Origin of the sequence: Pseudovibrio sp. W74, assembly GCF_001623085.1 — a bacterium.
Taxonomy (GTDB): Bacteria; Pseudomonadota; Alphaproteobacteria; order Rhizobiales; family Stappiaceae; genus Pseudovibrio.
The window spans coordinates 346,896-462,238 of sequence record NZ_LMCJ01000008.1 but is presented as its reverse complement, the minus strand read 5'-3'; the positions used below and the strand labels follow the sequence as shown (position 1 = coordinate 462,238).

At 51.4% G+C, this 115,343-nt stretch carries 100 protein-coding genes, 1 pseudogene and 1 riboswitch (1 of these 102 only partly in view); of the genes and pseudogenes, 60 read left to right on the top strand and 41 right to left on the bottom strand.

The features are described from left to right. A protein-coding gene (locus tag PsW74_RS08325; protein WP_063288431.1) for a class I SAM-dependent methyltransferase crosses the window boundary here: on the top strand, positions 1 to 5 show its final stretch. It extends 634 nt beyond the left edge of the window; only the last 5 of its 639 coding nucleotides appear in the window; its start codon lies beyond the left edge, outside the window; the stop codon is at positions 3 to 5. Positions 6 to 175: 170 nt separating this feature from the next. Further along, on the top strand, positions 176 to 862 hold the full coding sequence (locus PsW74_RS08320) for a hypothetical protein (RefSeq protein ID WP_063288432.1): 687 nt from the start codon (positions 176 to 178) through the stop codon (positions 860 to 862). A gap of 16 nt (positions 863 to 878) precedes the next feature. Here the strand turns inward: PsW74_RS08320 and PsW74_RS08315 are convergent, their stop codons facing one another. Both PsW74_RS08315 and PsW74_RS08310 read right to left on the bottom strand, forming a co-directional pair. Continuing rightward, positions 879 to 1,220, bottom strand: coding sequence for a TraR/DksA family transcriptional regulator (locus PsW74_RS08315; protein ID WP_063288870.1), 342 nt, complete (start codon positions 1,218 to 1,220; stop codon positions 879 to 881). A gap of 106 nt (positions 1,221 to 1,326) precedes the next feature. Further along, the gene (locus PsW74_RS08310; RefSeq protein WP_057460940.1) at positions 1,327 to 1,635 is read right to left on the bottom strand and encodes a PilZ domain-containing protein; all 309 of its coding nucleotides are present in this window, start codon (positions 1,633 to 1,635) and stop codon (positions 1,327 to 1,329) included. A gap of 278 nt (positions 1,636 to 1,913) precedes the next feature. Between PsW74_RS08310 and PsW74_RS08305 the strand changes: the two genes are divergently transcribed. The 6 genes from PsW74_RS08305 to PsW74_RS08280 all read left to right on the top strand — a co-directional run bounded on the left by PsW74_RS08305 (position 1,914) and on the right by PsW74_RS08280 (position 8,015). Further along, positions 1,914 to 2,492, top strand: coding sequence for an NnrU family protein (locus PsW74_RS08305; RefSeq protein ID WP_063288433.1), 579 nt, complete (start codon positions 1,914 to 1,916; stop codon positions 2,490 to 2,492). A gap of 167 nt (positions 2,493 to 2,659) precedes the next feature. Continuing rightward, a complete protein-coding gene (locus PsW74_RS08300) occupies positions 2,660 to 3,238 on the top strand; it encodes an NnrU family protein (protein ID WP_063288434.1) in 579 nt (192 codons plus the stop codon). A gap of 227 nt (positions 3,239 to 3,465) precedes the next feature. Continuing rightward, the gene (locus tag PsW74_RS08295; protein ID WP_063288435.1) at positions 3,466 to 4,137 is read left to right on the top strand and encodes a tetratricopeptide repeat protein; all 672 of its coding nucleotides are present in this window, start codon (positions 3,466 to 3,468) and stop codon (positions 4,135 to 4,137) included. Further along, positions 4,138 to 5,484, top strand: a complete 1,347-nt coding sequence (locus tag PsW74_RS08290) for a PQQ-binding-like beta-propeller repeat protein (protein WP_057460944.1) — start codon at positions 4,138 to 4,140, stop codon at positions 5,482 to 5,484. 123 nt (positions 5,485 to 5,607) lie between these two features. Continuing rightward, the gene (gene der / locus PsW74_RS08285) at positions 5,608 to 7,014 is read left to right on the top strand and encodes a ribosome biogenesis GTPase Der (RefSeq protein WP_057460945.1); all 1,407 of its coding nucleotides are present in this window, start codon (positions 5,608 to 5,610) and stop codon (positions 7,012 to 7,014) included. Positions 7,015 to 7,232: 218 nt separating this feature from the next. Next, positions 7,233 to 8,015, top strand: coding sequence for an inositol monophosphatase family protein (locus tag PsW74_RS08280; protein WP_063288436.1), 783 nt, complete (start codon positions 7,233 to 7,235; stop codon positions 8,013 to 8,015). Positions 8,016 to 8,089: 74 nt separating this feature from the next. Here PsW74_RS08280 and PsW74_RS08275 read toward each other — a convergent pair whose 3' ends face one another. The 9 genes from PsW74_RS08275 to rpsF all read right to left on the bottom strand — a co-directional run bounded on the left by PsW74_RS08275 (position 8,090) and on the right by rpsF (position 17,098). Beyond that, positions 8,090 to 8,836, bottom strand: coding sequence for an SDR family NAD(P)-dependent oxidoreductase (locus PsW74_RS08275; RefSeq protein WP_063288437.1), 747 nt, complete (start codon positions 8,834 to 8,836; stop codon positions 8,090 to 8,092). Positions 8,837 to 8,841: 5 nt separating this feature from the next. Continuing rightward, positions 8,842 to 10,335 carry an amidophosphoribosyltransferase gene (gene purF / locus PsW74_RS08270; protein WP_063288438.1) on the bottom strand — a complete coding sequence of 498 codons (1,494 nt, stop codon included), beginning with the start codon at positions 10,333 to 10,335 and terminating at the stop codon, positions 8,842 to 8,844. A gap of 46 nt (positions 10,336 to 10,381) precedes the next feature. After that, positions 10,382 to 11,008: a CvpA family protein gene (locus PsW74_RS08265; protein ID WP_057460948.1), complete on the bottom strand. Its 627-nt coding sequence runs from the start codon at positions 11,006 to 11,008 to the stop codon at positions 10,382 to 10,384. A gap of 81 nt (positions 11,009 to 11,089) precedes the next feature. Further along, a complete protein-coding gene (gene radA / locus PsW74_RS08260) occupies positions 11,090 to 12,493 on the bottom strand; it encodes a DNA repair protein RadA (RefSeq protein WP_063288439.1) in 1,404 nt (467 codons plus the stop codon). 33 nt (positions 12,494 to 12,526) lie between these two features. Further along, positions 12,527 to 13,678 carry an alanine racemase gene (gene alr, locus PsW74_RS08255; protein ID WP_063288440.1) on the bottom strand — a complete coding sequence of 384 codons (1,152 nt, stop codon included), beginning with the start codon at positions 13,676 to 13,678 and terminating at the stop codon, positions 12,527 to 12,529. Between the two features lie 135 nt (positions 13,679 to 13,813). Then, on the bottom strand, positions 13,814 to 15,301 hold the full coding sequence (locus PsW74_RS08250; RefSeq protein WP_057460951.1) for a replicative DNA helicase: 1,488 nt from the start codon (positions 15,299 to 15,301) through the stop codon (positions 13,814 to 13,816). A gap of 336 nt (positions 15,302 to 15,637) precedes the next feature. Next, positions 15,638 to 16,255, bottom strand: coding sequence for a 50S ribosomal protein L9 (gene rplI, locus PsW74_RS08245; protein ID WP_063288441.1), 618 nt, complete (start codon positions 16,253 to 16,255; stop codon positions 15,638 to 15,640). Between the two features lie 150 nt (positions 16,256 to 16,405). Beyond that, positions 16,406 to 16,651 (bottom strand): 30S ribosomal protein S18, encoded by a 246-nt coding sequence (gene rpsR, locus PsW74_RS08240; protein WP_008552033.1) that lies wholly within the window; start codon positions 16,649 to 16,651, stop codon positions 16,406 to 16,408. Positions 16,652 to 16,657: 6 nt separating this feature from the next. Beyond that, a complete protein-coding gene (gene rpsF / locus PsW74_RS08235; protein ID WP_063288442.1) occupies positions 16,658 to 17,098 on the bottom strand; it encodes a 30S ribosomal protein S6 in 441 nt (146 codons plus the stop codon). A gap of 514 nt (positions 17,099 to 17,612) precedes the next feature. Between rpsF and fabD the strand changes: the two genes are divergently transcribed. The 8 genes from fabD (at position 17,613) to PsW74_RS08195 (ending at position 26,227) form a co-directional block, all read left to right on the top strand. Next, a complete protein-coding gene (gene fabD, locus PsW74_RS08230; protein WP_063288443.1) occupies positions 17,613 to 18,566 on the top strand; it encodes an ACP S-malonyltransferase in 954 nt (317 codons plus the stop codon). Positions 18,567 to 18,681: 115 nt separating this feature from the next. After that, complete coding sequence (gene fabG, locus PsW74_RS08225; protein ID WP_057460954.1) at positions 18,682 to 19,419, top strand: 3-oxoacyl-[acyl-carrier-protein] reductase; 738 nt, start codon at positions 18,682 to 18,684, stop codon at positions 19,417 to 19,419. Between the two features lie 274 nt (positions 19,420 to 19,693). Further along, positions 19,694 to 19,930 (top strand): acyl carrier protein, encoded by a 237-nt coding sequence (locus tag PsW74_RS08220; protein ID WP_008551920.1) that lies wholly within the window; start codon positions 19,694 to 19,696, stop codon positions 19,928 to 19,930. Positions 19,931 to 20,083: 153 nt separating this feature from the next. Then, on the top strand, positions 20,084 to 21,349 hold the full coding sequence (gene fabF, locus PsW74_RS08215) for a beta-ketoacyl-ACP synthase II (protein WP_057460955.1): 1,266 nt from the start codon (positions 20,084 to 20,086) through the stop codon (positions 21,347 to 21,349). A 192-nt stretch (positions 21,350 to 21,541) separates the two neighbouring features. Continuing rightward, positions 21,542 to 22,717, top strand: coding sequence for an endolytic transglycosylase MltG (gene mltG / locus PsW74_RS08210; protein ID WP_063288444.1), 1,176 nt, complete (start codon positions 21,542 to 21,544; stop codon positions 22,715 to 22,717). A 244-nt stretch (positions 22,718 to 22,961) separates the two neighbouring features. Beyond that, positions 22,962 to 23,852 carry a YicC/YloC family endoribonuclease gene (locus PsW74_RS08205; RefSeq protein ID WP_063288445.1) on the top strand — a complete coding sequence of 297 codons (891 nt, stop codon included), beginning with the start codon at positions 22,962 to 22,964 and terminating at the stop codon, positions 23,850 to 23,852. A 92-nt stretch (positions 23,853 to 23,944) separates the two neighbouring features. After that, entirely contained in the window at positions 23,945 to 24,637 is a 693-nt protein-coding gene (gene gmk / locus PsW74_RS08200) for a guanylate kinase (protein WP_063288446.1), read from the top strand. Positions 24,638 to 24,847: 210 nt separating this feature from the next. After that, on the top strand, positions 24,848 to 26,227 hold the full coding sequence (locus tag PsW74_RS08195) for a multicopper oxidase family protein (RefSeq protein WP_063288447.1): 1,380 nt from the start codon (positions 24,848 to 24,850) through the stop codon (positions 26,225 to 26,227). A 106-nt stretch (positions 26,228 to 26,333) separates the two neighbouring features. On the opposite strand, the gene PsW74_RS08190 is transcribed toward PsW74_RS08195, so the two are convergent. The 7 genes from PsW74_RS08190 to lptF form a co-directional block, all read right to left on the bottom strand. Continuing rightward, on the bottom strand, positions 26,334 to 28,727 hold the full coding sequence (locus PsW74_RS08190) for a S8 family peptidase (RefSeq protein WP_063288448.1): 2,394 nt from the start codon (positions 28,725 to 28,727) through the stop codon (positions 26,334 to 26,336). Between the two features lie 459 nt (positions 28,728 to 29,186). Then, positions 29,187 to 30,026, bottom strand: a complete 840-nt coding sequence (gene rsmA / locus PsW74_RS08185; RefSeq protein WP_063288449.1) for a 16S rRNA (adenine(1518)-N(6)/adenine(1519)-N(6))-dimethyltransferase RsmA — start codon at positions 30,024 to 30,026, stop codon at positions 29,187 to 29,189. After that, on the bottom strand, positions 30,026 to 31,042 hold the full coding sequence (gene pdxA, locus PsW74_RS08180) for a 4-hydroxythreonine-4-phosphate dehydrogenase PdxA (RefSeq protein WP_057465379.1): 1,017 nt from the start codon (positions 31,040 to 31,042) through the stop codon (positions 30,026 to 30,028). The genes rsmA and pdxA overlap by 1 nt, the downstream gene beginning before the upstream one ends. Positions 31,043 to 31,076: 34 nt before the next feature. Next, positions 31,077 to 32,018 carry a SurA N-terminal domain-containing protein gene (locus PsW74_RS08175; RefSeq protein ID WP_063288450.1) on the bottom strand — a complete coding sequence of 314 codons (942 nt, stop codon included), beginning with the start codon at positions 32,016 to 32,018 and terminating at the stop codon, positions 31,077 to 31,079. A gap of 208 nt (positions 32,019 to 32,226) precedes the next feature. Then, positions 32,227 to 34,629 (bottom strand): LPS-assembly protein LptD, encoded by a 2,403-nt coding sequence (locus PsW74_RS08170; protein WP_063288451.1) that lies wholly within the window; start codon positions 34,627 to 34,629, stop codon positions 32,227 to 32,229. Next, positions 34,629 to 35,720, bottom strand: a complete 1,092-nt coding sequence (gene lptG / locus PsW74_RS08165; protein ID WP_063288452.1) for an LPS export ABC transporter permease LptG — start codon at positions 35,718 to 35,720, stop codon at positions 34,629 to 34,631. The genes PsW74_RS08170 and lptG overlap by 1 nt, the downstream gene beginning before the upstream one ends. After that, positions 35,720 to 36,913 carry an LPS export ABC transporter permease LptF gene (gene lptF / locus PsW74_RS08160; protein ID WP_208986645.1) on the bottom strand — a complete coding sequence of 398 codons (1,194 nt, stop codon included), beginning with the start codon at positions 36,911 to 36,913 and terminating at the stop codon, positions 35,720 to 35,722. Before lptF ends, lptG begins: the two co-directional genes overlap by 1 nt. Before the next feature lie 284 nt (positions 36,914 to 37,197). Here lptF and PsW74_RS08155 point away from each other — a divergent pair, with 284 nt between their 5' ends. The 5 genes from PsW74_RS08155 (at position 37,198) to PsW74_RS08135 (ending at position 41,537) form a co-directional block, all read left to right on the top strand. Further along, entirely contained in the window at positions 37,198 to 38,688 is a 1,491-nt protein-coding gene (locus PsW74_RS08155; protein WP_063288454.1) for a leucyl aminopeptidase, read from the top strand. Positions 38,689 to 39,408: 720 nt separating this feature from the next. Further along, a complete protein-coding gene (locus PsW74_RS08150) occupies positions 39,409 to 39,858 on the top strand; it encodes a DNA polymerase III subunit chi (RefSeq protein WP_063288455.1) in 450 nt (149 codons plus the stop codon). Then, entirely contained in the window at positions 39,855 to 40,547 is a 693-nt protein-coding gene (locus PsW74_RS08145; RefSeq protein WP_063288456.1) for a methyltransferase domain-containing protein, read from the top strand. The genes PsW74_RS08150 and PsW74_RS08145 overlap by 4 nt, the downstream gene beginning before the upstream one ends. A 76-nt stretch (positions 40,548 to 40,623) precedes the next feature. Then, positions 40,624 to 41,178 (top strand): AAA family ATPase, encoded by a 555-nt coding sequence (locus PsW74_RS08140; RefSeq protein WP_063288457.1) that lies wholly within the window; start codon positions 40,624 to 40,626, stop codon positions 41,176 to 41,178. Between the two features lie 110 nt (positions 41,179 to 41,288). Beyond that, entirely contained in the window at positions 41,289 to 41,537 is a 249-nt protein-coding gene (locus PsW74_RS08135) for a hypothetical protein (protein ID WP_063288458.1), read from the top strand. A gap of 79 nt (positions 41,538 to 41,616) precedes the next feature. On the opposite strand, the gene PsW74_RS08130 is transcribed toward PsW74_RS08135, so the two are convergent. From PsW74_RS08130 to PsW74_RS08120, 3 genes are all read right to left on the bottom strand, one after another. Next, complete coding sequence (locus tag PsW74_RS08130) at positions 41,617 to 43,503, bottom strand: ABC-F family ATP-binding cassette domain-containing protein (RefSeq protein ID WP_063288459.1); 1,887 nt, start codon at positions 43,501 to 43,503, stop codon at positions 41,617 to 41,619. 120 nt (positions 43,504 to 43,623) lie between these two features. Then, positions 43,624 to 44,061: a DUF1801 domain-containing protein gene (locus PsW74_RS08125; protein WP_063288460.1), complete on the bottom strand. Its 438-nt coding sequence runs from the start codon at positions 44,059 to 44,061 to the stop codon at positions 43,624 to 43,626. 106 nt (positions 44,062 to 44,167) lie between these two features. Continuing rightward, complete coding sequence (locus tag PsW74_RS08120) at positions 44,168 to 44,701, bottom strand: DinB family protein (RefSeq protein ID WP_057465351.1); 534 nt, start codon at positions 44,699 to 44,701, stop codon at positions 44,168 to 44,170. A gap of 493 nt (positions 44,702 to 45,194) precedes the next feature. Between PsW74_RS08120 and ndk the strand changes: the two genes are divergently transcribed. Both ndk and PsW74_RS08110 read left to right on the top strand, forming a co-directional pair. After that, a complete protein-coding gene (gene ndk / locus PsW74_RS08115; RefSeq protein WP_057465350.1) occupies positions 45,195 to 45,617 on the top strand; it encodes a nucleoside-diphosphate kinase in 423 nt (140 codons plus the stop codon). Between the two features lie 221 nt (positions 45,618 to 45,838). Further along, on the top strand, positions 45,839 to 46,312 hold the full coding sequence (locus PsW74_RS08110; protein ID WP_057465349.1) for a heme-binding protein: 474 nt from the start codon (positions 45,839 to 45,841) through the stop codon (positions 46,310 to 46,312). A 104-nt stretch (positions 46,313 to 46,416) separates the two neighbouring features. Here the strand turns inward: PsW74_RS08110 and PsW74_RS08105 are convergent, their stop codons facing one another. After that, complete coding sequence (locus PsW74_RS08105; RefSeq protein WP_057465348.1) at positions 46,417 to 46,854, bottom strand: hypothetical protein; 438 nt, start codon at positions 46,852 to 46,854, stop codon at positions 46,417 to 46,419. Between the two features lie 162 nt (positions 46,855 to 47,016). Between PsW74_RS08105 and PsW74_RS08100 the strand changes: the two genes are divergently transcribed. The 5 genes from PsW74_RS08100 (at position 47,017) to PsW74_RS08080 (ending at position 52,752) form a co-directional block, all read left to right on the top strand. Continuing rightward, positions 47,017 to 49,002, top strand: coding sequence for an inositol phosphate phosphatase SopB (locus tag PsW74_RS08100; protein WP_063288461.1), 1,986 nt, complete (start codon positions 47,017 to 47,019; stop codon positions 49,000 to 49,002). A gap of 364 nt (positions 49,003 to 49,366) precedes the next feature. Then, on the top strand, positions 49,367 to 49,978 hold the full coding sequence (locus PsW74_RS08095; protein ID WP_208980904.1) for a TetR/AcrR family transcriptional regulator: 612 nt from the start codon (positions 49,367 to 49,369) through the stop codon (positions 49,976 to 49,978). Between the two features lie 238 nt (positions 49,979 to 50,216). Next, entirely contained in the window at positions 50,217 to 50,825 is a 609-nt protein-coding gene (locus tag PsW74_RS08090; RefSeq protein WP_063288462.1) for a TetR family transcriptional regulator, read from the top strand. Between the two features lie 485 nt (positions 50,826 to 51,310). Next, on the top strand, positions 51,311 to 51,925 hold the full coding sequence (locus tag PsW74_RS08085) for a TetR/AcrR family transcriptional regulator (protein WP_057465344.1): 615 nt from the start codon (positions 51,311 to 51,313) through the stop codon (positions 51,923 to 51,925). A 233-nt stretch (positions 51,926 to 52,158) separates the two neighbouring features. Beyond that, positions 52,159 to 52,752, top strand: a complete 594-nt coding sequence (locus PsW74_RS08080; protein ID WP_244271753.1) for a helix-turn-helix domain-containing protein — start codon at positions 52,159 to 52,161, stop codon at positions 52,750 to 52,752. Between the two features lie 116 nt (positions 52,753 to 52,868). On the opposite strand, the gene PsW74_RS29630 is transcribed toward PsW74_RS08080, so the two are convergent. Then, complete coding sequence (locus PsW74_RS29630) at positions 52,869 to 53,141, bottom strand: hypothetical protein (protein ID WP_244276657.1); 273 nt, start codon at positions 53,139 to 53,141, stop codon at positions 52,869 to 52,871. On the opposite strand from PsW74_RS29630, the gene PsW74_RS08075 reads away from it, so the two are divergent. The 3 genes from PsW74_RS08075 (at position 53,025) to PsW74_RS08065 (ending at position 55,191) form a co-directional block, all read left to right on the top strand. After that, entirely contained in the window at positions 53,025 to 53,633 is a 609-nt protein-coding gene (locus tag PsW74_RS08075) for a TetR/AcrR family transcriptional regulator (RefSeq protein ID WP_244277846.1), read from the top strand. The two genes, PsW74_RS29630 and PsW74_RS08075, sit on opposite strands and share 117 nt — an antisense overlap. 228 nt (positions 53,634 to 53,861) lie before the next feature. Continuing rightward, positions 53,862 to 54,404, top strand: coding sequence for a TetR/AcrR family transcriptional regulator (locus tag PsW74_RS08070; RefSeq protein WP_063288464.1), 543 nt, complete (start codon positions 53,862 to 53,864; stop codon positions 54,402 to 54,404). A gap of 223 nt (positions 54,405 to 54,627) precedes the next feature. Next, on the top strand, positions 54,628 to 55,191 hold the full coding sequence (locus tag PsW74_RS08065) for a TetR/AcrR family transcriptional regulator (RefSeq protein ID WP_057465341.1): 564 nt from the start codon (positions 54,628 to 54,630) through the stop codon (positions 55,189 to 55,191). 18 nt (positions 55,192 to 55,209) lie between these two features. Here the strand turns inward: PsW74_RS08065 and PsW74_RS08060 are convergent, their stop codons facing one another. Beyond that, positions 55,210 to 55,827: an HAD-IA family hydrolase gene (locus tag PsW74_RS08060; protein WP_063288465.1), complete on the bottom strand. Its 618-nt coding sequence runs from the start codon at positions 55,825 to 55,827 to the stop codon at positions 55,210 to 55,212. Between the two features lie 223 nt (positions 55,828 to 56,050). On the opposite strand from PsW74_RS08060, the gene PsW74_RS08055 reads away from it, so the two are divergent. Next, positions 56,051 to 58,144, top strand: coding sequence for a molybdopterin oxidoreductase family protein (locus PsW74_RS08055; protein WP_063288466.1), 2,094 nt, complete (start codon positions 56,051 to 56,053; stop codon positions 58,142 to 58,144). A gap of 237 nt (positions 58,145 to 58,381) precedes the next feature. Then, positions 58,382 to 59,605 carry a hypothetical protein gene (locus PsW74_RS08050; RefSeq protein ID WP_063288467.1) on the top strand — a complete coding sequence of 408 codons (1,224 nt, stop codon included), beginning with the start codon at positions 58,382 to 58,384 and terminating at the stop codon, positions 59,603 to 59,605. A 157-nt stretch (positions 59,606 to 59,762) separates the two neighbouring features. Here PsW74_RS08050 and purN read toward each other — a convergent pair whose 3' ends face one another. Together purN and purM are read right to left on the bottom strand one after the other, a co-directional pair. Beyond that, positions 59,763 to 60,416, bottom strand: a complete 654-nt coding sequence (gene purN, locus PsW74_RS08045) for a phosphoribosylglycinamide formyltransferase (RefSeq protein WP_063288468.1) — start codon at positions 60,414 to 60,416, stop codon at positions 59,763 to 59,765. After that, positions 60,413 to 61,498, bottom strand: coding sequence for a phosphoribosylformylglycinamidine cyclo-ligase (gene purM / locus PsW74_RS08040; protein ID WP_063288469.1), 1,086 nt, complete (start codon positions 61,496 to 61,498; stop codon positions 60,413 to 60,415). Before purM ends, purN begins: the two co-directional genes overlap by 4 nt. 406 nt (positions 61,499 to 61,904) lie before the next feature. Here purM and PsW74_RS08030 point away from each other — a divergent pair, with 406 nt between their 5' ends. From PsW74_RS08030 to PsW74_RS08015, 4 genes are all read left to right on the top strand, one after another. Further along, the gene (locus PsW74_RS08030) at positions 61,905 to 62,996 is read left to right on the top strand and encodes an AI-2E family transporter (protein ID WP_063288470.1); all 1,092 of its coding nucleotides are present in this window, start codon (positions 61,905 to 61,907) and stop codon (positions 62,994 to 62,996) included. After that, positions 62,993 to 63,673: a DnaA/Hda family protein gene (locus PsW74_RS08025; protein WP_057465335.1), complete on the top strand. Its 681-nt coding sequence runs from the start codon at positions 62,993 to 62,995 to the stop codon at positions 63,671 to 63,673. Before PsW74_RS08030 ends, PsW74_RS08025 begins: the two co-directional genes overlap by 4 nt. A gap of 318 nt (positions 63,674 to 63,991) precedes the next feature. Then, a complete protein-coding gene (locus PsW74_RS08020) occupies positions 63,992 to 66,139 on the top strand; it encodes an RNA degradosome polyphosphate kinase (RefSeq protein WP_244271758.1) in 2,148 nt (715 codons plus the stop codon). Then, positions 66,117 to 67,640, top strand: a complete 1,524-nt coding sequence (locus PsW74_RS08015; protein WP_082830505.1) for a Ppx/GppA phosphatase family protein — start codon at positions 66,117 to 66,119, stop codon at positions 67,638 to 67,640. Before PsW74_RS08020 ends, PsW74_RS08015 begins: the two co-directional genes overlap by 23 nt. Before the next feature lie 92 nt (positions 67,641 to 67,732). Here the strand turns inward: PsW74_RS08015 and rnd are convergent, their stop codons facing one another. Beyond that, the gene (rnd, locus tag PsW74_RS08010; RefSeq protein WP_063288472.1) at positions 67,733 to 68,956 is read right to left on the bottom strand and encodes a ribonuclease D; all 1,224 of its coding nucleotides are present in this window, start codon (positions 68,954 to 68,956) and stop codon (positions 67,733 to 67,735) included. 297 nt (positions 68,957 to 69,253) lie between these two features. Between rnd and aspS the strand changes: the two genes are divergently transcribed. After that, the gene (gene aspS / locus PsW74_RS08005) at positions 69,254 to 71,038 is read left to right on the top strand and encodes an aspartate--tRNA ligase (RefSeq protein WP_063288473.1); all 1,785 of its coding nucleotides are present in this window, start codon (positions 69,254 to 69,256) and stop codon (positions 71,036 to 71,038) included. A gap of 155 nt (positions 71,039 to 71,193) precedes the next feature. After that, on the top strand, positions 71,194 to 72,999 hold the full coding sequence (locus PsW74_RS08000) for an ABC transporter ATP-binding protein (RefSeq protein ID WP_063288474.1): 1,806 nt from the start codon (positions 71,194 to 71,196) through the stop codon (positions 72,997 to 72,999). Between the two features lie 112 nt (positions 73,000 to 73,111). Here PsW74_RS08000 and PsW74_RS07995 read toward each other — a convergent pair whose 3' ends face one another. Continuing rightward, on the bottom strand, positions 73,112 to 75,229 hold the full coding sequence (locus PsW74_RS07995) for a hypothetical protein (RefSeq protein ID WP_063288475.1): 2,118 nt from the start codon (positions 75,227 to 75,229) through the stop codon (positions 73,112 to 73,114). Positions 75,230 to 75,266: 37 nt separating this feature from the next. After that, positions 75,267 to 76,460: a hypothetical protein gene (locus PsW74_RS07990; RefSeq protein WP_063288476.1), complete on the bottom strand. Its 1,194-nt coding sequence runs from the start codon at positions 76,458 to 76,460 to the stop codon at positions 75,267 to 75,269. A 250-nt stretch (positions 76,461 to 76,710) separates the two neighbouring features. Here PsW74_RS07990 and PsW74_RS07985 point away from each other — a divergent pair, with 250 nt between their 5' ends. From PsW74_RS07985 to PsW74_RS07970, 4 genes are all read left to right on the top strand, one after another. Next, a complete protein-coding gene (locus PsW74_RS07985) occupies positions 76,711 to 78,360 on the top strand; it encodes an EAL domain-containing protein (RefSeq protein ID WP_063288477.1) in 1,650 nt (549 codons plus the stop codon). 340 nt (positions 78,361 to 78,700) lie between these two features. After that, entirely contained in the window at positions 78,701 to 79,513 is an 813-nt protein-coding gene (locus PsW74_RS07980) for a ferredoxin--NADP reductase (RefSeq protein WP_063288478.1), read from the top strand. A 53-nt stretch (positions 79,514 to 79,566) separates the two neighbouring features. Further along, positions 79,567 to 80,100 carry a regulatory protein RecX gene (locus PsW74_RS07975; protein ID WP_063288479.1) on the top strand — a complete coding sequence of 178 codons (534 nt, stop codon included), beginning with the start codon at positions 79,567 to 79,569 and terminating at the stop codon, positions 80,098 to 80,100. 116 nt (positions 80,101 to 80,216) lie between these two features. Continuing rightward, a complete protein-coding gene (locus tag PsW74_RS07970) occupies positions 80,217 to 81,341 on the top strand; it encodes a heparin lyase I family protein (RefSeq protein WP_063288480.1) in 1,125 nt (374 codons plus the stop codon). On the opposite strand, the gene PsW74_RS07965 is transcribed toward PsW74_RS07970, so the two are convergent. After that, complete coding sequence (locus PsW74_RS07965; protein WP_057465326.1) at positions 81,338 to 83,005, bottom strand: formate--tetrahydrofolate ligase; 1,668 nt, start codon at positions 83,003 to 83,005, stop codon at positions 81,338 to 81,340. The genes PsW74_RS07970 and PsW74_RS07965 overlap by 4 nt on opposite strands. Before the next feature lie 332 nt (positions 83,006 to 83,337). Here PsW74_RS07965 and PsW74_RS07960 point away from each other — a divergent pair, with 332 nt between their 5' ends. The 5 genes from PsW74_RS07960 (at position 83,338) to PsW74_RS07940 (ending at position 89,337) form a co-directional block, all read left to right on the top strand. Then, the gene (locus PsW74_RS07960) at positions 83,338 to 84,231 is read left to right on the top strand and encodes a DMT family transporter (protein ID WP_063288481.1); all 894 of its coding nucleotides are present in this window, start codon (positions 83,338 to 83,340) and stop codon (positions 84,229 to 84,231) included. Positions 84,232 to 84,407: 176 nt separating this feature from the next. After that, a riboswitch (cobalamin riboswitch) is annotated at positions 84,408 to 84,621 on the top strand. 175 nt (positions 84,622 to 84,796) lie between these two features. Further along, on the top strand, positions 84,797 to 86,611 hold the full coding sequence (locus PsW74_RS07955) for a TonB-dependent receptor (protein ID WP_063288482.1): 1,815 nt from the start codon (positions 84,797 to 84,799) through the stop codon (positions 86,609 to 86,611). A gap of 97 nt (positions 86,612 to 86,708) precedes the next feature. Continuing rightward, positions 86,709 to 87,581, top strand: a complete 873-nt coding sequence (locus PsW74_RS07950; protein ID WP_063288483.1) for an ABC transporter substrate-binding protein — start codon at positions 86,709 to 86,711, stop codon at positions 87,579 to 87,581. After that, positions 87,578 to 88,576: an iron ABC transporter permease gene (locus PsW74_RS07945; RefSeq protein WP_063288484.1), complete on the top strand. Its 999-nt coding sequence runs from the start codon at positions 87,578 to 87,580 to the stop codon at positions 88,574 to 88,576. Before PsW74_RS07950 ends, PsW74_RS07945 begins: the two co-directional genes overlap by 4 nt. After that, positions 88,576 to 89,337 (top strand): ABC transporter ATP-binding protein, encoded by a 762-nt coding sequence (locus tag PsW74_RS07940; protein WP_063288485.1) that lies wholly within the window; start codon positions 88,576 to 88,578, stop codon positions 89,335 to 89,337. Before PsW74_RS07945 ends, PsW74_RS07940 begins: the two co-directional genes overlap by 1 nt. Before the next feature lie 12 nt (positions 89,338 to 89,349). On the opposite strand, the gene PsW74_RS07935 is transcribed toward PsW74_RS07940, so the two are convergent. The 8 genes from PsW74_RS07935 to cofG all read right to left on the bottom strand — a co-directional run bounded on the left by PsW74_RS07935 (position 89,350) and on the right by cofG (position 96,885). Continuing rightward, positions 89,350 to 89,979, bottom strand: coding sequence for a TetR family transcriptional regulator C-terminal domain-containing protein (locus PsW74_RS07935; protein ID WP_063288486.1), 630 nt, complete (start codon positions 89,977 to 89,979; stop codon positions 89,350 to 89,352). 305 nt (positions 89,980 to 90,284) lie between these two features. Beyond that, positions 90,285 to 91,319, bottom strand: coding sequence for a TIGR03842 family LLM class F420-dependent oxidoreductase (locus tag PsW74_RS07930; RefSeq protein WP_063288487.1), 1,035 nt, complete (start codon positions 91,317 to 91,319; stop codon positions 90,285 to 90,287). A 93-nt stretch (positions 91,320 to 91,412) separates the two neighbouring features. Then, a complete protein-coding gene (gene npdG / locus PsW74_RS07925; protein WP_063288488.1) occupies positions 91,413 to 92,081 on the bottom strand; it encodes an NADPH-dependent F420 reductase in 669 nt (222 codons plus the stop codon). Further along, positions 92,078 to 92,848: a coenzyme F420-0:L-glutamate ligase gene (cofE, locus tag PsW74_RS07920; RefSeq protein WP_063288489.1), complete on the bottom strand. Its 771-nt coding sequence runs from the start codon at positions 92,846 to 92,848 to the stop codon at positions 92,078 to 92,080. The genes npdG and cofE overlap by 4 nt, the downstream gene beginning before the upstream one ends. Next, positions 92,848 to 93,498, bottom strand: coding sequence for a 2-phospho-L-lactate guanylyltransferase (cofC, locus tag PsW74_RS07915; RefSeq protein WP_063288490.1), 651 nt, complete (start codon positions 93,496 to 93,498; stop codon positions 92,848 to 92,850). The genes cofE and cofC overlap by 1 nt, the downstream gene beginning before the upstream one ends. Beyond that, a complete protein-coding gene (gene cofD, locus PsW74_RS07910) occupies positions 93,495 to 94,478 on the bottom strand; it encodes a 2-phospho-L-lactate transferase (RefSeq protein ID WP_063288491.1) in 984 nt (327 codons plus the stop codon). Before cofD ends, cofC begins: the two co-directional genes overlap by 4 nt. Continuing rightward, positions 94,475 to 95,749 carry a 5-amino-6-(D-ribitylamino)uracil--L-tyrosine 4-hydroxyphenyl transferase CofH gene (gene cofH / locus PsW74_RS07905; RefSeq protein ID WP_063288492.1) on the bottom strand — a complete coding sequence of 425 codons (1,275 nt, stop codon included), beginning with the start codon at positions 95,747 to 95,749 and terminating at the stop codon, positions 94,475 to 94,477. Before cofH ends, cofD begins: the two co-directional genes overlap by 4 nt. Next, positions 95,746 to 96,885 carry a 7,8-didemethyl-8-hydroxy-5-deazariboflavin synthase CofG gene (gene cofG, locus PsW74_RS07900; RefSeq protein WP_193775951.1) on the bottom strand — a complete coding sequence of 380 codons (1,140 nt, stop codon included), beginning with the start codon at positions 96,883 to 96,885 and terminating at the stop codon, positions 95,746 to 95,748. Before cofG ends, cofH begins: the two co-directional genes overlap by 4 nt. 841 nt (positions 96,886 to 97,726) lie before the next feature. Here cofG and PsW74_RS07895 point away from each other — a divergent pair. The 4 genes from PsW74_RS07895 (at position 97,727) to PsW74_RS07880 (ending at position 102,564) form a co-directional block, all read left to right on the top strand. Next, positions 97,727 to 98,998, top strand: coding sequence for a Zn-dependent hydrolase (locus PsW74_RS07895; protein ID WP_063288493.1), 1,272 nt, complete (start codon positions 97,727 to 97,729; stop codon positions 98,996 to 98,998). A gap of 32 nt (positions 98,999 to 99,030) precedes the next feature. Then, a complete protein-coding gene (gene hydA / locus PsW74_RS07890) occupies positions 99,031 to 100,485 on the top strand; it encodes a dihydropyrimidinase (RefSeq protein ID WP_057465314.1) in 1,455 nt (484 codons plus the stop codon). A gap of 212 nt (positions 100,486 to 100,697) precedes the next feature. Beyond that, a complete protein-coding gene (locus PsW74_RS07885; RefSeq protein WP_063288494.1) occupies positions 100,698 to 102,197 on the top strand; it encodes an NCS1 family nucleobase:cation symporter-1 in 1,500 nt (499 codons plus the stop codon). A 79-nt stretch (positions 102,198 to 102,276) separates the two neighbouring features. Next, complete coding sequence (locus PsW74_RS07880) at positions 102,277 to 102,564, top strand: DUF1330 domain-containing protein (protein WP_008546710.1); 288 nt, start codon at positions 102,277 to 102,279, stop codon at positions 102,562 to 102,564. 78 nt (positions 102,565 to 102,642) lie between these two features. On the opposite strand, the gene PsW74_RS07875 is transcribed toward PsW74_RS07880, so the two are convergent. Together PsW74_RS07875 and PsW74_RS07870 are read right to left on the bottom strand one after the other, a co-directional pair. Next, positions 102,643 to 104,277: an AMP-binding protein gene (locus tag PsW74_RS07875; RefSeq protein WP_063288495.1), complete on the bottom strand. Its 1,635-nt coding sequence runs from the start codon at positions 104,275 to 104,277 to the stop codon at positions 102,643 to 102,645. A gap of 59 nt (positions 104,278 to 104,336) precedes the next feature. Further along, positions 104,337 to 105,005 (bottom strand): TetR/AcrR family transcriptional regulator, encoded by a 669-nt coding sequence (locus PsW74_RS07870; protein WP_063288496.1) that lies wholly within the window; start codon positions 105,003 to 105,005, stop codon positions 104,337 to 104,339. A gap of 133 nt (positions 105,006 to 105,138) precedes the next feature. On the opposite strand from PsW74_RS07870, the gene dctP reads away from it, so the two are divergent. From dctP to PsW74_RS07840, 6 genes are all read left to right on the top strand, one after another. Further along, positions 105,139 to 106,137 (top strand): TRAP transporter substrate-binding protein DctP, encoded by a 999-nt coding sequence (dctP, locus tag PsW74_RS07865; protein WP_063288497.1) that lies wholly within the window; start codon positions 105,139 to 105,141, stop codon positions 106,135 to 106,137. A 57-nt stretch (positions 106,138 to 106,194) separates the two neighbouring features. Further along, the gene (locus PsW74_RS07860; protein WP_063288498.1) at positions 106,195 to 106,683 is read left to right on the top strand and encodes a TRAP transporter small permease subunit; all 489 of its coding nucleotides are present in this window, start codon (positions 106,195 to 106,197) and stop codon (positions 106,681 to 106,683) included. After that, a complete protein-coding gene (locus PsW74_RS07855; protein WP_063288499.1) occupies positions 106,680 to 107,942 on the top strand; it encodes a TRAP transporter large permease in 1,263 nt (420 codons plus the stop codon). The genes PsW74_RS07860 and PsW74_RS07855 overlap by 4 nt, the downstream gene beginning before the upstream one ends. A gap of 11 nt (positions 107,943 to 107,953) precedes the next feature. Continuing rightward, on the top strand, positions 107,954 to 109,360 hold the full coding sequence (locus PsW74_RS07850; protein WP_063288500.1) for an amidase: 1,407 nt from the start codon (positions 107,954 to 107,956) through the stop codon (positions 109,358 to 109,360). Between the two features lie 221 nt (positions 109,361 to 109,581). Beyond that, positions 109,582 to 110,952 carry an alpha-glucosidase/alpha-galactosidase gene (locus PsW74_RS07845; RefSeq protein ID WP_063288501.1) on the top strand — a complete coding sequence of 457 codons (1,371 nt, stop codon included), beginning with the start codon at positions 109,582 to 109,584 and terminating at the stop codon, positions 110,950 to 110,952. A gap of 117 nt (positions 110,953 to 111,069) precedes the next feature. Continuing rightward, entirely contained in the window at positions 111,070 to 111,840 is a 771-nt protein-coding gene (locus tag PsW74_RS07840) for an SDR family oxidoreductase (RefSeq protein WP_063288502.1), read from the top strand. Positions 111,841 to 111,869: 29 nt separating this feature from the next. Here PsW74_RS07840 and PsW74_RS07835 read toward each other — a convergent pair whose 3' ends face one another. Further along, positions 111,870 to 112,757: a helix-turn-helix domain-containing protein gene (locus PsW74_RS07835; RefSeq protein ID WP_208986647.1), complete on the bottom strand. Its 888-nt coding sequence runs from the start codon at positions 112,755 to 112,757 to the stop codon at positions 111,870 to 111,872. Between the two features lie 221 nt (positions 112,758 to 112,978). Between PsW74_RS07835 and PsW74_RS07830 the strand changes: the two genes are divergently transcribed. Further along, positions 112,979 to 115,003, top strand: coding sequence for an ABC transporter substrate-binding protein (locus tag PsW74_RS07830; RefSeq protein WP_082830512.1), 2,025 nt, complete (start codon positions 112,979 to 112,981; stop codon positions 115,001 to 115,003). Positions 115,004 to 115,083: 80 nt separating this feature from the next. Then, positions 115,084 to 115,343 (top strand): annotated as a pseudogene (locus tag PsW74_RS29625) (ABC transporter permease); the annotation flags it as partial.

Sequence of the window (115,343 nt, the reverse complement as noted above, 5' to 3'; positions counted from 1 at the left end):
GTTAGTATGTTGGCGAGCGCGTTAGTATGCAAGGCGCGTGAAGGTTAAGCGATGCCCAATCCTCAGGGTATCAGCCCTTCAACAGACTTAGTCCAAAATCATGTGGTTTGAGAAGCGATATGATGAGTGGGATGATCTGGCCAACTGTTGAACTCGCCAAAGGGTGGATACTTCAATGACAATGCCAACTCTGCGCCTATTTAAAAAGAAAAAAAAAGCTAAGTTAGATAACCCCAAGAACGACTTGGATTTTTATCTGCACCAGTATGACTCCTATGAGACATATAAAGAAACGCAAATTTTTTATAATAAGAAAAAATTGCAAAATATCTGGGCTGATAAGACAACGCTGACGCTCGTCAAAGATATCGTATCCAAAGAAGTATCAAACAGATCTTTTTCCGGTATCTGTCATGGTTCTCGAAATGGTTTTGAGCAGAATTATTTGTCTGAAGATGACAAGTTTGATGTTTTTGGGACTGATATTTCTCCTACTGCAAAGCAATTTGAGCGCTCAATTGAGTGGGATTTTCATGATGAAAAAGAAGAGTGGAAGAATAAATTTGATTTCATTTACTCCAACTCATTGGACCAAGGTTGGAACCCCCGCAAAGCTTTGACAACATGGCTCAACCAAATCCACCAGGACGGCGTTGTGATCATTGAACACACCAATGCTCATGGACCTCAATGGGCAGGAGAAATGGACCCCTTTGGGGTGAAACCCAACGTTATGCCTTACGTTTTTGCTGATTGGTTTGGGCACCAAATTAGTACATCTTTTGAAAGTGTTCAAAAAGATAACAAAGATCTGAAAGCTTGGCTTTTCATTCTGAAAAAGAATGTATTGGTTGTGACGTGAGGTTTTTTGTTGAACGCTACCCAAACAAATTCGCGCAGCTTATGCAATAAAGAGCGGCTGGGTCAACGCGCAGCCGGGCTTCAGGAATGTCGTCTCCGCATTCAAAACAGAAGCCGTATTCCTCCTCTTTGATCCGCTGCAGGGCGCTATCGATCCGCTGAAGTTCTCTGGCGCGTTGGCGGTCGTTGGCTTGAGCCATCGCTTGCCGTTGCATAGCGTCCATGCGGGAGAGGCGGCCAACAGACTGTTGGTCAAGCGCAACCGTTGCACGGTCTCCCTCAGAGATAGCAGTGAGTTCTGTCAGTTCCGCCTTTCGTGCAAGAAGTAACGTCTCTGCATCATTGAGAGCCAGTGTCATCAGATCATCTCCCGCCCAAACCGTCAGGTAGCCAGTATGAGCGCGAATTGAGAAACTGTGCAAGCAAAACAAAACGCCCAACATAGTGGGCGTTTAAGGGAGTGGACTAGATTTTCATCAGGCTGGAAACAGTTTCTTTTTCGCCCACAAACTCTACACCCAGTGTATCCGCTGTCCTCCAGCGGACTTCGGTTTGCACGCGCTGGCGCAGGTGAACCAGATAGAGTGTAAACTCATCGGGAATATCGATCGTTGTTTCCATCTTCAAGCGGGCACCAAAATCGGACAAATCTCGAATAACACAGTCGAAAACCATCGACTGGCTCGCGAAAACAATGCGCCCTTCCTTAAGCGTACGCCGACGGCGAACGCGGCGACGTTCACTAGTTTCTGTTGCACTGTCACTTTCGGACATAGAACTTTCCAGGCACTGTTTCTGTTTGTGAAACCTTAGATCTTGCGCAAATATAGGAGTCAAACAGTCAAGTTATGATATATGCAGATAAACAACTCACCCTGATTTAGCGAGAAAAGCAGCATGAGCTCAAGGGTTCTGCGAAAAAGAATTGGGTAAATGTATAAAACACCTTACGCAGCGACGGTCAGGCTTATTGATATTTCACCGCGTATGGTCACAGTGCACAAGCCTATCTAAGGGCTTTAACGTAAAATACAAATCTAAAGGGTCACTCGATGACGCTGTTATTAGTTGGGCTATTCATCTTTCTGGGAATTCACTTCGTCCCATCTTTTCCTGGGTTTCGTGACTCAGTCGTTCAGCGCATTGGACTGAATCCATACCGGGCGATCTACTCACTGATCGTGCTGACAGGCCTTTTTTCCATGATCTACGGCTTCGTTCTGGCGCGTGAGGAAGATCTGTTTCCGCTGTACGTAACGCCATTCTGGCTACGTCATCTGGCTATGACATTGCTCTTACCAGTCTTCATTCTGGTTTTTGCGAAATTTATTCGCGGTAATATCGCCAAGTGGACCAAAGACCCCGTTATTCTGGCGGTAAAGATCTGGGCAATCTCCCATTTACTGGTCAATGGTGAGCCATATTCTGTTGCTTTGTTCGGTGGCTTTCTTGTCTGGGCGATCTGGGCGCGGATCTCTCTGAAGAAGTTTGATCGCAAAAACACTGCAGTCGAAGAATTCCCACACGCTCTGCGCAATGACATCATCAGCGTTGTGTTGGGCATGCTCCTCTACGGATTGTTTGTCTGGAAACTACACGAACTGCTGATCGGTATGCCGATCCTGACCTAGGCAAGCTCTCAAATCGGGAGATTTCAGCAAAACCGCGTGCGTGACTGATCAGTCACGCACGCGGTTTTGCTTTAAGCTGAGTATTTTGCGTGACCCAAAGATTGTTTTGCAATTAAGAACTCTGTGAAATACCTTTGCCCTCAATTGATCTTGGGGGAGAGCAATTCATGACATTATTGATTTCAGGTCTCACCGCATTTTTTGCGGTGCATTTGATCCCTTCGTTTTCAGGGCTTCGGGAGGGTTTGGTTCAACGTCTTTCGTTTAACGGCTATCGCGGGCTGTACACACTCATCTCATTGGGTGGATTGGTTGCAATCGTCTACGGCTTCGGTGCCGCTTGGAATGGTGATTATGCGCCTTGGTATGTCGCACCAAGCTGGGGCCGCCACGTCACCATGCTGTTGATGCTGCCTGTTTTCCCACTCTTCTTTGCCTCTCAATTGAAAGGCAATATTACACGCGTCACCAAACACCCGTTGATCAATGCAACCAAGCTTTGGGCGGTTGCTCACCTGTTTGCGAACGGAGAGCCTTACTCCGTGATACTGTTCGGCTCGTTTTTAATCTGGGCAATTCTTGTAAGAATTACGATTGCTCGCCGCGAGCGTATCAACCCGCCAAGCCGAGACTATCCAAACGCAACGCGAAACGATGTGATTTCCGTGGGTCTTGGTTTGATTTTCTACGGCCTGTTCGTGTGGAAATTACATGCAATTTTGATTGGGGTGCCGATCATAACTTGACCTTTTGCATGAGGTAAGGTTTCAAGACAGACATCAAAGTGGTCTCTCTCGGCAATTACACTTGTAAATGTTGGCAGGGAAAACTCTTTCATTGCCCTAATAAAGCCACTAATCGGTTGAAAGAGGTAGAGAAAGAGGTTTGCCTGCGGCTCTCTTAGTTTTAATGTGACGCCGCCCATTGGGATACCACGAACCTAAGAATCGTTGCTGCAGGAACATTTGAAATTATGTCCGACATTTTTCGCGAAGTCGATGAAGAAGTAAGAAGCGACCAGTTTTCAAAGCTTTGGAAGCGCTTTGCTCCGGTTGTATACCTGACAGCAGGTCTTATCGTTGTAGGCACCGCAGGTTTTCGCGGCTATGAGTACTGGCAGAACAAACAGTCTCAGGTAGCAGGCACTGAATTTCTGGAGGCTATCAAGCTTTCAGACGCAGGCAACTACACCGAAGCGCAGGCAGCTTTCGTTTCCATGGAAGGCAGCATTGGTGGTTATCCTATGATGGCCAAGATGCGCATTGGAACCGAGTTGGCACTGGAAGGTAAACCTGACGAAGCCATCAAGGCTTTTGAAGCGGTCGCGGCTGATAGTGCGACACCAATCATTTACAAGGGCCTCGCCAACATCCGCGCTGCTTATCTGCTGCTGGATAACGGCGACCTTGCCGCGGTGAAAAAACACACAGAAGTGCTGGCGGTTGCTGGTAACACATGGCGTTTTTCTGCTTTGGAAATTCTGGGTGCAGCTGAGTACAAGGCTGGTAATCTGGATGCGGCTCGCACGCGCTTCAGCGAAATTGTGAATGATGCAGCCGCTCCGTCAGATGTTTCCGGACGCGCACAAATTTATCTTGAACTAATTACCTCTGCATTGGGCAAAGACGAAAAGGGGACTGAATAAGTGAGCGAGACCAAAAGAAAGTCTTGGAAGGCTTTGATTGGAACCGGCGCGCTTGCGCTGACGCTGGCTGGTTGTTCTTCTCTTTCCAGTCTAAATCCATTCGGCGGCGATGATGAGTTTCTTGAAGGAGACCGTCAGCCACTGTATCAAGGCGCATTAAAGCCATCTGCAACAGGTGGAGATGCCAAGATCGGTGCGGCGACAGGTGGGTCAACCTGGCCAACAGCTGCTGGTCCTAAGAGCAATGATCCGGGCAACATCGCAATCAATGTGAGCGGTGGTGTTGCATGGTCGTCGAGCATCGGTCAGGTCCGTTCTCCCGGCTTCTTTGGTATCGGCTCCAGCAACCCGCGCACCGCTGCGCGTCCGGTTTCTGATGGCCAACGCATCTACGTCTATAAGTCGGATGGCAACCTCGTTGCTCTGACAACTGGTGGCGCCAAGGTCTTCACAAAGAACCTGGGTCTGGAAGGCGAGAATGAAGTTGCCGCAGGTGGTGGTGTCGTGCTTGACGGCGGCAAGATCTTTGTCGCAACCGCATACCGCAATGTTTATGCACTTGATAAAGGTGGCAACGTCCTTTGGACCAAGCAACTGGAAACACCGGTTCGCGGTGCGCCAGCAGCGGCCAATGGCAAAGTTGTCGTTGTAACACAAGACAATGAAGTGATCGGCCTCAACCAGTCAGATGGGGAACAGGCATGGTCATTCGCTGGCATCGCAGAGCAAGCAGGCCTGCTTTCCTCTGCAAATCCGGCAATTTCAGGCAACACTGTTGTTGTACCGTTTTCCTCAGGCGAGGTTATGGCACTTGACATTAACAGTGGTGAGCCTAAATGGATCGATACCGTTGCACGGTCCTTCCGTACACGCGCGCTCTCTGGCCTGACAGATGTTTCTGCAAGCCCGGTCATTGAAGGCAACAAGGTTATTGCAACCTCCGTTGCTGGACGCACACTGGGCATTGCTCTGAAAGATGGCGAGCGTTTGTGGGAGGCTGATTTTGGTGCCGTACATACTCCGGTTGTTTCCGGCGGTACGGTATTCTTGATCGGGTTGGATGATAAATTGCATGCAATCTCAAGTAAGACCGGCAACCTTATCTGGAGTGCCAAGTTGCCAACTGGCGAAAGCGACGCCAAGAATGTCAACTGGGCAGGTCCAATTCTGGCCAACGGCCAGCTGATCGCCATGTCCAGCAACGGTTATCTTGCATCTGTGAATGCAAAAACCGGTCAGGCATCCGCATCGCGGAAAGTGACCAGTGGCGTATTTGTATCACCAATTGTCGCTGGTGGACGTATGGTCGTCCTTACCAGTGACGGAGCGGTTGCAGCGCTGAACTAAACGTGTCCTACGGAAAGTGGATACCGGTTTTCGAAACTGGGATACGTTAAAAAATAAAAGCTTAGAGTAGGGCGCATAAGGCGAACTACTCTAAATGCTGCATACCAGACGAGGAGTATTCGCGTGACTGCGACAGTCGCCATTATTGGCAGACCTAATGTTGGCAAGTCGACGCTCTTCAATCGCCTTGTAGGCAAGCGCTTAGCGCTTGTTGATGATACCCCAGGTGTGACCCGTGACCGTCGGTCCGGTGATGCACGCTTGGGCGATCTGCGATTCAAGATCGTTGATACTGCCGGCCTGGAAGAAGCAGAGGCAGCAAGCCTCGAAGGGCGTATGCGCGCTCAAACAGAAGAAGCAATCCGTGATGCGGATGCATGCTTATTCCTTATTGATGCACGCGCTGGCTTGATGCCGCTTGATGAGCACTTTGCGAACCTTCTTCGCCGAGCCGACACCCCTGTAATTCTTTGCGCCAACAAGGCGGAAGGCAAAGCAGGCGATGGCGGTCTCTATGATGCGTTCACGCTTGGTTTGGGTGATCCTGTTCCTCTTTCTGCGGAACACGGAGAAGGCCTGTCCGAGCTTTATGATTTTCTGCGCCCGATTGTAGATGCTGCAGACGAGATGGAAGGTTCTTCCGAATTTACTGAAGCACGTACAGATGTTGATGTAGAGGATGAAGAGATCGACGAGCCGGTTGGCACACTCGAACGCCCTTTGCGCATGGCAATTGTTGGCCGTCCAAACGCAGGCAAGTCTACTCTCATCAACCAGATGTTGGGTGAAGAGCGCCTTCTGACCGGACCTGAAGCTGGCATCACACGCGACAGTATCTCTGTTGAGTGGGAATGGCAGGATCACCATGTGAAGGTGTTCGACACTGCAGGTATCCGCAAAAAAGCACGCGTTCAGGAAAAGCTGGAAAAGCTCTCCGTTGCGGACGCCCTTCGCGCAATCAAGTTTGCTGAAGTTGTTGTTGTAACGCTCGATGCCACCATCTCTTTCGAGAAGCAGGACTTGCAGATCATCGATCTGTGTGCCCGTGAAGGTCGCGCAATCGTTATTGCACTCAATAAGTGGGATTTGATTGAGGATCGTGAGGATGCTTGGGGTCATATCAAGGATTCACAAGCACGCTATCTGAATCAGCTACGTGGTGTTGAGATTGTCACCATGTCCGGCATCAACGGGCAGGGCCTCGATAAGCTCATGCAGGCTGTTTTCCGGTCTTACGAGATGTGGAACAAGCGCGTTGGTACATCTGGCCTCAACCGCTGGCTGGAAGGTGTTCTGATCCACCATCCGCCGCCAGCAGTGTCTGGACGTCGTGTACGCTTGCGTTTCATGACACAGCCAAAGACACGTCCACCGCATTTCGTGGTGTTCTGCTCCAAGCCAGACAATCTGCCGGAGAGCTACACCCGATATCTTGTGAATGGTATTCGCGAGCGTTTTGACATCAAAGGAACGCCCATTCGTCTGTCCTATAGAAAGGGCGACAATCCATACCACAAGAAGAGAAGGTGATTTCGCTTTCACTTAATTTCATAAAAGGGCAGCAGTCAGCTGCCCTTTTATTTTGCCAAATCCCAGAGAACCAGGAACTGTCAGGGTTCTGACCACTGTCGCGTACTTGAATTTTTCTCTAGAAGTATCAGTCAGTGCCGCTAATAAGTTGCAATTCTTCTTGAATCTGCTTTTAATCGCGCTCTCTTTCCGCATTCCCTACATTTAATAGGATTATCATGTCACAAGACCGTTTTACGTTCGCCAACGCTCTGGTTAAGCGCGCTGGTGCCTATGCGCACGAATATTTTACGCGTTTGGAGACCCTCAATATTGAGAGTAAAGGTCATCAGGACATGGTCTCTGAGGCCGATCGCGATACTGAAATTCTTGTCCGCAAAGCCATTGCCGAAGCATTTCCAGATGACAGCATCGTGGGAGAAGAGGGTGATCCCAAACCGGGTACTTCTGAGTATACTTGGATCATCGACCCGATTGACGGCACGGCGAATTTCGTTTCTGGCATTCCACAGTGGTGCGTGATCATTGCCTGTGTCAAAAACGGTGAAAAATACATTGGCGTCACTTATGATCCGTGTGCTGATGAACTGTTTGCAGCTGAAAAAGGCAAAGGGGCAGCACTCAACGGTACGCCAATGAAAGTGTCCACGAGCGATTCATTGTCCAATGGGTCAATCGGTCTGGGCTTCAGTGCACGCGGGCGCAATCTGGCTGTCAAAAGCGCAGTTGATGCACTGCTGGATGAAGGTGGGATCTTTTTCCGCAACGCGTCCGGTGGTCTTATGCTGGCATATGCTGCTTCTGGCCGTCTCATCGGCTATATCGAAGAGCACATGAACTCTTGGGACTGTATGGCAGGCCTGCTCCTTCTGGAGGAAGCTGGTGGGAAATGTCAGGAAATTGACGTCGCCAACGCAGTCATGAACGGCTGTAAAGTTGTTGCTGCTTGCCCGGGTGTATTTGATCAGACCAAAGCGCTAACTGATAAGTGCTTCATCTAAAGCACCTTAGATAGCGCAAAAAAAAAGCCCCGGCCTATCACCGGGGCTTTTTTGTATTTGTAGGCCACTACCGTTTAGCTGGTCAGCTGCACGAAGTCCCGCAGTTCTTTGCTAGGGAAATCATAGAGGCGACCATTCTCCTGGCTTTCTGGAAGACAGAAGCGCACGATGTCCTCAGAGATCTCAGAAGGATGCGGCAGGGTCTTTGGGTCTTCGCCCGGCATTGCTTTCGCACGCATGCCAGTCCGCATCGGGCCTGGATTGATGAGCATGGATTGGACGTTGGTCTTCTGCGTTTCGTTCACATACGTGCGTACAAGCGCCTCCAGAGCCGCTTTTGACATGGAGTATGGTCCCCAATAGGCGCGGCACTTGTGTGGCGCTCCTGAGGTCAGGAAGACCGTGCGGCCCGCATCGGACTGACGTAGCAGTGGATCAAGCGAACGAATAAGACGCCAGTTCGCAGTCACGTTGATTTTCATCACGTCATCGAACTTCTTCGGGTCCACATGACCCAATGGAGAAGTCGGGCCGAGAATACCGGCGTTACCGACAAGAATGTCGAGCTTTTTCCAGCGTTCAAAGATAGCAGCGCCCAAACGGTCAATCGCGTCGAAATCAGTCAGGTCAACTGGCACAAGCGTAGCTGAGCTACCGGCCTTCTGGATCTCGTCATCCAGTTCTTCCAGTCCGCCAACAGTCCGTGCGATCGCAACAATATGCGCACCTTCTTCAGCAAGCTTTTTTGCAGCAAAATAACCAATGCCACGGGAGGCTCCCGTGACAACAGCAACACGACCTTCAAGTCTTTTCGAACTCATTGAACTTAACCAGTTTCTACAAGGCGGGGAGCCTGACGTGTGTCCACATCGTCAGACAGATCTGTAAGCGGGGTCGGATAGTCCCCGGTAAAGCAGTGATCAGTGAACTGCGGGTTCTCGTTGTCACGGCCATTTTCATGGCCCATGGCACGGTAGACGCCGTCAATGCTCAGGAAGGCAAGGGTATCTGCGCCAATGTATTTGCGCATGCCTTCAAGATCATACTTGGCAGCCAGCAGCTTTTCGCGAACCGGCGTATCGATGCCGTAGTAATCGGAGAATTTGATTGGCGGAGAGGCCAGACGGAAGTGAACTTCTTTCGCACCAGCATCTCTAATCATCTGAACGATTTTCACACTGGTGGTGCCGCGCACAAGGCTGTCATCCACCAGCACGACACGCTTGCCTTCAATCTGCGCTCTGTTGGCAGAGTGTTTGAGCTTAACACCAAGCGTACGGATCTGCTGTGTCGGCTCGATAAACGTGCGGCCCACATAGTGGTTGCGGATGATGCCAAGCTCAAACGGAACACCGCTTTCGGCTGCAAAACCAAGAGCTGCAGGAACACCAGAATCTGGAACCGGGACAATCACATCCGCTTCAACGGCGCTTTCCTGCGCCAGCACACGCCCAAAACGCTTACGAACGTCATAAACGGAATGACCATTCAAAACACTGTCTGGGCGGGAGAAGTAAATGTACTCGAAGATATCTGGACGGGAAGGACGCTTACCAAACGGGAAGTAGCTTTCGATACCACCCGGCGTACAAACAACAACCTCGCCATTCTCAACTTCGCGAATGAATTTAGCACCAATGATGTCCAGCGCACATGTTTCACTTGCAAAAATCGGAGCACCATTCAGATCGCCAAGAACCAATGGGCGAATTCCATAAGGATCACGCGCACCAATCAGCTTTTTACGGGTCAGTGCGACAAGGGAATAAGCACCTTCCATCTGGCTAATGGCCTCGATGAAGCGATCTACGATCTTTTTCTCGCGAGAACGGGCAACCAGCTGCAGAACCACTTCACTGTCAGATGTAGACTGGCAAATCGCACCGTCCTTGATCAACTGACGGCGTACGGTCATCGCATTGGTGAAGTTACCGTTGTGACAGATCGCAATCCCGCCACCATCAAGCTCAGCAAACAGCGGCTGCACATTGCGCAGTGCAGCTTCACCAGTGGTGGAGTAGCGCACATGGCCGATTGCGTACGGACCCTTCAGGTTGTCGATGGTTTCCTGCTGAGTGAAATGATCACCCACAAGACCCATATGACGTTCTGAACGGAACTGATCGCCATCAAATGTCACAATGCCTGCAGCTTCCTGTCCGCGGTGCTGAAGCGCATGAAGCCCCAGAGCAGTCAGTGCTGCTGCATCATCATGTCCAAGAATGCCAAAAACACCGCATTCCTCGTGCAGGGTATCGCCGTCAAAATCTGCCTGTAGCTCTTTCAAAGCGGCAGAATTGTTTGATACGCCACTGCTCATGGCATCACTCCTTGGTTCTTACTTGGGCCAAATATCAAAATTAAGCTTAGTTCCGGCCTTCGCCGGAGGCCGTCAGCTGGTCCAGTCCGCGCCGCTCACTTGGGGAGTAACGGGCTTCTTCATCACTGGATGCGCCTGTTGCAGAGCCGGTCGTACCGCCCTGCTTACGAATCTGGTCCATAATTGCGCGTTCAGGATCTTCCGGCAGCGCCGCAACCAAACTTTGACCGCTGGTCACCAACAGGTGTCTGGATTTGGCATCCATAATCCAGTTTGGCTGGCGTGGCTCTGGTACAAACCAGTTAAAGAACAGCAGTGCAACGACAACAAGAAGGAAGCCGCGGGCTGCGCCAAAAACAAAACCGAGGGTTCTGTCGAGCGCGCCAATTCGGCTGTCCAGCACGAAGTCTGAAATGCGCATGGTGATGTAGCTCACCACGATTAATGTCACGAGGAAGACAGCACCTGCAGCAATGGCAGTTGCCAGTGTGTCATTGGTTACGTGCTGCAACACAAATGGTTTCAGGCTGCCATAAAAAAGATAGGCGGCGACTGCTGCTGCGACCCATGATGCAATAGAAAGCACCTCACGCACGAACCCGCGAATCATAGCAAGAACGCCAGAGATCAGCATGATAACCAGTAGAATTCCGTCTAAGAGTGTGATCGGCATCTGTCGACACAAGTCCCTTGTTTGACTGGCAGGCAAACCAACAAAAATGCCTGCCGGTTAAAATCAGCCTAGGTTAAACCCTTAAGCGTTTTCCATTTTCTGTGCACTGGCAACAATATTTGCTACCAGATCTCCCAGCTCCTCAAGTCCTTTAACGTGACCGAGAGCATTGGAGCCTTCTTTCATATTCCCGTCGGCGATAACCGCCTGACCGAATCCAAGCTTCTGAGCTTCCTTTAATCGGGAAGCTGCCTGAGCAACTGGTCGAACTGCACCAGACAGACTGATTTCGCCGAAATAGACGCATTCGAGGGGAAGAGCAACCCCACTAAGCGATGAGATTAAAGCTGCCGCAACGGCGAGGTCAGCTCCTGGCTCATTAATTCTCAGTCCACCAGCGACATTCAGATAAACGTCATGTTGCGCAAACTTAACACCGCAGCGTGCTTCAAGCACGGCCAAAATCATAGAAAGGCGCGCACTATCCCACCCGATCACCGCTCGGCGTGGTGTGCCAAGGGGGGAGGGTGCAACAAGTGCTTGCATTTCGACCAGCAAAGGCCGCGTACCTTCTATCCCGGCAAACACGGCTGAACCTGGAGCAGTTGCGCTTCGTTCACTAAGGAACATAGCACTGGGATTCTTTACTTCTCGTAGCCCCATGTCGGACATCTCGAAGACGCCAATTTCATCCGTTGGGCCAAAGCGGTTTTTCACGGCTCGCAAAATGCGATATTGATGCGCGTTATCACCTTCAAAATAGAGCACGGCATCAACCATGTGCTCTACAACGCGTGGGCCAGCGATCTGGCCGTCTTTCGTCACATGACCAACAAGAACAACCGTTGTTCCGGTTTTCTTGGCAAAGCGGACCAGAGCCTGCGCAGAAGCTCGCACCTGCGTTACTGTTCCTGGCGGAGAATCGGCCATCTCGGTCCACAGCGTTTGGATACTGTCTAAGATCACAAGATGAGCGCGGTCATCACCCTTCTTGGCTTCCAGAGTGGCAAGAATGTCTTCCACGCTTGTCTCGGCAGCCAATTGAACCGGAGCATCGCGCAAACCTAGACGCTCTGCACGCAAACGCACCTGATCCACCGCTTCCTCGCCTGAGATATAAACGATATTGTGCCCTTGATAGGCAAGATGTGCGCTGGCTTGCGTCAGCAGGGTGGATTTGCCGATACCGGGATCGCCGCCTACCAGCAGAGCAGAACCTTTTACAAAGCCGCCGCCAGTCACACGGTCCAGCTCGGCCACACCTGTGATAATTCTCGGAGCGTCTTTGGTTTCACCCGAAAGTCCAACCAGCGGAACAACCCGGCCCTTGGAACGCGAAGCGGTCTTGGGCCCGGCTCCGATGCCGCTGGCCTCTTGCTCTTCCTGAATTGTGTTCCATTCACCGCAAGATTCGCAGCGGCCTGCCCATTTGAGTGTGGTTGCCCCACAAGACTGACAGACAAATGAAAGGGAGCGTTTCGCCATATCGAATTCAGGTTCCTGCCAGTGTTTAGCTCGCTAGCGTTTATAGTGGCGTGTATAGCGTGCTCCAAGGCTACACAGCAATTCATATGGGATGGTTTGAGCAAAGTTTGCCAATTCATCCACGTTTACATGTGCTCCCATAATCTCAACCGGAGCACCGCGTGACAGATGTTCCTCGGGAATATCCGTCACATCAACTGCAATCATATCCATGGAGACACGGCCAAAGATGGGAGCAAAATGCCCGCCGATATAAACCCGTGCGCCGTCAGGCTGGTCGTCAGAGCTGCCAACCAGTCGGTGCAAACCATCCGCATAACCTGCATTTATGGTTGCAATCCGGCTTTTTCGCGGTGTTATACGGGAAGCCCCGTAACCCACAGGATCGCCAGGGGGAACCTCACGCAAACTTATGATTTCCGCCAGAACATGTGCAACCGGAAGCATCGGGTTGCTGTCGTCAGGAACTGGGTTTCCTCCATAAAGTGCAATGCCTGGGCGAACCATGTCGAAGTGGTAATCTGCTCCCAGGAAAATACCTGCAGAGTTGCTCAAGGATTTGCGGGCGCCCGGAAACAACTCACAAACCCGCTGGAAACGATCCAGTTGCTTTGCGTTGAGCTCGTGGTCAGGCGTATCGGCGCAAGCAAGATGGCTCATGATCAGATCAATCTTGATGCCCTTAAGGAAATGAGGCGACTCACCAGTCTTCAGCGCATCTTCAATAGACATGCCCAGACGATGCATGCCTGTATCAAAGTGCAAAGCCGCAGACAGTTCTTCATCCAGGCCTTGCGCAAAAGCAGACCATTCAGTTGCTTCCTCAAGACTGTTTAAGACCGGTTTGAGATTGAAATCGTAATAGAATTTCTCACGGCCACGAAAGAGGCCATTCAGCACATAGATTTCTGCGTGTGGCAGTTCTTTGCGCAGGTCGATTCCTTCTTCAGGAAGCGCAACAAAAAAGACACGGGCTCCGGTATGATAAAGTGTTTTGCCAACTTCAGTAGCACCAGTCCCATAACCATTGGCCTTGAGTACCACAGCGCAGGTACAGCCATCGCCCACCTTGCCATTCAAATAACACCAGTTCGAGCGTAGAGCGGTAAGGTCGATGGTTAGCTTTGCAGCACCGCCAGCAGAATGAGCTGCGCGGGCAGATGTAGGAGCGGCAGAATGTGTCACGCGATTGCCCTCAGATTCTTTGAATGCGCAATAACCTACAAAAAATATCTGAATTTAAAAAGAAAGACCCGGAGCACTGCACAACTGATGTGCGTTACCCCGGGCCAATCGCTAATTCAGTAGGATGAACCAGCCTTACTCCATAATTCTGTCAGGAATATGGGCGTCGTCTGCCAGATCGGAGAAGCGAGTGAACTCGCCCTGGAACTGCAGATCAACAATGCCAGTTGGACCGTGACGCTGCTTGGCGATAATGACTTCCGCCTTGCCGCGCAACTGCTCCATCTTGCTACTCCATTCTTCGTATTCCGGAGTGCCTTCAGGCGGTTCTTTTTTGCCCATGTAATACTCTTCACGATACACAAACATGATCACATCCGCATCCTGCTCGATCGAGCCGGATTCACGAAGGTCAGACATCTGTGGTCGTTTGTCGTCACGGTTTTCAACCTGACGAGAGAGCTGGGACAGCGCGATGATCGGAACATTAAGTTCCTTCGCCAGCGCTTTAAGGTTGGTGGTGATCTCAGTAATTTCCTGAACACGGTTGCCCTGATTCTTGGAGGAACCAGATAGCAGCTGAATATAGTCGACCACGATCATATCCAGCCCCTTTTGTCTCTTCAGCCGACGGGCTTTGGAAACGAGGGACGCGATGGAAATACCACCTGTTTGGTCCACATGAAGTGGAACGTGTTGCATATGCTGTGTCGCCGCAACCAGCTTCTCAAATTCAATCTCGTTGATGTCGCCGCGGCGAATCTTGGAGGAAGAAATCTCTGTCTGCTCAGAAATAATACGAGTAGCCAGCTGTTCGGCACTCATTTCCAAAGAGAAGAAGCCAACAACGCCGCCATTCACTGTCCGAACAGTGCCATCTGGCATCTCTTCAGTCTGATAATTTTCAGCAATGTTATAAGCGATGTTCGTAACCAGCGATGTTTTACCCATCGCAGGACGACCAGCCAAAACGACCAAATCCGAAGACTGTAAGCCACCCATGAGTTTGTCCAGGTCACGCAAACCCGTTGAAACACCGGAAAGGGCGCCTTCACGCTGAAAGGCTGCTGCAGCCATCTCAATAGTTTCGGTCAGTGCACTGCCAAAGTCCTGAAAACCACCATCAGACCGGCCAGTCTCCGCCAATTCAAACAAACGACGCTCAGCATCGTCAATCTGAGAGGACGGTGGCATGTCGATTGGCGCGTCATAAGCAATGTTCACCATGTCTTCGCCAATGGTGATCAGGTTACGGCGAGTCGCCAGATCGTAAATGGTCTTGCCGTAGTCTTCTGCGTTGATCACAGAAGTTGCATCACCTGCAAGACGCAGCAGATACTGAGTTGCAGACAGGTCTGCAATCTTCTCATCTGCCGGGAAAAACGTTTTGAGCGTAATAGGCGAGGCAATCTTGCCTGCCTTAATCAACGCTCCGCATTTGTCATAGATATCCTTGTGGGGAGCTAAGAAAAAATGGCGCGCTTCTAAAAACTCCGAGACACGATAATAGGTCTCGTTGTTTACCATAATGGCACCAAGAAGCTGGCGCTCTGCCTCGGCATTATGCGGGACCACTCTCATGGTCTCACTAGCCTTCTCTAATTTTTGGACTGTGCCCTTCATTCCGCCCCTCGTGCCGCTTGGCAACTTGGTTACAGCTTTAAGGCGGGTAGGAAAAGGGGGCCTTCGCACCTTAAGCCCAGTTCTTTAACAAAATTAAATCAGCGGGGAAAATTGCAGGTTGCCAATTGACAGTCGCTACTCTCTAGACGCGAGAAAAGCTTAGAATAATTGTTTAAAATCAGCCGTATTCAGGGATTTCCGCCCCAACTACAATTATTAACAAACTCTTTTTTGAGGAATAGAATCAGCGGGGCCTTTGCCGATTCTGCCAAGATCAGTGCATAAAAAAAGGCAGAGTCGGAGACCCTGCCTTTTTCATCGAAAAGTGAAGAAAAATTATTCTTCGGTTTCTTTTTCTTCGCCTTCAGCTTCATCTTCGTCAGAAGCTTCTTCAGCGTTTTCTTCGCCGTCTTCCTGCTCTTCGTCTTCGTCGAGATCTTCGTCGAATTCAAAGCTGTCTTCTTCACGGCCTGTGAGGTCTTCGCCTGCTGCCTGACGGTTAGCTTCGTCTTCAGAACGAGCAACGTTAACAGAGATTTCAACTTCAACTTCAGGGTGAAGAACGATGGATACGTCGTGCAGACCGATGGTCTTGATTGGCGCGCGCAGGGAAACCTGGGAGCGAACAACGCTGAAGCCTGCTTCGGTCAGTTCACCAGCGATATCGCGGGTAGCAACAGAACCGTAGAGCTGACCAGTTTCGCCAGCAGCGCGGATTACAACGATGCTTGCGCCAGCCAGCTTTGTACCAACTGCTTCAGCTTCAGTTTTACGCTCAAGGTTACGAGCTTCAAGCTGTACACGTTCGCTTTCAAAGCGCTCAAGGTTAGCTTTGTTTGCACGAAGTGCCTTGCCCTGAGGCAGCAGGAAGTTACGTGCATAACCGTCTTTAACAGTTACGGTTTCGCCCATCTGGCCAAGTTTAGCCACACGCTCAAGAAGGATAACTTTCATGGAATATCTCCTTTGCTGTCCTGCGGAAAGTGTAATCCGCAGTTAGAGAGAGCTTCTCGCTGATGCGATCAATCTCTCAACCGTGATCCCGACATGTCGGGATCATGAAAAAGGCCAGGGTGCAAAACACCCTGACCTAATAACCAAGACTTACTTGATTACGAAAGGCAGCAGGCCGAGGAAACGAGCGCGTTTGATGGCACGAGCCAGTTCACGCTGTTTCTTCGCAGATACTGCGGTAATACGGGAAGGAACGATCTTGCCGCGCTCAGAGATGTAGCGCTGCAGAAGACGGATGTCCTTGTAGTCAATCTTCGGAGCGTTCGCGCCGGAGAATGGGCAGGTCTTACGACGACGGAAGAAAGGACGACGTCCTGCGGAAGAAGATTCAGCCATTTTCAATTACTCCGCTGCAGGTGCTTCAGGACGACGATCAGGGCGTGGGCCACGATCACCGCGATCGCCACGGTCCGGACGTGGACCACGATCGTTACGGTCACCACGACGACGGTCGTCGCGATCACGCTTCTGCATCATAGCGGACTGTTCTTCGTCCAGCTCTTCTACACGGATGGTCATGAAACGAAGAATGTCTTCGCTCAAGCCCATCTGACGTTCCATTTCAGCAACAGCCGCGTGTGGAGCATCTACATTCATCAGAGTGTAGTGAGCCTTACGGTTCTTGTTGATACGGTAAGTCAGAGTACGCAGACCCCAAGTTTCGATTTTGCTGACTTTGCCGCCGTTTTCTTCGAGAACAGTTTTGAACTGTTCAACGAGGGCTTCAACCTGCTGAGTAGAAATGTCCTGACGAGCCAGGAACACGTGCTCATAGAGCGCCATGTGGATTGCCTTTCTGAGTTAAACAATTCCAGTATTGGCGCAAAGCCCCTTCGAACGGCCCTCAGAAAAAGGCCCAGAAGATGTTTACACGAGAGCGGAGACACGGGAAGACGGATATCTTTCAACTCCTACAACCCCAAAGGGCTGCCTTCCTTTAAGCCTCCGGCCTAATACCGGAAACGAGATGCGCTTTATAGCCAATCCCCTACAAAAGACAAGTACTATCGGGGAAAAAGACCTTTTTTCCAGATGCAGTCTTGACATTGCGCTTGCGAGGCGGCTCATGTCGCCCCGATGAATACGCAGGCAACCAAGGTTTTCCTTAGGTTTCTTGAAGGTGCAAGCAGCTGACCAATAGGGCATCTGCAGTGCTACTAATTTTGGCGGCGGTCATAATTTGCACGTATTTGGTGAATTTATAGCCGCCCCATCTTGGAATACAAAGTGGACCACCCACATTTGAGGCAATTGGCCCACATTGACGCAATATAGAGTGCGACGGAGCTATTTATAAATGACTATTGCATTTACATTTCCCGGACAGGGCAGCCAGACGGTTGGAATGGGTAAAGAACTTGCCGATACGTTCCCGGAAGCGCGCGCTGTATTTGAGGAAGTTGATGCAGCTCTCGGTCAGTCTCTGACCAAGATCATGTGGGACGGTCCGGCAGACGAGCTGACCCTCACTGCAAACACTCAGCCAGCTCTGATGGCTGTAAGTCTCGCCACCATGCGTGTGCTTGAGGCAAAAGGCGTTGACCTGTCCAAAGCGGCAAGTTTTGTAGCTGGCCATTCTCTTGGTGAATACTCTGCACTGGCTGCAGCAGGCTCTTTGAGCATTGCCGATGCAGCACGTCTGCTGCGCATTCGCGGTGACGCAATGCAAAAAGCAGTGCCAGTGGGTGAGGGCGCAATGGCTGCTCTCCTGGGGCTGGACTTCGATCAGGCGATGGAAGTTGCACAGGAAGCCGCTCAGGGTGAAGTTTGTCAGGCAGCCAATGACAACGCAACCGGGCAGGTTGTTGTGTCTGGTCATAAAGCAGCTGTTGAGCGCGCCTGTGAAATCGCAAAAGGCAAAGGTGCTCGCCGTGCTGTTCTGCTTCCGGTATCCGCACCGTTCCATTGCTCTTTGATGCAGCCTGCTGCAGACGCAATGGCAAAGGCACTGGCTGAAGTTGAGATAAAAGCACCAGTTGTTCCACTTGTTGCAAACGTTCTTGCTGCACCAATCACTGATCCGGAAGAAATCCGCACCCGTCTCGTAGAGCAGGTGACTGGAACTGTACGCTGGCGCGAATCTGTAACCTGGATGGCTGACAACGGAGTGACCACGCTCGTTGAGATCGGCACCGGCAAGGTTCTCAGTGGCATGGTGCGCCGTATCGTCAAGTCTCTGGAAGGTGTTGCGATCAACACAGCAGAAGATATTGATGCACTTGTTGCACGCCTTGAAGGCGTCGAAAGCTAATACACAGATTTTGAAGGCTTATAGGCACCGCATTTTGCACTGCGTATAGACGGAACCTATGGTTCCTCCCTATGAGCTTTCTTCAAACGGATTTTAAGCCGAGGAGACCAACGGCATGTTCAATTTAGAAGGTAAAGGCGCTCTCGTAACCGGCGCGACCGGTGGTATCGGTGAAGCGATTGCACGCGCTCTTCACGCGCAAGGTGCAACTGTAACCTTGTCCGGTACCCGCGAAGCGAAGCTGGAAGCGCTGGCATCTGATCTGGGTGACCGCGTTCACATTAAAGCAGCAAACCTGTCTGATCGTGACAGTGTTGATGCGCTTGTACCAGCTGCTGAAGAAATGATGGGCACTCTCGATATCCTCGTGAACAACGCTGGTATCACCCGTGACAACATCTTCATGCGCATGAAGGACGAAGAATGGGATCAGGTTCTTGAAGTGAACCTGTCCGCAACATTCCGCATCTGCCGTGCTGCAATCAAAGGCATGATGAAGCGTCGTCAGGGCCGCATTATCGGAATTACCTCTGTTGTTGGTGTTACCGGCAACGCAGGTCAGGTGAACTACTCTGCTGCAAAAGCTGGCATGATCGGCATGTCCAAGTCTTTGGCGCAGGAAGTGGCGTCTCGCAAGATCACCGTAAACACAATTGCTCCAGGTTTCATCTCCACCGCGATGACCGACGAGCTGAACGAAAAGCAGCGCGAATCGATCCTGGGCAACGTTCCAGCTGGTCGTTTGGGCACTGCTGAAGAAATCGCGGGTGCAGCTGTTTATCTCGCAAGTGATGAAGCAGCGTACGTTACCGGTCAGACACTGCACGTGAATGGCGGTATGGCGATGATTTAACGAAGAAATACGCAGCCGGTCCGATCCTCTTACAAATGGGGCAATCACTACTGGCGGCTGGTAAACCAGTGCTAATTGTGCTAGGAACCCGCCGATTAGAAGTGACCTCTTGGAAAGAGGAACGGAAAAGCTGCGGTTTTCTTTGGAAGCGGCTTAACATATGGGCCGTTGCGTCTTTTCAAAAGAACCAGAGTATGCAACACGGGAGCCGAGTGAAACAAGGCCCCGCGAAGCGGACCGAAACACTACCTTGAAAACCAATTGAGGACTTAAAATGAGCAATGTTGCAGAGCAGGTAAAGAAGATCGTTGTCGAACACCTCGGCGTAGAGGCTGACAAGGTCGTTGAATCTGCAAGCTTCATCGACGATCTTGGTGCAGACAGCCTGGACACCGTTGAACTGGTAATGGCTTTCGAAGAAGCATTTGGCGTTGAAATCCCGGACGATGCTGCTGAAACCATTCAGTCCGTTGGCGATGCTGTAAAGTTCATCGAATCCAAACAGGGCTAATCCTGTTTCAAAAAGCTAGGCACGCGGTGGGTCATTTGCGCTCGCCGCGCCTGTTTCCTTTTCAGCTGCATGCCTGTCGCAGAGAATGACACTTATGTCTTCCGGTACGACACAAAGGGCTGGCAGCGCCAATCTAATTAAAGTGCAGGAAATATGCGTCGAGTCGTTATCACAGGCATTGGCATGGTTAGCCCACTGGGCAGCAGTGCAGAAATCTCTTGGCAGCGAATTCTTGAAGGTAAGAGCGGTGCACGGCGCATCGAGGGCTTCGAAATTGAAGACCTTCAAACCAAAATCGCCTGTCAGGTACCACTTGGCGATGGAACCGATGGAACCTTCAATCCAGACGATTTCATGCTCCCAAAAGAACAGCGTAAAGTAGATGACTTCATCATTTATGCTGTCGCAGCTGCCGACCAGGCAATTGCAGATTCGGGATGGAATCCAGAAACCGAAGAAGAGCAGAACCGTTCCGGTACCCTGATTGGGTCTGGAATTGGCGGTCTTCAGGGTATCGCTGAAACAGCTATTATGATGGAAGAGAAGGGCCCACGTCGTGTTAGCCCGTTCTTTATTCCTGGCCGCTTGATCAACCTTGCAAGCGGTTATGTGTCCATCAAGCACAAACTCAAAGGCCCGAACCACTCAGTGGTTACAGCTTGTTCCACTGGTGCGCACGCTATTGGCGATGCTGCCCGTCTGATCGCATTGGATGATGCAGACGTGATGGTTGCTGGCGGCACTGAGAGCACAATCTGCCGTTTGGGCATTGCCGGGTTCAACGCCTGTAAAGCGCTGTCTACTGGCTACAACGATGAGCCTGAAAAAGGTTCTCGTCCCTACGATAAAGACCGCGATGGCTTTGTCATGGGCGACGGTTCTGGCGTTGTTGTTCTCGAAGAATACGAGCACGCTGTTGCGCGCGGTGCGAAAATCTACGCTGAAGTTGTTGGTTACGGTCTGTCCGGTGATGCATACCACATCACGGCACCGGCATCCGATGGCGACGGTGGGTACCGTTGTATGAAAGCTGCGCTGAAACGCGCTGGCATTTCTCTCGGTGATGTTGATTACGTCAACGCACACGGCACCTCAACACCTCTGGGTGACGAGATTGAACTGGGTGCAGTTGAGCGTTTGGCTGGTGATGATGCCGGGTCTTTGACCATGTCATCCACCAAATCTGCAACCGGCCACCTGTTGGGTGCCGCTGGTGCAGTGGAGGCAATCTTCACCGCTTTGGCGATCCGTGATCAGATTGCTCCACCAACGATCAACCTTGAAAATCCATCAGTTGAAACTGAGATTGACTTGGTCCCTAATAAAGCCAAGAAGATGGAGATTAATTATGCTCTGTCTAACTCATTTGGCTTTGGCGGCACAAACGCGTCTCTGGTTCTCAAAAAAGTCGAGTCATAACTCGCTTTCTTGATCAAGAAATAAAAGGGCCAGACTCCGCATGGCGGAATCTGGCCTTTTATATTGCGGCTCCCGAATGGGTTAGGTTCTGTAATGAGTATTTAAAGCGTATCTGCGAAAAGTGGGCATCGGTTTTCGCTAAGGATACGCTAGTAATGGAGTGCTGTAAGTGCTCCCGTATAGAGGGTTACAATGGCTCAATCGCCTGAAGACAACTCAAATGGGCCTCAAGATCAGTCCGATCTTCATATTCAGCCGGGTGGGCAATCTGCACCGCGGAGTCCCAGCCGCGCTATTCAGCCAGAAGCTGCACCACCACCTCCGCCGCGTTCCCGTCATGCACGCAATCCAGTCGTCATAACCATCAACTTTCTGCTTTCCATGGCTGTACTCGGCATTATCGTTGCCGGCGCTGCGCTTTATTGGGGGAAGGGCGAGTTTGACGCCACCGGTCCGCTGACAGAAGACAAAGTCTTCATTGTCGCGAGTGGCATGAGCTTGCCGCAGATTGCTGCGAAGCTGGAAGACGAAGGCGTCATTACCAATTCACTCGTATTTGAAGCTGGCACCCGCCTGTTCAAAAATGAGAACAAGATCAAAGCAGGTGAGTACGAGTTCCCACTAGGCATCTCCATGAAGACCGTCATGGAAGATCTTGTCGGTGGCCGTGCTGTGTACCACTCCGTAACCTTCCCGGAAGGCTGGAGCAGTGCCCAGATCATCAACCGCCTGAATGCAAACAAGATCCTGACCGGTGAAATCTCTGCAATCCCAGCAGAAGGCTCATTGCTGCCAGAAACCTATACATTCACTCGCGGAACCACGAAGGCGCGCATTATCGAACAGATGGAAAAGGCGATGAATGATCACATCGCCCGTATCTGGGAAAAGCGTTCCCAGGGCTTGCCGATCGACACACCAGAACAACTCGTGATCCTTGCCTCTATCGTAGAGAAGGAAACGTCCAAAGTGGATGAGCATCCGCGCGTTGCCTCTGTCTTCGTTAATCGCCTGCGCAAGGGCATGCCGTTGCAGTCTGATCCAACGATCCTTTACGGCTTGTTTGGTGGCGATGCCTGGACAAAAGATCGCTCTGCGATCACGCGCTCCATGCTGAAAGAAAAGAACCCTTACAACACCTACCAGATCAAAGCATTGCCTCCGGGACCAATCGGCAACCCGAGTGCTGCAGCTCTGGAAGCGGTCGCAAATCCTGCTCGCACAAAGGATCTCTACTTTGTAGCCGACGGAACGGGCGGCCATGCCTTCGCTGAAAGCTATAAGCAGCATCAGCGCAATGTAGCCAACTGGCGTAAGGTTGAAAAAGAGATCCGTGCCAGACAGGCTGCGGAAAAGAAAGAGAACTGATCTGCAAACCTTGCAGGATAAAATGAGAAAAACCTGCCCAGTTGAAACACCGGGCAGGTTTTTTTGCTGAAAGCAAACATCTACCTGAAAGATGCATACGGTTTTCAGATTAGGTTAGGCGCAAAGGCTGGGGCAACGACATACCTCATGGGCATGGACCGATTTCACGGGTAAGCTCAGGGCCAGCAAATATTGAATGAGAACGCCAACGAACAGACGGTGTTCAGATGAGGAGTTTCAAGGGATGGCACTGGCGAGTATGACCGGCTTTGCGCGCGTGGAAAGCAGCTATGATGAGACACGCTGGGTGTGGGAACTCCGTTCCGTCAATGGCAAAGGCATGGATGCTCGCTTGCGCCTGCCTCAGGGGCTGGACGGAGTAGAAGCGGAAGTGCGTAAGCGCCTTGCTGCGAAACTGAAACGCGGCAACGTCTCTGTAGGCCTGCAGATGCAACGTTCGCAGTCTGACACGGCGCTGGTTGTAAATGAAGACGCTCTTGAGCAAGTACTCAAAGCCATCTCCATTTTGCGGGACCGCCTGCCTGATGCACCAGAGCCAACACTCGACGGCATTCTGGGCTATAAGGGCGTTTTGGAGTTTGAAGAGGCTGAAGAGAGTGAAGATGAAAAGAACGCTCAGATTGCGGCTCTTCTGTCATCCTTTGATGAAGCACTGAACGAGCTTGTTGAAATGCGCAGAAGCGAAGGCAATGCCATTGCCACTTTGCTGAAGGGCCAGGTCGATACCATTGAGGCTTTGGCCCGGCAAGCTGAAGAACTGCCCTCCCGCAGCCCGGAGGCCATTCGCGCCCGCCTTGAAGCTCAAGTCAACGAGCTGCTTCAGGCGAGCAGCCAGCTTGATCCTCAGCGCTTGCATCAGGAAGCAGCTGTTCTTGCCACCAAAGCAGACATCCGTGAAGAACTGGACCGACTTTACGCGCACGTGGAAGCTGTCGGTGACTTGCTCGTCAAAGGTGGGGCTATCGGACGTCGCCTCGATTTCCTGGCACAGGAATTTAACCGCGAGGCAAACACACTTTGTTCAAAGTCCAACAGCGTAGAGCTGACAGCAATCGGGCTTGAACTGAAAACAGTGATCGACCAGCTTCGCGAACAAACTCAAAACATCGAGTGAAGCGGTGCTGCGAAAGTCAGGGATCGGTTTTCGCAGCAGAACATGAAGACAAGAGTTTGAAGTGCAGATAAGCAAAAGAAGACAGAACCAATATGACCTCTAATAAATCAGATGGGACAACCGTATCAGCTCAGGATATCGAAGAGGCGCGCCGCGGCTTCATGCTGGTGTTAGCTGCGCCCTCCGGAGCTGGGAAGGGAACGATCGCAAACAAACTGCTGGCTGATGACGACAAACTGGCACTTTCTGTGTCAGCAACGACCCGTCAACGTCGCGCAGCCGAAGAGCATGGCGTTCATTACTACTTTCTGGAAACTGACGAGTTCGAGCGCAAGATCAAAGCCAACGAACTGCTGGAATGGGCCAAAGTCCACGACAACTATTACGGCACCCCGCGTGAGACGGTTGATGCCAGCCTGAACGCAGGTAAGGACATCCTGTTTGATATTGATATCGCAGGCGTGCGCCAGCTGCAGGAACAAGCCGGAGAAGACGTTGTTGCCATCTTCGTTTTGCCACCATCAATCGCAGAAATGCACGCCCGCCTGACGGGCCGTGGAGATGACGATGACGCAGCCATCAAACGCCGCATGAAGACCGCGATTGACGAGGTCTCCGGTTGGCAGGAGTTTGACTATATCATTGTAAATGATGATCTGGATAAAGCCGTGGCAACAGTGCAGTCAATCATCGCAAGTGAACGTCTGAAACGGGTTCGCCTGCCAAAACTCTCAGGGAAGATGGAAGGTATGATTGCCGACCTGAAGGCTACCATTGCTGAATAATCAAACAAGAACAATGCAAAATCTTGTAAATTCAGAATGTTGACGTGGTTTTGTGATTCAAACTATCAGCTACTTGAATCAAATTATGAGCCAGATACAAGCAGGGCGTTATTTGCAAGAGCAGGTGCCCTGCAAAACAGCAGCCGTCGTGAGTGAATAGCCATTGACCAGCCAAGTACAGAGGCGGGCTGAACTTGAGGACAAAGAGCGATGATCACACGACGTCAGGCGCTGAAAGGCGCTTTGTTTGGCGGGGCTGCTGTTGCTGGCGGCTTGGCTGGCGCCTCCAGCCTTTGGGCAGTTCCAAAACGACATGACATGATTGCACGCAACATCGATCATCAATTGATGAGCGGTACACCTGCAACGAAAAACATGTTCACCTTTGGGGATGCAATGCCACCAACCCTGCGCGTGAAGCAGGGGCAACCGTTCCATAGCCGTCTCATTAACAAGCTGGAAGAGCCGACAACCATCCACTGGCACGGCATGCGCTTACCCAATGATATGGACGGCGTGGCATTTCTGACCCAGCACTACGTGTACACCGATGATCATTTCGATTATCGCTTCACACCACACGATGCAGGTACATTCTGGTATCACCCGCACTGTAACTCGCTGGAACAGTTGTCTTATGGCATGACTGGTTTGATGATCGTGGAAGAGGATGAAGATCCGGGGTTCGATCACGACATCCCGGTGAACCTGCGCGATTTTCGCCTTGGCAGTGATGGTCAGTTCGTCAAACTGTTCCAGCCACGTAAATCCGCGCGAGCAGGGACGTTTGGCACACTCCGCACGTCCAACTGGCAATCCGCGCCAGTTATGGATGTAAAAGCCGGTTCCCTTGTCCGCCTGCGCCTGTGCGTTACTGATGTAACTCGCATTTACAAACTGTCCTTCCCACAAGGCACGGATGCAAAGGTCATCGCCATAGATGGCAATCCGGTTGAACCATTTGCAGTCAACAAGCTGGCGTTGGGGCCGGGGCAGCGTGCGGACATCGCAATGCGTATTCCAGATGGAGAAGGGCAGCAAATTGAACTCACCAACTTCTCCTCATCCTCTCCATGGCCGGTGCTGTCACTGAGAGCGATTGGGCAATCCGTGAACCGCGACCTGCGCGAGATCAAACCGTTGCCAGCCAATCCGATCCCGCAGCCTGATCTGAAAAACGCGGAGTACATCCCGCTGGAGTTCTCGGCCACAGCAGAAAAACGACCAGCCAACCCAATCTGCGGAAGTCTGGGGTTTTCATTCTGGGCGGTCAATAAAGAGGCATGGCAAGGCGCAGAGCGCGGCCCATTAGATCCGGTGCAAGTTCTCAAGCGCGACAAGTCTTATGTGTTCGAGTTCATCAACCGAACCCCGCACACGCACCCGATCCATATCCACGGCATGACCTTCCAGCTCCTCAAGAGCAACAAACGCCAGCTCGCCCCATGGTGGACCGACACCGCGCTCGTGCTGCCAGACGAACGCGTTCAAGTCGCCGTGCGCCCGGACTACGAAGGCGACTGGCTCATGCACTGCCACATCATAGAACACCAGGAAAGCGGCATGACCGCCTTCATGCGCGTGGAGTAAAATCACTTCTGCGAAGACACCCAAAAGCCCTGAGCTCGGATAAGATCTCAGGGCTTTCTTTTGCGCATACAGTAAGAAACGCTAGCGTGATTTTACAGGATTAAACTTAGAAACGATGCTTAAAAGCTATGATACCAGACGCCCCAAGGTTACCTGTTGTATGGCCTTCGTTCACGGAGAGTACTGCTCCCAGACCCAATGAGGTCTCTTGCATAAGATCGATGTCATAACGGAAACCAAAATCCACCTGTCGTGCGCTAGGCGTCAGCTCTATCTCGTGGTCTGCGTAGGAAATCGTTCCATCCAGCAAACGTCCGGACGGGACACGAATGGTTCCGGTACCTTGTTCAATGCGCAAGGGTTGCCGCAGTAAAAATGTGACTGTATCGGTCTTCGAGAACAATCCTTCAACCTTCATCCCGGCGCTAAAGGCACTATGGAGAGCTGGATCAAGAGATTCGATGTACCCGGCGCCACTGGAAACGGTCATACCAAGCTCAGCATTTGCAAAGAATGAAAGGCCTTGCCGATATGTCCACTCACCAGCAAAAGAGAAGGCAGAACTTGCAGCAGATAAGCTCTCATCATCTTGGCTTTCCGCAGTGAGACCGAGCGCAGTACCTGTTTCGCTATTCACGGTGAAGCCAAAGACGCTTGTCAGATCAGGCGTTATCGCTCTTGCCGTAGAAAGACCAAAACCTACGGAAGCGATACCATCATTCGTGCGTTCGACAAATGCTAGTGTACCAATACCGTGTCCATTGGATTTGCTCACGGTTGCAAAAGCCATGGTTTCAGGGCCGTCTGCAATAATTGAAGAATCGCCAGAAAATAGTCCGCTACCAGATCTTATGAAGCCGAGTTCTTCACCAACATCTGAGATGGCGCCTGAAACAAACTGAAGTCCGCCAGAATCCTGGGAGAGCTCATTGATCATGAAGGAGTAAGACAGCACTCCAGAGGTTTTGACTTTGGTATCTGATCGGAAGGTGGCAAGCTGTGCACCGACGTTTTGTGACTGAGATCCCACAAGTGCACTTGCATCAATGGCAAAGTTTGCGCCAAGGGAATCGTAGATAGCCATGGCTTTACCCTGAAGCGCATTTGCTATGGCGTCTCCATGAGCTGTACCGGCTGTGACACTAACTTCTGATAGAGGAACAATGCCATCATAAGCATTATCGGAAAGCGGTGCACCTACATTTCCAATCGGCATCAACGCCGCTTTTAAATCAAGAAAACCATGACCGAACTCTTCATTGTACGCGTGGGTCACGCCGTTTCCGAAGTCGATAGTTCCAGTTGTTGTCATGAAGCTGTTGTTGGCTGATGCAAAGAGCCTGTTGAGCAAGTCTTTAGCTGGTAAAGATGGAAACGCCTCCGCAAGAAGGGTAATTGATCCGGATACTTGAGGAGCAGCAAAAGAAGTCCCTGTTGCCACTCCATAGGCGCTGTCCGACGATGAAGTTCCACCGCGAACGGTTCCATTTGTTGTCAGGCAATATTGTGCGGTTTCAAGGCAACTTGCAGATACCCGGTGTACTTTAGAGATGTTGCCATCAGAATCATATTCAGGAAGACCGTTGACTGCCACCGCCCAAGAGCCTTTCAGTTCAGAGAAAATCTCAGGCAGAGCTGCAATGAAAGATGAACTGGTGTCATTCTCATCATTAGACTGTGCAAATACCACAACACCATTGCTGGTAAACTGATTAAGGGCAGACCTGTAGTTCTTCCAGGATTGAATGCTTTGACCGGAATAATTAGCAAGAACGGCTTCCGGGGATAAGCCTGGATTCTGATTAGCTATCGAGTTGTAATAGGAAAGCGTGATGGTCGCGCCATTTGCAAAATGATAACCCCATGAATTATTTTGGACAATAGCCCCGGAGTTGAAAGCATCTGTAGTTGTCGCTGCGAGGTGTTCAGTGCCTGAACTGGACGGTGAACCACCCTCTAATGTGCTTAAGTGAAGGTCAGCGCCAGATGCAACTCCCATCACACCGCTTCCATTTTCATCTCCAGCTGCGATTGTTGCAACGAAGGTTCCATGGTCGTGCACTACGTTCTTTCCGTAGACCGTAACATTTTTATCTCTGAGATCTTTGTGAGACAGCAAGAACCCGGTGTCGAGAATAGCAATTGTTTCCCCAGCACCGGTCAGCCCAACTGAACGCGCAAATTGAAGATTGATGTCTGAGAACGCATTGCTTTTTATCGAGTAGCCTGTACCAGTCCAGGCTGAGCTAACGTTGATCTTCTGTGTGGCAAACTCATCAGTTTTGGAAATGAGATCCACTGTTGTTGTGTTAAATGAGGTCGTGCAAGAAGATGAAAAAGCATCGGGTGTACCGGCATTATTGGTACACGTTTGAGTCTTGATGAGTGGTGCGTTTCTATTGGCTGTGTCTGTGGCATCGGAACTCCCACCACCGCCATTGCACCCAGATAAGCTCAAGAGTGTGATCAACACACCAGCCCAGTATAAGGTTGTTCTCATCAGAACCTCAACTTGATTAATGTCAGTTGCGCTCAACAAAGAAGGTCTGGCTGTATAGTGAAACTGTCAATTAGTGGGTTGAGGTAAGCTTGCTTAATGTGCAGTTTTAAAATCTGTTTTCAGACCTGTGTTCTGCAAAGATCAGTTCGAACTTGTTTGCCTAACGTGGAAAAATTCTTTTTGATCTGTTCAGCAAGACCGTGATTGCAGAGCTCTTTTTTCAAAGAACTCTGCTGCAGTGTGTTGCTTTGATGCACTCAGTATCGCTTCCTCATGTATCGCCGCAATCGTGTTTTGAAAGGTTAGTGACAGCTAGCTGATGGCATGGGGAACTATTCGGCGACATTAATGTCAGCCGCCAGAGTTCTCGAATCGGCAGGTTAATGCCGCAAAAGTCGAAAAGGCTCTCTTAATCTTCAGTGTGCTTTGTACAGCTGAGAGCCTGAAATTGAGAACAACCTATTCCTTGTCAAAAGCATGTGCCAGGGCAATGAAGCCGGTCACATCGATCTCTTCTGCGCGGGCAGTTGGCTTGAGGCCGGCAGCTTCGATACGATCCTCCGCATCTGGCTTAAGGCCTTTTAAGCTTGCTCTGAGCATTTTACGGCGCTGACCAAAGGCATGAGCGGTTACTCGCTCTAACGCTTTCAAAGGGCACTCCAGAGGCTTTTCGCGCGGGTGTAGTTGCACAACAGCGGACGTCACCTTTGGTGGAGGGGTGAAAGCCTTTGGGTTCAGATCAAAAAGTATATCCGTATGACACCGCCAGTTTGCCAAAACACCGAGGCGGCCATAGGCTTTATTGCCTGTTTCAGCAACAATGCGCTGCCCGACTTCTTTCTGGAACATCAATGTTAGAGAGCCCCAAAACGGAGGCCACTCATCAGTTGTCAGCCACCCAAGCAGCAGTTGCGTACCCACATTGTAAGGAAGGTTAGCGATAATCTTGATCGGGCCGTCAGCAAGCTCAGCAGGATTGTATTTGAGGGCATCACCCTCAATCACTTCCAGCTTGCCATTGTAGTGCTCTGAAATCTGAGAAAGCACAGGCAGGCATCGCGTGTCTTTCTCAATCGCAACCACCTTCTTGGCACCAGCAGCAAGCAAGGCGCGTGTCAAACCACCGGGGCCTGGGCCAACTTCAATAACGGTACAGTTGCTCAGATCCCCGGCACTGCGGGCAATGCGCGAGGTAAGGTTGAGGTCCAGAAGAAAGTTCTGACCAAGGGATTTGCGGGCATCGAGCCCATGCTCTGCAATCACCTCACGCAGAGGTGGCAGATCATCAATTTGTGCCATTAAACGAGCTCAGGTTGTGCGAGGGCTGCTGCAAGGCGCAGGGAAGCCATCAAGCTGTTTGGAGAGGCCTTATTCGTTCCCGCAATGGAAAATGCGGTTCCGTGATCAGGTGATGTGCGCACATAGGGGAGGCCGAGTGTCACATTCACAGCTTCATCAAAGGCCAGAGTTTTGACAGGAATGAGCGCCTGATCATGATACATGGCCACAGCCACATCATAGGTATCCAGCGCTTCACTGTGGAACATGGTGTCGGCGGGCAAAGGACCACGAGCATCTATGCCTTCACTACGCAGTTGGGCAATAGCTGGAGAAATTGTTTCGATCTCTTCCGTACCCATAGAGCCACCTTCACCTGCGTGAGGGTTGAGGCCTGCAATCGCGATGCGCGGTGAGGCAATACCAAACCGTTCGATCATGTCTTTGTTGATGGCCCGGCAGCGGTCAACGATGAGGTCTTTTGTCACCAGCTTTGGTACGTCCACAATTGGAACATGGACCGTAAGCGGAACGGCCATCAGCTCAGGACCAGCCAACAACATGATTGGTTCCACGTCCTTGTCCCAGTAGGTTTTCGCCAGATCGCCAAGAAACTCGGTGTGACCCGGATGATGAAAACCAGCGTCATAAAGGATTTTCTTGGAGATCGGGTTGGTGACAACCGCTGAAGCCCTGCCATCCTTCACATGCCGTACCGCAGTCTCGATGGATTCGATGACAAGAGCAGCATTCGTGCCAGAAGGAGCGCCGGGACTAACCTGGACTGGGCCGGAGAGAGGAACCACCGGAAGTGCCTCATCAAAACAGTCACAGGCGGCTTCTGGTTCCACCACTTTGATTGGAATTTTCAATCCGAGATGCTTTGCGCGGGCTTTGAGGAGCTCTGGATCGCATAGGACATAGAACGGCTGAACAGCTTGTTCAAAACGAACTTTCCACGTTTTAAGCGTAATATCAGGTCCAATACCTGCAGGCTCGCCCATTGTCAGGGCGAGCGCCAATTTCACTCTGCGCATAATAAAAAAACATCTCCTGCTGCTGATCAGGCGATCAGCGCTGCTCGATTACAGCATTGGAGCGCAGGTCACGAAGGTAACGGCGAGAAAGCTGTTGCCCTTTTTTATTCCGCAACTCGCCCTCGATAGTGCTTCGCGCAGTCGCATCACTGTTGATTGTCTCTTTACCACAAAGAGCAATCATCTCAAATCCGGAGTCTACAGGGGTAGGCGCTGTGACGCGGCCGATAGAGATTTTATTCAGCTTTTGCACGAAGGCTGCTGGCAGATCAGTTTCAAGGCGTTTACCGATTGGACGCACGATAACTTCATTCAAGCCGGATGCAATGCGCGTTCCTTCTTCACAAGATGTGAAGCGGGCTCGAAGCTTCTTCATTTCGGAGACGCGTTTGTTTTTGAAGGACTTGCTGGACTTCTTAGGGACGACAAAAATGATGCGCTGCAGATCGTACTCAACGCTGGTTGCACCATTGTCATCTTTGTTTTCTTTGCCCTGAAGAGCAGCAATCACGTCTGACTCATTAATCCGAACGGTCGCGCGAAATCGCTGCATGACAACTTCAGACCAGGAAATTTCAGCACGAAGGCGATTTTTCAGTGTACGAGGATTAACGCCGCTTTGAGAAAGCGCTTGCTTGAATTGAGAAGGCGAGAGTTTAACGCGCTGTGCGATTGTTGCAAAAGCATCATCAACTTTCTTGTCAGCGATTGAAACTCCGACCCGCTTTGCCTCTTCAAGCTTCAGCGCTTCATCAATCAGCTCATCCTTAGCTTTCCTTTTGGCAACGCTGGACGGTGCCCGTGTGGTGAGCGTGATAAGCTTTGACCGCTGTTGCAGTTCATAACTGGTAATCGGACGGCCATTGACGACAGCAACGATTTTACTTGCGGCTTCCGCAGAAGTAAGCATCGGACCAAGTGGCGCCAGCATGCTGGCAGCGACAACAAGCGAAGCACAGAAGCGAGTAAGTTTCATTTTGTTAAGCTCTCCGTCCCAAAGGCGATTGCCCTCAATGGACGCTCCCTAGATAGCACTGGTGCATATTTGGCACAGCTTGACTCAAATTAGAAGGGTGCAGCCCGGAAAAATTTATTCAAACTAATAATAACAAATGTAGGCGACATTCTGTCATGCCTCTGGCTATTTCCTATGCACAGCCAGAGGTTTAAGCTTATCTACTTACTCAATCATTTGGGGATGAGTCAGAAGTTGAGGTCGAAAGGCTGGTATCACCAATAGTTCTGAGGCCGAATCGGAAGAAGAAGATCCGCTCTACGGGCTCACCATTGTTCCGGCTTCTGTCTTCACCATAGGAGAGTGAAGCGGAGAAGCCTTCGTCGTCATAACCAAGACCAACAGTATCCTGAACAATGTTTTCGTTGATCATGTCATAACGCAGTGAACCGAAGACACGCCAGTTTTCCTGCAAGTTCAGATTCAAGGCACCAACAAGCTCAGAGCGCTGTTCATCAATCCCAGCGTCTGGACGCTCCGCCAAATAGGCATAGGACAGAACTGTCGAAGCTGGACCATAACGACCGCTCGCGCTGACTTCTGCACGTTCTACGCCAAAGTCATGTTCGCTAAAGCGTGCATTACCACCAACGCGAAAGCCAGTATTGGTGTCAAAATAGAGGCTAGTCACATAATCAGACCCTGCAGTCTGCAAGCCGGAGTCGCCTGTTGAATCGAGAATGCCTGGAACTGAATAGGAGTTCTGGCCGGCAAGTTGGAAGGAGCGACCAAACAAACCGCTGATAAACGAGCCTTTGTCAAACTGCAGCTTATACTGCAAACCTAAGTTTGCACGGGTGCCGCCCTCGTTACGGTCGAATCCTGAAAACTTATCCCATTCAAACAGCGTGGAAGCGTCAAACACGATAGACTGTGCGTCTTCGTTTGGCAGTTCCCCAATTTCCGCCTCGTTTGGACGAACAATGATCTGCGCAATCGGTTCAATTACCTGATTGCCACCGTTAAATGTTGCAAGGAATGGATACCGATATTCCAAGCCAACTGCAGGCATTCCACGGAAGACAACGGACTCATCTGAAAGAGCCGTCACATTATCATCTGCATTTGCGAGGAAATACAGGTTGGTCTTTGCATAAGCAAACGGCGTGAACACCTGACCAATCGGATCGATAAGTGTGCGCTGCCAAGTCAGGTTTGCGCTTAGACGACTAAACGTACCTTCAACACCACGGAAGCGGTTTTGGCCATTCACAGAGAAGGCGTCAGTTGTCTGGCGCGTCAGACTTGTGAGGTTGCCATCGTAGTTTAGTTGTCCACCAACGACAGACTTCTCGAAATAAATGGCATTGTCTATGACAGGATGAACAAAAGGCTGCTTCTCTTGAAGGTCTGCATTGACCTGAGAGAATGGCCCAATCGGATTCATCGGCTGCGTTGGGCTTGGGTTGTCTTCCTGCGAAATCTGGAAGGCATATGCATTTGCGTCAAAGAGATTCCGCTTTGTTTGACCATTCAAGAAAAGCTTGGAAACTTCCTGAGCGCTACCAAATCGTGCAAACCCATAGTCCTCGCGGAATGCCCGGTCTGTTGCATAAGTAATGTCCCAACCGGCTTCCCAGCGTTGACTCAGATCGAAGCTTCCGTCCGTATTGACAATAAAGCGACCACGTACATCGCCGCTGGAGCCATTAAAGGCACTTGGGTCTGCCTGAGAGATCCCGCCAAGTGAAACATTGTAGGAACCAGTATCAAACTGTTGCCGCCAATCCAGCTGGCCCAATACACCTTGCTGCGTGAGCGGCGTGAGTGTCACGGTTAGATCGTATGTTGGCGAAAGGGACCAGTAATATGGAATCGCGGCACCAAAACCGAGGCGATTCTTGGTAACAAAGCGTGGAAGTAGGAAACCAGATTTACGGCCGACTGATGGATCTGCGATTGAGAAGTAAGGAATCTTGGCAATCGTGTTTCCGAACAGCTCAATAGAAGCACCCTCAAAATAGATGCGCTGCTTTTGCTGATTGTGGATGATCGTTGTTGATTTGATCCGCCATAACGGAGGCTTGGGAGCCTTCTTATAGACAGAATAAGTGCCATTCCTCAGTGTGGTAACGTTGTCATTAGAGCGTTCAGCGCTCTCGGCAACGAAATGCGTAAACTGAGGAGTGTCAATCTGCAAAGCATTGACGAAGCCCTCAGAGAAATCATCACTCAAAGTCAGATTGTCTGCAAGAATGAGATTGCCATCAGGCTCTGTCATTTCCACATTGCCGTGCGCAGAAAATTTGCCGTCCTTACGGTTGTAAGTCACACGATCTGCGAGCAATGTGTAGTTGTCAAAGTAGATCTCAACACTACCCGTCGCGATAATGACGTCATTGTCAAAATCATAGCGAAGCTCTTTCGCTTCAAGCAACATTGGCTGAGATGTGTCAACAGCCTGCTGGGCAGACTGTGAAAGGTCGATCTGCGCAACAGCAGGCGCGCTGAGGACCGCAAGGCCAGCGCCGCACAGCAGAGCAACTGCAGAGACAGTGCGAAGGTATTCTGGCGATACGCAGCCAGCACCAACTCGCTTGATTTTCTGTTTCAGGATCAAGGCCGAACCCATCAACCATCCTCCTGATTCAACAGAATTGTAAAACCCATAAGAACCCCAAATACGCCAGGTGCCCATGCTGCAACCGTTGTGGGAACGATTCCAGCACCGCCCAGATCCTTTGAGATTTCGGAAACGGCATAAAGCACGAAACCAGCAACAATGCCCCAAACAATCAAGCGGCCAATCCCCCCAAAACGCGATACACGCAGCGAAACAGCAGCAGCAATGACAATCATTGCCACAAGTAACAGGGGTTTGGCTAGAAGAGTCTGATATTGTAAAGAATACCTATACGCGGGTAGTCCAGCCCTTTGGGATAACTCAATAAAGCGTGGAAGACTCCAAAAACTAATAGATTCCGGCGAACCTATGCTCTCCTTGACCTCTGTCGGGGTCAAAAAAGTACTGACAGAGTAGTTCCCATAATGCTGTGGATCAGTGTCTACAGCATAGACAACAGCATCAGTTAGCCGCCACATGCCCTCAGCTAGGACGGCGCGCCGTGCTTCGATTCTCTCTGAAAACTGGCCTTGGCGATCAAACGAGAAGATCGTGACACCATTGAGTGACGCACCTTGCCCGCTGGTGTGGCGTGCATGAAGAACTGACTCGCCATCGGTGCCGTTCTGTCTGAGCCAAACCTCTCCAGATCCTTCAAGCAAATAGGTTTGCTCCACACTGAACAAGCCTTCTGCCACCTCATCTGATTTTTGCTGCAGATATACAGCACCAGGATTGTAACCAATCACAGCAGCAACGCCTATGAACAGGCCAGTCAGAAGAGCAGGGGCAGTAAACTGCCAGACCGAAATACCAGCCGCACGTGCGACCACGAGCTCAAGGCTTCTAGAGAGCGTAACAAACGCCCAGATAGAGCCAAAAAGGACGGCAAACGGAATAACCTGTTCAAGCAGAAGTGGAACGCGCAAAGCAGAGATTGCAGCAATGCGCAGAAGAGAAAACCCTTCACGGTCGCCACCTCGGCGAACAAGCTCAAGCACGTCAAACAGCAAGATCAAAACGGCAGCAAACAGAAAGAGGGCCAGAATCGACTTCAAAAACCGTTTGGATATGTAAAGACTAAGCGTTCTTCCGGTCATTACAGTCCTGCTGTCCCTTGGTTCTTGCGGCCTACCAATTTGGAGAACACACGACCAATGCCATTAAAGAGGCTTTGTGTTCCATCGACCAGACGCTGAACAAACCAAGGTCTTCTGTTCAGGCTAATGGACCACGCAGCAAGCGCAATTGCGATTATTGGGATTGCGTAGAGCAATGGGAACATATCAGGAGCCGAACTCACGATGAGCGTTGCGCCAAAACCTGCTGTTCTCAGCAGGGTCGCAACCGCGATTGTTGTTGTTATTGCAAGGCCTTGATCCTGACGAGTGGTCTTGGGAGAACCCAGGAAAGCATAGATGATCAGACCAAAGGCAATGGGGTAAAGCGGGACACTTAAACGGTCGTGGAATTCCACAACTAGCTTGTCCCAATGCTTTGCAGCGTAAGAATCATCAGGGCTTGCGCTCAGCAATTCGAAGGTTGGACGCTCACTTGCCTTGAATGTTGGCTCGCGAGCTTCGGGAATCATCGAGGACAAATCGAAGCCATAACTCTCAAAGCTGACGATGGACATATCCTGCCCACCTTTCGGGCGGCGCTGGATCGTTCCATCAAGCATGACAAGCAGTGTTTTGTCCGCAGCCTCGATAATCCGTCCCGTCTCAGCCGTATAGGTAAATGAGGTTTCCGGATCGCGGGCATCATCCAGCAAGAGACCTTCAAGGATCCCATCACCGCTTCTGTTGCGGATATGGAAGGTCAGATTCTCTTCGATCGGAATGAAACGTCCGGGCTTGATGATGTTGGCGACCAGATCAACACGTACGCGCGTCAACTCACTGCGCAATTCCGCCAAGCCTGTCGGGGACAGATACATGGACAGGAAATACATCAGGGCTGTGATCGCGAGTGAAAACACCATGATTGGCCGGAGAACAAGCGACTTGGAAGCGCCCGAAGCGTTGATGACAATAAGCTCACTGTCGCGGGACATGCTGTTAAGCACGATTATAAACGCCAGCATCATTGCGAAGGGCGCAACGATCAGGATGAGAAAAGGCAGAGCCAGTGCAGTGATGTAACCAAACTGCAAAAGGGTCTGGCCTTTTGAGGTGACCAGATCCAGCTGGCGCAGCGCTTGGGTGGACCAGACGACGCCAGTCATGGCGGCCAGTGTCACAATAAAGGCGGTAAAGCTGCGTTTGACGATGTAGCGTTCAATAGTTTTCATTGTGCCGTGCAACAGAACCTTTTCTTGTTCGTTATGGGGGAGGCCAAGCCGCAAAATGATTCAAGTCCACTCAATAACACGGAATACGGCAGAAAGCCGGATCACCGGATCTTTTAATGAATAAACTCGCAAGTTTCTTCACATAGCCTTGAAACGGGACCATTATCGCGCCATGTTCTGCCATGAATTTTAAGAGTAGCTGGACCACGCGTCCGCCTGTGGTTGCTAGCATATTCTGCTAGAAATTGCCTATCGCAGGTCATCCCGAGGAAAGAAACGACATAATGACGCAATTCACATCCATTAAGATCGCGCAGTATTCTGATGCAACAGCACCCGTTCAGGTCGTCTTTGCAGGTGAAGAACTCAGCTTTGCAGCAGAAGCTGAGGGTGTGATGGGCTCCGCTGGAAAAACTGTTGAGCGCGCTGCTAAAACGGCTGATTTCACAGGTAAGAAATCCGGTATCATGCACTTGCTCGCTCCAGAAGGTATGGATGCAGACCGTTTGATCGTTGCGGGCCTTGGCAAAGTCGACGACCTGAAAGAGCAGGACTGGGTTAACCTGGGCGGTGAAGTTGCTGGCAAATTGCTTGCGCTCAAAGCGGAAGGTGCAGAAGTGACCTTCCCAGCTGCCGCAACAGCTCAGCAAGCCGCAGACTTTGCGCAAGGTGCTTTGCTGCGCGGTTACAAGTTCGACACCTACCGCACTGTTAAAAAAGAAGCAGACGGCGACAAGGCCTGCGAAATCACGTTGAAGGTGCAGGATGCAGCAGCAGTGGCTCCACTCTGGGCAGAAGCTGAGGCTGTAGCAGAAGGCACACTTCTCGCACGTACTCTTGTTGATGAGCCTGCCAACACGCTTGGCCCGGTTGAGTTCGCTGCAAAAGCTCAGCAGCTCTCTGAGTTCGGTGTGGAAGTTGAAATCCTCGATGAAGCAGAGATGCAGGAACTGGGCATGAATGCACTGCTGGCCGTTGGTCAGGGGTCAGTTCGTCCTTCCCGTTTGGCAATCATGAAGTGGAATGGCGGCAAGGAAGGCGACGCTCCAATCGCATTCGTTGGTAAAGGCGTTGTGTTTGATACCGGTGGTATCTCCCTGAAGCCGGGCGCTGGCATGGAAGACATGAAGGGCGATATGGGCGGCGCAGCAGCTGTCATCGGCCTTATGAAAGCTCTTGCAGGCCGTAAAGCTGCAGTCAACGCAATCTGTGTGCTGGGTCTGGTGGAAAACATGCCGGATGGCAACGCGATCCGTCCGGGCGATATCGTCAAAACAATGTCTGGTCAAACCGTTGAAATCCTCAACACCGATGCGGAAGGCCGTTTGGTGCTGGGTGATGCGCTTTGGTACACACAAAGCCGTTTTGAGCCGAAGTTCATGGTAGACCTTGCAACCCTGACAGGCGCTTGTCTGGTTGCTCTGGGCGGCCATCGCGCAGGTGTCTTCTCTGCGAATGATGAGCTGGCTGCGCAGATCTGCGAAGCTGGTGAAACCACTGCAGAAAAAATGTGGCGTTTGCCTTTGGGGGATGAGTACGACAAGATGGTCGACACCCCAAATGCCGATATGCGTAACACCGGTGGCAGCCGTTGGGGTGGTGCAAGCACTGCAGCTGTTTATCTGCAGCGTCACACCAATGAGGCCAAGTGGGCACACATCGATGTGGCCGGCACTGCAATGGGCTCCAAGAAAAACGCAATCTCTCAGGGCTGGGCATCCGGTTTCGGCGTGCGCGCACTGAACCGCATGATCAAAGATCATTACGAAGGCTAAGCCTTGCATCAGGCAATAAAATGCCTGCGTTAAATTAAACGAAAAAAGGCCGGTCACAGAAGTTGTGGTCGGCCTTTTTGCTGCTCATCACAAAGGCAGCAGCAACGTCTTGAGGGCGACAAAAAAAGAACCCCACTTCAAACTGAAGAGGGGCATTCTTGATTTTAAAAGAGTTAAACGCGCTAAGCGCTATATTCAAAGAAAATTTTATATTTGAAAGAGTAAGTTGGTTTTCCAGTCAATCAGCAGGTCTGATAATGAGTACAGGAGCTGGAGGCTTCTGGAAGCATCGCACCCACTGCAGCTGTTACGCCAACAAGACCGGATACAAGAGCAAAGAACAATACAATACGCGCTGCCATTTGGTCGTTTCCTAAATATACAATGCCTGTGGTCCCACAACACCACAGAGATGAGAGCATTTCACTCTCCATAATTTGGCGTCGGTTTCGCTAAGCTTAACACCACACCGAAATTCCCCAGGAATGCAGTCAAGTCTAGCCCTTTAAAGCGTCTGGGTTGGATTTATCAACGATTCCTATGAATATCCCGATGTAATTGGGATCATTCACGACAATTTTTAGGATAAAATGTGGTCAATTGAGAAACACAGTGATTTGGGCTTTACATATTCCATGCGCAGCCTGATGCAGCATGCGTCGCACGGCGTATTGGGCTGCAGGACGCAAAAAGCCTGCCGGATAAACGGGAAACCAGAATATGAGTGAAGTGCTGTTCTACCAGCTCTCTAAATTTCCGCTGGAACGGGCCTTGCCCACTCTCCTTGAAAAGTGCTTGGAGAGAGAATGGGTTGTCACCATCCAGTTTGGAACGGAAGCACGGTGTGATGCCATTGATTCTTACCTCTGGACCTATTCTGATGATGGTTTCCTGCCTCACGGCACCAAAAAGGAAGGCCATCCAGAATTTCAGCCCATCTACCTGACAACGGAAAACGACAACCCCAATGAGGCAATCGTCCGTTTTTTGGTGGACCGCGCACCGCTGCCCGATCCGGCGCAGTACAAGCGCGTTGTTTATATGTTCGACGGCAACGATCAGGATGCCTTGCAAGAAGCCCGGCAGCGTTGGCTCGAGGTCAAAAACGGCGACCATGAACTCACATACTGGGCGCAGACCGACAATGGCGGATGGGACCGGAAAGCATGACCACTGACGACATAGACCATCGCAAACAACTGCGTGCGCGTCTGGATACGCTGGAAGGTGCAAATGGTGGTGGCTGGGAAAACCGCAAAAGCTGGTTTGAGCAAGTCTACACCACTGCCGATGGCGATACCAACGAGATCCCGTGGGCCGAGCTGAAGCCAAAAGCACCGCTGGTGGAATGGCTGGAACACAACAAGGGTGAGGGGCGCACCGCGCTGGATGTGGGCTGCGGGCTGGGCGATAACGCCAATGCTTTGCATGAGGCTGGTTGGAAAACCTCGGCCTTCGACGTGGCGCCCACAGCAATAGAATGGGCGCAAAAGCGCTTCCCATCCGGTGAAATCGAGTTCCGTTGTGCAGACCTGTTCAACCCGCCAGCAGATTGGATTGGCAAGTTCGATCTGGTCTACGAATGCTTTACCCTGCAGGCCATCGGCATCGAAATGCGTGGTGATGTGGTCAAACCTCTCAAAAGCCTCGTCGCCCCCGGCGGCACGCTGATTATCCTCGGGCGGTACTATGATGGCACCGGCGACCGCTCTGGCCCGCCATGGCCACTGACGGATGAAGAGATTGCAGCGTATTACGGTGACGGCTTTAAAGAGACTTCAAGAACAACATTCGTCCAACACAAAGACGATGGCCGCAACATCCCCCACATCTGGCTGGAACTGAAACGCAATGGTTAGAGCTGAGTGTCAGTAGAGAACAATCAAGCGCCTCACTCTGAGCACGGAGAGAGACGTTTTATCTTCAGGGGACAGCATGAGGATTGCAATCACCGGAACCCACGGCAGCGGCAAAACAACACTCATAGAAGACTTTGTCGATCAACACCTGACCTATGAAGCCACGCAGGAACCTTATTGGGACCTGGCAGAGCAGGGCGTTGCACTCTCAGATGAGCCCTCCATCGCAAGCTTCACAGAGCAGCTGAGCCATAGCCTGAAAACGATCCTCACCTCCGGTGCAGAGCAAAACATAATCTTCGATCGCTGCCCGCTGGATTTCATGGCTTATCTGGAAGTGCTGAGTGAACAAGACGGCGATGAATGGGAGCCGTCAGGTCAGCTCCTGAGGCAGATCGAACAAGCCCTCACCACACTGGATCTGATCATCTTCCTCCCGCTCATTTCACTTGATGAGATCACCACCACCATCGAATACCCCAAACTCAGGAAACAAACCGACACCCGTCTGAAGCAAATTCTTCGCGATGACACGCTCGGAGTGTTGGATGTCCTGCCCGAAACGGTGGAGCTGACAGGCTCCAAGAACGACCGTGTAAAAGCCCTGTCAAAACTGGTTTCTGAGGCCTAACATAGTGTGAGCCGTTCACTTGAATCAGTTTATGAAGCCGGTGAATCTGTATATTAGAAAATTCATTTAACATATTGTGATAGCTAATTTATTGAATTGGAAGAGGCCTGATGACGCAACCGCTGGTGAAGCTTGGGCTGTTGGTGTGTTTGCCAATTCTCTTGCACACTTTCGTCCCTATGCAGGCTTGGTGGCCTGCGCTCAGATATTCAAGTTCCTACAAGCAAGATGCTCACTTCGCAACACTCATGTTAGCTTTGACTGCTTTGATTCTGGCCTTTGCCATGAAATTTGGGCTACGCCGGTCCTTCCCGTTGGGGGAAGCTACCGACATAGGTATGTCCGACAGGGATGCATAAGGCGCTCTACACATAGCAATAAAAAACCCGGCACTGCTTCCAGTCCCGGGTTCATAACAATCTCTCGAAAGCGATAAGCCTAGCCGCCTGTCAGCTCTTCCAGCTCAGCGGACATCTTCAGCCAGTTCTCTTCGGTCTCTGCCAGCACCTTCACATAGGCAGCACGGCGGATGGCGTGTTGTTTTGCCTTGTCCGGTGCCTCGGTGTAGATGCGTGGATCAGCCAGCAGGGCATCAAGCTTTTTGATGTACTTCTGGTATTTGGAGATCTCTTTGTCCGCAGCTTCAATGTTCTTTTTCAGCGGTGCAGTTTTAGCACGGCGCTCAGCTGCTTCCTTACGGCGCGCCTGCGCATTCGCTTTCTCGCTGTCTTCATCAACCGCGACTTTGGACTTGGAGCCACTGTCGCCCTTTAAGATCAACTTGCGGTACTCCGCCATGTCGCCGTCGAAGTTTCTTACACCGCCATCGGCAACCAGCCACAACCGGTCTGCACAGGCCTCTACCAGATGCCTGTCATGGCTGATGAGAATGACCGCACCGTCATAATCGTTGATCGCGTGCACAAGGGCTTCGCGGCTGTCGATATCAAGGTGGTTGGTCGGCTCATCAAGAATGACAAGGTTCGGCCCGTGGAACGTGGCAAGGCCTAGCAGCAACCGGGCTTTCTCACCACCGGAAAGATCCTTGGCAGGGGTCAGCATCCGGTCTGTCGGCAAACCAAACCGGTCCACACGCGCGCGGATTTTGGATTCCAACGCGCCCGGCATCAGCGGACGCACATGCTCAATCGGGTTGCTTTCGGGCATCAGGTCATCCAGCTGATGCTGCGCAAAAAACGCAGTGCTCAGCTTGGTGGCCTTAGTCATATCACCAGACATCAAACCAAGGCGCCCGGCAATCAGCTTGGCGAAGGTCGATTTACCGTTACCATTGGCACCAAGAAGAGCAATGCGGTCATCATGGTCAATGTTCAGCGTCAGGTTCTTCAGGATCACCGTGTCATCATAGCCAACAGAAGCTTGTTCCAGCTTGATGATCGGCGGAGAAAGCTTGGCCTCAGGCTGCGGAATATGCAGCTCCAGTCCTGAACCTTCATCCAACACAGAAATTGGCTGCATCTTCTCTAGCATCTTGATGCGAGACTGCGCCTGTTTCGCTTTGGTAGCCTTCGCGCGGAAACGGTCAACGAAGCTTTGAATATGCTTGCGTGCCTTTTCCTGCTTATCAGCCGCCTTCTTCTGCAGCAAAATGGTTTCACGGCGCTGACGGTCAAAACTGTCATAACCACCGCGATAGAAGGTGAGCTTGCCACCATCCATATGCACGATGCTGTCGACCGCATTGTTCAAAAGGTCGCGATCATGGCTGATCAGAACAACCTGATACGGATAACGCGCAATGAAGTTCTCCAGCCACATCGTACCTTCAAGGTCGAGGTAGTTGGTCGGCTCATCAAGCAGCATCAGGTCTGGCTTGGAAAACAACAAGGCTGCAAGCGCAACACGCATACGCCAACCACCGGAGAAGTTGGCACACGGCTGCTGCTGCTCGTCGTAAGAAAAGCCCAGTCCGCTCAGGATCGCAGAGGCCCGCGCTTCAGCGCTGTGGCTCTCTATATCGACAAGTCGCGTATGGATCTCCGCAATCCGGTGCGCATCTTCAGCCGTTTCGGCCTCAGCCAAAAGAGCGGTGCGTTCCGTATCAGCCGCCAGAACCACTCCCAAAAGCGTTTCCTGCGTGCCCGGCGCTTCCTGAGCCACCTGACCCACGCGCGCCTTTTGCGGCATGTGCACACTGCCGCTCTCAACGGACAGCTCACCGCACAGCAGCTTGAACAGCGTAGACTTACCAACGCCGTTGCGCCCGACAAGACCGGTTTTCGCACCACTTGGAATAGTAACGGAGGCATTGTCGATCAAAAGACGCCCGGCAATGCGATATGTAAGATTAGAAACCTGAAGCATGCCACGCTGTTTGCCCCCTTAAGATACGCTTGGCAAGTCTTGATAGGAGGCGTGATCGAATAAATTTCTACAGATGCAGGCAAATCACAGGTTTCTGCGCATTTTTAGTAGCCGCTAGGCCTACCTCTTCCCATACCTGAATGCCTCCGCCAAAAAGTGCTCGACGGGATCACGTGGGTAAGTGCCATTTACAGGCACCCAGAGGCAGCGGTTGCCTTCAAAGCTCAGCACATCGCCATAAAGGGCGCGCATGTCAGCAATGAGGGTGGTTTGGCAGTGCACGAACAGGCCGAGCTGGTCGCCGAACTTTGGTTTCCAGTGAAGGCGCACCGTGGTGCCGCCATGCTTTGGCAAAGGGCGATAGGAAGGCTCGCCCCACTTCAGGGTCTCTGTCAAAGAGGAGGGGCCATGTAAGCGCTGGGCGCAGTCCAGGATAAGCGAGCGCAGGTCCAGCAGGCGGACGCGTTTGTCCTCAGGGTAAGCGGCAAACACCGCCGCAACGTCATCAGGCAAGGGTGCCTGAACGGACTGTTTGCCGGGCTTTGTAACGCGCTCCATGAATGCATCCCTGAAAAGATCATGATCAATACCAGATCATACTTGACCTCTTCAGGGAGAAACAAGAGCACACGCCCGATTATCGGGCGAAATCAGTTGCCTTTCGTCAGGCAGTAATCATGTCTTCTTCCTTCGCCATCCATTGCCCGGTCTCACGCTGGAAGTAGATCATGTCCAGCGCCGCAGGCGTCCGGCCCAGCTGGGTCAGCATGGCATGCACCTGTCCGCGGTGGTGGGTCTGGTGGTTGAAGAAGTGGAACAGCGCAGCGCCAAGGGGCTGCTGCATCACCAGTGGTTTGCGCACAGTGCGATAGATCATGGTGCGCAGGAAATCTTTCTCCTGCATCTGATCAATCACCGAGCAGATACGATCGTCCAGCAGACGGCGCTTTTCCTGCAAGGTTGCAAGGTCGCCGGTCAACTGTTCGTCAAGGCTGTCAATCGGGTCGCCCTGGCCGGTAAAGCGGTAAAGCCAGACCTTATCTGCCACATACTGGTGATCCATGGTGCCATGAATGGAATTGAAATAAACGCCAAGATCACGGTGGTACTCTTCCGCAGTGATCTGGTCGCATTCCTGAAGCAATAGATCGTTAGCCCACTTGTTATAGGAGGCATACATTACAAATGCTGCTTTCATAGGGGTGTCCTCTTGCTATGTCTGTTGCAAGAACAATGCACGCCTTTGAACTTCTATAAATTGACCCATCTCAAACAAAACCAGCCGTAGGGGGAGACGTGTAGTCGCAACCCGAAAGACGTAGTTATCTATGCTGCGCCAGAACCTGTTGGAACCTCAACCCTTTTCGCCAAAAGCCTGCATTCGCGTCATTGCCTCCTTGGGAAAACCTCCCCTTAAAATCAAAGGGGCCCATAAGGAAGAGGCGGGCGGGTTGCCTCAAGGCAGGGCTGATAACAGCATTACAACCGTCATCAATGAGTCATAATCGCCTGTTTTCTGCAGTTTTCACGCAGGACAACGTGGGAATACGGATATACCCTCTTGCTTTTTAAGGGAGAGTTTAAGTATATCTCGCGCGAACCTTTGTGGCGCTTTGTTAAGGCGCTACAGGAAAAAGATTTTTAATGAGAGCTGCCCTTCGGAAGCTCGTGACAAACTGCAGGTAATAACGATGGCGATTGAACGCACGTTTTCCATGATCAAGCCGGACGCAACCAAACGCAACCTGACCGGTGCTATCACCGCTAAGCTCGAAGAAGCTGGCCTCCGCGTTGTTGCATCCAAGCGCGTTTGGATGTCCCTGCGTGAAGCAGAAGGTTTCTATGCAGTACACAAAGAGCGTCCTTTCTTTGGTGAACTGACAGAATTCATGTCTTCCGCTCCAACCATCGTTCAGGTTCTGGAAGGCGAAAACGCAATCGCGAAAAACCGTGAAGTCATGGGCGCTACCAACCCTGCAGATGCTGCTGAAGGCACCATCCGTAAGGAATTCGCTCTGTCCATCGGCGAAAACTCCGTACACGGTTCTGACGCTCCTGAAACAGCTGCTGAAGAAATCGCTTACTGGTTCTCCGGCACCGAAGTCGTAGGCTAATCTAGCTCATCGATTTCAGCTGTCTGCTGAATTCAAAAAAGGCCCGCTTGATGCTTGATTGCGTCAGGTGGGTCTTTTCTTGTCAAAAATTCCATCATATCGTCAGGCGGTTCATAAAAGTTACTGGATAAACTCAGGTTTGCGCTGGGCACCCTTGCTTCGGACACAATTTTAAAATTAAGTCCGCGCGCACGTGGGAAAACGGAACGCGAGATAAATTCATGAATATTAATGCAAAATCGCTTCTTTTAGGGGCATCTCTGGCACTGGTGGCAAGCGCGGCAACTGCTCAGGACCATACCCGTCCTTATTTGAGCCTTGATGCTGCAGGCAAAGGCGTAAGCGCCTGTGTGGCTCTGGCGAAGGAAAACGGTTGGAACATGTCCATCGTTATTCTGGATCGGGGTGAGGATGTTGTGGCGTCTGCACGCATGGATGAGGCTCTGCCTGCCAGCTACAAAGGCGCAACGCTCAAGGCAAACACATCTTTGTCCTGGGGCATGCCAACAGAACAGGTGAACGAGGTTCTGGAGAAGGCACCGGTCTTCAAACAGTTCCCGGGTATTCTTGGCATTGCAGGCGGCCTGCCAATCATTGTGGGTGAAAGTGCTCTGGTGGGCGGTATCGGTGTTGCGGGCAGCTCAATGGAAAATGACGCAGCCTGCGCAAAGGCAGCTGTAGAAGCCATGCGCTGATCTCAGCAAACCGAGTGAATTTAGCAAAGCCAGTTCCGTTTGTGCGGAGCTGGCTTTGTTTTTGCACTATCTCTGTCTCAAAGGCACGAGGCGAGCCTCAGGAGTTACATCCACATTTGCGGGTGGTCCTGGCCTGACAACTCAGGAGCCGCACCGGCTTTCACTTCAGCATACCATTCTGAGACCTGAAGGAAGACCGGGAAAACCTGCTTCAGATGCGTAACGTCAATGTCGCTGTCTGGAATGCGGATTTCTCCATAGGCTGAGGAATGGGCAACCTCAAGGCCAAAGGTCAGATTGTAACCCGCTACATCCAGTGTATTGCTGTTTTGCAGCAGTTCCGTGAGAACACGGGTATCAGTTGGCAAATCATTGAAGAGAATGCGGAGCACGCACGTTTCGGTAGTTTGATCAAAGCCGAATACCAGAGAGAAATTCTGATTAATTTCAAGCACGAGTTCGCCGTCGAGGTCATCCTCCAGCATCGGGCTTAAATCAATGCTTTCAAGGAATTCATTAGCGGCTGTTTGAAAGTTCGACACGGGTGCTCCTTTAAACGGGATGTTTGATTTGAACTCTGTCTAACAGAGACAATCAACCCACAGGCGTGCCAAAGGGCACATCACGCCTCTCAGCTTTCCATATGCTTTGTCTCAAGAACGCGCTCAAAGCGCCGCTAAAAGACAAAACTAAGGGAACTAGGCATGGGAATTCCGACGGTCGCGGCATCGACAACTGTCCAACCTATTGAAAATACATCTGTAAATCAGGCAAACACCAATACCGCTGAAAACACAGCCGTAAAATCAACTGAAGTGCGGAGCCATGATGGTGGCCTGTTTAAAATTGTTGCATATGTCAGAGAAAAAATCTCAGGCTCTTCCCATCACAGCTTGGCAGCACGTGTAAACACGCCAGCAGAGGGCAGAGAGACCCAGAGCGTCCTCACCCGCATCAAGGCGTTCTTCACGGGCAGTTCAAGCGCATCCCAAGCCGAAACCGCTCCGGCTGCAGCGGGTGCCACCAAACAGTTGGTGAACACAAAAACAGCTCAGTTTACTGAGAACAACAAGAGCCTTGCAACATCCGTTGATAACATCAAGGAGCGCGCTGAAACCCATGTAAGACCAGCTGCAAAGCACGCAGTTGAACAACTGTTGGGAGCCGAGGTGCGTGGCGACAGGTTCGTCTTCGAGATCAAAGCAAATGGAGGCATCAACGAAGCGTTTGATCGGTTGGATGCAAAGATTGCAGAAAATCCTGATGATATCAAAGGTATAGCAAAGGCGTCCAAAGCACTGAACAAAGACATCCAGAAGGAAGTCATCTCAGCTTACAAACTGGCAGCTTCTGCTGAGGGGACAACACTCTCCAAGAGTGATATCAAAACGCTGAAGAAAGAGTTTCAGCAGCACATATCCGCTCACATAACCCAGTCATTGAACAAGACTGAGGCCAACTGGCAGACCACGACTGAAACCGTCAAGCTGGATGTGGCAACGCAAAGAGAACTGGGTGCTTCTGGCGATGCTGCACTGACAGAGCGCTCCTTCACAGCCACCACCACACCAGCTGCAAAACTGGAAGTTTTGGCAGGGGGCTATCAGGCCGATGAGAAACACGGCATCAGCTCAACGGCAACCTCTGAAACAGATCACGCGGTAAACCTGTGGGTCAGCGAGCTGAAAGGCGAAACCACCTCCTACGCAGCAGTCCGTCATGGCGTGAACTTCCCGTTCGGCGTCAAACATGATGCTGAGCTGGCCACAAAGGGCGCAGACACCCGAACCCAGGAAGTGGTAACAGCAGCAGCATCCACCAAAGCAGCTGACATTGTAGCATGGCGCACAGATCACCCGGGAGAGCCTTTCCCGCTGAAAATTGTTTCAACCTCACTGCTGACCGCAGCATCCAAGGCAAAGACCTACGAGACTGGCCAGCAGGAAGCATGGGGCCGCGCACAGGGCGAGCAAACCATCACGGTAGACTTGCCGGGTGAAGGCATAACTGAAGTCAATGTAGAGGTCGAAGTGCTGCCGTTCAGCATGGGCGTCAACGGCTTTGCGAAACTGGGATTGTTCTCAGGCTCCATCGGCAAACATCTGGGAGATCGTCTCACCGGCTGGAAATGGGCTGACAACCACAACGAACCGCTCATTGGTAAACTGGACGAGATGGTGGAGCAGGCTAAAGCCGATGCAATAGGGGCCAACGATCCAGGTAAAGTTGCCCGTCTTGAGAGTTACAGTACCCAGCTGCATGAGGCGGTCAATGATGGCAAGCAGCGCCGTTCCGCAGGCAATGCGTATGGTGTTGCCGTTCTGGTCAACCTGATTGCCAATGAAACCGGAGCCGTTCCTGCAATCAACTGCATGTCCGGCAAGGATCGTACAGGCTATCTGGATGCAGCCGTCAAAGCGCGTCTCATGGAAGTGGAAAGCCTGAATGCAGGTCGTCCGCAAAATGATAAGTCAATTGTGCCACAGATCTACGGACAGCGCACTGAAGCGCAAAACGCGCTGATGAGCCTGTCCTCCGAAGTGATGGGCGGTAAGACCGTGCAAAAAGCATGCACCGGTGTGGCTGGCTATAAGGTTGGTGAAGGCGGAATGTTTAAAGTTCAGGCCAACCTGGACAACGTGCTCGATTCCAAAAGTCTGCTGGGCTTGTCTGCTGCCGTTAAGGCGTAGCCAACACCTCAAAGCAAATGCAACATCAGGAGCGGCCTCAGTGCCGCTCTTTTTTGTGGGGCAAAGAAAGAGACACCCTAATCCCATACGTGAAAGTGGAAGCTGAACACTGGACCTCGTTATCACAGGGGTATTGGGGAACGGACCGGCTGATCGCAAGGGGCTGCGACAATCTGTCATTATACCTTAGCCGGAGAGACAGGCACCAAAACGCGGCGAAATCGGCTACGGGATTTTGCATAACAGTTTGATATGCATCAGTAATGTGTGGGTGAAGGAAGTGATATAATGCCCAAAACCCAAGGAAGACCCTTGGTAAAACTGTGATTGATTAAAATTTCAATCAATATATATAGTGATCGCTATGGAAATGGAAAAAGCCCCCCGCGGTCGACCCCGTCGGTTGGATAAAGAAAAAATACTGGAGATCGCAAGTGTCCTGTTCTGGCAACAGGGCTATGAGGCGACTTCGATAAATGAGCTAGTCACTGCCATGGGTATTACACCACCAAGTCTGTATGCAGCATATTCCTCCAAGGAGGAACTGTACCTGGCTGCAATCGACAGGTATTCGGCAAGCTATGGCCGGCAAATGCTGTCTGGTCTTGCTCTGCATTCCTGTGTTTATGAAGCAATCCGGACCGTTCTTTATGAATGTGTGGAGGTTTTCGTCGGTGGAGACCATCCTTCTGGTTGTATGATCGCTACCGGATTGGTCGAAAGTTCTAATGCTCAAGGCGCATTGGCACGTAAATTGGCTGATTTACGCCAGCAAACCATCAAGATCATCGCAGATAAGTTTAAAGCCTGTGAAACCCAGTTTGTCGAAGGAACTGACCTTCCGGCCCTTGCCAGCTTCTTTGGCGCCACAATTCAAGGCATGGCTGTTCAGGCAAGAGACGTTAACTGCCCGACAGAACTGCATAAAATCGCAGAACACAGTTTGAGCGTACTGCAGGCATCTCGTCGTTTCTGACAAAGGAAATGGCGCAAAAATTGCGTTATTAGGCGTGAATTGCTTATAAAATTACGCAATCACGCCTTTTTTATTTTGCAATATTACGCAAACTAAAGAATGTCATTTACATAATATATCAGAGTATCGTGAATGATACTGTTAAGGGTATTTCCCATGCACTCTTGAGTTTGTTGTTCCAAGCCTCCTGTCACCTATGCTTTTGGTATGAATTGCCCAACACCAAGGGAGGCTGACGATGGATAGTGAAACCATTAACTTCACCGAGACGTTCCCACAGTCAATGCAGGAAGCACTCAAAGCATCCCTCAAAGTATTCTGGCGCCTCGGTGTGCATCGCACGTCCATTGATGATGTGTGCCGCCAGTCAGGTGTTTCCTATCATTTCCTCAATGAGAACTTTGAGAGTAAAGAACATCTCTATCGCACTGCAGTGATGTGGTACCTGGATCAGTACGGAAGACAGCTCCTGTCAGAGTTTGCGCTTCACTCCAATCCCACAGAAGCTCTGCGCGGTGCGCTCTACGAATGCATCGGACTGTTCTGCAACAAGCAGTGTGAGCACGCCAAGCTGTTGTCCTACGCTCTGGCTGCCGTCAACAACAGTGACCGGATCCTGATCTCGGAGCTGCTGTCTCTGCGCCGTAAGGTCTACGCCACCATCTTGATGAAGCTGAACAGCAACAAGACCCACTTGAAGGACACAGCAGACATACCTGTGCTGGCACGCTTCTACATCACAACGCTCAGAGGCCTCGCCAGTCAGGCAGCAGACGGCATTCCAAGCGATGAGCTCTACCGTGTGGCTGATTTAAGCCTGGAGCTGCTGGAAGCCTACCGAAAATGAGTACGCCCAGCACATTTCGACCGAAGAGTCTGACAGAAATGAACATCTGTCAGGCTCTTTTTTTAGGTGAGGGTGCCTGTCAACTTTTGCCCCCCTTGAGTTGTATTTTTTCAAAAGGCTTTTTGAACTGAGGGTTTGGGGCAGGCAATCATGGCTCGTCTCAGGCTGCCGCTTTAATCTGGACACTCAATTGCCCTGATTGATTTTGTAACAGGCTTCTATTTCGCTGCGACAAACCATCGAAATCTTGCCACAATCGAAGACAGCAGACGTTAGGTCATACTCCTTTAGCAGAACAAAGAATCGATAAAATAAATCGTAATAATATAACGCCACAACAGTTGGTTACATCATTTTTCACTAAAGCTGAGGCAAACCGCTCCTCTTTGTTAAGGATAGATTTCGTTCGCCTGAGGGTAAGTTGCTGCATACGTAAATGAGCCTAAGATTGAATGCTCGTTCAATAAAGATACGGGAGATTTTCGATGCAAATCGAGACCGTTAAGACGAACCGACCGACCCCGATCAGTTTGACAAAAACCTTCGAAGCCTCCATCCACGAGTTCTCAAATTTTGGGGTGGAAGCAACGTCGCTTGGGCAAATCAGCACAGCGACGGGCGTTCCAACAGAGCGTTTATCCAAGACTTTTCATGACACGGCCAATCTGTTCTCAAATGTGGTCAAATGGTATCTGACCAGATACGAGCATCAGATCCTTTCCGGCTTTGCCATGCATTCCAACCCTGTCGAAGCCATCCGTATTGCCCTTTACGAATGCATTGAACTGTTTTGTGAAGATGACTGCCCGCATGGCAGCTTGCTCTCTGTTGAGCTTATGGAGATTTCTGATACCGACGGCGTCATCGCCAAAGAAATGGCGCATCTCAAAGAGCAGGTCCACGGACGCATTTATCAAAAACTGGAGAACTGCAAACAGCGCTTCACCTCGGGTTTTAGACCCAATGAGCTTGCCGAGTTCTACACCGAAGTCATGGCGATCCTCATTAAGCAGGCTTGTGATGGGGTAGATCGCACCGACCTGTATAATCTCGCTGATGCCAGCCTTGAAAGATTGGAGAACCAGCCTGTCATACACTAGTGCATGTGAGCAAAAACGATCAGAACAAGCGGACTGGCAGCCCTCAGTATCAGTCCGCTTTTTTGTGAAACAGAACGCTCAAATCCGGCACGAAATGCGGCTGCGAAAAGGCGAAATACTCAATTTGTCCGGATCTTGTCTATCAGGCCTTAATCGTAATTTTCCTAGCATTAATAATCAGTTGTTCTTTATCCATGGCCGCGTAATATGTACTTATGCCTATAAAGGATGAAATGCACGTGGAAACAATATCTCCGGACATAGAGGCCATGTTGGAAGCCTCGGTCAAAATGTTTTGGAAGCGCGGCTATGATGCCACTTCCCTAGATGATGTCGTGGACGCTATGGGTGTTCCTCATGAGTTCGTAGAAGGGGCATTTTCCAATAAGGAAGAACTCTATGCAGCAGCCACAAGGTGGTACCTGCAAAACTATGGCCGCAGGCTGCTTTCTGGCTTTGCCATGCATTCCAACTGCTGTGATGCCATTCGTGTCGCCCTTTACGAATGTATCGATGTGCTCTGCGATAAAACAGAGTCAGACGGATGCCTTCTGTCATCTGGCTTACTGGAGATCTCCACTCAGGATAGCATTCTGACCAGAGAGATTACTGATCTGCGCAACACCATGGTGGTTGCGATCACGCGCAAGCTTACTGATTGCAAAGAAAGCCTCAAGACCGGTACTGATATCGAAACGCTCGCCCGCTTTTATGCAGCAACCCTGCAGGGACTGGCCAGTCAATGTAAGGATGGCGCCAAAAAAGAGCAGCTCTATCGCGTGGTTGATATGAGCATGAAAGTCCTGGATTCCTACCGTATCAATTAAAAGGTTATCTTTATGTTCTCTGTCGATATGAGATTTGGAACATAGGGTGAACATATGAATTTGAGGCGTGTAAGGACACATCAAAAGGTCACCCGATCGCGGTCGTTTCAAATCCTTTACAGAAGGTGAAAGTTATAGGCGCAGTAAGCCCTATGTCTTTGCACTGTTGTTTTCCATGTGACTAAAACAGCGTTGAGGAGACACACCGACACCATATACTCGCGGCCATGAGACCGTGCGATATGATAGAGGCCGGAAACGTAACTCCCAAAATCGAAAGGCTCTTCGACCAGTGTGTCAAAGTCTTTCTCCTCAAGGGCTACGAAACCTGCACTCTGGATGATATAGGTAAAGCCGCCGGATGCTCGGGAGACTGTGTGAAGGAACACTTCACGTCCAAGCAGGAACTCGCAGCTGCAGCCATGCGCTGGTACTACATCAAGTACAGCCGCCACATGCGCGCAGAAATGGCCATGCACCAGGATATCTATTCGGCCATGGAAGCGGTGCTGTTTGCCTTCATCGAAATCAGCTGCGATCAGGTCCATGCCAACAAAGGGTTATTTGTCCGCACGTTCATTGACATTTCCAACGTTGATGAGTTCGTCAAAAACTCCTTCGAGGAACTGCAGAATGATTGGGAACATCAGGTTCTCGACAAGTTCAAGCAGTGCAAGCTGGAGCTCAAGGACGACGCCGACATCGAGGTGTTGGCACACTACTTCCTGACAGTGATTGAAGGCCTTTATGAGCTGATCAAATACGGAACCCCGTGTGATCTGATGTACAAGGTTGCGGTTGCGAGCCTCGGCGTTCTGGAAGCGCATATGAAGACCGGCCAGCCCAAGAAAAAGAAGGGCTCCAAGAAGAAATCAAAGTGAGTGCCACTGCCTTCTCACTGCCCATTGCCTTAGCTCTTTACAGAAGATGAAAGAAATCCACCAAGACGGGAGAGACCTCTTCTGTACTCATTTCCCATAGCTGGAAAACGAGATTGCTGCCCCCCACCCAAAACGTATACTGACGCCATGTCCTCATTAGATCCCATACGCGATGGTGAATTGTCACCTGAACTCGAAACCGCCTTAGATTCCTGCGTGAAGGTTTTTATGCTGCAAGGGTTCCAGCATTCCACATTGGAAGACCTTGCTGTTGCAAGCGGAAGCTCAAGAGACTTTATCGAGAAGCATTTTGCCACCAAAGAGCAGTTTTGTGCAGCTGCCATGCACTGGTACTTCTCCAAATTCTATCGCCAGCTCCGGTCTGTGCTCGCGCTCCACTCAGAACTATACCCAGCAGTTGAAGCTGTGCTTTACGAGTTTATTGAACTCTCCCGGGAGCAATATGATGCTGGCACGGCCATGCGGTTCCATACCCTCATGGACATCGCAGAGCTGGACCCGGAATTGTCGGAGGAGCTGCGCAAGATGAAGCTCGAGGGCATGGAGCACTTCATCTACAAATTCACCCAGTGCAAAGGCGAGCTTCAAACTGATGACGAAGCCACATCACTGGCCAAGTTCTACGCAACGATCTTTGAAGGTCTCTCCATCATGGTACAGCACGGCATGTCCCATGAAGACCTTTACAAAATGGCGAATCTAAGCCTGGAAGTTCTGGCCAACCATTTGAAAAAAGGCATCAATTTCTGAAGGCGCTTCTCCGCAGAATGGCGGCTGCGTCTCAGGTGAAGACACGCAAGACCTGTGAACTCAAAAACATGACGCATCAGGTTCAAATCCTTCCATTGCTTTTAAAGGTCTCTTTGCACTGCCACGGTTCTTCTTTGCAGACCTGACACTGCGCTCATATATTAGAATGGCGTTCTAACTTGAGATAGAGCGGTACTCTCGTCAGGGTTGGAATGGTGTTCTAGTGGCCAATGAAAACAACAGATATCAATCCATACTGGATGCTGCGCTGGAGCTGTTTTTAAAACAGGGCTACACAAGCACCTCGATTGCACAAATCCGCAACAAAAGCGGAGCGACGACCGGCAGCATCTATCACTTCTTCAAGGGAAAACCGGATATCGCCGTCGCGCTATGGGATCAGGCCGTGGCCGGTTGGACCAGAGAGACACGCAACACGCCTCAAACCGCCAGCGCTGAAGACACCATCAAAGCCTCCGTCAATGGCTTGCTGCGGTGGGGCAGTGCCAATCCTGATCTGTTTCGCCTTTTTGAGGAGCTGAAGGTCAAAGCCCAGACGGAAGATGAGTTCGAAACCATCAAGCAACAGATGGAGAACGTTCATTTGCAGGGAGAGGCGCTCTATGCCACCTGGCAAGTGCTGGGAGCTGTGAAACCTATTCCGTGGTCCGTTGCCTCCGCGCTCATCGTAGGTCCAGCCTATACGCTGTTAAGCACAGAGCGGGTTGTCTGTGATAAAGACAGGCAGTTTCTGGTGAAGATGGCATGGGAAGCGGTGAGGAAGTAACAGACCCACTAAGATGCACTAAAACGACCCAAGCACCTTGATGATCTGCTCGCGGGTGTTGGGAGTAAAATGCAGCGCCCGCCACCCCATGTCCAACGCGGACATAATGTTCTCTTCCCGGTCGTCAATCAAAAGCATCCGGTTGGCAGGAACCTTAAGGGCCTTGGTAACATGTATGAAAAACTCGGCGCTGGGCTTGGCCACCCCCATACGCCCGGAGGCAAACACCGTCTCTACGCGATCCTTGTAGCCCATCTGCTCTTCGATATAGCGCGTACGCCGTGCCCCGTTGTTGGTCGCAATCACCTGGCGGACATGGGTCTTGGTAAGCTTGCGCATTAAGGCCAGCAGATCAAAGTCCGGGTGGGCGTCCTTTTCAAACCAGTACAGCAGGAAATGATCAAGGTCACCGGGATAGCCGGTCTTATCCGCCCAACGGGAGAGAAGATCTCTGAGATCCTCATGCCCAACCAGAACCTCGTTAAAATCATCCGTAAACATCTCCTGAGCAAAGGTGTGCCATGAGATGCCGAGATCCTCTTCAAACTGCTGCACCCAGATAAAGCGGTCATTGATAATGTTACGATTGAGAACCCCGTCAAAATCCCACGCAATTACGTCGATATCCTGCAACATGGACTGCCTCAAGCTTCAAACCATTCCCTATGAAAGACCAGAACAGGCACCTCTTGCAAGCATTAGGAAATACAGGAACACCGCAAAGACCGCGCAGGACCTCAAGAAATCGTCAATTCAAGAATTTTTTGCCTGCGCTTTCTTGACAATTTGAGTGTTACCCGCGATCTGTCTGTGCAACGAGAACAAGTCTAGAACACCAGTTTTATTGAGTACGCCACGCATGTCTAAGCCCGAAAAACCACAAAGGTTTGCCTCCGCATGTCCACACGATTGCCCGTCCACCTGCGCAATCGAGGTCGAAGTACATGCAGATGGGCGTGTAGGCCGTATTCATGGCACCCGTGACAACGATTATACCGCTGGCGTCATCTGCGCCAAGGTCGCTCGCTACTCCGAGCGCTTGCATCATCCGGACCGTTTGACCAAACCTTTGCGCCGCACAGGCCCGAAAGGCTCCGGCCAGTTCGAAGAGATCAGCTGGGAAGAGGCACTACAGGAAGTCTCTGAGAAATTCCTGGAGGCTGAGAAGAAACACGGCCCGCAAACCGTCTGGCCATACTTCTTCGCCGGCACCATGGGGCTTGTTCAGCGCGACAGCATCAACCGCCTGCGCAACGCCAAAAGTTATTCCGGCATGTACCAGACCTTCTGCACCAACATGGCGTGGACTGGCTACATCGCTGGCACTGGTAAACTCGCTGGGCCGGACCCGCGCGAAATGGCGCTTGCCGACGCTGTGGTGATCTGGGGCACCAACCCGGTGGCGACGCAGGTCAACGTCATGACCCACGCCATCAAAGCCCGCAAGACCCGTAAAGCCAGGATCGTTGTCATCGATGTCTATAAGACCGAGACAATGAAACAGGCAGACATCGGCCTTGTCTTGAAGCCGGGTTCCGACGCCGCACTCGCTTGTGCTGTCATGCACGTTTTGTTCCGCGATGGCTATGCCGACCGCGCTTACATGGAAAAGTACGCCGACGCACCTGCCGAACTGGAAGAACACCTGAAGACCCGCAGCCCTGAGTGGGCCAGCGAGATCACAGGTCTTTCCGCAGAGCAGATCGAAGAACTCGCCAAACTGGTTGGCGAAACAAAGAAAACTTACTTCCGCCTTGGCTATGGCTTCACCCGCCAGCGCAACGGCGTGGTCTCCATGCATGCCGCCAGCTGTATCGCGGTTGTTGGCGGTCACTACCAATATGAGGGCGGCGGCGCGTTTCATAACAACGGCGCCATCTACGGTCTCAACATGGCCATGGTCGAAGCTCACTCGCTCCACGACAGTTCCATCCGCAAACTCGATATGTCTCAGGTAGGCCGGGTTCTTACAGGCGACAGCGAAGCGCTTATGGACGGCCCACCAGTCACCGCCATGCTGATCCAGAACACCAATCCGGTGTCTGTAGCTCCTGAGCAGACCCTCGTAAAAGAAGGCTTTGCCCGCGAAGACCTGTTCACCGTGGTCCACGAGCAGTTCATGACTGAAACCGCGCTCATGGCGGATATCGTCCTGCCAGCAACCCAGTTTCTGGAACATGACGACATCTACAAAGGCGGCGGACACCAGAACCTCCTGTTCGGTCCAAAACTGGTCGACGCCCCGGGCGAAGCCAAGCCGAACCTCTATGTGCTGAACGAGCTGATTGAACGCCTCGGCGGGGAAGACCACGAAGCGCACAAAATGACCTCCCGCGAGCACATCGACTGGATGCTCAAAAACTCCAAATATCCAGGCGGTTTGAGCGAGCTGGAAGAGAACCGCTGGCTCGACTGTCAGCCAGACTTCAATGAAGCCCATTACATAAACGGCTTTGGCTATGAGGACGGCAAGTTCCGCTTCAAGCCGGATTGGGCGAGGGTGCCAGCACCAAACAACGGTCCAATGGGCCCATGGCAACAAATGCCAGCCTTGCCGGATCATTGGGACATCAATGAGTTGCCGACCAGGGACTATCCGTTCCGCCTCGCCACATCTCCCTCACGCTCGTTCCTGAACTCTACGTTCAACGAGACCCCGAGCTCCGTGAAGAAGGAAGGCCGCCCAACGGTCATGCTGCACGCAGACGACGCAGCCGCGCTGGGCGTGGAGGAGGGCGACAAGATCATCCTCTCCAATCACCGCGGCGAAGTCATCCTGCACGCCTCCGTGGGCGATCGTCCTCAAAAGGGCACACTCATCGCAGAGGGCATCTGGCCCAATGCAGCGCACGAAGGTGGCAACGGCATCAACACCCTCACCAGTGCCGACCAGACAGCTCCTTTCGGCGGCGCAGCCTTCCACGATATCCACGTGGCGGTGCGCAAAGCATAAGGCAGGTATCCTTGGTCTATTGAAGGGGGCGATACCGCTCCTTCAGTAGGCATGGACGACAAAAGTGATGATTTTCCTCAGTTCACAAATATTGAACGCATATGTGAGCAAAAAAGAGCCCTCATAGTATTAAGCGACACTCTTAACTCCGCCAGAAATCGTAAAGTAGTTCCACTTGGCGAGTTCTGATTGAATTTGATGACTCTGCGTCAAATTCATAATAATAAAGGGTGTGCAATGAGCGGATTAACTATTGGTAACTCTAGTAATTTTCACGGTGCTGTTGAAAATCTGGTAAATCAGGCTCGTGTCGAGCATGCGACCTCGTTAAATCTAAATACTGACGACTTGATCGTTTCTATTGGCAGTAAAAAAGGCAACCCGCAGACAGGGGAACGGATTTACTCCGTTGTAGTTGACACGCCGCAGCACAAGCGCGGTTTGGGGGATAATCTTAAATCTGCAGCAAGTGCGTTGTCGCATGGCCGCCTTGCCAATGTGAAGCAATCTCTCTCCGACGCGACAAAAAACATCGGGAACCTTCTGGGACGAACCCAAAGTGCTCCGGAACAAGCGAAAGAAAACTGGGCTCCCTTTCTGGAACTTGCAGAGCAGACGATTGCAGACACAATAAAGCACGCCTCATCCGGGACCGAGCGTCTCGTTGACCTGAAAGCGATGATGGCCGGTATTCAAGCGAGCGTTTTTGACAGGACTGAGTTCAACGAGCACGACGGATCTCATCGCACACTGGGGGACGCCACCAAAGTCGATATCCGTAGCTTGAAAGCCATGGATGCTGCGGTCTCCAGTGCCCAGAGTCGAATATTGGGGTATGCAAGCAGCACCCGAAGCGCTGAGGGCTCTGGAGTGCAGCAATCGCCTCTTTACGATGTTCCACGCCAGCCACCACAACCTCTATACGATACTCCGCGCCCACAACCGCATCAGTATGATACCCCGCGGCCACAACACCCATACGATCATCTGGAGCCAAAGACGACAGTAGCGCCAACATATGCGCAGTTGAACACAGGGACTGTCTACCAGAACGTGGAAGCACAGAACTTGGGTGAGAACACTGAAAGCTACTCCGCGCGGCGGACTCTTGAAATCACGAATGGTAATTTGGGAACCAACTTCCAAAGCCTGGATCAACTAAATGATTTCATGGAAGGGAAGGAAGCCTACATCGATGGCTATATGGCTCAGTTGCAGACAACAGGCGAGTTCAAAACGTTTGAGTCATATTTTGCTCAGTTCAACAGACCGGCCGCTCACGCATCCCAGCAGGTGACACCGCCAGCAGAGTCCAATGTCAACTATGCTGATTTGGAGACAGGACCTGACGAAGATGGTATCGAACAGCCAGAAGTTCAGACCGAGCGGAGCACTGCGAGGCAATCTCAGTTTGTGAAACTGGATGACTTGGTGCTGCAAAAGGGTGAACTTCGGATCTGACAAGGCTCACAGGTGGTAGCGTAGGACCAACTTCGCTTTCAACGCAGAAAAAACGCAAATCGCGCAAACGAACGCACATAGTAACGCAAACGAAAAAAGGCCGGAGGCGGGAGCGCCTACGGCCTTTTTTGTGTCTCTTTATGAGAACCTTATCTCATTAACAAATAAGGCTTTTATCGTCCTGCTTAGCACCTTCAATCTTCACACGAAAGCCGTCAACGGAAGCTCTGCCACTGGCCACAGCCTCCAAGGCCTTCGGATAGATCTCATGCTCAACCGCCAGCACACGCGCTGCCAGATCATCCGGATTATCCCCGTCCAGAACGGGGACAGCTCCCTGCGCGATGATTGGCCCCACATCCATTTCCGCTGTTACAAAATGCACAGTCGCCCCATGAATGCGAACGCCTTCCTTCAACGCTCGCTCATGCGTATGCAGACCCGGAAAGCTTGGTAAGAGAGCAGGGTGGATGTTGATCATCCGGCCTTGCCACTGGCTTACGAACCACGGTGTTAGCAAACGTAAAAAGCCAGCCAGAACAAGCAGGTCTATGTTGTGCTGTTCAAGCATCGCATTCAGATCACGCTCAAATGCCTCACGGTCCTTGCCATAAAGCTTGTGATCCAACGCAAAAGTGGCAAAACCTTCGTCAGCAGCGCGCTCCAGCCCTTTCGCGTCTGGCCGGTTGGACCCCACCACAACGATTTCCGCTGGATAATCAGGAGCTTTTGCTGCCTCAATGAGAGACAGCATGTTGGAGCCACGCCCTGAAATCAAAACACCTACGCGTTTTTTAGGCTGCGTGCTCATTTGGCAAAATCCAGCGAGCTGTCAAACACAACCTGCTCAGCCCCATCCTGCGCAGTTTCCAGTTTGCCAAGCGTCACAACAGTTTCGCCTTCACGCTCAAGCACGTCGCGAACAGCATCGGCTTTGTCTGCCGCAACCGCGACCACCATGCCAACACCACAGTTGAAGGTGCGCAGCATTTCAAACTGTTCAATCCCGCCAGCTTTTGAAAGCCAGCCAAACACAGCAGGAGAGGAAATAGCAGAAAGATCAATCCGTGCAGCAAGCCCGTCAGGCAGAACGCGTGGTAGGTTCTCAGGAAGACCACCACCAGTGATGTGTGCCAAGGCTTTGATGCCATTGGTTTCTTTAATCGCGGCCAGTAGCGGCTTCACATAGATCCGGGTAGGCTCCATCAGCGCTTCGCCAAGCGTTTTGTCTGCATCAAACGGAGCTTTATCAGCCCATGTCAGGCCGGAAACCTCAACGATCTTGCGAACCAGAGAAAAACCGTTGGAATGCACACCGGAAGAAGCCAGACCAAGCAGAACGTCGCCTTCGCCAATATCTTTGGATGGCAGCAGCGTTCCACGTTCAGCCGCGCCAACGGAAAATCCAGCCAGATCATAATCACCAGCCGCATACATGCCTGGCATTTCAGCCGTTTCACCACCGATCAGCGCGGCGCCGGAGATTTTACAGCCCTCTGCAATCCCCGCCACAACATCGGTCGCCATGTCCACGTCCAGCGCGCCAGTGGCAAAATAATCAAGGAAGAACAGCGGCTCAGCACCTTGCACCACAAGGTCGTTCACACACATGGCAACCAGATCTATCCCCACACCGCTATGCACGTTGGTGTCGATTGCAATCTTAAGCTTGGTGCCCACGCCATCATTGGCTGCCACAAGAACAGGGTCTTTAAATCCAGCGCCTTTCAAATCAAAAAGACCGCCAAAGCCGCCAATGTCACTGTCAGCACCCGGGCGACGCGTTGCTTTAACCAGTGGGCTGATCCGTTTGACCAGTGCGTTCCCGGCGTCGATATCGACCCCCGCTTGTGAATAGGTAAGGCCGTTATTACCGTTCTGGTCCTGGCTCATGGATACTGCTCCGCATCATCAAGAGTATAGCGGCATGACCGCCTATCTAATTTGGCGGCATAAAAACAAAACTGTAGGGAATTGCAAGGCCGAAAGGGGAAGGAAACCACGCTGGTATCTCAGAAAAACGCACATCTGTGCAGAACCAGCTAAGCTTTTGCGAATTAATGGAGCTTTGAAAAACTCTTCATTCAGGAGAAACTTTTTCACCCCTCTCAAAGATGCTCCGAAATTAAGCGGGCGAAAAGGTGGAGTAGCTACTCTGGCAAACCTGATGCTGCGACTTGACGTAATCAACCTATGGAAACTACAACCATCTTAAATTTTAAAGATGCCTCTGTGAGCGACCGTGCTGCCGGATAACAGGCAAGCTGATGGGCTCCATGCCTCCACTTGGAGATAGTTTATGAGTACAAACAAACGGTTATTCTTCTGGTTGCTGGCTTTTACAGCCTTCATCCTGTTCTTATCGGTGTTTCAAAGCATCCTTCTACCGTTTGTCGCAGGTATGGCCTTGGCCTATCTTCTCGATCCAATTGCGGATTATCTGGAAACCCACGGGTTCGGGCGCATCTGGGCGACTGTCACGATCCTGCTGATATTCCTGATTGTTTTCACCGCAGCGCTGCTGATCCTCCTGCCAATTCTCGGCAAACAGCTGATCGCATTTCTGGAGTATCTGCCTGAACTGGCCGGAAATCTTGAAAATTTGCTGCGCGAAAGTCTTGGGCCACAAATGGACAGACTTGCAAACTTGTCAGGCCAAACCAACAAAATCGACTGGGGTGCCTTCGTCGGGCAGGCCGCAAACTTCGTTGGCGGGCTGCTGTCGTCAATCTGGAGCGGCGGGCAAGCACTTATTTCTATCATCGGTCTTGCTGTGGTGACACCAGTTGTCGCGTTCTATCTCTTGCTCGACTGGGACAACATGATCGAACGCATCGACAGCTGGCTGCCACGTGACTACCAGCAAACCATCCGCGCACTGGCAAGTGATATGGATTCAGTAGTCGCCGGGTTCGTTCGCGGGCAGGTGATGATGTGCCTGATATTGGGCACCTTCTACGCTGTCGCTCTGTTACTTGTTGGCCTGAAATTTGGCCTGTTGATCGGTCTCACAGCTGGCTTGATCAGTTTCATTCCTTATGTCGGCGCGATTGTCGGCTTTGGTCTGTCAATTGGTGTTGCTTTGGTCCAGTTCTGGCCTGATTATTTCATGATCGGAGCGGTGCTGGGCGTGTTTGTTGTTGGTCAGTTCCTGGAGGGAAACGTCCTTCAACCCAAACTTTTAGGTGGAAGTGTCGGTCTTCACCCTGTCTGGCTCATGTTTGCACTGTTCGCTTTTGGTTCTTTAATGGGATTTGTGGGGATGTTGATAGCAATTCCAGCTGCAGCAGTGGTTGGGGTACTAGCAAGATTTGCTCTCAGGCAATATCTTGCAAGTTCGCTATATGCAGGTCACTACAAAAATACCAATAAGACGGAAGGACTGGAATGACAGGATCGACAGGGCCACAACAATTGCCTTTGGTCTTGCCCCATGAGGAGGCTTTGGGGGTTGATGATTATCTGGTTTCAACGTCAAATCAGGCTGCATTCAATCTGATTACCAATTGGCCGGAGTGGCCATCTCCGATCGTAACCCTGCAAGGGCCGATCGGATCGGGTAAAACACATCTGGTCAACGCATGGCAGGAGCTCAGCGGAGCTCAGATCGTGGGCGGGGATGAACTGGAATTTCTTGACCTGACGGCATTGGCAGAAGCCGGCCCGGTCGCGGTTGAAGACCTGCATGCAGGTTTTGATGAAGCATCTTTGTTCCATCTGTTCAACGCAGTACGCCTGTCCGGTGGCAACATGTTGATGACCACCCGCGAGTGGCCAAACACGTTTGACCTTAAAACCAAGGATCTGGCGTCCCGTTTTCGGGCGGCGACCCCGGTGCAGGTGGAAGAGCCAGACGACATGCTGCTCGCAATGGTCATGACCAAACATTTTTCAGATCGTCAGGTAACTGTTGACTCCAGTGTGATAGATTACCTCGTGATAAGAATTGAACGGTCACTGGATGCAGCACGCAACGTTGTAGACATGCTGGACAGACATGCATTGGCGAAGGGTCGAAAGATCTCCCGCGTCATGGCCTCCAAAATTCTGGAGAGCATGGGCGAGTAGGAACCAGGGCGTATCTCCGAGAAGTGGTTGCCGGTTATCGGCTCCAGATACGCTTGTAAATAATGCTGAGAGCTTGCTGCTGCACTGCAACATGCTCTAAGCTTTATTTTCCCGTCAAAAATGTATGGTCTAAATGACCAGAATCATACAACGGACAGCGCAATCGTCAGATATTCTAAGGGCGAGGTGCGCCCATACAGGTGACCCGGTCCACGGGCTGCGGAGGTACATGGAATGAATGAGTTTACGGAAATGAACGCTTTGGAAGACGAGACCACTGACACCGCAGATTTTGAGGTGAGTGCAGGGCTGGCTCTGATGCAAAAACCAGAGCGCTTTGTAAACCGTGAACTCTCGTGGTTGCAGTTCAACCGCCGTGTTCTGGAAGAATCCATGAACCCGAGCCATCCGCTTTTGGAACGGCTCCGGTTCCTGTCCATCTCTGCCAACAACCTTGATGAGTTCTTCATGGTGCGTGTTGCTGGCCTGCGCGGTCAGCAGCGAGCGGATGTGACGACCATTTCTGATGATGGTCTGACCTCGACAGAACAGCTGGAGCAAATCTCTGTTGAGGTAAGCAAGCTTCAAAGTGAGCAGCAAGCCCGCTTCCGTCAACTGCGCTCTGAGCTGGCTGATGAAGGTATCTTCATCGTTGAAGCGCAGAACATGAGCCAGTCTGAAACGGATTGGCTGGAAGACTACTTCCTTCAGCATATTTTCCCGGTTCTGACCCCGTTGGCTATTGATCCGGCGCATCCTTTCCCGTTCATCCCAAATCTGGGCTTTTCGCTGATCCTAGATTTGCGTCCGGTGGATGGAGGCGCAGGTATGACTGCGCTGCTGCGTATGCCAAGCCAGATTGGCCGCTTTGTTGTCCTGCCAACACCGCGTGATGCCGGGCCAAAAGCAACTCGTTTCATTCCAATTGAGACGATCATCTCGTTGTTCATCGGCAATCTCTTCCCCGGATATGAAGTTTGCGGCAAAGGCGCGTTCCGCGTCTTGCGCGACTCCGACTTGGAAATCGAGGAAGAAGCGGAAGATCTGGTGCGCGTTTTTGAAACCGCCCTGAAACGCCGCCGCCGCGGGTCTGTGATCCGCATGGAAATCGAAGAAAGCACACCTAAGAGCCTGAGAGCCTTCGTTGCAAATGAGTTGGAAGTCACCGAAGAGGAAACCTTCCTTGCCAACGGCCTGTTGGCGCTGAATGACCTGTCTCAGGCTGTGAACGTCAAACGCGATGATCTCAAGTTCCCGCCATACACTCCGCGCTATCCGGAACGCATCCGCGAACACGGCGGGGATTGTTTTGCGGCTATCCAACAAAAAGACATCCTGATCCACCATCCCTACGAGAGCTTCGATGTTGTCGTCCAGTTCCTCCGCCAAGCCGCCCAGGACCCGGATGTCGTCGCAATCAAGCAAACGCTGTACCGCACATCCAACAACTCGCCGATCGTCAAAGCCCTTGCAGAAGCTGCAGAAGCTGGCAAATCCGTCACCGCGCTTGTTGAACTCAAAGCCCGCTTTGACGAAGAAGCCAACATCCGTTGGGCGCGAGATCTGGAGCGCGCTGGAGTACAGGTCGTCTTCGGCTTCCTTGAGCTGAAAACCCATGCGAAAGTCTCCATGGTTGTCCGCCGTGAGCAGGGCGGTTTGAGAACCTACTGCCACTTCGGTACCGGCAATTATCACCCAATCACAGCACGCATTTATACCGATCTGTCCTACTTTACCGCAGAGCCAGCAATGGCACGCGATGCGGCTAAGGTGTTCAATTACATCACAGGTTACGCAGAACCGGGCGAGCTGGAGCGACTGGCCGTTTCTCCAATGAGCCTGCGCAAGCGCATCATTCAGCACACAGAAGAAGAGATTGCCCACACCAAGGCAGGTCGTCCGGGTCAGATCTGGATGAAGATGAACTCTCTGGTAGATCCAGGTGTCATTGATGCATTGTACCGCGCCAGTCAGGCAGGGGTACAAATTGATCTGGTCGTGCGCGGTATTTGCTGCTTGCGGGCAGGCGTGCCGGGGCTCTCTGACAACATCCGCGCTAAATCAATTGTGGGAAGATTTCTTGAGCACAGCCGTATCTTCTGCTTTGGCAATGGTCACGGGTTGCCCTCTGATGAAGCCCATGTCTATATCTCATCAGCGGATATGATGCCGCGCAATCTGGATCGTCGGGTCGAGACCCTTGTTCCTGTTAAAACGCCAACAGTACACAAGCAGATTCTTGATCAGATCATGGTTGCAAATCTAGAAGATAATCAACAAAGCTGGCGTCTGCTTCCAGACGGTAGTCATGAGCGCATTGTTGCAGAACCAGACGAAGATCCGTTCAACGCACACAAGTTCTTTATGACGAACCCATCTCTGTCTGGTCGTGGTAGCTCGCTACAGGGCGATAGCCCAAAACTTTTTGTAGAACGGCCAAATAGTGACAGATATCTCGACGAGTGATGAGCCTCGAGGACGATTTACAGACCCGGGACCAATAGCAATCATTGATATTGGTTCCAACTCTGTCCGTCTTGTAATTTATGAAAGACTGGCGCGTAACCCGACAGCGTTGTTCAATGAAAAAATCCTGGCAGGACTGGGGCGCGGTGTAGGCGCGACTGGTCGTCTGAGCGAAGAAAATGTTGCCACCGCACTGCGTGCTTTGGTGCGGTTTCGCCGTGTTTGCGATCATGTGGGTGTCATCAAACTGCACATTCTGGCAACAGCAGCAGCTCGCGAAGCTGAAAATGGCGCAGAGTTCATTGCAAAAGTAGAAAACATCTGCCGGGCCAACGTTCAGATCCTATCTGGCCGTGATGAGGCTTTCTACTCAGCAATGGGGGTTTTCTCTGGTTTCTGGCGGGCAGACGGCCTTGTCGGAGATTTGGGCGGCGGATCATTAGAGCTGGTCGACATCAGTGCACATGGCATCGGTGACGGACGCACATTCCCGCTTGGCGGCATTCGGCTGCAGGAATCCTCAGAAAAAGATCTGGCACTGGCCAATGAGATCGCCCGTGAAGAGCTGGAAAAAGCCGACTGGCTGGGTAAGGCAAAAGACCGCAACTTCTATGCGATCGGTGGAACGTGGCGTTCACTTGGCCGTTTGCACTTGTATCAACAGGGCTATCCGCTGCATGTGATGCATGACTACACAGTGCCTGCTGAAGTCATGATTGATTTCTGCGAGCAGCTCATGCGGGATGACCTAAGCAACGAGCCAAGCATTCAGGTGATCTCTAAAGCGCGTCGTGGATTGCTGCCGTATGGTGCAACCGTGATGCGGCAGACCTTGTTGCATTGTCAGGCAGATCAGGTCGTCTTTTCTGCACTCGGCGTGCGGGAAGGGTACTTGTATGATCAGCTTGATGAAGACGGCAAAAAGCAAGACCCTTTGCTCACAGCAGCCCACGAGTTGGGTGTGCTGCGTGCCCGTGATCCCTCTTATTCAGCCGAAGTGGTTGAGTGGAGCGAGCAGGCCATGCGTGTGGCTGGTGTGGACGAAAGCGAAGGCGAACGCCGCCTGCGCATCGCGGCCTGTCAGTTAACGGATATCGGCTGGCGTGCGCATCCGGACTACCGTGGTCAGCAATCACTGAACATTATTTCTAATGGCGGGTTTGTAGGCATTGATCATGCGGGTAGGGCATATCTGGCACTGACAGTGTTCTATCGCTACGAAGGCCTGATGGATGATGCGCTTTCGCCGGCCATTCGTAGCCTGAGTAATCCACGTCTCATGAAGCTGGCACGTATGCTTGGCGCGACACTGCGTGTTGCGGCATTGATCAGCGCTTCCATGAATGGTGTGTTGCTCAAGAGCAAGCTGTCGCTGGTGAACGACAAACTCGTACTGGCTCTCCCTGCAGAACTTGCGGACATGCAAGGGGATCGTTTGACCAAACGCCTGAACCAACTCGGACGTGTTATGGATCTGGAAGCCGAAGTCAGAGTGCTCTAGGAAATCTGAGACAGATACAAGAAAGCCCCGACAAGTTTTGCCGGGGCTTTCTTATTTATCAGTAAGTTATGATGAGTAGTGGATTCAAAATCTTAATCAGACTTTGGCTTGTTGTTCTTGTTGCCACCACGACGGCGAGAGCTGTTTTCAACACGCTCAACCGGTTCACCTTGTTCACAAATGACGACCTGACGGCCATTAAAAGCAAGGCCGATTTCACCTTTCTTCAAGCGCAGCGCATCTTCACCAAAAAGCTCTCGGCGCCAGCCGGAAAGAGCCTGAACCTGCGCATCTCCACTTGATGCAATCTTGTCCAGATCATCGACCGTCGCGATAACTTTCGGTGCCACACCAAAGCTTTCGCTCTTCATCTTCAAAAGCACCTTCAGCAAATCGACAGCTGCAGACGCTCCGTCCGGAGAAGGCCGTCCTTTTGGAACTTCTGGCAGATCGTCCTCAGAAATCTCCATAGCGCGTTTTACCGCGTTGAGAATGTCCTCAGCATGTCTAGAGCGCTCAAAACCACGTGGGATTGTGCGCAAGTGCCCCAAAGCTTCAGATGTCTGAGGCTTCTGCGTTGCAACCTCAAAAATCGCATCATCTTTGATAACGCGGCTACGAGGAATGTCACGCTTTTGCGCTTCCTGTTCACGCCAGAAGGCCAGTTCCTTTAAAACAGCCAGATCGCGTGGTTTGCGGACGCGCAACTTCATGCGCTGCCAGGCCTTCGCAGGATCACTGCGGTAGGTGTCGATGGAAGACAGCGTTGCCATCTCATCTTCAACCCAGTGGTTGCGGCCCTTCTGTTCCAGTTGCTCTTTCAGGAACTGGTAGACGTCGCGCAAGTGGGTTACATCAGCCAGTGCATAAGCAAGCTGTTTGTTCGTCAATGGACGCCGGGACCAATCTGTAAACCGGGATGATTTGTCGATCCGCTCACCCGTCACTTTCGAAACCAGTTGGTCGTAGGAAACTGAATCCCCAAAGCCACAAACCATGGCTGCAACCTGACTGTCGAAGAGAGGTGAGGGCACAAAGCCACCCAGATGGTAGATTATTTCAATATCTTGCCGTGCAGCATGGAACACCTTCACGATGTCCGTATTGCGCATCAATGCAAAAAAAGGTTCAAGATCCAGATCTTCAGCCAGAGCATCAACCAACACAGCATTATCTGGATTGGCAATCTGAATGACGCAGAGTTTTGGCCAGAAGGTCGTTTCCCGCAAAAACTCGGTATCAACTGTTACGAAATCTGAATTAGCAAGCTTGGCACACGCTTGCGCAAGCTCTTCTGTAGTTGTGATCATCTTCATGGTGTCAAAGTCTATAGCGTAAGCGAACGGGCTTGTCCCTATCTAAGTTTCTCGTTTTCTCATCAAGTGGTTGTAAATGTCGATTTTTACTCTCTATGAACCAAAGGGTCGCAGCCAGAGCCTCGCGAAAACCACGTAGGTAGAGGAAACTCGGGAAATGTCCGCAAGAAACAGCGCCAAAGTTACAGACTTACTTGACTTTAGGATGCTGACATGTCTTTTCCAGCCGGATGACCTTTTGACGAGGTCAACCAGTTTCTGAATTTTATGATTCACTAGATTACCACTGAGGACGCTATGCATCGTTATCGAAGCCATACCTGCGGAGAGCTGCGGGCGAATAATGTAGGTGAAACCACTCGCCTTTCTGGCTGGGTGCACCGTGTACGCGATCACGGCGGCCTGCTGTTCATCGACTTGCGTGACCATTACGGCCTTACGCAGTGTGTTGTTGATCCGGACTCCCCAGCATTTAAACTGGCTGAAACCGTACGTTCCGAATGGTGCATCCGCATCGATGGTGACATTAAGAAGCGCTCTGACGATACCGTCAACAAGGGCCTTGGCACCGGCGAGATCGAAATTTTCATCCGTGATATGGAAGTTTTGGGTGACTCTCAAGAGCTGCCGCTGCCAGTATTCGGTGAGTTGGAATACCCTGAAGATATTCGTTTGAAGTACCGTTTCCTCGACTTGCGTCGCGACACTCTGCACGCAAATCTGATGACACGGACCAAGATCATCAACTCCATGCGTCGTCGCATGAATGATGCTGAGTTCAACGAATTCCAGACACCAATTCTGACGGCTTCTTCTCCTGAAGGCGCACGCGATTTCTTGGTACCTTCCCGTATTCACCCTGGTAAGTTTTACGCGTTGCCACAGGCTCCTCAGCAGTTCAAACAGCTGCTTATGATGTCTGGCTTTGATAAATACTTCCAGATTGCACCTTGCTTCCGTGATGAAGATCCACGCGCGGACCGTCTGCCAGGCGAGTTCTACCAGCTCGACGTGGAAATGAGCTTCGTTACTCAGGAAGACGTGCTGACCACCATTGAACCAGTTATCCGTGGTGTGTTTGATGAATTCGCTGAAGGTAAGCCAGTTACCAAAGAATTCCCACGCATTCCTTACGCAGAAGCGATCCGCAAATACGGCTCCGATAAGCCGGATCTGCGTAACCCGATCGAAATGCAGGACGTAACTGAACACTTCGCAGGCTCCGGCTTCAAAGTGTTCGCACGCATGATCGAGAGTGATCCAAAGGTTCAGGTCTGGGCAATCCCAGCACCTAAAGGCGGTTCCCGTGCATTCTGTGACCGCATGAACTCATGGGCGCAGAGCGAAGGTCAGCCAGGTCTTGGTTATATCTTCTTCCGTAAAGAAGAAGACGCAATCGCTGGTGCTGGCCCAATTGCGAAAAACATCGGCGCAGAACGCACCGAAGCAGTCCGCACCCAGCTTGGTCTGGATGAAGGCGATGCAGTGTTCTTTGCAGCTGGCGATCCTAAAAAGTTCGCAGATTTCGCTGGTAAAGCGCGCACCCGTGCAGCTGAAGAGCTGAACCTGATCGATGAAGACCAGTTCGCACTGTGTTGGATTGTTGACTTCCCAATGTACGAATGGGACGAAGAAAACAAGAAAGTTGACTTCTGTCACAACCCATTCTCCATGCCGGAAGGTGGAATGGATGGCCTCAACAACGTTGAGCCTCTTGAACTGAACGCCTACCAGTACGACGTTGTCTGTAACGGTTACGAAATCGGCTCAGGCGCGATCCGTAACCACCAGGTCGAAGTCATGAAGAAAGCCTTCGAAATCGCTGGTTACGATGAAAGCCTGCTCGAAGAGAAGTTCGGTGGCATGTTCCGCGCGTTCCAGTACGGGGCGCCTCCACACGGCGGTATGGCTGCTGGTGTTGATCGTATCGTTATGCTGCTCGTTGGTGCAAAGAACCTACGTGAGGTTACCTTGTTCCCAATGAACCAGCAGGCACAGGATTTGATGATGGGTGCTCCGGGCGATGTGTTCCCGGCACAGCTGCGCGATCTTCATATCCGCCTGAATTTGCCAGAAGCATAAGAGCCGCTGGCAGAAAAGCAGGTATGGCGGTTCACGTCATAATGTTATAAATCTCATGGAAGGGCGGTCGTAGATCTACGGTCGCCTTTTCATCTTCTACCGGTAGCAAATTAAGTCGTCATACTTAAATTCGCTGGAAAAGCTGAGGGTTTTAGGTGTTCGACGCCATAAGCAAAAAGCTGTTTGCGGATGAAGAGGGCGCTCCCAGCCTTATTCGCCGCCTTCTCCGAGAAAATTTCGGGCAATACAAGTTCCAATACATGATTGCGTTTGGCTTCATGATTGTAGCTGCCGCCGCAGGTGCTGGCAGTGCAGCTATCATGAAAAACGTGATCAATCAGGTCTTTATCGACCGTGACATCACCATGGTCTACATCATCTCCGGCGCGGTGATGACCATCTTTCTGACCAAAGGTATAGCGACCTATGGTCAGACTGTTGTGCTGAGCAGGATCGGTAACTCGATTGTCGCCAAGCTCCAGCGTAACATGTTTGAAAAAGTGACCCGATTGGGCGTCAGATATTTCGACCACACGACATTTGGTGATCTGGCCACACGATTTGGCCACAACACAGGCGCTGCACGCGGTGTTATGGAGCTGATCATCCTTTCCGCTGGACGGGATATTATGTCGGTAATCGGTCTGGTCACGGTCATGGTCTGGCAGAATCCGCTGCTCTCACTCATCTCTCTGGGCATCATGCCTCCAGCTGTCTATGCTGTTTCCAAGCTTGTTCGCCGTGTGAAGAAGATTGCAAAGAGCCAGTTTGTTTCTCAGACAATCATTCTTTCCTTGGTAAAGGAAATGGCTCTGGGCATTCGCGTCGTGAAGTCCTTCAACTACGAAGCAAATATGCATTCGGCGATGGACAGCGCGGTCTCCAGCGTCGAGCAACAGTCTAACAAGATTGCGAAGTTGACTGCCAGAACATCGCCATTGATGGAAACTCTGGGCGGTATCGCGATTGGGATTATTATCCTCTATGGCGGTTATAGTGTGATCGCCTTGGATCAGGATCCGGGAGCATTCTTTGCCTTCATCACAGCACTTTTGCTTGCATATGAGCCAATTAAACGCCTAGCTCGCTTTCAGGTTAATCTGAATACAAAGCTTGTTGGTGTGCGCCTGATGTACGAGCTTCTGGATATGCCAGAGGAAAATCAGAGAACCTTAGACAAGCCTGATATGAAGGTCACCAAAGGACGGATTGAGTTCAAACAAGTCGAGTTCGATTATGGTGAGACGAAAGCTCTGAATGGCCTGAGTATGGTCGCAAACTCAGGTGAAGTGACTGCCCTTGTTGGTGCGTCTGGAGCGGGTAAGTCAACAGTCTTCTCACTGATTGAGCGTTTCTATGAAATCGATAAGGGTGGAATTCTGATCGATGATCAGGATATTCGTGATTTCAATATGGAAAGTCTGCGCGGCAATATCGCAATCGTGACACAGGATACGTTCCTGTTTGATCGTACGATCAGAGAGAACATCCTTATCGGCCGTCCTAGCGCCACGGATGAGGAAGTGATTGAGGCTGCAAAGAATGCGAATGCCCATGAGTTCATCGAGAAGATGGAAAAGGGCTACGAAAGTAATGCAGGCGAGGGTGGCACGCGCCTTTCCGGCGGCCAGCGTCAGCGCTTGGCGATTGCACGTGCAATGCTTTCTGATGCACCCATCCTATTGCTGGATGAAGCGACGTCTGCTTTGGATGCTGAGTCCGAAAATAAAGTACAAACCGCGCTTGCACGCCTGATGAAGGGGCGTACGACACTCGTGATTGCGCACCGTCTTTCAACCGTTCGTGATGCGGATACCATCCATGTGTTGTCGCATGGCAAACTCTTAGAGAGCGGCACGCACAATCAGTTGTATGAGATGGATGGTTATTACAGGCATCTGTGTGAACTCCAGTTCACCAATAGCAATCAAGTAACTCAAAAAGCGTCTCCGGACGCTTGATAAGGCCGACTTGAAGCGCCGTTGAGCTTTTGCAAGGCTCTTCCAGACTACAAAAAAGGCCGCTGTGATATCACTTATCACAGCGGCCTTTTTTATTTCATCCTGTCTGAGCTTACTCGGTGTAGCTTACAGTTGCGCCCAGCATTTCAGGGAGCTGTTGAGGTGCAAGAGCCGCAATGCCTCCGAGCTGCATGATTGGAACTGCTGTCTGCGGAGCGAGTGTCACGCGGATGTTGGTTGGCTTGGCAGCAAAGCTCTTAGCTGCTTGTGCCAGTTCCAGAGCAAATTCGGTTTCAGCCAGTGGACCAGCCTGCTGGAGCGTACCATCAATCATCATTGAAGCCAGCAATTCAGCAGGAAGACCTGCTTGCTCTGCCTGAGTTGCAAGAAGCTCACTGATAAGCGGTGAATCCATCACTTCGATCTGTGCACCTTTGAAAGTCGCCAGAGCCACAACAGCTTCTGCCTCCTGTGGGTTCTCAAAAAGAGAGCGTGGAATTCCGCCAAGCTGAATGTCAGCATGAAGTTTTATGCCGTTTTCAAGCTCAAACTCGAATTTTTCCAGAGACAGATCCTGAGTGTTCTCATCCCACGCAATCTTGAAGTCCTGTGTGAGGTTAACACGCTCAATGCCAAGACGGTCAAGTACACCCAGAACCATCGGCTCTTGAAGGAGTGCAGCATCAAAGCTCAGACCTCCAATGACTTCAGACAGGCTTGTCGGGATAGGCCCAATGTGATTACCCATCTCAATAGTAAGCTCACCAAGGGAGACTGGTGTTGGCAGATCTTTTGCCTGCATGTTTAGGCCAGCAAGAGAAATGCGTCCGATCGTTGGAATGGCCTTCATCGCAGCAGCAGGATCAGCTTCTGCCGCAAGAGTGCTCTCAACCATGGTACGCAGGCTAGGCCATGCAAGATCAGCTAGTTCAAAGCTGTCCAAGTCAAACACTGCATCGTCGCCTTCTACAGCACCGTGCAGGCCTTCAAATTTCATCTGACCAAGACTGTTTGTTGTAAAGTCTGTGGTTGAGAAATGCTTCAGTGTTGCTTCAAAACTTGGTGCTTCGCTGTCTTTCATGCGTGCGCGGATTGGATCCCACGCTTTGATGACCATGTCATTTACGTCTGAATATGCGACGTAGTATGAGCCGAGCGCATCAAGCATACCGAAAATCTGATCAACAGCCTCTTCTTCCTCTGGCTTGTCTTTGAGGCTCTCAAACGCAGCCCAAAGCTTAGCAGCATCTCCACCTGACATGCGCACATCTTTGGTGGTAGATTCACCAGCACTCACTTCTAGAAAACCGAATGGTTCAGAGGCGCTGGCACCTTCAGTTTTTATTGTACTTGAGAAGCTTCCAACCCGGTACTCGCTCAGCAGCCTATCAGAAGGTGCCTTGGCCGCACCAAGAAGCGCCAGAAGCGGGCGTACGTCTTGATCTTTGACTGAAAAGTCGTTGTATGCCGTTTCAGAAACCGTTGAGACCTCTCGGCCATCTGTCGTCATTGAAGTTGTTGTTTTATATTCAATTTCTTCAATTGAGGCCAAAGCCACAACACCATTTTCCGCGCCGGAGAAAACGCCGTTCTTAATGGTGTATGTCCCTGTAAGTGCGTCGGCCATTGCCATATCAGCGACAACTTCAGCAAAGCTGCTGCGGTCATAAGAAACACTGGTTGCGGCGGCGAGCAACTGCTGAAACTCTTCTGTGGTAACACCATCTGACAGAACAGGCAGGTCAATCCAGTTCACAGAATAACCGGAAATGACATAATCTTTGGCGTCAGCAATAACTTTGATGACATCGTCGGAGGCTTGAGCCTCTGCAACATTTTTGAAATTCTCTGCTTTCTCAAAAAAGCCGAGCTCAAGCTGCATCTCATCGGTGGTTACGTTTTGGAAGCTGAAGGTGTCACCGTCACGCGAAGAGCCATCATAAATCGCCTTTGGCGTCTTGATGATGTAGTAGACGCCAAGGTTAGGCTTGTCTTCATCGAGGGAAAGAGTAAACATTCCTTCGATTTTATGATCAAGAATTTCGGTCTTTGATCCGTCTTCTACCGCCTTCGCATATGTTGCAGTTTCTGCGCCATTTGCAAGGAACCAGTCATTGTACTTATCAATGAGGTCTGATGCAGGACTGGAAAGAGCAGGCTGGGCGGATAAACCTAATACAGTGATTGAAACAGCAAAAAATCCCTGCCGTTTGAAATTTTGGAAAGGCATTAAATAAACCTTTTATGGCTAGTAGGAGGGTTCCCCGCTAGTTTACATTTGCTTGAAGGGCGATGCCAAGCAAAGAAATGATGGAAGCGGGGGAAATCGCAGATACCCCAAGAATTTGTGTTACGCTTATCGGTGCCTTAGGGGTAGCACTCAGCGTGATACTCTGCGGATTTTGCAAGAAACTATAAATCGCTTCCGTAAACTCCAGCTGCTTTGCGCGATCAGGAATTCTCGCAAATTGCTTTTCTGCTTTCTCCGTCAATTGCTGTGTATAGGCAGAACGCGATTGTCCGTGTCGGTGAGCTTGACGTTCAAGCATGTCATCCAGACTGCCTTCATCGACGAGTGAGAGATTGAAGCTGGAGATGGCTGCGCTCTGTAATAAATCCAGTGCAATGACGTTATCCTTAGTGGCAAGCTCGGTGATCTGCTCAACAACTGTATCTGTAAGGCCTTCCAGTTTCAGGGAGACCTGCACAGAGAAAAGATCTTTCAGCACAACAGCTGCACTCGGAATATTGACTTCGCCCGTGTCGCCATTCCACTCACCTTCAAAGTCGATATCTGCATCCACTTGAGTCAGGCCCAACTCATCAAGCATTTGCTGTTGTGGTGGTGCAAACATAGATCGGCTCAAAACGATATGAGCAACCTGAACACTGGCAATGATAGGGAAGCCGCCATTGTTGACGTCAAAGTCGATACTGACCCGCTCAATAGGCATAGATTGGCCCGTTGAACGATCCTGAAACAACAATCCCATAATCTCTGCAGTGGAATAGAGTGACATGGGGAGGTTTGATGCTGGATTGCTTAGATCATTGGCATTGGGAAGATAAAGATCCGTAATCGCGATCTTGTCTGCCGTGAAGTTGAAGTCTGGTTCGTCAACCTCGAACTTCGAAGCTGCAAATGCCCCGACAAAGACCCGCCCGTCACTTTCCACGGATGCCTGAGCCAGCGCCAGATCGCCAATCTTGAAACGCTTTGTCTGATCTACATTCGGATAACCTTCAATACCGCCAATAGAAAGCACTTCATTATCGACAGTAACCGGTCCTACGTGCGTCAAGGTCAACCCGCGATCCTGAAGGTTCTGAAGAAAGGCCTTTGCGACAGCATTATCAGTATTGATCTGTGCTGACGCTGCAAGAGCAAGGCAACTGCTGAAGAGGAGGGTAAAGAAGAATACCAGGAAGGTACGATGGCGACGTAACTCAGAACTGCGCATAGCTCGGCTCCAGATTGACCGCTAAGAGGCATTTGGGTGCTAAGCTGGCATATTGAGAGTTAGGGGCGCGTGTATATCACTGCAAAAAGTCAAACCACTCTGAGAGAAAACATGGTGGAACCCTGCATTTCACAGCCATTTTGGAAAGCATCTGGGGATCGTTTAGGGTGTTTGGATGATTTTTACAGTTTTAAGTAAGCCTTAATCATAGAAATAGGTAGCCGTATTTTGCATTTTTAAGGTCGTGGTTGTGTCTCGCCATTATTTCGTATTTGTCCGCGCAATTTTGGTTGCTTTGGGATTGGCGCTCTTGCCATTGCTCATTGGCAATATGATCCTTGAGAACTTCGCGATGCACCAGGCGCGGAACGAAATGAACGCGATCGCAGACCGTTACATCTCAAGAAGCGAGGCCGCGATTTCCGGTGCTGTAGAAATACTGCGCCAGATGCAGGTGAAAGGCCTGACATCCTGTACACGCCAAAATCAGGGTGAATTTGAAAAGACCCTCTCAGAAAACGTCATTATAAACGCAATAGGGATCGTGGATCACCGCGGTGTCCCCATGTGTTACGTGCCGGCTCAGGTTCGCCGCGGTAACAGTATTCTCCCGTCTTTGAAGCCAGATGCCCCGCGCGTTGGAATTGGTATGTCCTGGATGGAGTATCAGGGTATCCGCACGGCGTTGGTCTCCTGGAAACTTAGAAATGGCTGGCGTCTGGTTGCCAATATTTCTCCAACCGTACTCGCGATTGAACCGGGCCCAGATTATCTGCGACATGCTTCTGAAATCGAAGTCCGGTTAGGGCGCGATCATGTTTGGGTCAATCCGACAAACAACAGCAACCTTCCTGTCATCATGGGCAGCAACTTTATTGAAGAGTTTGCGGCATCAACGATCTACCCGATTAATGTGCGGATCCGAAGCGATCGCAATGCGGTCATGAGTCTGGTAGGCGAACTCAAGATCGTGGCAGTGATCGCCTGTTCAGGCATTGCTATTTTCCTGATCGCCTTGGGCGTCTGGCTTTCCTGGAAGCCAGAAAAAGATGCAGAAGACGACTTTGTTGCCTCCATCCGTAACAACGAGTTCATACCGTACTATCAGCCTGTCGTGGACATCGTAACTGGTGAGCTACAGGGCTGTGAAATGCTGATGAGATGGCAACTCCCCAACGGTAAAATGGTCTCTCCAGGTCAGTTCATGACCTACGCTGAAACATCGGGCCATATTTTCGAAATGACCCGAAGCATTATGCGCCAGTCCATTGATGATCTGGGAGAGTTATACTCTCAGCATCCGGAACTGAAGCTTTCGGTCAACCTTTTCGCAGGACACTTCAATGACCGGTCTATCGTAGACGATCTGCTGGACATCTACGAAGACACTCCAATCGCGCTCAATCAAGTGGTCATGGAGGTGACAGAGCGTCAGCCTCTTGAAGATATCGACCTGGCGAGAAAAATCATCGCAGAGCTACAAGCCCATGGCATTCGTGTCGCTCTTGATGATGTGGGAACAGGTCATGGCGGTCTGGCTTACTTGCAAAAACTGGGCATGGACATCGTCAAGATCGATAAGATGTTCATCGACCCACTAGGCAGCGAAGAGAATGCCTTCCGTCTGGTCGATGCCATAGCCGAACTCGCAGACACGATGAACATGGGCATCATCGCAGAGGGTGTAGAGAAGTATGAGCAAATTGTACTTTTGCGCGAGCTCGGAGTGTCTTCTGCGCAGGGGTACATCTTCTCCAAACCATTGCCAGCCCGCAAATACCTTGAGTTTGCGGAGGATATCTTCACAGATAGACGTAATCCGGTGAAGGTGCTTGAAGAAAAGAAACAAGCTTCTGATGAAGCGCTGGATCAGATCGTTTCTCAAAGCGACGTCGACTAACCCAACTTACCTCTATTTCAACACGAGTCAGATCAATGCCCTCTGACGGGCATAAATCATGCCGCCATGCGCATAACTTACCGCGCTACATTGAATAATATGAATATATTCCATAATTATATGTAGCGCATGTCTGATAACCCGCTTCACCGCACTTTCTAGCAGTCTTGGCTATCTCCCAAAAGCTCAGGAAAGGGAGGCGAAAGACAGTATTCTACGGAAAGAAGCAACTGGAAAAGAAATATTCACTCGCACGCGGTTTATTAGCTGCATGTGCCTCAGCACAGCCTTCAGCTTGGGTTAGCCTTTGCCAACCTCATTAATCGGAGCAAGGCGAACGATGAACCAGATCATAAAGGGTGCGGAATTGGAGAGCGCAGTTCCTGCAAATGTCTTTGTAGAAACAGTAACGGAAGTGACCCATTTCACGGACCGTCTTTTCCGGTTCAAAATCACGCGTCCTTCAAGCTTCAGATTCCGTTCTGGTGAATTTGTCATGATCGGGTTGATGATCGACGGAAAGCCACTCTTCCGTGCATACTCAATCGCCAGCCCGTCCTGGGATGAAGAGCTGGAGTTTTTCTCCATCAAAGTTCCTGACGGCCCATTGACCCAGCACTTGCAGAAGATCAGGGAAGGTGACCACATCCTTCTTAAGAAGAAGTCCACCGGAACACTTGTGCTTGACGCTCTGTCTCCGGCAAAACGTCTTTATATGTTCTCATCTGGAACCGGCATTGCTCCATTTGCTAGTTTGATCCGTGATCCTGAGACCTATGAGAAATTTGATGAGGTGATCCTGACCCACACCACACGCGAAATCTCTGAGCTACGCTATGGGGAGGAGCTGGTGGCTGACATCAGCAATGATCCGCTGATTGGTGAGGTCGCAACTGGTAAGTTACATCTTTACAATTCTGTCACCCGCGAACGCTTTAAGCGGGAAGGGCGCATCACGCATCTAATTGAAAGTGGTAAGCTCTTTGACGACCTGTCAGTTCCAGTCTTAGACGTCGCAGAAGACCGGGCCATGATCTGCGGTTCCATGCACATGATTGCAGATACCAAGGCACTGCTGGAACAACGCGGTTTCACCGAGGGTGCCAACAACAATCCAGGTGATTTTGTTGTTGAACGTGCGTTCGTGGGCTAAACCACAGCGGAATATGTGATAGCTCATCTCTATTGCATTGGAGATGAGGTCACGTGGGCAAGAAAGTTTCATCTGAATATCTGCGCCGGGCAGCGCTGCATTATCTAAACAGATACAGTGCATCGGAAGACAGTCTGCGACGGGTTTTGAAGCGTAAAGTAGACAAACGGGCCAGAGAAGCAGATGAAGATCCCCATGAGTTCTATGAGCTGATTGAACCTGTGGTCACGTTTTGCCGTGATCACAAGTTTGTCGATGATCTTCAGTTTGCACAAAGCAAAATCAGATCGGCGACACTCAAAGGCAAGTCCAGCTCCCGAATAAAGCTGGAACTGAATGCCAAAGGTGTGTCTGGAGACGATATTCAGACAGCTTTTGACGACGAAAACCATGATGACCAACGCGCAGCGATTGCCTATGCCAAACGCAGGCGCCTTGGGCCGTGGCGGACAAAACCTAAAGAAGAGCGACGAGACAAAGAGCTTGGCAGTTTGATCCGCGCAGGCTTCCCCTTTTCGCTCGCTCAAAAGATCATTGATATGACCTTGGAAGAGGCTGAAGGCATCATCTACGGGCCTGTTTCCTGAAACTTTTCGTCAAATCCTCTGAAAAATCCCGAAAGCCTCTTGGGAGCGCAGCAATAATTCTTCTCTAGATTGGCGTGATCTGCAATCAATCCAGCACCGTGCCTTTGGGAGAAAAGATGCCGGATTCAGATCTACGCGACACTTTCAGAAGATATGGTCTGCTCATCCCGGTGCTTGCAGGTCTATGCCTGTTGGTGAGCCCCCAGTTCTCAGTTGCCGACGACCTAACTCCAAAAGACGAACCCTCCGACAAAACTGATGTCATAGTGACGCCGCAACAAGACGGAGGTGTTCACATCGATGAAATGCGTCAGTCAAAGTGTGCCGTCATGATTGATGACTTTGATGAATACCCAAGTGCAAGCGACTGGGATATTCACCGCATGAACAAGCCAGAAAACTTCCAGATTGAAAGCGATGTTGTGCGCGATGGTGGACACTCGCTGGCGATCACAGTGTTCGGCGATGATGAGTTGGACGCAGAGGGAAACCTGAAGAATGAACTTTGGGAGGCGCGTCAAAAGCGTTGTAATTTTGGCGATGAGGTTTGGTACTCATTCAGCTTTAAAATTGATGGAACCGTCTGGCCTGCCGGATCGACCCGCTGGGTGATTGGTCAATGGAAGGAAGACTCTGGCGGCAGCCCATTTCTGGCGCAACGGTTTGACAACGGCGTTTTTCACATCACTGTCCAGCACAATGACATTCGCAAACTAGTTGCGCAGGCAGAAGGCAGCTATCAGCAAGACTTTAAGGGGTTCTCGCAGGAGCTCCAGCAAATGCTGAGTTTGGATCGGCAAGGTTTTCGCAACAGAAATGATGCAAGCCGCACCTCAGACGAGTTCCTTGGCAGTGGCCTTTCAATTCCTGAGCTGAAAAAAGCGATTGAAGCACAGGACACCTCCAAGTTCCCATTTCTGGCGGACCCGCAAACCTACTCAGATTATCCAGGTATTCAGATCGAACTCTCAGATGACCCGGTACTGCCGGATCCAACAACCGGATGGGTTGATATGCGTTATCGCGTCAAAGGAAGCCGTGTCGGGCAGGGGATCATCGAGATTTGGGCCAACAACAGGTTCATCGCACGCGTTACCGGTTACATTGGTAACGATGAGTTTGCCGGTAAAACCCAATACTTCAAGTTCGGGCATTACCGGGATTATGATCGCCACGACTTACAGTCGACAGTGTATCTGGACCGCTTTCGCCGCGGCCCGCACCGGTCTGATGTAGACTAAAACAAGCCTTCAATCTGGCTGTTTTCATCAAGCCCGATGGTCTCTGCTGCCGGATGGCGCGGCAGGCCCGGCATCACCATAATATCGCCAGTCAGTGCCACAATAAATCCAGCCCCTGCGGAAAGTCGAACCGCACGTACATGGATGCTGTAGTCTGATGGCGCGCCAAGCAAGGCTGGATCGGTCGAGAAGGAATACGGGGTCTTAGCCATACATACCGAAAGGTGACCGTATCCTTGTTCTTCATAGGACTTGAGTTGATCTTTGACAGCCTGCTCACAGGTGACCTTTGAAGCACCATAAATCTTTTTGCAAATCCGACGTATTTTCTTCCAAAGAGCCAGATCATCTTCATAAAGATGTTTGAACTCTGACTGTGTTGTCTGGAGGATCTCAGAGACAGATGTCGCCAGCTCTTCAGTGCCTGCTGAGCCATTGGCCCAATGTGTGCAGGGCACGGCTTTAACGCCGAGCTTCTCCATCCGCGACATGATCACGTCAATTTCCTGGTCTGTATCAGGGCCGTACCGATTGATCGCCACAATCACAGGAACGCCATAGCGCTTACAGTTTTTGACGTGTCGTTCCAGATTGCTCATGCCTTTTTCAAGTGCGGGGATGTTCTCTACTGTCAGATCATTCTTGGCAACACCACCATGCATCTTGAGTGCGCGAACCGTTGCCACAACAACAACGGCATTTGGTGTCAAACCAGCTTGACGGCATTTGATGTTGAAGAACTTTTCAGCGCCAAGGTCAGCACCAAAACCAGCTTCCGTCACCACATAATCAGAAAGACGCAGCGCGGTCTTTGTCGCAATCACTGAGTTACAGCCATGGGCGATATTGGCAAACGGACCGCCATGGATAAAGGCAGGGTTGTTCTCAAGTGTCTGAACCAGATTAGGTCGGAAGGCGTCTTTAAGCAGCGCAGTCATCGCGCCATCGGCTTTCAGGTCCCGGCAGTAAATCGGTGTCTTATCTTTGCGATACCCAATCAACAGGCGGCCTAAACGCTCCTGAAGATCCTGCAGGCTTTCAGCAAGGCAAAGTACGGCCATCACTTCAGAAGCCACGGTGATGTCATAACCAGACTCGCTCGGGAACCCGTTGCTGACACCGCCAAGGCCAGTGGTAATGGAGCGCAATGAGCGGTCATTGATATCGACCACCCGGCGCCAGACAATCCGGCGCTGGTCAATATTCTCTGCATTGCCCCAATAGATGTGGTTGTCGATCATCGCAGAAAGCAGGTTATGTGCAGCAGTGATTGCATGCAGATCACCTGTGAAATGGAGGTTGATATCCTCCATAGGCACCACCTGCGCGTAACCGCCACCCGCAGCTCCACCCTTCATGCCAAAGCAAGGGCCTAACGAGGGTTCACGCAAGCAGATGGTTGTTTTCAGCCCGATGCGATTGAGCGCGTCGCCCAGGCCCACAGTTGTTGTGGTCTTGCCTTCTCCCGCTGGTGTTGGGGAAACAGCTGTCACAAGTATGAGTTTACCATATGGATTGCTGTTCAGTTCTGGCATCTCATCCAGATTAACCTTGGCTTTAAATCGGCCATAAGGTTCAAGAGCGTCCTCCGGGATCTTCAGATTTTGAGCGATGCGCGCAATGGGTTTCATGTCTGCTGCACGGGCAATTTCAATATCTTTCATGGAAAATCTCCAGATTAGAACGTGTAATCAAATGAGCCGGAGAGAGCGTCAAAAACGCAAATCAGGCAGGAACAGCAATGTAATCTCTACGTAGAATCTCTACCGAATGCACCTGCAAAGTTCAAGATTGAGGTAGGGCACTTGAAACTAACTTAGTTAACGGTGCTCATCTGTGTTTTTGCTGAGATGTGAAATATTATTACCTGAATAGCTGTTGGTCTGTTCTAAAATTCACCAGACTGCGCTTGCGCGGCAAATCCAAGAGCAGTAGAGCTGGTTGGCTTTTATAAACAAACTGCGCCGTGCCGTAGTTTCGTCGGTTAGGTCACCCCATGTTTTTATTTGAAGTTGCCGCGCTCGGTGCCGCTGCCACCTGGGCTATTGGTGGTCTCATTTCAGCAAAGCCTGCAGCACACCTTGGAGCCATTGGCTTCAACTGTGTGCGTATGTGGTTTGTTGTGGTGTTTCTGGGTATCTATGTCATTGCAACAGGCACATGGAATACGGTTGATTCAAGCCACGCTTCTCTCATCTTTCTCTCTGGCTTTGTCGGCATCTTCATGGGGGACACTTTGTTGTTCCTCACGCTCAATCGTATGGGGCCGCGCCGCACAGCCATCCTGTTTTCCATGAACGCACCCATGTCAGCGCTTCTCGGTTGGCTATTTCTGTCAGAGGAACTGTCATTTCAGGCACTTGTTGGTATCTCATTCGTTCTGGTAGGCGTTATCCTCGCCATTGCGTTTGGAAAGCGCAAAGACCAGCTTCATAAATGGGAGGCGATTAAGGGACCTGTTGCCATTGGTGTCCTCTTTGGCACGTTGGCCGCACTTTCCCAATCAGTCGGGTCAATCATCATTCGTCCCGTTATGGAAAGTGGAGCAGATCCCGTCGCCATCTCGCTTATGCGCTGCACCATTGCAGCCTTTGGTTTGCTGGTGCTCTTTTACCTGCCGGGCCGTCCATTCAGACTGGCGAACCCAATCAACAAAGAGATTGTCGCACTGGCCTCTTTGTCCGGCATGCTTGGCATGGGTATCGGCATGACGTTGATCCTCTATGCGCTGAGTGGCGGAGAGGTTGGCATTGTTTCTACCCTGTCTGCAACCACCCCAGCGATGATGCTGCCTGTTCTGTGGTGGCAAACCAAAGAGTTTCCTGCCATTGGGGCATGGATTGGTGCACTCCTCGTCATTCTCGGCTGTGCTTTGATTTTCATGAGCTAAACAGATGATAAGGCAATGATGCCGCCTAAGCACCACAAGCAGGTGCGACCTTAAGTGGCCGCATCGCAAGATCTGGTAGCGTGGCCGCATCAGCAATTTCTGTGAGTTTTGCAGGCAATTGGTCGAATTTTATCAAGTTCGCTATTCAGCCAGTTGACGAAAGCCCATGAAATCTGATCAATAGCCGGGCATTTGGTATTTTTGTCGATTAGATAAAAATGAAAAGGGAACACGGTCCAATTGGAAAAGCCGTGGCTGCCCCCGCAACTGTAAGCGTAGAGTTGTTGCTCACACATGCCACTGACGCAGCTGTTTAAAGCAGTGTTGGGAAGGCGGAGCAACAGTAAGGACGCGCAAGCCAGGAGACCTGCCAGATGCAGTCACTCACCCACGGCACGGGGCGTGCTATGGGGCGGTATTCCGTTCAGGTGACATTCACAGTGCGTCTGAGCGGTAATGAATCTGACTTTACTTCAAAAGGTTAGAACCAAGTTTCTTCAAAGACGCACAATGCAATCAACAGCATGGCATCCGTCATGGATGCTGTGAATGATGGACCAAACTCGTGCGTAACACATCTTGGATCGCAGCTACCCTCAAATCCGGCGTAGCTCTCTCAGCTCTCCTCAGCTCAACTCTAATCTCCTCCGCAAACGAGACCGAGCTTGACGAAATCATCGTCATCGCCAACAGAACGGAAACCGAAGCTGGCAAAGTCGGCTCCACTACCCACGTTGTCACCGAAGAAGACCTAAAGAACGACGGCGCTATGTTTGTCTCTGAATACCTGACAAAGTTGCCGGGTATCTCGTTCTCGCAAAACGGCGGAGCGGGTAAAACAAGTGCTTTGCGCATTCGTGGAATGAGTGGTTATTACACGAAGATTTTGCTGGATGGTGTCGATATTGCTGACCCGTCTGGTACGCAAGTTGAAGCTCGCCTTGAGCATGTCCTACTTGATGATGTTGAGCGTATTGAAATCTTAAAAGGCTCGCACAGTGCATTATATGGTGGCCAAGCGGTGGGGGGTGTTATCAATATCATCACCAAACGCGCTGCGCCGGGCACCGTGAAGCATAATTCGGCCATCGAGGGCGGCAGCTACGGAACCGTCAATGCTGCCTATGGATTTCAGGCGGCGACTGAAACAGCAGATATCGCAGTAAATGTGCAGCGCTACCATACTGATGGGTTTAGCGCGCAAACCCCAAAAAGTGACACAGCAGATGAAGATGGTTATGAGAACCTGACCTTTTCTGCAAAAGGTTCAGTCGATGTCACAGAGGCTCTGAACCTATATTTTGTTGCTCGCGGTACGGATGGTCACAGCGAGTTTGATGGATATAATAACCCTGATGCACGTAATGAACAGGACTACCGCCAGTATATAGGCAAGCTAGGTGCTAATTTTGCGTGGTTAGATGATAGGATGACAACTGACGCCTCATTCCAGTTAGTCGATACAACGCGCAAGTATTACGGTGACAATCCAGGGACTTACAAAGGCGATCGCTACAAGTTTGATGTCCTCAATACCTTCGATGTAACAGACGAAATCACGCTGAACTTTGGTGGTGATTGGATGCATGAGGACTACGCAGAATACGGAAGTAGTCGGATCTTTGGGGGTTTTGTTGAAGCTATGGTCGACCCATCAGATGAGCTAAGCCTTTCTCTTTCATCACGTCTGGATCATCATTCTCGTTTCGGAACATACTGGTCTGGTCGCGCTACAACGTCCTACCAGATTATCGAGGGGACTCGTTTCCGCTCAAGCATTGGCAATGGCTTCCGTGCGCCTGCCTTGAATGAGCTTTTTGGCAAATGGGGCCCTAATCCAGATCTGAAGCCAGAGACAAGCGTGAGCTTTGATGCTGGCGTCGATCAGGAGTTCTTCGACGGAAAACTCCGGTTTGGCGCTACTTATTTCCACATACTTACTGAAGACCTTATCAAATATAGAGTAAATCAGTACGTACAGATCAACGGCATGTCCCGAAGCCAAGGTGCGGAGCTGTCTGCTAACTGGGATGTTCTCGACAATCTGAGCTTCAATGCTGCCTACACTTACACATGGGCTGTTGGACCAGACAAAAAACGCTTGGTGCGTGTCCCTCTGCATGACGTGAATGTAGGCGCGACTTACAAGCCTGTTGATGTGCTGACCCTCAATCTCAATACCAGTTACGTCTCCGGAATCGAAGATGACGGTGAGCTCGACGACTTCGTTCTGGTCAATGCAAAAGCTGCTTATCAGTACACCGAGAATCTGACGTTCCATGTCCGTGGTGAAAACTTGCTGGATCAGGATTATGAGCGGATCAAAGACTATCAGACACCGGGTCTTTCCGTTTACGCTGGTCTTACTGCCAGTTTCTGATTAAGTATGCCGCTCGGTGAAAGCTGAGCGGCATCTTGCAGGGGATGGCTCTGCTCGGGCTGTCTTCCCATGTCTGTATGCCTCTCAAAAGGTCGAAATGCGAAATAAGATCAAAAAGATCATGCAAATGGCGTTTCTGATGGCTCTGGCAATCAGTCCTGCTGTTGTACGCGCGGACCAGAGCGAGGCGGAGGCACCCCGGCGAGTTGTCTCCATGAACCTGTGCACCGACCAGTTTTCCATGCTGCTGGCAGGCAAAGAGCAACTTGTATCAGTCTCCAAACTAGCGTCTGACCCAACGCTCTCCGTCATGAGTGAAGAGGCAAAGGCCTATCCGGTCAACTTCGGTGGGGCAGAAGAAATCTATCTGATGAACCCGGATCTGGTGATCGCGGGGACATACACAAACCAAACCACAGTCCAGATGCTGCGCGGTCTCGGAATCACGGTGGTTCAGGTGCCGCCCGTTCGTACCATCTCAGACATCGCCAAAGAGCTACGGCGTCTCGGTAAGATATTGGGACGTGAACAACAAGCTGAGGCACTCGCACAGCAGTTCACCTTTGAAATCCGGCAGCTAATCGATGCTCAGCCAGCTGAACGAGCGCGGGCAGGGGTCTACTACGCCAATGGATACACGGCGGGAGATGGCAGTCTCGTTAATGAGCTGATCACCACCGCTGGCCTGCAGAACATTGCCAATAATCTGGGTTTGAAGGGCACGAGCAAGCTGCCCTTGGAACTGCTGATCCTTGAAGCCCCGCAGCTGCTTGTTGAGGGCACTCAGTTCTCAGATAAACCTGCATTGGCTTTTGAACTCCTCGCTCACCCAGCCTTGAAGCGCACGCTCGGCAACAGTGGTCGTGTCATGGTCGAAGACAAGTACACCATTTGTGGCCTGCCGTTTGTGACGCAAGCTATTGGTAAACTAGCCAAACAAGCCACCAAACTAGGAGCGCAAGCCGAATGACCAAGCATCCGGATGCTCCGTTGATCACGGTTCTGTGCCTGATCGCAGCTATTCTGTTTGTGACCTCGCTCATGATCGGCGCTGCTGATTTGACATTCATGCAGCTGATTAAAGCAGCATTCGCCGCAGAAAAAACGCCCGTTTCTATCGTCTTTTGGGAAATCCGCGTGCCGCGCGCCCTTCTGGGCTTGATCACCGGCGCAACGCTAGGCCTGTCCGGTGCTGTATTGCAGGGCCTCCTGCGCAATCCCTTGGCGGAACCTGGTTTGATCGGCGTCAGCTCCTCCGCAAGTCTGGGCGCAGTCATTGCTATTTACACTGGGCTGACAATCACTATGCCCTTCGCACTGCCAGCGTTTGCACTGCTCGGCGCAGCGATTGCAGCAGTTTTGTTGCCCATGCTGGCGGGCGGGCGAGGGCAGACGCTGACACTGATCCTTGCAGGCGTTGCGATCTCAAGTATCGCGACTGCGCTCACGTCATTGGCACTCAATCTGTCGCCTAACCCGTTTGCAGCTATGGAAATCGTGTTCTGGATGCTTGGCTCGTTAAATGACCGGTCTATGCAACATCTTTACATCATTGCGCCGTTCATCGTGATCGGCTGGAGCCTCTTGCTCATCACAGGCAAAGGCCTCAATGCGTTGTCTCTGGGTGAGGAAACTGCTCATACCATGGGCGTGTCTCTGCCCCATCTGCGTTTTTGCGCCATTGTGGGAACAGCGGCCAGTGTTGGTGCTGTGACAGCTGTGACTGGAACAATCGGTTTCATCGGCCTCATCGTCCCTCATCTGCTGCGTAAAATGGTGGGCGGAGAACCTCAGCGCCTACTGCTGCCAAGTGCCATTGCAGGGGCTTGCCTGCTCACGCTTGCAGACATCACAGTGAAACTGTTCGGCCCACAATCAAACCTTAAGCTCGGAGTGCTGACGGCAATTGTCGGTGCGCCGTTCTTCCTTTGGCTGATCATCAAACAACGCAGGGCTTTGATCTGATGCTGCTTCAACTCAAAGACCTTTCCGTCAACTACGGTCCCAAAAACATCCTGTCCTCAATCAATCTGGAGATTGGTAAAGGTGAGATCGTCGGGTTGATCGGCCCCAATGGCTCAGGCAAATCCACACTGATGAAAGCCATGGTCGGATTAATCCCGTCTTATGGAGAGATCAGCTACGACAACCAGCTCCTCAAAAGCATCTCTGCCAAGCAACTCTCCAAGCATGTTGCTTACATGGCGCAGGAGCGTGACGTGGCGTGGGATTTGTCTGTAGAACGCATTTTGGCTTTGGGTTGTGAAGCTATTGGTGGCTCCGTGCGGACGCTCAAACACAAGGCGGAACTGGAAGAGACGATTGCAAGTTTGGGGCTGGACGCAATCAGAAAAGCTTCAATCCTACAGGTGTCTGGTGGAGAGAAAGCGCGTGCTCTGCTTGGCAGGGCCTTGATGCAAAAAACACCACTGATCATTGCGGATGAGCCAACGGCAGGACTTGATCCGGAACACCAGTTGGAGCTGCAGGAGATTTTTCAAAAGCTGCAACAACAAGGTACATCCATGCTTGTCAGCCTGCATGACTGGACATACGCAGCGCGCCTTTGCACGCGGCTCGCGATGTTAAAAGAAGGAAAGCTGGTCGCGTATGGTACGCCAAAAGACGTGTTGACCGAAGAACGCGTGCAGGATGTTTATCGTGTCAAAGCCCATATTCTGCAAACAGAGCAGGGGCCTGTGATCACCCCCACAACACGTTTGTAAGAAGACCTTCGATTATTCGGGTGCAAGGCTCTTACGGAACATGCGATCAAGGTATGCCGCAGCCTCTTTGAAGCGGTCCTTGGACTTATCTGCCGGAAGCAACGTCTCCACCTGACTGTCAAAGTCAGCGTAATGCTGGGTCGTGGACCAGATTGAAAACAGCAGGTGGTACGGATCTGTCTCGGCGATCTTGCCCTCATTCATCCAGCCTTGAACAACGACTGTCTTCTCATCCACCAGTGACTTCAAGGGGCCAGCAATCAGAGATTTGATGCGCGGAGCACCCTGCAAGATCTCGTTGGCGAACAAGCGGCTTTCCCGCGGGTAGTCCCGCGCCATCTCCAGTTTGCGGCGTACATACGCGCAAATCTCTTCAATGGGTTCACCTTCAGGATTGAGCTGATGTAGCGGATCAAGCCAGATGTACAGCAACCGTTCAATCAGCTCTGCATGAATGGCATCTTTGCTGTCGTAATAATAAAAAAGGTTTGGTTTGGACAAGCCAGCTTGCTGAGCGACCTGATCGATCGTAGATCCACGAAATCCATAGGTTGAGAACACATCCAGCGCAGCTGCGAGGATCTTCTCAGTCTTTTCTATCTGAATTCGTGTTTTGCCTTTTGCTTCAGAAGCCTTAGCCATACTCTTTTCCAAATTGCTTAAGCACCGAACCTAAAAATACCCGCTCGGTATATGAGTAGGTTAGCACCTACGAAAACACAGTGCTCATATCAAGCTAAACACTAGTAGAAAAGTCGTGATGAGGCAGCTCACCCAATAATTGTTGTTTTTCTGCAATAAAGCGTATGCCCGAAAAGTGGTTCCGGTTTTCGGACAAGAATACGGGTAAAAATAAAGAGTTAGAGCTTGATGCGTGCATCCACATGAACACAGCCTGCTCTGGAAAGAGAAAGGCCGGGCTCATATGGAACCCGGCCCGTGTTTGCTTAGCTGACAGCTTCCGGTGTTTTTGCGCTGTCTGCGTTAAAGGCCGGAATGATCTTTTCGCCGTAATCTGCGATGATCTTCTCTTCATCACCACTGTCCAGATAGATGTTGAACTGAGTGATGCCCGCATCTTTCAGCTTGTTCAGCTTTTCAATGTGGTTTTCAGGTGGGCCGAGAACTGCAAAGCTTTCAACGATATCATCGGTAATGAAGTCGAGGAACGGATTGTCGCTCTGACCGTGCTTGGAATAGTCATAACCACGACGGTTCTCAATGTAAGACGTCAGAGATGCAGGCACCTGATCGGTGTTTGATCCATACTTCTCAACGATATCCGCTACGTGGTTGCCTACCATAGCAGGGAACCACTTGGTCTTCTCAATGCCTTCTTCCAGTGTGCCTGTATGAGCAGGAGCAGCTGCCATAATGCCGAAGTCACTCATGTCACGACCAGCTTCTTCACCAGCTGCAACTGCCTGATCGCCAAGCCATTTACAAATGCCAGGCTCCGCAATCTGCAGAATAAGGCCATCGCCTACACGGCCGGCAGAACTCAGCGCCTTCGGTCCATAAGCCGCAACCCAGACAGGGAGCTCATAACCATCCGCCCATGGGAACTTCACTGGCTCAGGGCATTCACCGTACTGTGCTTCTTCCCCACGGATCAGAGCTTTAACAGTGTGAGTGAACTCTTCCAAACGCTTCAGCGGGGCAGGTTTTTTACCCATCACGCGCACAGCACTGTCGCCGCGGCCCAGACCAATATCAAAACGACCGCCGGACTGTTTGGCAAGCGAACCAAACAAGCTGGCTGCATGAGACCAGTCACGGGTGTTCGGGTTGGTCACGCATGGTCCAAAACGCATGTTTTTGGTGTGTTCCATGCACATTGCCATAGCAACGAAGCTCTCACGCCACAAAATGTGACTGTCGTAGAACCAGCAATACTTGAAACCAGCATTTTCCGCCTGACGAACCAGTGCCTTCGCGCGCTCTGGTTCTACAAACCCTTTAAAGCAAATACCAAAGTCCATGTGTGTCTCCTCTACAAATAGTAAGGTGTTGTTCAAAGCGTATCCTCGAAAAACGGCAGTTGGCTTTCGAAGAAGGATACGCCCGAAAAAGCCTTAGTGATCCGGTGCCCAGATGCGGATTCCCGCATGTGTAAACGGCACAGCTTTTGAAATGTTCTGACGAATGAGGATTGGAGTGATCGCCTCAATACAGCGTGCTGCTTTTGCATTGCCGCTATTGTAGGTTTTCACATCCAGCTTGTTCACCAGCTCCATCACCACCTTGCGGGCAGCAAGGCTGTCACCGCATACGAGGATGTCGCAGTTGATCGGCCAATCCAGATTGTTCAAAGTCGTGGCCGAAACATTGTGCAATGCGCCCACAACAGGAATGTCTGGCCCAAGCAAAGCTTGTGCAGCCTCAGTAGCAGAGCCTTCTGGCGGCATTTCGACGGTCTTCGGGTCACCTGGCGCAAGCGGAACAACAATGTCGATCAGGATCTTGCCAGCAAGGTGCGGTTTCAGAGCGTTTAATGTTGCGTCGTGCGCTGCATAAGGCACGGCAAGCATAACGCACTCACCAGCCGCCGCCACTGCATCCTCGTTCCCCATACCGTTGATCTGCGCAGAACCTTCTGGGAGCTTGGTCATCAACTCATCGGCAATTTCCTTGCCGCGAACTGCATCACGAGAGCCAAGCGCAACGGGAACGCCTGCGCGTGCAAACCTGAGTGCAAGCCCCTGACCCTGTGGCCCGGTTCCTCCGATAATCGCTAATGTCATCGGAACATGTCCTCCTTCTTAGATCTTATTAAATCCTGTGCCGAACTCGCCTCCAGCGTCCAGTTCAGTCCGCGAAACAGCACAACAGGCGTCTGGCCTGCTTTGCTGATCACCAGACCGGAAGCCGCGGCCAACTCATCTGCAAAGGCAGGTTCGGTCACACTGAGCAAACGCCCATGTGCATCCGAGTTGCCTTGTTCTTTGATTGTTGCGGGTACACCGGCAAGGCCCACAGCCACGTTCACTTGGCCAAGTCGCCAGGGCCGTCCAAAAGTGTCCGTAATGGCGAAGCCGATCTCGGCGTTAAAGCGTTTGGAAAGCGCCGCCTGCATATGGGCAGCGCTGGCATCCGGGTCTTTAGGCAGCAAAATGAGGGTTTCATCTGTGCCACTGTTAGATTCATCGACGGCCGCATTGGCGGAAATGAAGCCCAAACGATGCTCACAGATCATCGTCCCTTCATTTTGCGTCGGCCGCTTAAAATGGCGAACCACGCGGGTGCTTTCCTGCAAGATGATCTCAACCTTGCGTGGGTCTTTGTTCAGCTCCTCCGCATAGGTCTTAGCGTCTTCACAAGGAGTGACATCTGACAGTCTCACAATACGACCTTCCGCCTTGGAGAAGATCTTATGCGCAGATGTCAGGACGTCTCCGTCTTGCAAAGAAAGTCCAGCTGCCTCAATGGCATCGCCCAAAATAGCAGCAAGATCATCACCGGGCTTGATCTCTGGAATATTCGGGATCGCGTGTAGAGAAAGTGTATGCATCAAACAACTCTCCGGTCAGAACGTTTCTCAAGGAGCCGGGGCTGATGTGCGCTCAAATCTTCCATGTAATCGATATCTCTGGAAAAGGAGGAGGACGGGGCGATCACGCAGTTCAAACCACGCTCTGCCGCCTGGGCCTGATGCTTCAGGAAGGAAGAACTGCCATAAGTGAACGAAATGGCATCTGGCGGCGTTACAATCAGCACATTGGTGCCGTAGTCATGCGCCGGGCAAAGAACCAGTGAACTGGGAGAGCCCGCAAGGCCCAGAAGTCGCTCAAACTCACCAAAGTCAGGTGTTGCAATATCGGCAGGCAATACGCAGAGTGTCTCGTAATCATGCGCTTTTGCCCAAAGCGCAGCAGTGGTCAGTGCACAGTTCAGACCATCTTCCTGTCCCTCCAAGATCAAGTGAAGGCGATGATCAGTCACAGCTTTTGCTATATCCGTTGAACTGGTGACCACCGCGATGTCAAAGGGCGTGCTGCTTCGTGTCTGCGCGTCCTGCAAAAAGGCAATGGTCTGCGCAAACAAGTTCGCAGCCACGATGGCCCGTTCATTGGCATCAAGATACGGTCCCAGACGCGACTTGGCTCTCGCAAAATCCTTTACCGGAACAACAACAAGCGTTTTAACTGCGGTTTCCGTCATGCGTTCAGCTCCTGAGCCTCTGATGCATTTCCACGGCCAACATCGGAAAGGGCAAGCAGTGACGCCGCCAGCCGTACTTTGTCATCGCGGGTCTTCATGAGGATCGTGTCCAATGAGGTGCGCAGACCAAGGCCATTGATGGCAGCCACATGTTGCTCATCTGCGTGGTCAATCACAAAGCAATCCAGAAAATCCGCATAGATCTGCGCAACACCAAAGGCTGATGCTTCATAGCCAAGGGAAGATAGCATCCGGTCCGCAGGGCCTTTCACAACACCACCATTGATGATCGGTGAAACACCAATTTTGGGAGCCTTGGAGGCCTTTACTGCTTCTAGAATACCGGGAACTTTCAGGATTGGTAGAATACTCACGAGAGGGTTGCTTGGCGCGACCACAATTAAGTCTGCCTCCGCAAGTGCGTTCAGGGCTTCCTCGGTCGCATGTGCATCCTCGATATGATCGTAGTGCAGTTCCCGAACCTCAGGCGCACAGCGCTCTTTGACGAAGTATTCCTGAAAACTCAGCCAACCAGCCTCCGTTCTCACGCGCGTTTGAACCGTGTCGTCCGTTGGCAAAATCATCTCGCACTCAAGGCCAAAGCTCTTGGCGATATCACGTGCAATATGCGTTGGGCGATCTCCCTGACGACGCCTGTGTGTGCGGTAGATGTGCAGACCAAAATCACGGTCTCCCAGTGACATCCATGTATCGTCACCCAGTTTTGAGAGCGTGTCTAACGCGCGGTGGTTTTCATCCGCCACACCCCAACCTTGCTGGCGATCAATCACATCGGCCAGTGTGTAGGTGAGGGTATCAATGTCCGGCGAAACCCAGAGACCGTGGAAAGCCTCATCATCTGCAATGTTGCCGATGATGGAAAGTTCCACATTCTCCAGATGATACAGGCCCTCCGCCATTTTGGCGCCGCCGACCCCTCCGGCAATCAGAGTAACTTTGATAGGTGTGTTTGAGCTCATCCAGCACCTCCGATCGCTTGTACAGGCGCACCATCAGCCTCAGTCAGGAAGTTCAGCAGTCCGGAGTGTGCGCGGGCAACCAGAGGCGCCTGTTGTTCTGGCAATCCATCGGCAAAATCATTGATCACGCCATAAATGGTGTTGCGCTGAACAGGCTCTCTGTCTGCTTCCTGAATGACTTGGCACATTTCATAGGCTGTGATTTCCTGCCCATGAGCAGCGCCAGCAGAACGGGAGATGCTCTCATTCATCAAAGTGCCGCCCAGATCATTCACACCGCATTGCAAAAGATCAGAGGCAAACTCTGCACCAAGCTTGGTCCAGGAAACCTGAATGTTGTCGATCCAGCCATGCAGCATAATCCGCGAAACTGCATGCATCTTGCGTACTTCCAGATCAGTCGGGCCGGGGCGCACGTTTTTCGGATCCGCCGTATAAAGCGGGCTCTCGGAGTGCACGAAGCTCAGGGGCACCAGTTCGGTGAAGCCTCCGGTTTCCTTTTGAATATCGCGCAGCAAGGCAATGTGAGCTGCCCAATGCTCCGGTCCATCAATATGGCCGTACATGATCGTTGCGGTGGTTGGTATTCCAACCTCGTGGGCCGCTTTGATGATCTCCACCCACTTCTCAGTGCTCAGCTTGTTGCGGGTCAGCTGCTGGCGAATATCCGTATCCAGAATTTCAGCCGCTGTGCCGGGCAGGGAACCCAGTCCGCAATCCTTCAGGTCCTGAAGAAAGTCCGTGTAAGACTGCTTGGTCTTGGCTGCACCATACCAAACCTCAAACGGTGAAAACGCATGGATGTGCATGTCCGGCAGCGCTTTTTTGATCGCCAACACGAGCTCACGATAATAAGTGCCTTCCATTTTCGGGTGCAGTCCACCCTGAATGCAGACCTCAGTCGCTCCGCGGTCCCAGGCCTCTTGTGCCCGTGCAACAACTTGCTCAGGCACCAGCCATTCAGCACCCGGATCTTCGGTTCGCTTGGCAAACCCGCAGAACTTGCAGCCCATGTAACAGACATTGGTGAAGTTGATATTCCGGTTGACTACAAAACCAACTTTATCGCCATTGCTCCGCTGCCGAAGCGTATCCGCCACATAGGCAATAGCTGGAAAGTCCTCTGCAGAGGCACGAAACAGGCACTCACCTTCAGCTTGAGAAACCTCATTACCAGCCAGTGCCTTGCTCAGGATGTCACGAACTGAGGCGCTGACAGCGTGAAACCCTAGCGTATCATTCGTACGCTGCGGGAAACTATGAAGGGTCATAGGGAGCCTCCTGACTGAAGCGAGGCAGAGGAACCCATCTGTTCCCAAAGCCCTTGAGATTTTGAAAGCACAGCAGGGTCAACAAACTCGGTTTTATCGTGCAAGTAACTCGGATAGACGGTCAGGCGCTCTTCCAGTTTCTGCCCTGCCAACTGGGTCGAATGAGCAAGCTCATCAATCACCGGCCAGCGGTGCTGTGGGTTGATGAAATCAATGGTAACCGGCGAAATGCCACCCCAGTCGTTGATACCCGCACTCAGGTATTCCATATGTCGCTCACTCAGATTTGGCGGTGCCTGAAGACTGATTTCTGGTGAAAGGATCAGGCGTGCTACGGCCAGCGTGCGCAGCATGTCATCCAGCGAAGGTTCCGGATGGTTTTCCATTCCGATACCCGGCTTGCGCTGGAAATTCTGAATGATCACTTCCTGAATATGGCCGTGCCGAGCATGGCTTTCGTTGATGGCTTCCAGCGCTTCAATGCGCTCTTCCCACGTCTCACCAATGCCGATCAGCAATCCGGTGGTAAACGGGATCTTCTTTTGTCCAGCACGTTCCAGTGTACGCAGGCGCTGAACAGGCGCTTTGTCCGGACAGCCATAGTGCGGCTGGCCTTCTTTCATCAATCGGCGACTGGTTGTCTCCAGCATCATGCCCATGGAGGCGGCAAAGGGGCGCAGCTGGTCAATCTCTTCATCGCTCAGCGTACCCGCATTCACATGGGGCAGGAGAGTTGTTTCCCGCAGCACCATCTCACAAGCATCCGCCAGATAGCTGACCATGGAACTGTAGCCAAGCGTTGCCAAAGCCGCTTTCGCCTGCTCGTAGCGCAGTTCGGGTTTCTCACCCAGACTGAACAGCAGTTCCTTACATCCGGTCTCTTCACCCTGACGCGCCGTACGCATCACTTGCTCCGGTGTCATGATGTTGGCTTCGGGCGAACTGGGGTGTTTGACAAATGTGCAATACGTACATGTATCTCGGCACATGTTTGTCAGTGGTACAAAAACTTTACGGGAGTAGGTGACAGTGTTGCCCCAATACTGAAGCTTTACTGTAGCAGCCTGTTGCATCAGATCCCGAAGATCTGAGCCTTGCACTTCCCCCAGGTATCGCGCTTGGTCAGCAGTCAGCATAATTTTTTACCTCTCGGTCAAAAAATATCTGCAACTAACAGTTAGTCAAGGGAGAATTATCTCTCGGCTAGAATAAATATGCTGCAATGCAAATAAAACAAGCAGTGTTAAGAGTCTGTTTCAGCAACGGAAAGCTTTATTTTGCAATGATTTTTGTAAAGGTGCTTTGCAATATTGAACTATCAAAATCTTATTTGTGCAAAATTTTAGCAGTACATGCATAAATATCCGCCTTTCCAGTGTGTTGTTTCCCTTGATAAGTAGATGGGGAAACTTTGATTCCGATGATTTAGAAAAAAACATCAAAAAAACTTAGTAAGCTGTGGAGTTTTCTTACCTGCAACGCGCTTATCTCGCAGTTTTGGGAGGGCCTCTAAGTGTTTTACCTATTGGAATATCAGGAGAAATTTTGAAGTCGGCTGGTGAAATTGATCCATTTTTGAAGGTGGGTTGACAGATAATTGACTGTTTGGTCCAATTTACCCAAAGTTTTGGGAGGGGAATATCCAAGATTTAAGCTGAACTAAGCTATTGTATGAGGGGGCCACCTCTGCATACGATACCTACTCTGTTCCAAATGGGAAAAATAACCCTGCGGGAAATCTAGTAGATTGAATTTTTGACATATTTTGCCTGCAGCCTGTTTATGTGCGGTTGCAATCCGTCCGTCCTGTCAAAAAAAGAGATACAGCTTGAATCCTGCGAAAGTCCTCATCGGTTTTATCAGTTTTATACTCCTTCGGGAGACCAGATAACTATGGCGAGCCCGTTGCGTTTTTAAAGAATAGAGCGCGGGTAAGTTGAATAAAACGACGTTGTAAAAGCGTTATCGGAGAGACTTATGAGTAAACTTGGCTCAAATCATCGTATTAATGGTGACAGACTGTGGCGTAGCCTTATGGATTTGGCCCAAATCGGACCCGGTGTTCGTGGCGGCAACAACAGGCAAACGCTTACAGACGAAGATGCCGAGGGCCGCAAGCTTTTCACCAGCTGGTGTAAGGCTGAAGGCATGTCAATGCACATCGATACCATGGGCAACATGTTTGCCCGGCTGGAAGGGGAAGATCCGAGCCTTGACCCGATCATGATCGGCTCTCATCTGGATACGCAGCCAACTGGTGGCAAGTATGATGGTGTGCTTGGTGTACTTGCAGGTCTGGAAGTAATCCGTTCCATTCGTGAGCGTGGCATCAAAACCAAACGCCCAATTGAAGTCGTCAACTGGACCAACGAAGAAGGCACCCGCTTTGCTCCAGCAATGCTGGCTTCTGGCGTGTTTGCTGGCATGCACACGCAGGATTGGGCCTATGACCGCGAAGACGCAGAAGGCAAGAAGTTTGGCGATGAACTGAAGCGCATCGGCTATGTAGGTGAGGAACCGGTAGGCGCCCGCAAACTCCACGCCATGTTTGAACTCCACATTGAGCAGGGACCAATCCTTGAAATTGAGGAAAAGGACATCGGTGTTGTCACCCACGGGCAGGGCCTCTGGTGGCTGCAGGTCACCCTCACAGGGAAAGATAGCCACACCGGCTCAACCCCAATGCCTATGCGCAAAAACGCAGGTCTCGGCATGGCGCGCATCACAGAGCTGGTGCACCAGATTGCAATGGAGAACCAGCCGGAAGCCGTTGGCGCCATTGGACATTGCGACGTCTATCCAAATAGCCGCAACGTGATTCCGGGTAAAACCGTCTTCACCATCGATTTCCGCTCCCCGCATCAGGACGTTCTGGATGGCATGAAAGCTAAACTGGAAGCTGAAGCACCGAAAATCGCAGAAGAACTTGGTCTGGGCATTGAAATCGAAGCCGTCGGTCACTTTGATCCGGTCACCTTCGATGAAGGCTGCGTTTCTGCCGTGCGCAATGCAGCAGAACGCCTGAGCTATTCCCATCGCGACATCATTTCCGGCGCAGGCCACGATGCTTGCTGGATCAACCGTGTAGCGCCAACAGCCATGATCATGTGCCCATGCGTGGATGGTTTGAGCCACAACGAAGACGAAGAGATTTCAAGAGAGTGGGCAACCGCAGGTGCTGACGTGCTGTTCCATGCAGTGCTTGAGTACGCGGAAATTGAGCAAGATACCACCGAGCCAGCCGAATAACCCATAGATTTGAAAGAGTTGAGGACTGCAATATGTCTAAAGTTATCAAAGGCGGCACGATTGTAACTGCCGATAGAACCTACAAGTCTGATGTGCTGGTTGACGGTGGCAAGATCATCGAAATCGGTGAGAACCTTTCCGGTGATGAAACGCTGGATGCCACTGGCTGTTATGTCATGCCGGGCGGGATTGACCCGCACGTGCATTTGGAAATGCCGTTCATGGGAACGCATTCTGCAGACAACTTCGAGATCGGAACAAGAGCTGGCCTTGCTGGCGGCACAACTATGGTGGTGGACTTCTGTCTGCCATCCCCCGGCCAGTCCATGATGGAAGCGCTTGCCATCTGGCAGCAGAAGTCCGGCGCAGCATGCTCGGATTACTCCTACCACATGGCTGTTACATGGTGGGGCGAGCAAGTCTTCAATGAGATGCAGGAAGTGGTGGATCGTGGCATCAACACCTTCAAGCACTTCATGGCCTACAAAGGCGCCTTGATGGTGGATGATGACGAAATGTTCGCATCCTTCCAGCGGTGTGCTGCCCTCGGCGCAATGCCACTTGTCCATGCTGAAAACGGTGATGTAGTCGCCACCATGCAGCAAAAACTGTTGGCAGAAGGTAACAACGGCCCGGAAGCGCATGCCTACTCCCGTCCGCCGGAAGTGGAGGGTGAGGCAGCCAACCGTGCAATCATGATTGCGGATATGGCTGGTGTGCCACTCTACATCGTGCATACAAGCTGTGAGCAGGCCCATGAAGCCATTCGCCGCGCCCGTCAAAAAGGCATGCGTGTGTATGGGGAGCCACTCATTCAGCACCTGACACTGGATGACAGTGAGTACGCCAACCCGAATTGGGACCACGCCGCACAGCGCGTCATGTCGCCTCCGTTCCGCAATAAACAGCATCAGGATAGCCTTTGGGCAGGCTTGCAGTCCGGCTCATTGCAGGTGGTCGCAACTGACCACTGCGCCTTCACATTGGAGCAGAAACGCTTTGGTGTTGGCGACTTTACCAAGATCCCGAACGGTACAGGCGGTTTGGAAGATCGCATGCCAATGCTCTGGTCAACCGGTGTGCGCACAGGCCGCCTGACCATGAACGAGTTCGTAGCTGTCACTTCCACCAATATCGCCAAGATCCTGAATATGTATCCTAAAAAAGGTGCAATTCTTGAAGGGGCGGATGCCGACATTGTTGTCTGGGATCCTAACCGCTCAAAAACAATCACTGCTGCAAATCAGCAGTCCTGCGTCGAATACAACGTGTTTGAAGGCAGGGAAGTGGTCGGTCTGCCACGCTTCACACTCACCCGCGGCAAAGTCGCGATTGAGGAAAGCACGGTTAAAACCGAACCAGGTCACGGTGAATTCGTTGGTCGCGAGCCAAATGCTCCGGTCGGCGCCGCTCTGTCCAAGTGGAAGGAAATCACAGCGCCGCGCAAAGTTGAGCGCCGGCCAGAATTGATGCCAGCAGGCGTATAAGCCGACATACAGAGCAAAAGGCGCATCTCCGAAAAGAGGGCACTGGCTTTCGTAACAAGATGCGCTCGAAAGCAACAATTTAGAGCATGTCGCGGAGCTGAAAAGCACTGCGATATGCCATCAGGTCCGCGTGGGGTACGCGGGCTGGTCATTAAACGCAGTAGTATTTTTAGAGGGGATCTGCTGCTTTTAATCTGAGGGGGAATTACTCGATGTCGGATTCAACTCTAGGCTCAACCGGGAATGTCGTCCCGGACGAGTTTGGTATTATCCATCAGGAACTCGTCGGAATCGACGGTGATCTTTACAACGAAGATCAGCTGCCAACCGCTGCAGTGGCTCGTACATGGAACTGGGTTTCCATCTCCGCGCTCTGGGTCGGTATGGTGGTCTGTATCCCAACGTATCTGCTCGCGTCCTATCTGATTGGCGCAGGCATGAGTTGGGATCAGGCGGTCATGACGATCCTGCTTGCCAACGCAATTGTTCTCATTCCAATGGTTCTGATCGGCCATGCAGGCACCAAGTACGGTATTCCGTTCCCGGTTCTGCTGCGCTCGTCCTTCGGTCCAGCTGGTGCAAAATTTCCAGCAGTCGCCCGTGGTATCGTGGCTTGTGGCTGGTTCGGTATTCAGACATGGGTTGGTGGTTCTGCGATCTACGTGATCCTGAACACGCTCATGAGTGGAGCGCTGGCAGGTGACCCGCTTCCAATTCTGGGCATCAATGCAGGCCAGTTTGCCTGCTTCATGGCGTTTTGGGCACTGCACCTGTACTTCATCAAAAACGGTACAGAATCCATCCGTTGGCTGGAAACTTATGCAGCACCATTTTTGCTCGCAATGGGTTTGGCACTGCTGGCATGGGCTTATGTCAATGCAGGTGGGTTCGGCGCAATGCTTTCCACTCCAAGCCAGTTTGCTGAAGGTCAGCCTAAAGAAGGCCAGTTCTGGTCCGTCTTCTGGCCAAGCCTCACAGGCATGGTTGGCTTCTGGGCAACCCTTGCACTGAACATTCCTGACTTTACGCGCTATGCAAAAAGCCAGAAAGACCAGTTCATGGGGCAGGCTGTTGGCCTTCCAATCCCAATGGCGCTGTTTGCGTTCATCGCCTCTGCGGTGACCTCCGCAACTGTGGTGATCTTCGGTGAACCAATCTGGGATCCAATTGTATTGGCTGAGAAAATGGGCGGCATGAGCATTATCATCGCTCTGTTCGCACTCATCGTTGCAACACTCACCACCAACCTGGCGGCAAACGTTGTGGCTCCGGCACACGGGTTCTCCAACCTGGCGCCGAAATCCATCAACCTGCGCACCGGCGGTTACATCACAGCGGCTATTGGCCTTGTGATGTTCCCATGGATCCTCGTGAACCACATCATCGGTTGGTTGATTGCATACTCAGCGCTGCTGGGTCCGATTGCAGGAATTATGCTGGCAGACTACTACCTGCTGCGCAAAACCAAGCTCAACGTGGAAGATCTGTTCAAGCACAACGGCATCTATTCTGGCTCAAACGGCTGGAACTGGGCGGGCGTGCTCGCGCTGATCATCGGTATCCTGCCAAACCTTCCAGGCTTCTTGGCAGGCGTAGGTCTTTCCGGTCCAGCCTCACCACTGTTCGCAACCATCTACACCTATGCATGGTTCGTTGGTCTGTTCGTGGCAGGTATCGCCTACCTAATTCTGGCGAAAATCCTGAACAAGTAACAGGCAAACACACACTAAATAACGAGAAGAAGGGGCGGCGTATCATGCGCCGCTTCTTCCTGTTTCAAAGGAAGAGAAAATGCCAAAAGCCTATTGGGTCGCTCACGTAACAGTCACAGATCCTGAACCTTACAAGCTCTACGCAGACGGAGCTTCTGCTGCATTCAAAAAGTACAACGCCAACGTTCTGGCCCGCGGCGGCAAGTTTGAGGATCTGGAAGGCACAAACCATCCCCGCAACGTGGTGATCGAGTTCGCCGACATGGAAACCGCGATGGCGTGCTACAACAGCGAAGAGTATCAGGCGGCCAAGAAACACCGCGAGAACGCGGGCATTGCCAACATCATCATCGTGGAAGGCGCCTAACGCGCATCTGCATCGGATGAAACGAAAAAAGCCGCAGCGATCAAACTGCGGCTCTTTTTATGTCTTCTGGTGAAAAACTTATTTCTCTCGCAATTCCCGGCGCAAGATCTTACCCACGGTAGACTTTGGAAGCTCTTCCAGAAACTCCACGTATTTCGGCACCTTATAAGCCGCCATCGCGTTATGGCAGTAATCCTGCACAGCTTCTGGCGTAACGTCCTCGTTGTTGCGCACAACAAACGCTTTCACCGCCTCGCCAGTCCGCTCGTCAGAGGTACCTGCAACAGCCACTTCAACCACACCCTTGATCTCAGCTATCACAGCCTCAACCTCTGCAGGATAAACGTTGAAGCCAGACACAAGCACCATGTCTTTCTTGCGGTCGACAATCTTGAAGTTGTTGCGCTTGTCCATGATCGCAATGTCACCGGTACGGAAGAACCCGTCCGGCGTCATCACCGCAGCAGTTGCCTCAGGCTTGCGCCAGTATCCCTGCATAATCTGCGGCCCGCGTGCACAAAGCTCACCCGGCTGGCCAAGCGGAACTTCATTGTCCTCCGCATCCAGCAGCTTGATCTCTGTCTTTGGCATGGACTGGCCAACGGTCTCGGTAAACTCGGTGCTATCAAACGGGTTCACAGAAAGGATCGGCGAGGTCTCACTCAGGCCATACCCTTCAATGATGTGGTGACCGGTAACCTGTTTCCACTTATCCGAAATTGCCCGCTGAATGGCTGACCCGCCGCCCATGGCAAATTTGTAGTTGCTGAAGTCCAGCTCATCAAAGCCCGGGGTATGCAGCAGGCCATTGAAAAGCGTGTTCACCCCGGTGATCACGCTGAACTTCCACTTCTTGAGTTCTTCAACAAACCCCGGCATATCGCGTGGATTGGTGATCAGCACGTTGCGGGATCCCAGCCAGTAAAATGACACGCAATTCACCATCAACGCGAAGATATGATAGAGCGGCAGCGCCGTAATCACGATCTCCTCACCAGCCCGCATAAACCCGTCTGTCGCCGCATCAAACTGTGCGATATTGGCAACCAGATTGCCATGGCTCAGCGCAGCGCCTTTGGAAAGGCCAGTGGTGCCGCCCGTATACTGCAGGTAAATCAGGTCACTCGGATTAATCTGCGGCGGCGTAAAGTCCAGTTGCTCACCTTTTTCAAGAACATCTGAGACTGTCAGGCGGTCTGCAAACATCTCGTGTGGAGGCGGTGAGGGCATGTCCACACCAGACGCATCACCTACATTGGCAATCACCACATTTTTGATTGGTGTATCCGCAACAACCTCTGCAAGCGTCGGGCTGGAGCCCGAGAAAATAAAGATCGTATCCGTGTCCGCATCGTTGAGCTGATGCTTCAATTCGCGCGGTGTGTACATAGGGTTGACGTTCACCTGCACCAGTCCGGCGCGCAATATGCCGAACATGAGAACCGGAAACGCCAGAATATTTGGCAGCATAATGGCGACACGGTCGCCTTTCTTCAGGCCCAGCTCGTTCTGCAAATAGGCAGCAACTGCGCGAGACTTCTCATCAACGTCTTTAAATGTAAGTGACTGGCCAAAATTGGTGAAGGCGACATTGTCTGCAAATCGGCCATTGGCCTCTTCAAATATCTCGATCACAGACCTGTAACCGTTCACATCAATTGGCTTGGTGAATACAGTAGGTGTCCAGGTTGGAGCACTAAGTGTATCAGTCATAATTCCTCCCAAAATTAAAACCTATACGCGTATATTAGAATATTCTTTCAGCTTACGCTTTAGGAATATCGTTCATCATTCAATATCTTATGGATTTTTTCTTTTTCCTCTTCAAAATACCGAGGAGGAGCAAGGCCAAGTGAGCCCATAGCTGCCATGAAAAGCATATCAACCATTGCCTGCGACCCAAAACGGGCAGGGCCGGCATTGCGAATGGCCTGATTGGCGGTGAACCCGGTAATGAGCTGAACCGTCTGACGCACCTGCATCTCCCAGTCCTCAAATGGAATCTGGTCCTTATAAGGGGCGCTGAGTTCAAGAATACGCTCTGCTGTCATGATGGTCAGCTGCTGAAAGCGCTTCCAGGTCTCAGGCTCCTTTGCTGAGATCTCATGAGCGGCGCGATACAGGCCAACATTCTCCTGCAGCAGCTTGTGGTTCAGAGCTGTCACAAAGTAGATAGTACTCTCAAGCGAACCGAGGGGATCCTGCAGATCCTGAATAAGGCGTTGAGCATGCTCCTCGTAAATCTCAAAAAGGCGCTCGAACAACATTTCCTTGTTCTTGAAGCGAAAGTAGAAATTACCCGTAGACGAACCCGCAAGTTGAACAATGTCTGAAACCCGCGCCCGCGCTACACCCTCTTTGGCAAAAATCGTTTTTGCAGCTTGCAGGAAATTCTGCTCCGCCTCATAGCCTCGTTTTTGTTTTGGCTTATAAGATTTCATTTTACACTCAAACTAGACGATAAGTTCTGTTTTTGATAATGATAATTGTGTTGCCAAACTATAACATCTCTTGGCTTGGGGCCACTGATAATAGCAGAATGCATGTGTGATTTGGGAACATATTGGGGGGACTATGAAATTACGCGAATTATTGCTGGGGGTGGCCTTTTCATTCACTGCATTTGTGGGCGTGGCACAGGCTGCCAAAGAGCTTAAAATTGCAACCAGTGCGCCTTTAGGTACCCCATGGGTCAACCATGTGGAAGCCATTGCGAGCAAAATTACCTCCAACTCAGACGGGGCAATAAGCGCGAAATTATTTCATGCAGGTCAACTCGGTACTGAACCGGTTATGGTCCAAAAAGCCATTCGCGGACGGATAGATATTCTCGGCAGCTCCATGACGGCGTTCTCTACGGTTGTTCCGGAAATGGCTCTCATGGGTGTTCCGTTCCTGTGGGACAGCTATGCGCAAATTGATTGCGCAATGGACAAACACCTGACGCCTGTTTTTGAACCACTCTTTGAAAAAAAGGGTTTCAAGTTCCTGCAATGGAATGAGTTGGGCTGGATTCATACCTTCGGCAAAAAACCATTTCTGGCTCCTGGTGATGTGAAAGGCGTGAAAGTGCGTGCAGCACCTGCCAAATACTCGGTCAACTTCTGGCAGGGTATGGGCGCAAACGGTGTCGTTCTGCCACTTGCCGAAACGCCGTCTGCACTGCAAACCGGCATGGTGGAAGGCGGAACACTGCCAGCCATGACCTACGTGGCCATGGGCATGGGCAAGATGGCTCCCCATCTCACGCTCTCCGCGCACCTTCACCAGTCCGGAGCACTGGTCATGAGCATGCGCACTTGGAAAAAGTTGAGTAAGAACGAACAGGACAGCATCACAAACGCTCTGGTGCCTGTCCAGGGTCTTCGAGATGAAGTCCGCTCCATGGCAAAGGACATGCTCGCAGGTTTTCAGGAAAAGGGCGGGCACGTCCATAAGCTTTCAGTGGAGCAACGCGAAGAATGGAAAGCAGCCGTCCTGCCATTGCGTGAGCAACTGGTGAGCTCAATCGGCGGGCAGGCACAAGAAGTCTGGCCTAAGATTCTAGAGGCAAAGAAAGCCTGTGTGCTTTGATCCCATGACACCTGAAAGGAAGAGCCCACTACATTTTGAGGGCTCTTTTCAATTTGCATGAAGCGATTTTTCCAGCTGCTGTACCGATTTGAAGCGACACTTGCTGCTCTGGCCTACATCATCGTGGTGTTAGCCATGCTAGCGGATGTCGTTGCACGAGAGTTTTTTGATCTCTCATTGATGCACAGCAGCAAGATCGCGCTGTTTGCAGCCATTTTTGCTGGCATGCTGGGCCTTGGCCTTGCAACATCCACCGGCAACCACATCCGCCCCAAGATCACTGACCAGGTGCTGCCGGCAACATGGCAAAACCTTCTGCAGCGACTGGGAAACGTTTTGAGCGGGGCGCTCTTCCTACTCGCGGGCTATGTCTCGTTCGGGCTCGTGCAGTCCTCCTATGAAATTGGGTTCCTGGTGCCCGTGGTGGATTGGCCGCTCTGGTGGTTCCAGTCCATCATGCCCTACGCCTTCTGCTCCAATGCCCTCAGATATTTCGGCTTTGCGCTGTCGCCCTCTTTGAAGCCAGAAGAGGCAGACGCAGCATGACTTATGCGCTCCTCCTCACACTCGCTGTTCTGGTGATGCTGATCTTGCGGCAGAACCTCATTGTAATCTTGATGGTGCTCGGCGGGGCAGTACAGCTTCTGTATAGCGATGGTGAGCTGATGTTCATGGCGGAGGACTTTTGGGCCGCGCTGGATCGCGAAGCGCTTCTGTCCATTCCCGTATTCTTGCTCTGCGGCTCCATCATGAGCCGCGGTGCCATTGCAGAGCGGCTCGTCACAGTCCTCAAAGCATTGACTGGGTCTTTGTCAGGAGGTCTCGGCGTAGCAACAATCCTCTCCTGCGCTTTCTTTGCTGCAATCTCGGGCTCCTCCATGGTAACGCTGCTGGCGGTTGGGTCTGTGCTGTACCCGGCACTGCGAGAGCAGGGGTACTCCACCAGTTATTCTCTGGGTGCGCTATCGAGTGCAGGAACACTCGGTGTTGTCATCCCGCCCAGCATTCCCATGATCATCTACGGTCTGGTCACAGAAACCTCGATCACTGACATGTTTCTGGCGGGCGTCATTCCAGGGCTTTTGCTTACCATCGCTTTGGCGATCTATTCAGCCTGGGCCAACAGAACGATCCCGCGCACAGGCTTTGACGTGAGCGCAGCTGGCAGTGCAATCACCAACGGAATTTGGTCCCTGCTCATGCCAGTCATTCTGCTTGGGGGCATCTACTCTGGATACTTCACAGCCACAGAAAGTGCTGCCATCGCCTTGGCCTATGCGCTCGTTGTCGAGCTGTTCATTTATAAAGAGCTCACACTGGCCCAGCTCTGGGATGCTGTCATTCACACAACCCAGATGCTCGGCGGCCTGCTCCCAATTCTTGCGATCGCCGCAACTTTGAACATGGTGCTGACCACAGAGCAAGTTCCAAGCCTGGTGGCACAATGGTTGTCCTCGCACGTCGAAGAAAAATGGATGTTCCTGATCGGCCTCAACATCCTTCTGCTGATGGTTGGGTTCTTTATGGAGATCATCTCTGCCCTGCTGATTATGGCGCCCATTCTGCTCCCAGTGGCAACAATCTACGGCATCAATCCAGTGCATCTTGGCGTGATCATGATCATCAATCTGGAGATTGGCCTGCTGACACCACCTGTCGGCATCAATCTTGTGGTTGCGTCCCAGGCGTTCAGGGAAAGCTTCTGGACTGTCACAAGGTCAGTCATTCCATTTGTCCTGATCATGCTCTGCGTGCTGCTGCTTGTCACCTTCCTGCCTGATCTCTCACTCTTTTTTGTAAGCTGAGGAACCCGTAAATGATTGAAAACATCTTCAAAATGACGGCAATCGAAGTTTCTCAAGCAATCAGTGACAGGCAGATCACATGCCGTGAGGTGATAGAGCAGCATCTGACGCGCATTGATGAAACCGCGCATCTGAATGCCGTCACCACCCGCTTTGATGATCAGGCCCGTCAGGCAGCAGAGCAGGCAGACCAGGCGGTGCAGCGCGGTGAGCCGTTAGGTCCACTCCACGGCATCCCCGTCACCATCAAAGAAAACATCGATCAGGTCGGCGCATCCACAAACAACGGTATGAAAGCATTTGCTGGCTTGATTGCTAAGCAGGATGCTCCCCTTGTCCAGAGATTGAAACGGGTAGGGGCCATTCCGATTGGGCGCACAAACACACCAGAAATGTCATGGCGCTTTCATACGGACAACACTTTGTTCGGCCAGACCCTCAATCCGTGGAATGCGTCCCGAACACCGGGCGGTTCAAGCGGTGGAGCAGGGAGCTCACTGGCAGCTGGCGTTGGATACATCGCCCATGGGTCCGACCTCAGTGGTTCCATACGCCTGCCAGCCTTTTGCTGCGGTGTGCTCGGCTTGCGCCCCTCTCATGGGCGCATACCGTTTTATAATGCCACCGGAGCTGCAGAACGCTCAATCACCATCCAGCTGTCCTCAGCACAAGGACCACTCGCACGCTCGCTTAATGAGCTCAAACTCGCTTACGATGTGATGAAAGGCTATTCCGATCTGGATACATGGTCACTACCAGATATGAATGAGGATAAGATCTTCCCAAACAGGGTCGCACTCATCACACCACCGGATGCTGACCCGAAAATCAATGAAGCTCTGAGGCAAGCAGGCGAGGTACTGGCGCAGCAGGGATACAAGGTGGATAACACCAGCATTGATTTTATCGAAGAAGCCTACACACACTACACATCGCTTTTGATCACGGAAGTCGCACTCCAGAAGGAGAGCGTGATCGACCGTTTTGGCTCAGAGCAACTACAGGCAATATTTGAGTACTACACGCAATTGGTACCGCCCATGGACTATCACAGCTATGCGCAGGCTTTGGCCGCAAGATCGCACTACCATCGCCTGATTGACCAATTTCAACGCAAATATCCCGTAATCCTTTCACCCGTTTGCACAAAAAACGCATTCGAGGCAGGTGCGGATATCAAATCCGTTGAGAGTCTTAAAGAGATAGTAAAAACAAACGCCTACCTCGGCTCTGTAAACTTTTTTGACCTTCCGGCCATGAGTATCCCCACTCATGATACCCAGGACGGTATTCCAATCGGTATCCAGCTCATCGGCCCGCGTTACGGCGAAGAACACCTCTTCAAAACGGCTAAGATTTTGGAGAATAACGGGTTTATCTCTTCTCGGCTTGCAACGGCCACAGAGGCAATGGCGTAGCCAATACGTGCGGTTTTGGGGTCAATAATACAAAACAGAGCCAGAATTGCCGTGGTTTCCGGAAATTTAGAATAGAAAACAGGAAGAAAAGAGAGGCGCTGATCCATAGTTTTTCATCAAAGGACAGCTCAGAGACGCCCGTCTCAAGGCTTTCCGGTTATCCCCTCAAGAACTATGCAATCTGAAGTGCTGGCGAGTTCTTCAGAAAATGGGAGAAAAGCATGGCCCGAAACCCCAAAATCACCTTTATTGGTGCCGGTTCCACCACGTTTATGAAGAACATCATCGGTGATATTCTGCAGCGTTCAGCGCTCTCCGGAGCACATGTCGCTCTGATGGATATCAACGAGGAACGCCTTGGTGAATCGGAGATTGTAGCGCGTAAACTGATTTCGACGCTGGGAGTGAGCGCAACAGTTTCAACGCACACCAATCAGATGGAAGCGCTTGATTCTACTGACTTTGTAGTCGTTGCTTTCCAGATTGGTGGCTTCGAGCCGTGCACGGTCACAGACTTCGAAATTCCCAAGAAATACGGCCTCCGCCAGACCATCGCGGATACCCTCGGCATCGGCGGAATAATGCGCGGCCTGCGCACCGTTCCACACCTCTGGAGCATCTGCGAAGATATACTCAAAGTATGCCCGGATGCGGTCATGCTTCAATACGTGAACCCAATGGCGATCAACACCTGGGCCATCGCGCAAAAGTACCCACAAATCAAACAAGTAGGCCTCTGCCACTCTGTTCAGGGCACTGTCAAAGAGTTGGCCCACGACCTTGATATCGATCCTGCAAAAATCCGCTTTAGATGTGCAGGCATCAATCACATGGCATTCTATCAGTATCTGGAAGAGATCAAGGAAGACGGCACATTCGAGGATCTCACTCCAAGGCTGATTGAAGGCTACCGCGAAGGCCGCTATCCGAAACCATCCACATGGAACCCACGCTGCCAGAATGTGGTTCGTTATGAAATGCTGACCCGTCTTGGCCATTTCGTAACAGAGAGCTCAGAGCATTTTGCTGAGTATGTTCCGTGGTTTATCAAACGTGATCGCCCGGACCTGCTCGAGAAGTTCTCCATCCCGCTCGACGAATACCCGGTCCGTTGTGTAGAGCAAATTGAACGCTGGAAGTCTCAGGTGGAAGACTACAAAAATGCAGAGAGCATTGAAGTAGAGCGCAGCCATGAATACGCCTCAACCATCATGAACTCCATCTGGACCGGTGAGCCAGCAGTTATTTACGGCAACGTACAAAACAAAGGCTACATCACCTCACTGCCACAGGATTGCGCGGTAGAAGTGCCGTGTCTTGTGGATCGCAACGGCATCCAGCCGACGCACATTGGAAAATTGCCAGCTCAATTGGCTGCTCTGATGCGTACAAACATTGGCCCTCAGGAGTTGACTGTTGAGGCACTCATGACGGAGAAGCGCGAGCATATCTATCACGCTGCAATGCTTGATCCGCACACCGCTGCGGAGTTGGATCTGGACCAAATCTGGGCCATGGTGGACGAGCTTCTGGAAGCGCATAAAGACTGGTTGCCAGCTTGGACGCAGAAGCAAGTGCTTGAAACTGCATAGCAAGTGCGCTGCCAATTAGAGAATGCGATGACATAAGCGGTTGCCTGAAACGAGGCTGCCGCTTATGTATATTCTGATATATCAAAGATGAGTGCCAAGCACTCCCTGGGGGAATAAATGTCTGGGAACGTCACCTTCCATGATCTGAAGGACGCAAGTGTGTTCATCACCGGCGGCGGAGCAGGGATCGGCGCAAGCCTAACTGATGGCTTCATGCAACAAGGTGCCAAAGTCGCCTTTGTACAGCGCTCTGATGCTTCAGAATTTGCCGAGCAGATGAAGGAAAAACACGGTGTCGCACCTTTGTTCATCAAGTGTGATGTCACCGATGTTGATGCTCTTCAAGCTTCCATCAAACAGGCGGAAAAGGCCCATGGCCCGATTACCGTACTGGTCAACAATGCTGCCAACGACACTCGCCATACCCTTGAAGAATTTACGGTAGATCAATGGGATGCGTCTATGCATGTGAACTTGCGCCCTCATTTCTTTACCGCTCAGGCCGCTGCCGCAGGCATGAAAGCAGCTGGTGGTGGTTCCATTATCAACTTCTCATCCATTTCCTACATGATGGGCAACGCAGGTTATCCGGCTTATGAAGCGTCCAAAGCAGCCATCACTGGTCTGACCAGAGCTTTGGCGCGTGAGCTGGGACCAGACAACATCCGCGTCAACGCTCTGATGCCGGGTTGGGTCCTCACACAGCGACAGAAAGACCTCTGGGCAACGCCGGAAGATCTGAAAGCCCATCTGGGCCGTCAGTGTTTGAAGGAGCATCTCGAACCGGACGATATCATTGATGCAACACTGTTTTTGGCATCCAAAGCCAGCCGGATGATGACCAGCCAAGCCCTTGTCATTGATGGCGGTGTTGTCGTGACAGGCTAAAGGGAAAGTAGCGGGTAGGCAGCTGCCCGCTATATCTTGCCAATGTTTCTTGCCTTTTTGCGAAACGCAGCTGGAGAAGTGCTGAAGTGGTTTTGGAACGCCTCATAAAAGCTCGAAAGAGACCTGAACCCGGCATCCATAGCGATGGACAAGATCTTCATCTCAGATTCAGCAAGCAACATGCGTGCATGAGAAAGCCGGACCCGCGTCAAATGTTCCTTGATTGGCAGCCCTACAATGCGCTTGAACAAGGTCATTGCATGGCTCGGCGATAAACCAACACAGTCAGCAACATCAGTGACAGAAATGTCCGAGGTATGGTTCTCTGAAATGAACCGCAACATCTCTTCCACATGCAACATGGACTTTCCACGACCAACCACCGTGCTGGACTGACGATAGTCATGATGCAGTGTGTTCCAACCGTCCAGCGCCAGACGCGTAAACCGCGACGAGATTTCACTCAGAACCAGTTTGCGCCAGTTGATGTCATCTCGTTTGAACTCACTTGCCCAATGGCCAAAGCGCACCGCATCAATCGGGCAAGGCGCCTTGTTGCAAATCACATCTCCTGAAATGAGTGCATCAGTGATGCGTGTCGGCAAACCCCACTGTAATATTTGTGCAAAGGAGATGTAGAGATTGACCATATCGCCATCCCCGCGCACCCCAACAACGCCGTGCGGTGCGGCGCCCCAGAAGCAAATCATGTAACCGGGGTGAACAGTCACATGACTTCCTGAGAAGGAATAGTCCATTTCACAGTTGATCAGGAAGTTCACTTCAATAGAAGCGTGGTGATGATAAGGCCTTTTGGAGAATACGTGAGGCTTATGGCGCATAATCAGAAAATTATCTGTCGAGGGTATGACACTCTGATCCAGATATTGGCGATATAAGTCATCGCTAATACTCAATTGTACACCCTCCTCTTGCATCAATATTTGAAAAGCCGAATGAATCGATATTAATACGAGAGTTCGGCTCTCAATATTCTCCCATGTGTATAGTATAGAGAAATACGCAGTTTAAAAGCGTCTACGAAGAAAATCGGAATTTATGAATAGAAAGCCGGAGGAAAAGAGACGGCGCGGGTGGCCATGATGGTGTTGGGAGTAATGAAATGGGGGAGGAATTGATGTCTTCGACAAACCTTGTGTCTAAACTTTGCTTAGCAGCAGGCGTAAGTGCCTGCGCAATCGCGGCAAGTTCAGCACTGGCCGACAAAATGCCGGTTGAGCAGTCCATGTCCACATTGGAATATGATCTGCTGTCTCGCAGTGATTTGTGGACCTATCAGAAACTGAATGGTTATAGCGAAGCCCCGTTCCTGAGTGAACTGGTCAAAGCTGGCAAGTTGCCACCTGTTGGCGAGCGACTGCCAGCAGAGCCGCTGGTTATGTCAACCAAAGCCATGTCTGAGGGTATCGGCGTTTACGGCGGTGTGTTCCGTCATGTTATCGGCGGTCGTCCGGAAGGCTGGAACTGGCTCGCTGGTCAGCATCAGGGCTGGGGCGGCATCAACATGGCCATTCAGGAATGTCTGGTACGCAACGGCCCGCTCTGGCAAGTAAAGGCAGAGGAGCAGTCCGGTCCGCTACCAAACCTAGCTAAAAGCTGGGAGTGGAGCGACGACAAAACCGAACTGACCATGCATCTGGTTGAAGGTATCAAATGGTCCGATGGTGATCCCTTTGATACAGAAGACATCCGCTTCTGGTGGGACGACAACGTTCAAAATGAAAATATTGCATCCCGTCTGCCAAAAGGTGGCCTTGGTGAGGGCACAACGCTGGAGGTGATTGATGCTTACACATTCAAGTTCACTTTCACCAAACCACAAGGCCCGGAAATTCTGAAATCTCTGGCCTATATTCAAGGTTGCCCCGGTCCCTCGCACACACTCAAAGCTAAACATCCAAAATACAACAAGGATGCCAGTTACGAAGACTACCGCAATGCAATGCCTGCGGACGCAGTTCCACCAGTTGTTCTGGGAGGCTGGGTGCCAGTGCGCCACAAGGCAGATGAACTGGTGATCTTGCGCCGTAATCCGTTCTATTGGAAAACCGATGAAGCTGGCAATCAGCTGCCATACCTGAACGAGATGCACTTCAAGTTGTCCACTTGGTCAGACCGCACAACGCAAGCTGTCGCCGGGACTGCTGATTTTTCTAACATGGAAAACCCGGGCAACTTCGTGGAAGCGCTCAAGCAGACATTGTCTGCAGATGCACCGGTTAAAGCCAACTTTGGCCCACGTGTTCTCTCATGGCGTCTGGAACTGAACTTCTCTGAAACAAACGGTGTTCAGGATGAAGTGGACGCTGAACTCCGCAAGTTCTTCCGGCAAAAAGACTTCCGCGTTGCTCTCAGTCATGCGCTTGATCGTCAGGCGATCGGCCAGTCAGTCGCGCGTGGTCCGTTCATGTATCCATACTCCGGTGGCTTCTCCAGCGGATCTCCCTATTACGATTACGACAGCACCGTCTACTACCCGTATGATCTGGCAAAAGCCAACGCCATGCTGGATGCTTTGGGCCTCAAAGACACCGATGGCAACGGCATTCGCAACATGCCAGGCTCAGGGGCTGATCTGGAAATCGACATGATGACAGATCGCAGACAGGTCACTGAGAAAAAACAAGCAGATGCCATCATTCTGATGCTGGCAGAAGCAGGCATTCGTGTGTTGATCCGCAACGTAGATACAATTGATACAGCGTCGAAGAACGGCGACTTCAACATGTTGATACGCCGGAAAGAATGGGCGCTCCCAACTCGTGAAACCTGTTTCCATCTGCCAATCGCAAACAGCTGTCCTGACCGGCACCTTCCTGGTTCAGATGGTACGCGAAACCTGATGGATTTTGAAATCGAGATGGTCGATGCCTATCAGACCATTCTGTCCACCTGGGATGCGGTTGAAGCAGCTGATGCAGCCAAAACCATCCAGCGTCTGTGGACTGAGAATGCCTACACCATTGGCACCGTTCAGGCTCCTGCTGCGCTTCTCGTCAACAAACGCATCAGAAACGCGCATCCGGGCACACCCGTCAACATGTTTGAATGGGCAGAAGATGGTGTTGTGCGCGAGCGCCTCTGGACACCAAAGGATCAGCAGTTGAAAGAACTCCTCCCAGGAACGATCGCTGAATATTAAGGCAGGAAAGGCGGGTCAATTTTGGCCCGTCTTCCAACGCAATAAGCAATAAATGCTCAATAGCTGGGAGGGCTAGATAAATGGGCTTGTTACGCTTTTTAGCGCAACGTGCAGCTGCAACACTGGTCTTGTTGGTCGGGATCTCCATTGTTTCCTTCGCGATCATACAAGCTGTTCCAGGTGACTATGTTGACATGTGGATGGCGACAACAGCCGCCCAAACCGGACAGTCACGTGCAGTTTTGGAACCTCAGGCGGAAATTTTACGCACACAGTTAGGGCTGGATCAGCCCGTTGTCGTGCAATACTGGCGATGGATTGTCGGTATCGTCACCGCTGG

Bases quoted from the DNA above. Each gene is read 5' to 3' on its own strand.
- lptF (WP_208986645.1), bottom strand. From the start codon at position 36,913: ATGAAAACTATTGAACGCTACATCGTCAAACGCAGCTTTACCGCCTTT.
- fabF (WP_057460955.1), top strand. From the start codon at position 20,084: ATGCGTCGAGTCGTTATCACAGGCATTGGCATGGTTAGCCCACTGGGC.
- PsW74_RS08125 (WP_063288460.1), bottom strand. From the start codon at position 44,061: ATGGAGCGCGTTACAAAGCCCGGCAAACAGTCCGTTCAGGCACCCTTG.
- PsW74_RS08305 (WP_063288433.1), top strand. From the start codon at position 1,914: ATGACGCTGTTATTAGTTGGGCTATTCATCTTTCTGGGAATTCACTTC.
- PsW74_RS08280 (WP_063288436.1), top strand. From the start codon at position 7,233: ATGTCACAAGACCGTTTTACGTTCGCCAACGCTCTGGTTAAGCGCGCT.
- rpsF (WP_063288442.1), bottom strand. From the start codon at position 17,098: ATGGCGCTCTATGAGCACGTGTTCCTGGCTCGTCAGGACATTTCTACT.
- PsW74_RS08220 (WP_008551920.1), top strand. From the start codon at position 19,694: ATGAGCAATGTTGCAGAGCAGGTAAAGAAGATCGTTGTCGAACACCTC.
- purN (WP_063288468.1), bottom strand. From the start codon at position 60,416: ATGAGCACGCAGCCTAAAAAACGCGTAGGTGTTTTGATTTCAGGGCGT.
- PsW74_RS08060 (WP_063288465.1), bottom strand. From the start codon at position 55,827: ATGTTGCAGGATATCGACGTAATTGCGTGGGATTTTGACGGGGTTCTC.
- aspS (WP_063288473.1), top strand. From the start codon at position 69,254: ATGCATCGTTATCGAAGCCATACCTGCGGAGAGCTGCGGGCGAATAAT.
- PsW74_RS08205 (WP_063288445.1), top strand. From the start codon at position 22,962: ATGGCACTGGCGAGTATGACCGGCTTTGCGCGCGTGGAAAGCAGCTAT.
- PsW74_RS08135 (WP_063288458.1), top strand. From the start codon at position 41,289: ATGACGCAACCGCTGGTGAAGCTTGGGCTGTTGGTGTGTTTGCCAATT.
- rnd (WP_063288472.1), bottom strand. From the start codon at position 68,956: ATGAAGATGATCACAACTACAGAAGAGCTTGCGCAAGCGTGTGCCAAG.
- PsW74_RS08050 (WP_063288467.1), top strand. From the start codon at position 58,382: ATGAGCGGATTAACTATTGGTAACTCTAGTAATTTTCACGGTGCTGTT.
- PsW74_RS08250 (WP_057460951.1), bottom strand. From the start codon at position 15,301: ATGAAGGGCACAGTCCAAAAATTAGAGAAGGCTAGTGAGACCATGAGA.
- mltG (WP_063288444.1), top strand. From the start codon at position 21,542: ATGGCTCAATCGCCTGAAGACAACTCAAATGGGCCTCAAGATCAGTCC.
- purF (WP_063288438.1), bottom strand. From the start codon at position 10,335: ATGAGCAGTGGCGTATCAAACAATTCTGCCGCTTTGAAAGAGCTACAG.
- cofH (WP_063288492.1), bottom strand. From the start codon at position 95,749: ATGACCCTTCATAGTTTCCCGCAGCGTACGAATGATACGCTAGGGTTT.
- PsW74_RS08025 (WP_057465335.1), top strand. From the start codon at position 62,993: ATGACAGGATCGACAGGGCCACAACAATTGCCTTTGGTCTTGCCCCAT.
- PsW74_RS08130 (WP_063288459.1), bottom strand. From the start codon at position 43,503: ATGCTTCAGGTTTCTAATCTTACATATCGCATTGCCGGGCGTCTTTTG.
- PsW74_RS07950 (WP_063288483.1), top strand. From the start codon at position 86,709: ATGCGAAATAAGATCAAAAAGATCATGCAAATGGCGTTTCTGATGGCT.
- PsW74_RS08110 (WP_057465349.1), top strand. From the start codon at position 45,839: ATGAATATTAATGCAAAATCGCTTCTTTTAGGGGCATCTCTGGCACTG.
- PsW74_RS08310 (WP_057460940.1), bottom strand. From the start codon at position 1,635: ATGTCCGAAAGTGACAGTGCAACAGAAACTAGTGAACGTCGCCGCGTT.
- PsW74_RS07840 (WP_063288502.1), top strand. From the start codon at position 111,070: ATGTCTGGGAACGTCACCTTCCATGATCTGAAGGACGCAAGTGTGTTC.
- PsW74_RS07880 (WP_008546710.1), top strand. From the start codon at position 102,277: ATGCCAAAAGCCTATTGGGTCGCTCACGTAACAGTCACAGATCCTGAA.
- gmk (WP_063288446.1), top strand. From the start codon at position 23,945: ATGACCTCTAATAAATCAGATGGGACAACCGTATCAGCTCAGGATATC.
- npdG (WP_063288488.1), bottom strand. From the start codon at position 92,081: ATGACATTAGCGATTATCGGAGGAACCGGGCCACAGGGTCAGGGGCTT.
- PsW74_RS07895 (WP_063288493.1), top strand. From the start codon at position 97,727: ATGAGTAAACTTGGCTCAAATCATCGTATTAATGGTGACAGACTGTGG.
- PsW74_RS08120 (WP_057465351.1), bottom strand. From the start codon at position 44,701: ATGAAAGCAGCATTTGTAATGTATGCCTCCTATAACAAGTGGGCTAAC.
- PsW74_RS08145 (WP_063288456.1), top strand. From the start codon at position 39,855: ATGACCACTGACGACATAGACCATCGCAAACAACTGCGTGCGCGTCTG.
- cofG (WP_193775951.1), bottom strand. From the start codon at position 96,885: ATGCTGACTGCTGACCAAGCGCGATACCTGGGGGAAGTGCAAGGCTCA.
- PsW74_RS07850 (WP_063288500.1), top strand. From the start codon at position 107,954: ATGATTGAAAACATCTTCAAAATGACGGCAATCGAAGTTTCTCAAGCA.
- PsW74_RS08055 (WP_063288466.1), top strand. From the start codon at position 56,051: ATGTCTAAGCCCGAAAAACCACAAAGGTTTGCCTCCGCATGTCCACAC.
- PsW74_RS07980 (WP_063288478.1), top strand. From the start codon at position 78,701: ATGAACCAGATCATAAAGGGTGCGGAATTGGAGAGCGCAGTTCCTGCA.
- PsW74_RS07990 (WP_063288476.1), bottom strand. From the start codon at position 76,460: ATGCGCAGTTCTGAGTTACGTCGCCATCGTACCTTCCTGGTATTCTTC.
- rpsR (WP_008552033.1), bottom strand. From the start codon at position 16,651: ATGGCTGAATCTTCTTCCGCAGGACGTCGTCCTTTCTTCCGTCGTCGT.
- PsW74_RS07965 (WP_057465326.1), bottom strand. From the start codon at position 83,005: ATGAAAGATATTGAAATTGCCCGTGCAGCAGACATGAAACCCATTGCG.
- fabG (WP_057460954.1), top strand. From the start codon at position 18,682: ATGTTCAATTTAGAAGGTAAAGGCGCTCTCGTAACCGGCGCGACCGGT.
- dctP (WP_063288497.1), top strand. From the start codon at position 105,139: ATGAAATTACGCGAATTATTGCTGGGGGTGGCCTTTTCATTCACTGCA.
- PsW74_RS07870 (WP_063288496.1), bottom strand. From the start codon at position 105,005: ATGAAATCTTATAAGCCAAAACAAAAACGAGGCTATGAGGCGGAGCAG.
- PsW74_RS08320 (WP_063288432.1), top strand. From the start codon at position 176: ATGACAATGCCAACTCTGCGCCTATTTAAAAAGAAAAAAAAAGCTAAG.
- PsW74_RS07945 (WP_063288484.1), top strand. From the start codon at position 87,578: ATGACCAAGCATCCGGATGCTCCGTTGATCACGGTTCTGTGCCTGATC.
- PsW74_RS08020 (WP_244271758.1), top strand. From the start codon at position 63,992: ATGCAAAAACCAGAGCGCTTTGTAAACCGTGAACTCTCGTGGTTGCAG.
- PsW74_RS08175 (WP_063288450.1), bottom strand. From the start codon at position 32,018: ATGAAACTTACTCGCTTCTGTGCTTCGCTTGTTGTCGCTGCCAGCATG.
- PsW74_RS07830 (WP_082830512.1), top strand. From the start codon at position 112,979: ATGTCTTCGACAAACCTTGTGTCTAAACTTTGCTTAGCAGCAGGCGTA.
- PsW74_RS08195 (WP_063288447.1), top strand. From the start codon at position 24,848: ATGATCACACGACGTCAGGCGCTGAAAGGCGCTTTGTTTGGCGGGGCT.
- PsW74_RS08100 (WP_063288461.1), top strand. From the start codon at position 47,017: ATGGGAATTCCGACGGTCGCGGCATCGACAACTGTCCAACCTATTGAA.
- PsW74_RS07855 (WP_063288499.1), top strand. From the start codon at position 106,680: ATGACTTATGCGCTCCTCCTCACACTCGCTGTTCTGGTGATGCTGATC.
- radA (WP_063288439.1), bottom strand. From the start codon at position 12,493: ATGGCGAAACGCTCCCTTTCATTTGTCTGTCAGTCTTGTGGGGCAACC.
- ndk (WP_057465350.1), top strand. From the start codon at position 45,195: ATGGCGATTGAACGCACGTTTTCCATGATCAAGCCGGACGCAACCAAA.
- PsW74_RS08140 (WP_063288457.1), top strand. From the start codon at position 40,624: ATGAGGATTGCAATCACCGGAACCCACGGCAGCGGCAAAACAACACTC.
- PsW74_RS07930 (WP_063288487.1), bottom strand. From the start codon at position 91,319: ATGGACTTTGGTATTTGCTTTAAAGGGTTTGTAGAACCAGAGCGCGCG.
- cofE (WP_063288489.1), bottom strand. From the start codon at position 92,848: ATGCATACACTTTCTCTACACGCGATCCCGAATATTCCAGAGATCAAG.
- PsW74_RS08190 (WP_063288448.1), bottom strand. From the start codon at position 28,727: ATGAGAACAACCTTATACTGGGCTGGTGTGTTGATCACACTCTTGAGC.
- lptG (WP_063288452.1), bottom strand. From the start codon at position 35,720: ATGACCGGAAGAACGCTTAGTCTTTACATATCCAAACGGTTTTTGAAG.
- PsW74_RS07875 (WP_063288495.1), bottom strand. From the start codon at position 104,277: ATGACTGATACACTTAGTGCTCCAACCTGGACACCTACTGTATTCACC.
- PsW74_RS07995 (WP_063288475.1), bottom strand. From the start codon at position 75,229: ATGCCTTTCCAAAATTTCAAACGGCAGGGATTTTTTGCTGTTTCAATC.
- purM (WP_063288469.1), bottom strand. From the start codon at position 61,498: ATGAGCCAGGACCAGAACGGTAATAACGGCCTTACCTATTCACAAGCG.
- hydA (WP_057465314.1), top strand. From the start codon at position 99,031: ATGTCTAAAGTTATCAAAGGCGGCACGATTGTAACTGCCGATAGAACC.
- rsmA (WP_063288449.1), bottom strand. From the start codon at position 30,026: ATGGCACAAATTGATGATCTGCCACCTCTGCGTGAGGTGATTGCAGAG.
- PsW74_RS08265 (WP_057460948.1), bottom strand. From the start codon at position 11,008: ATGCCGATCACACTCTTAGACGGAATTCTACTGGTTATCATGCTGATC.
- pdxA (WP_057465379.1), bottom strand. From the start codon at position 31,042: ATGCGCAGAGTGAAATTGGCGCTCGCCCTGACAATGGGCGAGCCTGCA.
- PsW74_RS08155 (WP_063288454.1), top strand. From the start codon at position 37,198: ATGACGCAATTCACATCCATTAAGATCGCGCAGTATTCTGATGCAACA.
- PsW74_RS08315 (WP_063288870.1), bottom strand. From the start codon at position 1,220: ATGACACTGGCTCTCAATGATGCAGAGACGTTACTTCTTGCACGAAAG.
- fabD (WP_063288443.1), top strand. From the start codon at position 17,613: ATGACTATTGCATTTACATTTCCCGGACAGGGCAGCCAGACGGTTGGA.
- PsW74_RS08030 (WP_063288470.1), top strand. From the start codon at position 61,905: ATGAGTACAAACAAACGGTTATTCTTCTGGTTGCTGGCTTTTACAGCC.
- PsW74_RS08070 (WP_063288464.1), top strand. From the start codon at position 53,862: ATGCTGCAAGGGTTCCAGCATTCCACATTGGAAGACCTTGCTGTTGCA.
- PsW74_RS08295 (WP_063288435.1), top strand. From the start codon at position 3,466: ATGTCCGACATTTTTCGCGAAGTCGATGAAGAAGTAAGAAGCGACCAG.
- cofD (WP_063288491.1), bottom strand. From the start codon at position 94,478: ATGAGCTCAAACACACCTATCAAAGTTACTCTGATTGCCGGAGGGGTC.
- PsW74_RS08275 (WP_063288437.1), bottom strand. From the start codon at position 8,836: ATGAGTTCGAAAAGACTTGAAGGTCGTGTTGCTGTTGTCACGGGAGCC.
- PsW74_RS07935 (WP_063288486.1), bottom strand. From the start codon at position 89,979: ATGGCTAAGGCTTCTGAAGCAAAAGGCAAAACACGAATTCAGATAGAA.
- PsW74_RS08085 (WP_057465344.1), top strand. From the start codon at position 51,311: ATGCAAATCGAGACCGTTAAGACGAACCGACCGACCCCGATCAGTTTG.
- PsW74_RS07940 (WP_063288485.1), top strand. From the start codon at position 88,576: ATGCTGCTTCAACTCAAAGACCTTTCCGTCAACTACGGTCCCAAAAAC.
- PsW74_RS07960 (WP_063288481.1), top strand. From the start codon at position 83,338: ATGTTTTTATTTGAAGTTGCCGCGCTCGGTGCCGCTGCCACCTGGGCT.
- PsW74_RS07845 (WP_063288501.1), top strand. From the start codon at position 109,582: ATGGCCCGAAACCCCAAAATCACCTTTATTGGTGCCGGTTCCACCACG.
- PsW74_RS08095 (WP_208980904.1), top strand. From the start codon at position 49,367: ATGGAAATGGAAAAAGCCCCCCGCGGTCGACCCCGTCGGTTGGATAAA.
- rplI (WP_063288441.1), bottom strand. From the start codon at position 16,255: ATGAAAGTTATCCTTCTTGAGCGTGTGGCTAAACTTGGCCAGATGGGC.
- PsW74_RS07885 (WP_063288494.1), top strand. From the start codon at position 100,698: ATGTCGGATTCAACTCTAGGCTCAACCGGGAATGTCGTCCCGGACGAG.
- PsW74_RS08300 (WP_063288434.1), top strand. From the start codon at position 2,660: ATGACATTATTGATTTCAGGTCTCACCGCATTTTTTGCGGTGCATTTG.
- PsW74_RS08170 (WP_063288451.1), bottom strand. From the start codon at position 34,629: ATGGGTTCGGCCTTGATCCTGAAACAGAAAATCAAGCGAGTTGGTGCT.
- PsW74_RS07970 (WP_063288480.1), top strand. From the start codon at position 80,217: ATGCCGGATTCAGATCTACGCGACACTTTCAGAAGATATGGTCTGCTC.
- PsW74_RS08090 (WP_063288462.1), top strand. From the start codon at position 50,217: ATGGATAGTGAAACCATTAACTTCACCGAGACGTTCCCACAGTCAATG.
- PsW74_RS08150 (WP_063288455.1), top strand. From the start codon at position 39,409: ATGAGTGAAGTGCTGTTCTACCAGCTCTCTAAATTTCCGCTGGAACGG.
- cofC (WP_063288490.1), bottom strand. From the start codon at position 93,498: ATGACGGAAACCGCAGTTAAAACGCTTGTTGTTGTTCCGGTAAAGGAT.
- PsW74_RS08080 (WP_244271753.1), top strand. From the start codon at position 52,159: ATGCACGTGGAAACAATATCTCCGGACATAGAGGCCATGTTGGAAGCC.
- PsW74_RS07860 (WP_063288498.1), top strand. From the start codon at position 106,195: ATGAAGCGATTTTTCCAGCTGCTGTACCGATTTGAAGCGACACTTGCT.